This window comes from Cohnella cholangitidis (genome assembly GCF_014107495.1).
GTDB classification, from domain to species: Bacteria; Bacillota; Bacilli; order Paenibacillales; family Paenibacillaceae; genus Cohnella; species Cohnella cholangitidis.
Genome location: NZ_CP041969.1, coordinates 2,257,501 through 2,372,843 on the forward strand (window position 1 = coordinate 2,257,501; position 115,343 = coordinate 2,372,843).

At 49.8% G+C, this 115,343-nt stretch carries 103 protein-coding genes, 3 pseudogenes and 1 riboswitch (2 of these 107 only partly in view); of the genes and pseudogenes, 15 read left to right on the top strand and 91 right to left on the bottom strand.

Annotation, left to right across the window (positions count from 1 at the left end; translation table 11 throughout):
- Nucleotides 1-97 carry the final stretch of a DUF4395 domain-containing protein gene (locus tag FPL14_RS10805; RefSeq protein WP_229263865.1) on the top strand. 308 nt of this gene lie to the left of the window's left edge, so only the last 97 of its 405 coding nucleotides appear in the window; its start codon lies off the left edge, out of view; the stop codon is at nt 95-97.
- A gap of 52 nt (nt 98-149) precedes the next feature.
- On the opposite strand, the gene FPL14_RS10810 is transcribed toward FPL14_RS10805, so the two are convergent.
- Complete coding sequence (locus tag FPL14_RS10810; protein ID WP_182302954.1) at nt 150-2,690, bottom strand: outer membrane protein assembly factor BamB family protein; 2,541 nt, start codon at nt 2,688-2,690, stop codon at nt 150-152.
- A 203-nt stretch (nt 2,691-2,893) separates the two neighbouring features.
- Between FPL14_RS10810 and FPL14_RS10815 the strand changes: the two genes are divergently transcribed.
- Nucleotides 2,894-3,154: a hypothetical protein gene (locus FPL14_RS10815; protein WP_182302955.1), complete on the top strand. Its 261-nt coding sequence runs from the start codon at nt 2,894-2,896 to the stop codon at nt 3,152-3,154.
- Between the two features lie 72 nt (nt 3,155-3,226).
- On the opposite strand, the gene ligA is transcribed toward FPL14_RS10815, so the two are convergent.
- The 7 genes from ligA to FPL14_RS10850 form a co-directional block, all read right to left on the bottom strand.
- Nucleotides 3,227-5,257: an NAD-dependent DNA ligase LigA gene (ligA, locus tag FPL14_RS10820; protein WP_182302956.1), complete on the bottom strand. Its 2,031-nt coding sequence runs from the start codon at nt 5,255-5,257 to the stop codon at nt 3,227-3,229.
- A 20-nt stretch (nt 5,258-5,277) separates the two neighbouring features.
- The gene (gene pcrA / locus FPL14_RS10825) at nt 5,278-7,653 is read right to left on the bottom strand and encodes a DNA helicase PcrA (protein WP_182302957.1); all 2,376 of its coding nucleotides are present in this window, start codon (nt 7,651-7,653) and stop codon (nt 5,278-5,280) included.
- On the bottom strand, nt 7,643-8,362 hold the full coding sequence (gene pcrB, locus FPL14_RS10830; protein WP_182302958.1) for a heptaprenylglyceryl phosphate synthase: 720 nt from the start codon (nt 8,360-8,362) through the stop codon (nt 7,643-7,645). The genes pcrA and pcrB overlap by 11 nt, the downstream gene beginning before the upstream one ends.
- A gap of 299 nt (nt 8,363-8,661) precedes the next feature.
- A complete protein-coding gene (gene galU, locus FPL14_RS10835) occupies nt 8,662-9,537 on the bottom strand; it encodes a UTP--glucose-1-phosphate uridylyltransferase GalU (protein WP_182302959.1) in 876 nt (291 codons plus the stop codon).
- A 21-nt stretch (nt 9,538-9,558) separates the two neighbouring features.
- Nucleotides 9,559-10,914 carry a UDP-glucose dehydrogenase family protein gene (locus tag FPL14_RS10840; protein WP_182302960.1) on the bottom strand — a complete coding sequence of 452 codons (1,356 nt, stop codon included), beginning with the start codon at nt 10,912-10,914 and terminating at the stop codon, nt 9,559-9,561.
- A gap of 205 nt (nt 10,915-11,119) precedes the next feature.
- Nucleotides 11,120-13,642 (bottom strand): U32 family peptidase, encoded by a 2,523-nt coding sequence (locus FPL14_RS10845; RefSeq protein WP_182302961.1) that lies wholly within the window; start codon nt 13,640-13,642, stop codon nt 11,120-11,122.
- 148 nt (nt 13,643-13,790) lie between these two features.
- Nucleotides 13,791-14,024 carry a hypothetical protein gene (locus FPL14_RS10850; RefSeq protein WP_182302962.1) on the bottom strand — a complete coding sequence of 78 codons (234 nt, stop codon included), beginning with the start codon at nt 14,022-14,024 and terminating at the stop codon, nt 13,791-13,793.
- A 587-nt stretch (nt 14,025-14,611) separates the two neighbouring features.
- Between FPL14_RS10850 and FPL14_RS10855 the strand changes: the two genes are divergently transcribed.
- From FPL14_RS10855 to FPL14_RS10870, 4 genes are all read left to right on the top strand, one after another.
- A complete protein-coding gene (locus FPL14_RS10855; RefSeq protein ID WP_182302963.1) occupies nt 14,612-16,231 on the top strand; it encodes a nitrite/sulfite reductase in 1,620 nt (539 codons plus the stop codon).
- Between the two features lie 145 nt (nt 16,232-16,376).
- Nucleotides 16,377-17,734 (top strand): IS1182 family transposase gene (locus FPL14_RS10860; protein ID WP_182299310.1). Its coding sequence is split into 2 segments (ribosomal slippage): nt 16,377-16,947 and nt 16,947-17,734, totalling 1,359 coding nucleotides; the frame shifts between segments, so codons are not numbered across the junction.
- Between the two features lie 179 nt (nt 17,735-17,913).
- Complete coding sequence (locus FPL14_RS10865; RefSeq protein WP_182304236.1) at nt 17,914-18,066, top strand: hypothetical protein; 153 nt, start codon at nt 17,914-17,916, stop codon at nt 18,064-18,066.
- 75 nt (nt 18,067-18,141) lie between these two features.
- Nucleotides 18,142-18,681, top strand: coding sequence for a hypothetical protein (locus tag FPL14_RS10870; protein WP_182302964.1), 540 nt, complete (start codon nt 18,142-18,144; stop codon nt 18,679-18,681).
- Between the two features lie 66 nt (nt 18,682-18,747).
- On the opposite strand, the gene FPL14_RS10875 is transcribed toward FPL14_RS10870, so the two are convergent.
- Both FPL14_RS10875 and FPL14_RS10880 read right to left on the bottom strand, forming a co-directional pair.
- The gene (locus FPL14_RS10875; protein ID WP_182302965.1) at nt 18,748-19,653 is read right to left on the bottom strand and encodes a TolB-like translocation protein; all 906 of its coding nucleotides are present in this window, start codon (nt 19,651-19,653) and stop codon (nt 18,748-18,750) included.
- Between the two features lie 2 nt (nt 19,654-19,655).
- Nucleotides 19,656-21,671 carry a LuxR C-terminal-related transcriptional regulator gene (locus FPL14_RS10880; protein WP_182302966.1) on the bottom strand — a complete coding sequence of 672 codons (2,016 nt, stop codon included), beginning with the start codon at nt 21,669-21,671 and terminating at the stop codon, nt 19,656-19,658.
- Between the two features lie 128 nt (nt 21,672-21,799).
- Here FPL14_RS10880 and ilvB point away from each other — a divergent pair, with 128 nt between their 5' ends.
- Nucleotides 21,800-23,539: a biosynthetic-type acetolactate synthase large subunit gene (gene ilvB, locus FPL14_RS10885; RefSeq protein WP_182302967.1), complete on the top strand. Its 1,740-nt coding sequence runs from the start codon at nt 21,800-21,802 to the stop codon at nt 23,537-23,539.
- The gene (gene ilvN, locus FPL14_RS10890; RefSeq protein ID WP_182302968.1) at nt 23,536-24,018 is read left to right on the top strand and encodes an acetolactate synthase small subunit; all 483 of its coding nucleotides are present in this window, start codon (nt 23,536-23,538) and stop codon (nt 24,016-24,018) included. The genes ilvB and ilvN overlap by 4 nt, the downstream gene beginning before the upstream one ends.
- 63 nt (nt 24,019-24,081) lie before the next feature.
- On the opposite strand, the pseudogene uvrA reads toward ilvN, so the two are convergent.
- The 3 genes and pseudogenes from uvrA to uvrB all read right to left on the bottom strand — a co-directional run bounded on the left by uvrA (nt 24,082) and on the right by uvrB (nt 30,378).
- Nucleotides 24,082-26,939, bottom strand: a pseudogene (gene uvrA / locus FPL14_RS10895) (excinuclease ABC subunit UvrA).
- 160 nt (nt 26,940-27,099) lie between these two features.
- Entirely contained in the window at nt 27,100-28,086 is a 987-nt protein-coding gene (locus FPL14_RS10900) for a diaminopimelate dehydrogenase (RefSeq protein ID WP_182302969.1), read from the bottom strand.
- A 292-nt stretch (nt 28,087-28,378) separates the two neighbouring features.
- A pseudogene (gene uvrB / locus FPL14_RS10905) lies at nt 28,379-30,378 on the bottom strand (excinuclease ABC subunit UvrB).
- Nucleotides 30,379-30,558: 180 nt separating this feature from the next.
- On the opposite strand from uvrB, the gene FPL14_RS10910 reads away from it, so the two are divergent.
- Both FPL14_RS10910 and FPL14_RS10915 read left to right on the top strand, forming a co-directional pair.
- Complete coding sequence (locus FPL14_RS10910; RefSeq protein WP_182302970.1) at nt 30,559-31,599, top strand: SPFH domain-containing protein; 1,041 nt, start codon at nt 30,559-30,561, stop codon at nt 31,597-31,599.
- 12 nt (nt 31,600-31,611) lie between these two features.
- Nucleotides 31,612-32,727: a TFIIB-type zinc ribbon-containing protein gene (locus FPL14_RS10915; RefSeq protein ID WP_182302971.1), complete on the top strand. Its 1,116-nt coding sequence runs from the start codon at nt 31,612-31,614 to the stop codon at nt 32,725-32,727.
- Between the two features lie 285 nt (nt 32,728-33,012).
- Here FPL14_RS10915 and FPL14_RS30750 read toward each other — a convergent pair whose 3' ends face one another.
- Entirely contained in the window at nt 33,013-33,903 is an 891-nt protein-coding gene (locus tag FPL14_RS30750; protein WP_182301390.1) for an IS3 family transposase, read from the bottom strand.
- Between the two features lie 29 nt (nt 33,904-33,932).
- Nucleotides 33,933-34,259, bottom strand: a complete 327-nt coding sequence (locus FPL14_RS10925) for a transposase (protein WP_182299820.1) — start codon at nt 34,257-34,259, stop codon at nt 33,933-33,935.
- Between the two features lie 427 nt (nt 34,260-34,686).
- On the opposite strand from FPL14_RS10925, the gene FPL14_RS10930 reads away from it, so the two are divergent.
- Genes FPL14_RS10930 through FPL14_RS10940 form a run of 3 tightly spaced genes read left to right on the top strand, consistent with a single transcriptional unit; the run spans nt 34,687 to nt 37,332 of the window.
- Nucleotides 34,687-34,968 (top strand): autorepressor SdpR family transcription factor, encoded by a 282-nt coding sequence (locus tag FPL14_RS10930; protein ID WP_182302972.1) that lies wholly within the window; start codon nt 34,687-34,689, stop codon nt 34,966-34,968.
- Nucleotides 34,958-35,638 carry an SdpI family protein gene (locus FPL14_RS10935; protein ID WP_182302973.1) on the top strand — a complete coding sequence of 227 codons (681 nt, stop codon included), beginning with the start codon at nt 34,958-34,960 and terminating at the stop codon, nt 35,636-35,638. The genes FPL14_RS10930 and FPL14_RS10935 overlap by 11 nt, the downstream gene beginning before the upstream one ends.
- A 32-nt stretch (nt 35,639-35,670) precedes the next feature.
- A complete protein-coding gene (locus tag FPL14_RS10940; RefSeq protein WP_182302974.1) occupies nt 35,671-37,332 on the top strand; it encodes an alpha/beta fold hydrolase in 1,662 nt (553 codons plus the stop codon).
- Here the strand turns inward: FPL14_RS10940 and FPL14_RS10945 are convergent.
- From FPL14_RS10945 to ftsE, 7 genes are all read right to left on the bottom strand, one after another.
- On the bottom strand, nt 37,329-37,646 hold the full coding sequence (locus FPL14_RS10945; protein WP_324617896.1) for a DMT family transporter: 318 nt from the start codon (nt 37,644-37,646) through the stop codon (nt 37,329-37,331). The genes FPL14_RS10940 and FPL14_RS10945 overlap by 4 nt on opposite strands.
- Complete coding sequence (locus FPL14_RS10950; RefSeq protein ID WP_182302975.1) at nt 37,646-37,984, bottom strand: DMT family transporter; 339 nt, start codon at nt 37,982-37,984, stop codon at nt 37,646-37,648. The genes FPL14_RS10945 and FPL14_RS10950 overlap by 1 nt, the downstream gene beginning before the upstream one ends.
- Nucleotides 37,985-38,108: 124 nt before the next feature.
- Nucleotides 38,109-38,216, bottom strand: a riboswitch (guanidine-I (ykkC/yxkD leader).
- A gap of 42 nt (nt 38,217-38,258) precedes the next feature.
- Entirely contained in the window at nt 38,259-39,683 is a 1,425-nt protein-coding gene (locus tag FPL14_RS10955; RefSeq protein ID WP_182302976.1) for a PDZ domain-containing protein, read from the bottom strand.
- Nucleotides 39,684-40,032: 349 nt separating this feature from the next.
- The gene (locus tag FPL14_RS10960) at nt 40,033-41,508 is read right to left on the bottom strand and encodes a S41 family peptidase (RefSeq protein WP_182302977.1); all 1,476 of its coding nucleotides are present in this window, start codon (nt 41,506-41,508) and stop codon (nt 40,033-40,035) included.
- 122 nt (nt 41,509-41,630) lie between these two features.
- Nucleotides 41,631-42,800 carry a murein hydrolase activator EnvC family protein gene (locus FPL14_RS10965; RefSeq protein ID WP_229263867.1) on the bottom strand — a complete coding sequence of 390 codons (1,170 nt, stop codon included), beginning with the start codon at nt 42,798-42,800 and terminating at the stop codon, nt 41,631-41,633.
- A 55-nt stretch (nt 42,801-42,855) separates the two neighbouring features.
- On the bottom strand, nt 42,856-43,773 hold the full coding sequence (gene ftsX, locus FPL14_RS10970) for a permease-like cell division protein FtsX (RefSeq protein ID WP_182302978.1): 918 nt from the start codon (nt 43,771-43,773) through the stop codon (nt 42,856-42,858).
- Nucleotides 43,763-44,449, bottom strand: coding sequence for a cell division ATP-binding protein FtsE (gene ftsE / locus FPL14_RS10975; protein ID WP_324617897.1), 687 nt, complete (start codon nt 44,447-44,449; stop codon nt 43,763-43,765). The genes ftsX and ftsE overlap by 11 nt, the downstream gene beginning before the upstream one ends.
- 246 nt (nt 44,450-44,695) lie before the next feature.
- Between ftsE and FPL14_RS10980 the strand changes: the two genes are divergently transcribed.
- Together FPL14_RS10980 and FPL14_RS10985 are read left to right on the top strand one after the other, a co-directional pair.
- The gene (locus FPL14_RS10980) at nt 44,696-44,962 is read left to right on the top strand and encodes a hypothetical protein (protein WP_182302979.1); all 267 of its coding nucleotides are present in this window, start codon (nt 44,696-44,698) and stop codon (nt 44,960-44,962) included.
- Nucleotides 44,848-46,185 carry a VanW family protein gene (locus FPL14_RS10985; RefSeq protein ID WP_182302980.1) on the top strand — a complete coding sequence of 446 codons (1,338 nt, stop codon included), beginning with the start codon at nt 44,848-44,850 and terminating at the stop codon, nt 46,183-46,185. Before FPL14_RS10980 ends, FPL14_RS10985 begins: the two co-directional genes overlap by 115 nt.
- Nucleotides 46,186-46,247: 62 nt before the next feature.
- On the opposite strand, the gene argH is transcribed toward FPL14_RS10985, so the two are convergent.
- The 69 genes and pseudogenes from argH to neuB form a co-directional block, all read right to left on the bottom strand.
- On the bottom strand, nt 46,248-47,675 hold the full coding sequence (argH, locus tag FPL14_RS10990; protein ID WP_182302981.1) for an argininosuccinate lyase: 1,428 nt from the start codon (nt 47,673-47,675) through the stop codon (nt 46,248-46,250).
- Nucleotides 47,676-47,816: 141 nt separating this feature from the next.
- Nucleotides 47,817-49,058: an argininosuccinate synthase gene (locus FPL14_RS10995; protein WP_182302982.1), complete on the bottom strand. Its 1,242-nt coding sequence runs from the start codon at nt 49,056-49,058 to the stop codon at nt 47,817-47,819.
- Between the two features lie 208 nt (nt 49,059-49,266).
- The gene (gene argF / locus FPL14_RS11000) at nt 49,267-50,226 is read right to left on the bottom strand and encodes an ornithine carbamoyltransferase (protein WP_182302983.1); all 960 of its coding nucleotides are present in this window, start codon (nt 50,224-50,226) and stop codon (nt 49,267-49,269) included.
- Nucleotides 50,227-50,277: 51 nt separating this feature from the next.
- Nucleotides 50,278-51,468 carry an acetylornithine transaminase gene (locus tag FPL14_RS11005; protein WP_182302984.1) on the bottom strand — a complete coding sequence of 397 codons (1,191 nt, stop codon included), beginning with the start codon at nt 51,466-51,468 and terminating at the stop codon, nt 50,278-50,280.
- Nucleotides 51,469-51,499: 31 nt separating this feature from the next.
- Nucleotides 51,500-52,291, bottom strand: a complete 792-nt coding sequence (gene argB / locus FPL14_RS11010; RefSeq protein ID WP_182302985.1) for an acetylglutamate kinase — start codon at nt 52,289-52,291, stop codon at nt 51,500-51,502.
- A gap of 15 nt (nt 52,292-52,306) precedes the next feature.
- Entirely contained in the window at nt 52,307-53,536 is a 1,230-nt protein-coding gene (gene argJ / locus FPL14_RS11015; protein ID WP_182302986.1) for a bifunctional glutamate N-acetyltransferase/amino-acid acetyltransferase ArgJ, read from the bottom strand.
- Nucleotides 53,537-53,566: 30 nt separating this feature from the next.
- Nucleotides 53,567-54,619: an N-acetyl-gamma-glutamyl-phosphate reductase gene (gene argC, locus FPL14_RS11020; protein ID WP_182302987.1), complete on the bottom strand. Its 1,053-nt coding sequence runs from the start codon at nt 54,617-54,619 to the stop codon at nt 53,567-53,569.
- 221 nt (nt 54,620-54,840) lie between these two features.
- Nucleotides 54,841-55,761, bottom strand: coding sequence for a YitT family protein (locus FPL14_RS11025; protein WP_182302988.1), 921 nt, complete (start codon nt 55,759-55,761; stop codon nt 54,841-54,843).
- A 45-nt stretch (nt 55,762-55,806) separates the two neighbouring features.
- Nucleotides 55,807-56,520, bottom strand: coding sequence for a hypothetical protein (locus tag FPL14_RS11030; RefSeq protein WP_182302989.1), 714 nt, complete (start codon nt 56,518-56,520; stop codon nt 55,807-55,809).
- Between the two features lie 243 nt (nt 56,521-56,763).
- Nucleotides 56,764-57,883 (bottom strand): peptide chain release factor 2 gene (gene prfB, locus FPL14_RS11035; RefSeq protein ID WP_182302990.1). Its coding sequence is split into 2 segments (ribosomal slippage): nt 56,764-57,804 and nt 57,806-57,883, totalling 1,119 coding nucleotides; the frame shifts between segments, so codons are not numbered across the junction.
- A gap of 52 nt (nt 57,884-57,935) precedes the next feature.
- Complete coding sequence (gene secA, locus FPL14_RS11040) at nt 57,936-60,449, bottom strand: preprotein translocase subunit SecA (protein ID WP_182302991.1); 2,514 nt, start codon at nt 60,447-60,449, stop codon at nt 57,936-57,938.
- A gap of 137 nt (nt 60,450-60,586) precedes the next feature.
- Complete coding sequence (gene hpf / locus FPL14_RS11045; RefSeq protein ID WP_182302992.1) at nt 60,587-61,150, bottom strand: ribosome hibernation-promoting factor, HPF/YfiA family; 564 nt, start codon at nt 61,148-61,150, stop codon at nt 60,587-60,589.
- A gap of 222 nt (nt 61,151-61,372) precedes the next feature.
- On the bottom strand, nt 61,373-61,570 hold the full coding sequence (locus FPL14_RS11050) for a cold shock domain-containing protein (RefSeq protein ID WP_115993872.1): 198 nt from the start codon (nt 61,568-61,570) through the stop codon (nt 61,373-61,375).
- A 141-nt stretch (nt 61,571-61,711) separates the two neighbouring features.
- Nucleotides 61,712-62,851 (bottom strand): class I SAM-dependent methyltransferase, encoded by a 1,140-nt coding sequence (locus FPL14_RS11055; protein WP_220471233.1) that lies wholly within the window; start codon nt 62,849-62,851, stop codon nt 61,712-61,714.
- 1 nt (nt 62,852) lies between these two features.
- A complete protein-coding gene (pseC, locus tag FPL14_RS11060) occupies nt 62,853-64,037 on the bottom strand; it encodes a UDP-4-amino-4,6-dideoxy-N-acetyl-beta-L-altrosamine transaminase (RefSeq protein WP_182302993.1) in 1,185 nt (394 codons plus the stop codon).
- Nucleotides 64,038-64,062: 25 nt separating this feature from the next.
- Nucleotides 64,063-65,010: a dTDP-glucose 4,6-dehydratase gene (locus FPL14_RS11065; RefSeq protein WP_182302994.1), complete on the bottom strand. Its 948-nt coding sequence runs from the start codon at nt 65,008-65,010 to the stop codon at nt 64,063-64,065.
- A 61-nt stretch (nt 65,011-65,071) separates the two neighbouring features.
- A pseudogene (locus tag FPL14_RS11070) lies at nt 65,072-65,796 on the bottom strand (SDR family NAD(P)-dependent oxidoreductase).
- Nucleotides 65,793-67,037: an ANL family adenylate-forming protein gene (locus FPL14_RS11075; RefSeq protein WP_182302995.1), complete on the bottom strand. Its 1,245-nt coding sequence runs from the start codon at nt 67,035-67,037 to the stop codon at nt 65,793-65,795. Before FPL14_RS11075 ends, FPL14_RS11070 begins: the two are co-directional and overlap by 4 nt.
- 3 nt (nt 67,038-67,040) lie before the next feature.
- Nucleotides 67,041-67,265 (bottom strand): acyl carrier protein, encoded by a 225-nt coding sequence (locus FPL14_RS11080; protein WP_182302996.1) that lies wholly within the window; start codon nt 67,263-67,265, stop codon nt 67,041-67,043.
- 24 nt (nt 67,266-67,289) lie between these two features.
- Nucleotides 67,290-67,829, bottom strand: coding sequence for a UDP-4-amino-4,6-dideoxy-N-acetyl-beta-L-altrosamine N-acetyltransferase (gene pseH, locus FPL14_RS11085; protein WP_182302997.1), 540 nt, complete (start codon nt 67,827-67,829; stop codon nt 67,290-67,292).
- 32 nt (nt 67,830-67,861) lie between these two features.
- Nucleotides 67,862-68,662 (bottom strand): formyltransferase family protein, encoded by an 801-nt coding sequence (locus FPL14_RS11090; RefSeq protein ID WP_182302998.1) that lies wholly within the window; start codon nt 68,660-68,662, stop codon nt 67,862-67,864.
- Entirely contained in the window at nt 68,659-69,984 is a 1,326-nt protein-coding gene (locus FPL14_RS11095) for a DUF4910 domain-containing protein (protein WP_220471234.1), read from the bottom strand. The genes FPL14_RS11090 and FPL14_RS11095 overlap by 4 nt, the downstream gene beginning before the upstream one ends.
- Before the next feature lie 28 nt (nt 69,985-70,012).
- Nucleotides 70,013-71,065 (bottom strand): pseudaminic acid synthase, encoded by a 1,053-nt coding sequence (pseI, locus tag FPL14_RS11100; protein WP_182302999.1) that lies wholly within the window; start codon nt 71,063-71,065, stop codon nt 70,013-70,015.
- A 1-nt stretch (nt 71,066) separates the two neighbouring features.
- Nucleotides 71,067-72,143 carry a UDP-2,4-diacetamido-2,4,6-trideoxy-beta-L-altropyranose hydrolase gene (gene pseG, locus FPL14_RS11105; RefSeq protein ID WP_182303000.1) on the bottom strand — a complete coding sequence of 359 codons (1,077 nt, stop codon included), beginning with the start codon at nt 72,141-72,143 and terminating at the stop codon, nt 71,067-71,069.
- On the bottom strand, nt 72,140-72,865 hold the full coding sequence (locus FPL14_RS11110; protein ID WP_182303001.1) for a cytidylyltransferase domain-containing protein: 726 nt from the start codon (nt 72,863-72,865) through the stop codon (nt 72,140-72,142). Before FPL14_RS11110 ends, pseG begins: the two co-directional genes overlap by 4 nt.
- 18 nt (nt 72,866-72,883) lie before the next feature.
- Nucleotides 72,884-74,284 carry a sugar phosphate nucleotidyltransferase gene (locus FPL14_RS11115; RefSeq protein ID WP_182303002.1) on the bottom strand — a complete coding sequence of 467 codons (1,401 nt, stop codon included), beginning with the start codon at nt 74,282-74,284 and terminating at the stop codon, nt 72,884-72,886.
- Nucleotides 74,281-75,228 carry a GDP-L-fucose synthase family protein gene (locus tag FPL14_RS11120; protein WP_182303003.1) on the bottom strand — a complete coding sequence of 316 codons (948 nt, stop codon included), beginning with the start codon at nt 75,226-75,228 and terminating at the stop codon, nt 74,281-74,283. Before FPL14_RS11120 ends, FPL14_RS11115 begins: the two co-directional genes overlap by 4 nt.
- Nucleotides 75,229-75,243: 15 nt before the next feature.
- Nucleotides 75,244-76,332, bottom strand: coding sequence for a GDP-mannose 4,6-dehydratase (gmd, locus tag FPL14_RS11125; protein ID WP_182303004.1), 1,089 nt, complete (start codon nt 76,330-76,332; stop codon nt 75,244-75,246).
- Between the two features lie 34 nt (nt 76,333-76,366).
- Complete coding sequence (locus tag FPL14_RS11130; protein ID WP_182303005.1) at nt 76,367-77,455, bottom strand: glycosyltransferase family 2 protein; 1,089 nt, start codon at nt 77,453-77,455, stop codon at nt 76,367-76,369.
- Nucleotides 77,456-77,554: 99 nt separating this feature from the next.
- Nucleotides 77,555-78,610: a UDP-glucose 4-epimerase GalE gene (gene galE, locus FPL14_RS11135; RefSeq protein ID WP_182303006.1), complete on the bottom strand. Its 1,056-nt coding sequence runs from the start codon at nt 78,608-78,610 to the stop codon at nt 77,555-77,557.
- Nucleotides 78,611-78,624: 14 nt separating this feature from the next.
- Nucleotides 78,625-80,706 (bottom strand): glycosyltransferase, encoded by a 2,082-nt coding sequence (locus FPL14_RS11140; RefSeq protein ID WP_182303007.1) that lies wholly within the window; start codon nt 80,704-80,706, stop codon nt 78,625-78,627.
- Between the two features lie 18 nt (nt 80,707-80,724).
- The gene (locus FPL14_RS11145) at nt 80,725-81,681 is read right to left on the bottom strand and encodes a polysaccharide pyruvyl transferase family protein (protein ID WP_182303008.1); all 957 of its coding nucleotides are present in this window, start codon (nt 81,679-81,681) and stop codon (nt 80,725-80,727) included.
- Nucleotides 81,682-81,718: 37 nt separating this feature from the next.
- A complete protein-coding gene (locus FPL14_RS11150) occupies nt 81,719-83,761 on the bottom strand; it encodes a hypothetical protein (RefSeq protein ID WP_182303009.1) in 2,043 nt (680 codons plus the stop codon).
- A gap of 19 nt (nt 83,762-83,780) precedes the next feature.
- The gene (locus tag FPL14_RS11155; protein WP_182303010.1) at nt 83,781-84,932 is read right to left on the bottom strand and encodes a glycosyltransferase family A protein; all 1,152 of its coding nucleotides are present in this window, start codon (nt 84,930-84,932) and stop codon (nt 83,781-83,783) included.
- A gap of 40 nt (nt 84,933-84,972) precedes the next feature.
- Nucleotides 84,973-85,986, bottom strand: coding sequence for a UDP-N-acetylglucosamine 4,6-dehydratase family protein (locus FPL14_RS11160; protein WP_182303011.1), 1,014 nt, complete (start codon nt 85,984-85,986; stop codon nt 84,973-84,975).
- Between the two features lie 7 nt (nt 85,987-85,993).
- Complete coding sequence (locus FPL14_RS11165) at nt 85,994-87,580, bottom strand: motility associated factor glycosyltransferase family protein (RefSeq protein ID WP_182303012.1); 1,587 nt, start codon at nt 87,578-87,580, stop codon at nt 85,994-85,996.
- A gap of 251 nt (nt 87,581-87,831) precedes the next feature.
- Nucleotides 87,832-88,431, bottom strand: a complete 600-nt coding sequence (locus tag FPL14_RS11170; RefSeq protein ID WP_182303013.1) for a hypothetical protein — start codon at nt 88,429-88,431, stop codon at nt 87,832-87,834.
- A 111-nt stretch (nt 88,432-88,542) separates the two neighbouring features.
- Nucleotides 88,543-89,358 (bottom strand): flagellin N-terminal helical domain-containing protein, encoded by an 816-nt coding sequence (locus FPL14_RS11175; RefSeq protein ID WP_182303014.1) that lies wholly within the window; start codon nt 89,356-89,358, stop codon nt 88,543-88,545.
- Between the two features lie 150 nt (nt 89,359-89,508).
- Nucleotides 89,509-89,934 (bottom strand): hypothetical protein, encoded by a 426-nt coding sequence (locus FPL14_RS11180; protein ID WP_182303015.1) that lies wholly within the window; start codon nt 89,932-89,934, stop codon nt 89,509-89,511.
- On the bottom strand, nt 89,921-90,316 hold the full coding sequence (gene fliS, locus FPL14_RS11185; RefSeq protein WP_182303016.1) for a flagellar export chaperone FliS: 396 nt from the start codon (nt 90,314-90,316) through the stop codon (nt 89,921-89,923). The genes FPL14_RS11180 and fliS overlap by 14 nt, the downstream gene beginning before the upstream one ends.
- Nucleotides 90,317-90,359: 43 nt before the next feature.
- The gene (gene fliD / locus FPL14_RS11190) at nt 90,360-91,784 is read right to left on the bottom strand and encodes a flagellar filament capping protein FliD (protein WP_182303017.1); all 1,425 of its coding nucleotides are present in this window, start codon (nt 91,782-91,784) and stop codon (nt 90,360-90,362) included.
- A 46-nt stretch (nt 91,785-91,830) separates the two neighbouring features.
- The gene (locus tag FPL14_RS11195; protein ID WP_182303018.1) at nt 91,831-92,244 is read right to left on the bottom strand and encodes a flagellar protein FlaG; all 414 of its coding nucleotides are present in this window, start codon (nt 92,242-92,244) and stop codon (nt 91,831-91,833) included.
- A 5-nt stretch (nt 92,245-92,249) separates the two neighbouring features.
- A complete protein-coding gene (csrA, locus tag FPL14_RS11200; RefSeq protein ID WP_182303019.1) occupies nt 92,250-92,510 on the bottom strand; it encodes a carbon storage regulator CsrA in 261 nt (86 codons plus the stop codon).
- A complete protein-coding gene (fliW, locus tag FPL14_RS11205; RefSeq protein WP_229263869.1) occupies nt 92,510-92,947 on the bottom strand; it encodes a flagellar assembly protein FliW in 438 nt (145 codons plus the stop codon). The genes csrA and fliW overlap by 1 nt, the downstream gene beginning before the upstream one ends.
- Before the next feature lie 28 nt (nt 92,948-92,975).
- The gene (locus FPL14_RS11210; RefSeq protein WP_229263870.1) at nt 92,976-93,437 is read right to left on the bottom strand and encodes a DUF6470 family protein; all 462 of its coding nucleotides are present in this window, start codon (nt 93,435-93,437) and stop codon (nt 92,976-92,978) included.
- A 26-nt stretch (nt 93,438-93,463) separates the two neighbouring features.
- Nucleotides 93,464-94,354 (bottom strand): flagellar hook-associated protein FlgL, encoded by an 891-nt coding sequence (flgL, locus tag FPL14_RS11215; RefSeq protein WP_182303021.1) that lies wholly within the window; start codon nt 94,352-94,354, stop codon nt 93,464-93,466.
- A gap of 14 nt (nt 94,355-94,368) precedes the next feature.
- Nucleotides 94,369-95,946, bottom strand: a complete 1,578-nt coding sequence (gene flgK / locus FPL14_RS11220) for a flagellar hook-associated protein FlgK (RefSeq protein ID WP_182303022.1) — start codon at nt 95,944-95,946, stop codon at nt 94,369-94,371.
- A 53-nt stretch (nt 95,947-95,999) separates the two neighbouring features.
- On the bottom strand, nt 96,000-96,500 hold the full coding sequence (locus FPL14_RS11225) for a flagellar protein FlgN (protein WP_182303023.1): 501 nt from the start codon (nt 96,498-96,500) through the stop codon (nt 96,000-96,002).
- 18 nt (nt 96,501-96,518) lie between these two features.
- Nucleotides 96,519-96,791, bottom strand: a complete 273-nt coding sequence (locus tag FPL14_RS11230) for a flagellar biosynthesis anti-sigma factor FlgM (protein WP_229263871.1) — start codon at nt 96,789-96,791, stop codon at nt 96,519-96,521.
- Between the two features lie 76 nt (nt 96,792-96,867).
- Nucleotides 96,868-97,287 (bottom strand): flagellar protein, encoded by a 420-nt coding sequence (locus FPL14_RS11235; RefSeq protein WP_182303025.1) that lies wholly within the window; start codon nt 97,285-97,287, stop codon nt 96,868-96,870.
- Between the two features lie 97 nt (nt 97,288-97,384).
- Nucleotides 97,385-98,575, bottom strand: a complete 1,191-nt coding sequence (locus FPL14_RS11240) for an acyltransferase (protein WP_182303026.1) — start codon at nt 98,573-98,575, stop codon at nt 97,385-97,387.
- A gap of 121 nt (nt 98,576-98,696) precedes the next feature.
- On the bottom strand, nt 98,697-99,449 hold the full coding sequence (locus FPL14_RS11245) for a ComFC family protein (RefSeq protein ID WP_182303027.1): 753 nt from the start codon (nt 99,447-99,449) through the stop codon (nt 98,697-98,699).
- Between the two features lie 97 nt (nt 99,450-99,546).
- Nucleotides 99,547-100,737: a helicase-related protein gene (locus tag FPL14_RS11250; RefSeq protein WP_229263872.1), complete on the bottom strand. Its 1,191-nt coding sequence runs from the start codon at nt 100,735-100,737 to the stop codon at nt 99,547-99,549.
- A 2-nt stretch (nt 100,738-100,739) separates the two neighbouring features.
- Entirely contained in the window at nt 100,740-101,528 is a 789-nt protein-coding gene (locus tag FPL14_RS29880) for a hypothetical protein (RefSeq protein ID WP_229263873.1), read from the bottom strand.
- Between the two features lie 141 nt (nt 101,529-101,669).
- Nucleotides 101,670-102,050, bottom strand: a complete 381-nt coding sequence (locus FPL14_RS11255; RefSeq protein WP_182303028.1) for a hypothetical protein — start codon at nt 102,048-102,050, stop codon at nt 101,670-101,672.
- Nucleotides 102,051-102,295: 245 nt separating this feature from the next.
- On the bottom strand, nt 102,296-103,018 hold the full coding sequence (locus FPL14_RS11260) for a response regulator (protein WP_182303029.1): 723 nt from the start codon (nt 103,016-103,018) through the stop codon (nt 102,296-102,298).
- The gene (locus FPL14_RS11265; protein ID WP_182303030.1) at nt 103,008-104,186 is read right to left on the bottom strand and encodes a sensor histidine kinase; all 1,179 of its coding nucleotides are present in this window, start codon (nt 104,184-104,186) and stop codon (nt 103,008-103,010) included. Before FPL14_RS11265 ends, FPL14_RS11260 begins: the two co-directional genes overlap by 11 nt.
- Nucleotides 104,187-104,333: 147 nt before the next feature.
- Complete coding sequence (locus FPL14_RS11270) at nt 104,334-104,741, bottom strand: copper amine oxidase N-terminal domain-containing protein (RefSeq protein WP_182303031.1); 408 nt, start codon at nt 104,739-104,741, stop codon at nt 104,334-104,336.
- Between the two features lie 2 nt (nt 104,742-104,743).
- On the bottom strand, nt 104,744-107,038 hold the full coding sequence (locus FPL14_RS11275; protein WP_182303032.1) for a phosphodiester glycosidase family protein: 2,295 nt from the start codon (nt 107,036-107,038) through the stop codon (nt 104,744-104,746).
- 201 nt (nt 107,039-107,239) lie between these two features.
- Nucleotides 107,240-107,593, bottom strand: a complete 354-nt coding sequence (locus FPL14_RS11280) for an MmcQ/YjbR family DNA-binding protein (protein WP_182303033.1) — start codon at nt 107,591-107,593, stop codon at nt 107,240-107,242.
- A gap of 54 nt (nt 107,594-107,647) precedes the next feature.
- The gene (gene hisH, locus FPL14_RS11285) at nt 107,648-108,295 is read right to left on the bottom strand and encodes an imidazole glycerol phosphate synthase subunit HisH (RefSeq protein ID WP_182303034.1); all 648 of its coding nucleotides are present in this window, start codon (nt 108,293-108,295) and stop codon (nt 107,648-107,650) included.
- A gap of 2 nt (nt 108,296-108,297) precedes the next feature.
- Nucleotides 108,298-109,059, bottom strand: coding sequence for an imidazole glycerol phosphate synthase subunit HisF (gene hisF / locus FPL14_RS11290; protein ID WP_182303035.1), 762 nt, complete (start codon nt 109,057-109,059; stop codon nt 108,298-108,300).
- Nucleotides 109,060-109,074: 15 nt separating this feature from the next.
- Entirely contained in the window at nt 109,075-110,280 is a 1,206-nt protein-coding gene (locus tag FPL14_RS11295) for an N-acetyl sugar amidotransferase (RefSeq protein WP_182303036.1), read from the bottom strand.
- A 134-nt stretch (nt 110,281-110,414) separates the two neighbouring features.
- Nucleotides 110,415-111,254: an SDR family oxidoreductase gene (locus FPL14_RS11300; RefSeq protein ID WP_229263874.1), complete on the bottom strand. Its 840-nt coding sequence runs from the start codon at nt 111,252-111,254 to the stop codon at nt 110,415-110,417.
- Nucleotides 111,251-111,949, bottom strand: a complete 699-nt coding sequence (locus tag FPL14_RS11305; protein ID WP_182303037.1) for an acylneuraminate cytidylyltransferase family protein — start codon at nt 111,947-111,949, stop codon at nt 111,251-111,253. Before FPL14_RS11305 ends, FPL14_RS11300 begins: the two co-directional genes overlap by 4 nt.
- Entirely contained in the window at nt 111,924-112,859 is a 936-nt protein-coding gene (locus FPL14_RS30495) for a Gfo/Idh/MocA family protein (RefSeq protein WP_182303038.1), read from the bottom strand. Before FPL14_RS30495 ends, FPL14_RS11305 begins: the two co-directional genes overlap by 26 nt.
- Complete coding sequence (locus FPL14_RS11315; RefSeq protein WP_182303039.1) at nt 112,856-113,905, bottom strand: nucleotidyltransferase family protein; 1,050 nt, start codon at nt 113,903-113,905, stop codon at nt 112,856-112,858. The genes FPL14_RS30495 and FPL14_RS11315 overlap by 4 nt, the downstream gene beginning before the upstream one ends.
- The gene (locus tag FPL14_RS11320) at nt 113,902-114,540 is read right to left on the bottom strand and encodes an acetyltransferase (RefSeq protein WP_182303040.1); all 639 of its coding nucleotides are present in this window, start codon (nt 114,538-114,540) and stop codon (nt 113,902-113,904) included. Before FPL14_RS11320 ends, FPL14_RS11315 begins: the two co-directional genes overlap by 4 nt.
- A protein-coding gene (neuB, locus tag FPL14_RS11325; RefSeq protein ID WP_182303041.1) for an N-acetylneuraminate synthase crosses the window boundary here: on the bottom strand, nt 114,537-115,343 show its 3' portion. It continues 282 nt past the right edge of the window; 807 of the gene's 1,089 nt are visible here — the last part of the coding sequence; its start codon lies off the right edge, out of view; its stop codon occupies nt 114,537-114,539. Before neuB ends, FPL14_RS11320 begins: the two co-directional genes overlap by 4 nt.

Consider the following 115,343-nt stretch of genomic DNA (forward strand, 5'->3'; position numbering starts at 1 on the left):
GGCCGCCGGCGCCGCGCTGCTCGGTTTCTGCATCGGATGCACGGTCTACTTCTGGATTAAACAAATCCGCGCCGGAAGAAGGATCGGAAGAACCTAATCCTGTACAGCATACGGAAGGAGCGGATTCCCTCGCGGATCCGCTCCTTCTATTATTTGACCTTCCCGAAAAATCCGTTCGAAGAGCCTACATATAGTTCGCTATCCAGTACGGTCAATACACCGTAGATCTGGTCGGTAGGCGTAACTTCATGATAACCGATTCTGACGTCGTGAAGACGATTCTCCAACCGTCCGCTGACGGCATCGACGACAAATACGTCCGGAATCCCCTCAACGAGCAACCGATCTCGATCTAACTCCATCATTCCTCTTGCCGTAAAACCGGCTTCCCAAATCATTTTACCGTCCGACAAGTTCACCGCCCTAGGCTTCCCGTCCAGACAATAGAACAACCGCCCACCCCTGATCAGACCTCGATCCGCCTTGCCCTTAACCGACCAAAGGGTCTTACCCGTCCTAAGATCGATCAACGAACTGGAAACGTCCTGGCTGTCATACAGTTTTTCTCCGTCAAGCGCCCGTTGGCTGAACATATACCGTTCGTTAATCCCATCATAATGAATGCCGTACTCGTACGTAATCGGCAAAGCGAGCTTGGACTTGCCCGACCCGGCATCGACCAAGATGAGCTGATCGTAGGATCTCGTCCAGTAGCCGTTAAGCTCACCTTGCGGGAAGCGGTTATCGACTGTAAGGAGATTATCCGCGGACAGATAAGCGGTTCGCTCTTTCAACTCCCACTTCACCTTGCCGTTCCGAGGATCTAATGCCGTAATTAAGGAATTCGCTAACGGTTGGGAAACCGATTCAACCGCGATTACAGGCAACTGGCTATTCTGCTCGATCAACCGGGCGGACCCGGCGATGCTTTTGTTCCATAGCACGCGTCCGCTCCGAATATCGCGCGCTTCGAGACTGGTCGTCGTCTCCTCCCCGGTCGTCTGCGTGTATGACAGAACGGCGACGTTGCCCGATGCGGAATAGCTCTGATCGTCTATCGCCGCGTCTAGCTTGAAGTTTTTTTGCCAGAGCTTATTTCCCTTCGTTACATCTATAGCCTGCAATTCATAGGAGGAGCCTTCAACCCCGTTTTCGTTTATGCGATAAAATACGATGGCTTCGCTCTGAGCGGAAAAAGCATATAAATGCAGTCCGTGCCCGAAATCGTACTTCCATAATCTTGTCCCCGTATCGCGATTCAAACCGTAAAGATGAGACGCTTCGTGAAATCCGCTAAAGCCGTTGTCTTCCCCTGCTACCAATAGCGTCTTTCCCGCTTCGCCTACTAAATAGTTATAGGGCAATTCGGTTTGCGTTCTCCAATCGTACAATACCTTCGCCGACGCGGCCACAGGCGTATCTTCGTCCGCAACCGCCGGGATTCGCGCGGGCTGGTCTAAGCTGATCTGGTTCCAGTTGCCGAAATCATATTCACCGCTCCGGTCCCGATAACGATAATTCAGCAACGTACGCCGATCGGACCAGGTCAGGATAAGCTCGGAAAAAGCGTTCTCGTATCGCCACACCTTCAAGGTTTTCAGCTTGCCGGGTTGTTCGATATTGTCCGACGCTTCTTGAAACTGCGGATGACCGAATATTCGCTTGATCCGCCCGTCCGCGACGCCCAATCCCAACTCCGATCGAACCGCGGAGGCTATGGAATCGGATGTAACAGCGCCATTATCATATAGCGGAAGCCAAGCTTTCCCCGAAGATGTCGCCTGATTTTTCCTGATCCACATTAATCCGGCACCTGGATGATCGTTATCGGTCGTAGCCGCAACGGTTACGCCGTACCAATCTCCATAGCTTCGAAAAGCATACATAGTCTCGTTCTGCTTGATCGCCGACGCGACCGTTTGGGAACCCGGGTACCAGTAGGCGAATCCGTCTTGGTTCATTTTGAGCTCTATGGGATCGATCGTTTGAATATCCGCTGCTTCTTTCGTGAAATACCAAATCGGAATCCAAGACCGTACCCCGTCGTCATCTACTTCCGCGAACGATTCGTTTATCGCGGTTACGGTAACCGGCCTGCTCGGAACGGCCAAATAGGACAATTGCGGCAACGGAGAACTAAGCATATCGTAACCTGCCGTCCCCTCTGCAACGGTAACGCTCTGACCCAATCGAATACCGGATTGCTCGGCGACGGGGTTATCCTCTGATGAAGAACCTTTTAGTGCACCTATAGTTGGAATATAACTTCTTCTGTTCCCTTGGGCATCTTGATCATAAAAAATCGCGTATAACAATCGTTGATCTTGAGACCAATTCAATTGCAAGGAAGCCGAAGCGCCATCCGAGTATTTCCACAGCTCGACCGGAATCCAATCCGAACGCAAATAGAGAGACGGCGATTCGATCTCATAGGAAGAACCGAAAATGTCCCTCGCCTCTTCCATTGTCATATCTATAGATAACATTTTTTTGACTTCTTCATACTTCAACCTCTCATGCGATGAAGGAGGAGACGGCATTGGAGAAGGCGAACTCGCCGGAGATGCCGATACGCTCTCTATGATTGGCTTGGAGGATTCCGTTTGATCGTTATTAGAGCACCCATTCAGTATGGCAATCGAAAAGAGCACGGCCAGCCCTCGCCTAATCATTGCCCTGCATCTATCCATCAAGTAACCCCCCCTATCAAAAGCCATATGACTCATTAGACGCGCGCCGTTTTTATTTGTTTCAATATTTATCCATTTCCGTTCGCGGAGCGATAAATTTAGATTTACATTCGATTATAATCATATAAAAATATACAAATATATTAGGATATAAAACTGTGATGCGGCGCGGGTTTGCGGTATGGTGTGGAGTGGTGATAAGTGTGGAAGACGGCGCTATTTCCGTTATCTTTGCAAGTGCAGAGGGGGATGGCGAGTTAACGGTGCTCAGAGCCGTTATTCCGACGTGGGACGGAGTTTTTTCCACTTTAACGGTGCTCAGAACCGTTATTCCGACGTGGGACGGAGCTTTCGTCAATTTAACGGCGCTCAGAACCGTTATTCCGACGTGGGACGGAGCTTTCGCCAATTTAACGGTGCTCAGAACCGTTATTCCGGTGTGGGACGGAGTTTTTCCCGGTTAGCGGTGCTCAACACCGCAAAAAAAGGGCCGTCCCGCATACCATTGTCATGGCTGAGAGACGGCCTCCAATTATTTAGTCATTCGTTCCGCCAAGCAATCGCAGCAGTTCCGACTCGTCTTCCAGTACCGGAACTCCGAGATCGCGGGCTTTGGTCAGTTTGCTTCCCGCGCTTTCGCCGGCGATAACGAGATCCGTTTTCTTGGACACGCTTCCCGACACTTTGGCTCCCAACGCTTCTAACTTTTTAGCGGCTTCATCGCGCGTCATAACGGATAGCGTACCGGTTAACACTACGGTTTTGCCGAACAACGGATGGCTCGCATCCGCCGCGACCGCGGCCGGCGCCGCCGCTTCCGCTTTAACTCCATAAGCGCGCATGCGGGCGATGCTCTCTTGCGCGAGCGGATCTCGGAAGAAGCTGTAGATGCTCTCGGCCACGATACCGCCGACATCCGGCAACCCGACTAATTCGTCGGCTTCCGCAGCCATTAACCGATCCAAGTCCCCGAAATGGTCCGCGAGCATTTTCGTCGTCGCTTTGCCTGTATTCGGGATGCCTAGCGCATTGAGGAAGGATGCAAGTCCGCGGGATTTGGATTTCTCCAAGGCGGCCAACAAATTCGTCGCTTTCTTCTCCCCGAACCGCTGAAGCTTAACCAGATCATCAAAGCTAAGACCGTATAGATCGGCCGGCTCGCGAACGTTCAACTCGTCGTATAGTTGCTCGGCCGTTTTCCCGCTGAACGTCTCGATATCCATGCAATCGCGAGACGCGAAGTGAGTGATCCGTCCTATGATTTGCGGCTTGCAACCTAATCGGTTGTTGCAGAATAGATGCGCTCCCCTCATCTCCAGCGGAGAACCGCAACCCGGGCAAACGACCGGAACCTCGATCGTACCGCCTTCCTCGTCATCGGCCTTGCCTAGAATCTCGGGAATGACGTCGTTGGAACGGCGAATGAACACACGGGTTCCCAGCGCATGAGACAGGTTCTTGCGCTCAATATCTCCGATATTGTTCAGCGTACAATTCTGAACCGTAACCCCGGCAAGCTCAACCGCCTCTACGCGGGCTAACGGAGTCACTTTCCCCGTTCGGCCAAGCTCCCACGATACCGATTCAAGAACCGTCGTCGTCTCTTCCGCCTCGAATTTGAACGCTACGGCCCAACGAGGGAATTTGTCCGTATAGCCAAGAGCTTCTCGCGTCCTCATGTCGGTCAGCTTAATGACCGCACCATCAATGAGATAATCCAGTTGTCCGCGTCTCTCCACGATATGATCAAGCTCCGCGATCAGGTCTTCAATAGTGGAGAAGTAAGCGATATAAGGATTGACGGGAAACCGGTTGTCCCGCAAGAACGCCATCATCTCGCGGTGATTGCCGAACGAAATCCCTTCGGCATACCCCACGTTATAGAAGAAGGCATCCAGCCTGCGCGACGCCGTTACTTTAGGATCAAGGTTGCGAAGGGCTCCCGCTGCACCGTTGCGCGCATTCTTCAGCGGTTCCGCCGCGGTTTTGTTATATTCTTCGAGCACGGACAAGCGCATGAAGCCTTCTCCCTGAACCTCGATCGTACCTTCTTCGAAACCGATCGTCAGCGGAACGGTGCGAATCGTCCGAACTTGGGCAAGTATCCCTTCCCCGACCTCGCCGTTCCCCCTGGTCGCCGCTTGCGTCAGTCCGCCATCGCCATAAGTCAAATTCAAGGACAACCCATCGAACTTGAGTTCCAGCACGTACTCCGCGGGAGGCAGTGGCCGATCCGGGTTCTTGGCATTATAGTCGGCAATCAGGCGATTGGCCCGAGCCGCCCAAGCGGTTAAGTCTTCAACGTTCTGCGCTTTGTCCAAGCTCCATAGCCGGGACAGATGCCGGTGAGGCTCGAATCCCTTAAGAATATCCCCGCCGACTCTGCGAGTCGGAGAATCGGGCAATACCGTTCCGCTCTCCGCCTCCAATCGATTCAGTTCATCATAGAGCACATCATATTCTTTATCGCTAATCGTCGGATTATCTTCGGTGTAGTAACGATGGCTATGCGCGTTAAGTTCAGCTACGAGCTTCCGCATCCGCTCCAGCAATTCCGTTTGAGCCATTGTGGCTTACCTCGCTTTGATCATTGGATTTTGGTCACCGGGGCAAATGCGGCGAGCAGTCTCTTGACGCCCGTTGGCGCTGGAAAAGCGATTTGCAATTCGGCGTCGTTGCCCGTCCCTTTAACGGAGACGACCGTGCCGACTCCCCATTTGGCATGCTGAACCTTGTCTCCCGCCACGATTGCCATCCCGTCTCCGACAGGCTTGGCCGCGGAAGGAGTCTGCGGTCTAACGACCGGCGCGGAGCCGCCGTTCGCAGGAGCGATAGTCGGACGAGCTCCGAAGCTTGAAGGCGGATAACCTCCCGAGCTCGGAGATGAAGATCGTGCTCCATATCCGGCAGACCCGCCCCCGCCCAATCGGGAGCCGTATCCGCCGTAAGATCCGGAACGACCTCCTCCGGCAGGTTCGACCGCTTCCTTAAGCTCGCTTGGAATTTCCTCCAAGAATCGCGAAGGCGCGTTCGTACTGGTTCGGCCATAGAGCAATCTCATACGGGCGCAGGTCAGATAAAGCTTTTTCTCCGCTCTCGTGATTCCGACGTAAGCAAGCCTGCGTTCCTCTTCCATTTCCTCGTTGTCCATGAACGAACGGCTGCTCGGAAACAGGCCTTCCTCCATGCCTACGATAAATACGACCGGAAACTCGAGTCCCTTGGCGCTATGCATCGTCATGAGAATAACGGCGTCCCCGCTGTCCTCTTCGTCATCCATCGAGTCGATATCCGCAACCAAAGCCAATTCCGTCAAAAAGGAGATCAACGACTTGTCTTCGTTGCGTTTCTCGAATTCTTGCGTAACCGACAAGAACTCTTCGATATTTTCCAGCCGGGATTTCGATTCAAGCGTGTTCTCGCGTTGCAGCTCTAGCCGATATTCGGTCAATTCGAGCAGCTTCTCCGTCAATTCGGTTACGGACAAATACTCGACCATGGAACTTAAGTTACGTATGAGATCGCGGAATTCGGACAACGCCGCCTTGGCGCGAGTCTGAATGTCCAGGTGGTACAGGCCATCGCCGAGCAAGCCGTCTCCTTCGTTCAGGAGCCGGAGCATGGAGACGCCCTTGCGGGAAGCTTCCTCCTGAACTTTCGCCATCGTCGTGTCGCCTAAACCCCGCTTAGGCACGTTAACGATTCGATTAAGACTGTTATCGTCATCCGGATTGGAAATTAATCTTAAATAAGAAAGAATGTCTTTAATCTCTTTGCGGTCGTAGAACTTGATGCCGCCGACGATCTGGTAAGGGATCTCCGACTTGATTAGAACTTCCTCCACGACCCGGGATTGCGCGTTCGTGCGGTATAGGATGGCATGATCGCTGTAGCGTCGGGCGTTCTGACGGTTCTTGCGAATTTCTCCGGCAATGAAGTAGCCTTCTTCATGCTCCGAATCGCCTTGGTAAACCGTGATTTTGTCTCCGCCGTTCTGATCGGTCCATAGATTTTTCGCTTTGCGGCCCATGTTGTTCTTAATGACCGCGTTAGCGGCATCCAGAATGTTCGACGTGGAGCGGTAGTTCTGCTCTAGCAAAATACTATGCGCTTCCGGGTAATCCGCTTCGAAGTTGAGGATATTAGTAATATCCGCGCCGCGCCACCGGTAGATCGATTGATCGCTATCCCCTACCACGCAGATGTTATGATGCTTCTCCGCCAACATTTTGCACAACGTATATTGCGCTCTGTTCGTATCCTGATACTCATCCACATGAATGTATTTGAATTTGTTCTGGTAAAATTCCAACACTTCCGGAACGTCCTTGAACAATTGGATCGTCAGCAGAAGCAGATCGTCGAAGTCAAGCGAGTTGTTGGCCTTGAGCCTCTTTTGGTATTGCGTATAAACCTTGGCCACGATCGATTCGAAATAATCGCCTTGCCTTTGCTCGTACTGCGCGGGAGAAAGCAATTCGTTCTTCGCCCCGCTGATCGATGCTTGCACCGCTTTGGGCTCGATTTTCTTGGTGTCGATGTTATTGTCCTTCATGACGTTGCGTATGACGGACAACTGATCGGTGGAATCCAAAATACTAAAATTGGAGCCGAATCCGATCCGTTCGATGTCCTTGCGTAATATACGGACGCACATCGAGTGGAAGGTGCTTACCCAAATATCCCTGCCGGACGGACCGATCAGCTTCGATACCCGCTCCTGCATTTCGCGGGCCGCCTTATTCGTAAAAGTAATCGCGAGAATGCTCCATGGCGCGGCTAACCGCTTGGAGATCAAATACGCAATACGATGCGTGAGCACCCGCGTCTTGCCGCTCCCCGCGCCGGCCATGATCAAAAGAGGGCCCTTCGTCGAGATCGCCGCTTCCTTCTGCTTCGGATTCAGCCTGTTAATGGAAGCATCGATATCTATTTCATTCGTATTATCCCGTTCAAAAAACATGCTCTTGCTCCTTTATCGAATGGTTAACCGCGCTAACCGTCGCCAACGCCGCGTCCAAATTTTCATATATGATGTTGCCTACCACGACAGTGTCCGCGTGAGCCGCGGCCTGCGCGGCCCGTTCGGCGCTATTGATTCCTCCGCCGTAGAACAAATGGGCGCGCTTCAGGTTGGATTTAATCCCCTTAAGCAATCCCATGTCCCCGAAAGTTCCGCTGTACTCCACGTATAATACCGGAACGTTCCATAGCCTGTCCGCTACTTGGCTGTACGCGATCGCTTCACTCTCCGAGAGATTCGCTTCCGCGCCTGTTAATCTAGCTACGGCAGAATCCGGATTAAGGACTAAGTACGCCTCTCCCACGATCGAATCCCATGGAAGCAAGTGCCCGAAATCGCGCAGGGCCTCGACATGGCGGCCGATCAGCCACTCCGATCGTTTCGTGTTCAGCACGCTCGGGATAAAGTATCCATCGAAACCAGGCACTCCGCACGACGCATCGGATAGCTCGAATGCGCATGGCACCTCGTATCTGCGAATTCGCGACATGAGATCCACCGTATTATCGAAAGTAACTCCGCTGGAGCCTCCGACCAGAATCGCATCCGTTCCCGAAGTACAGATTGCGTCCAAAGCTTCGTCGTCGATGTCCCTGTCCGGGTCCAGCTTAAACACGTGTTTCCAACCGCTATAAAATGAGGGGAGCATATAGCCTCCATAAGACTTCTAAAGTTTATTTTACTCTCTAGTCTACAGGAATTCGGTGGTTCTTCCAAGAAGGAATGAAAGGGAGCGGACGGAAGAGAATCTCGCCGGTCAAAGTTTTAAGCAAATCTCTAACCCCCTACTGCCAGCCATGCGTTTCTGCTCATTGAAATACTCTGCATACCGCTTTTTCAAACAATAAAAACGCCGCCTGCTCCAGTAAGGAACAAACGGCGAGCGCTTCACGCTTTTAATAGAACTTTCGTTTTGCAGGATTATTAAGCCGTTCTTGTTTCCCTTATTTAACGCCCTAACTTCCCCTCCAAATACGCGCGAACCTCGTCCTTCAGGTCCGGACGCTCCAAGGCGAAATCGATGATCGTCTTGAGGTAACCGAGCTTCTCCCCGGTGTCGTATCGCGTTCCTTCGAATTGGTAGGCAAAGACGGACTCATCCCGCATCAAGCGGAAGATCGCGTCGGTCAGCTGGATTTCTCCCCCGGCGCCGATGTCCTGCGTTTCCAGTATATCGAAGATCGCAGGCGTCAATATATATCGTCCGATGATAGCAACGTTAGAGGGAGCGCGACCGATTGCCGGCTTTTCCACGACTCCGCGCACTTTAAGAATACGATTGCTTATGCTGCCTTCAGGATCGGGATCAACGATTCCATATCGGGATACCTCTTCATCCTGCACTTGTTTCACCGCGAGCACCGAGCCCTGAACCTCGTCGTACACGTCCATCATTTGCTTGAGGCAAGGAACGTCGGACTGGACGATATCGTCTCCGAGCAATACGGCGAACGGCTCATTGCCAATGAACTTGCGCGCGCACCAGATCGCATGGCCAAGCCCGCGCGGCTCCTTCTGCCGAATATAATGAATATCGATTAGATCCGATGGCTTCTGCACTTCCGATAAGAGATCGAGCTTTCCCTTGTTCAGCAAGCTCTGTTCCAGTTCGTACGAACTGTCGAAATGATCTTCGATGGCCCGCTTGCCTTTACCCGTTACGATCAAAATATCCTCGATGCCGGCCGCGACCGCTTCCTCGACGATATATTGAATTCCCGGCTTATCGATAATCGGCAGCATTTCCTTAGGCATAGCTTTCGTAGCCGGAAGGAACCGGGTTCCCATTCCCGCTGCAGGAATGATCGCTTTGCGAATTCTCATGACCTGGCATCCTCTCTACTCTTACGGTACAAGCTCGCCACCCTTCCGAGCGTACTCCTTCGGAACGGCGGGCAAACGTCCGACCCCGATGCAGACGACGCCTTGCGCATTGAGCGCTACCGCATCAAGGGCATTTCTTCCATCCATAATTATAGGTCGATTCATCCAACTTTTAAAGTCATCGGCCTTAATCTGGCGAAATTCGCGCCATTCGGTAACGAGAATCGCTGCGTCCGAGCCTTTCAGAGCCTCTTCCGCCGATTCGCATATCGTTACCGAAGCCGGCAGTACTTTGCGGGCCGAGCGATTGGCCTCCGGATCATACGCCGTTATCGTAATTCCGGGATGACGCCGGTTCAGCTCGGCGATAAGCCGCAAAGAAGGCGCTTCGCGGACATCGTCCGTGCCCGGCTTGAAGGCAAGCCCGAGCAGCGCCACCTTGCGACGCCCGGGATCCGATAACGCGGCTTCGAGCTTCCGCACCATGCGCAACGGAAGCATCGCGTTCGCGCGAACGGCCGCTTCGACAAGCGTCTGCGGCGCTCCCGCCTCATCCGCCATTCTGACAAGCGCGCGGGTGTCCTTCGGCAGGCAGGAGCCGCCGAATCCCATGCCGGCCGCAAGAAAGTGCGGACCGATCCGGGGGTCCAACCCTAACGAGTGGGCTACGGACGGATAGTCGGCTCCGATTTGTTCCGCAAGAGCGGCTATCTCGTTCGCGAACGAAATTTTGACGGCAAGGCATGCGTTCGCCGCAAGCTTGGCCAGCTCCGCGCTGCGGCGGTCGGTAGACATGATCGGCCCCGGCAATCGCTGATGCAGCTGGGTTAACCTGTCCGCCACTTCAGCGCTAGCGCTTCCGATGACGATTCGCGAAGGTTCGAAGAAATCCCTTATCGCGCTGCCCTCTCTCATAAATTCCGGAATGGAAACGACCTCGACCGGACAACGATCCGGCAATCGGCCGCGAATGCGAGCTTCGGCCCGCTCCGCCGTACCGACCGGGACGGTGCTCTTGATCGCGATAATCCGTTTGACGTCGGAGTCGGACCATTCTTCCAACCGATCGATAACGGACCATAGCGCGGCCAATGACATTTCGCCGGTCTCATCGGACGGAGTGCCGACCGTCAAGAACACAAGCTCCGCTTCCTGCAGCAGCTTGGAAGAGTCATGGCCGAAGGCAAGCCTCCCGGCCGATGTATTGCGCTTAATCAAATCTTCCAATCCGGGCTCGTGATAAGGAATAATTCCGCGGGATAACTGGGCGATCTTCCCCGTGTCATTGTCAACGCAAACGACAGAATGCCCTAAATCCGCGAATCCCGCGCCCGTTGCCAGACCGACGACCCCCGCCCCGATGACCGCCATTTTCATAGACCGCGCCCTCCTCTATATTGATCGCTTTTAACCGCGATTTAGCTTCGTTCCGATTGTAGCATCGGAATGAAAACAAACTTCCTTGTTTGTGTTAGAGGGGTGTAAATTATGGAGGTAGAAAATGGATGCTTTCGGGGAGGCCGCGCCTCAACGCAAAAAGCCCTGTTCCCTAACAACTCAGGAAACAGGGCGCTTCATTTATTTACTTCACCAATTGCCCGCGAGTGACGCCAAGCTGGTTGGTCGCCTTGAGCTTGCGCCATACTTCGGTTCCGCCGACTTTGCCGTCGATCGCCGCTCGATAGAGCGCGAGCACTTCCCGCACTTTGTCTGCATTTTCCTCCAGAAACTCGACCCGGTAGGAGCGGACGCCGAGCTCCATGAACAAGCTCAAATACTCCGCGCCGGATTGCTCGATCGCATTGTACACCGTGTTCCGGCAACCCTCGTCTACGCGGACGGGATGCGACATGCCGATCCGATCTTGCAGCGATGCCCGCTTCTCCTCGCAAGGGCGACCGCAATTCGTGTAATTCGTACCTTCGCTCATGAAGGTGCAATACACGCAATGCTCGGTATGGAACATCGGCATGTGCTGGTGAATGACCATCTCCAACCGGGAAGTATCGGCGCGGCGCAGCATATCGACCATCTGCTGTATGTTCAGGTCGTAAGAAGGAGTGACCCAATCGCAGCCCGCTTCGCGGAAAAGGTTAACGGTCTTATGATTAGCCACGTTAAGCGAGAAGTCCCCGATAAGCAACGGATGCTGTTCCCCCGGCTTCTCCATCCGTTCCTTCAAATAATAGTAGAGAGCTCCGGTGTTGCGCACGAGCACGGCATCCGGCTTCAAATTCAGGATGTTGCGATGATAACCGTTCTCCCCCGGCATATGAATGCGCGGAGTAGCGAGAGCGATCCGTTTGCCCGCTTCCCGGCACGCTTGAACGGCATCCGGAAACTGCTTAATGAATTCGAAGTCGGCGTAGATGAAGGAGACGTCCGTCTTCACGGCGGCCTTAACCTGCTCTAACGTCCTGCAGAGAGCGGTCAAAGCCACTTCCTCGGGCTGTACGGAGATCTCCTCCTCCGCAACGAAGGAATCCGCAAATTCGTCGATTTGCCGTTTCATATATTTAGGCGGTTGCTCGCGCAAAATTTCCAATTGCTCGGCCGCTTCCCGGCGCATCCGGTTCAGCTCGCGCATCGGAACGATAACTTCGCCCTTCAGGGCAACCTCCAATTGATCCAAGAAATACAGCGTGCCGCCCAACCGGCCAAGCTGCTCTTGCAACACTTCGTGACCTAACGGACGTTTTTCCGCACGCTCTAGCGGCATCTCCGATTCCACGGCCACAGTCGTGCCCTTCCCGATATCCGTCCAAATCGTGCGCATCGGCATTCCTTCTTGACCGAATACCGATACCGCGAGCGGGAACGTCCGGTAGGGCTTCTCGGTTTCGAAGCTGCTGCGAAGCCGCTTGTCCAACGCGGGATCGCTTGTTTTCCAAATCCGGTCCCCCTCATGGATACGGTTCAAATCGACGTCGTTGCGTCCAGGAACGATTTCGATTCTGAGACCTTCGGCCGCTTCGCCTTCCAGCTTCGCTCCCGAGCTGCGGACGTCATAGACGCGCCCGCCCTCTTCCTTCTTCGTCGGGTCTCCGGCGTCGAAGACGATCCCGTCCCCGCGTTTAAGAGGAGCTTCCAACCGGCAGACGACCGCATCGCGCAAAATCTTCTCTACCGTACCCAAGTAAACGCCGCGGCTCTTCGGAAAGGTTCCTTCCACGAGCTGCTTGTTGTTCGTACCGTCGAGGAACCCGTGCGTAAATCCGCGGGAGAAGCTTTGTTGAAGCTCCCTTACTTCTTCCTTCGAAGGCTCCGATTCGTCTCCCGCGAAATACTTGTCGATCTCTTTGTTATATTTGCTAACTACGTTCGCAACATACTCCGGGCTTTTCAATCGCCCTTCGATCTTAAAGGAAGTTACTCCCGCTTCAATCAGCTCCGGAACGATATCGATCGCCGCCAGATCCTTGGGAGAAAGCAAGTACGCGATATCCCCCATCGGCTGATGCACGCCGTCTACCATTAGATCGTACGGCAAGCGGCAAGCTTGAGCGCATTCTCCGCGGTTGGCGGACCGCCCTCCCCACACCTCGGAAGTCAGGCATTGCCCGGAATAAGAGACACAAAGCGCTCCGTGAACGAACACTTCCATCGGGAGCTTCGCTTGTTCGCCGATTTTTTGAATTTGCTTCAAATTGTTTTCCCGGCCGAGAACGACCCGTTCTATATTAAACGGTTTTGTGAATTCGACCGCCTCGGGAGAAGTAATCGTCATCTGCGTCGACCCATGAATCGGGAAGTCCGGGGATATTTCCCGAATCATCTTCACCAACCCTAGATCCTGCACGATTACCGCGTCTACGCCTGCATCAATACAAGCTTCGGTAAGCTTACGGGCTTCCGTCAGCTCGTCCTCGAATACGAGGATGTTAAAAGTAAGGAAACCTTTGACCCCGTATTTGTGCAAAAAAGCCATGATCTCCGGAAGCTCGTTCGTCTGGAAATTGTGCGCGCGAGCACGAGCGTTAAACTTCTCTACTCCGAAAAAGACCGCATTGGCACCGTTCGCCACCGCCGCCCGCAGACATTCCCAATCGCCCGCCGGCGCCAACAATTCAATATCTTCGCGCCGCAAGGCGTTCTTGTCTATCATCTATGCGTAACCCTCCAGACCGCGAATACCCGCGGCATTCATCTCCCGTTAGTATACCAAAGTCCGCGCGAAGGAGGAAAGAAAAGCGCGAAATGCCCGCTAGGGACTTTCATCCATAGCGGGCATGCATAAAGTTCTACTAATTATATTATATTCGCTTCCGTTCTTTACCATCCTTAAGGACATAGTAAGTAATCATTCTGTGCGGTCCTATCTCGTCGTTCGCCGTATTCTCGGTCACGACTTTTTTCGTCGTTTGACCCGCGAGCTGTACGACCGTGTTCTCGACGATGCGTAACTTGGCATTATCCGATTGTTCCTTCCGGTAATATTCGTCTACTGCCGACGATAGCTCATTGAAGCTAAAGGTGTCTTCCCACACGAAGATGCCGAAGAATCCAGTATATTTCCCTTATTAAAAACAAAAAACGAGCTTCGGAACCGAAGTCCCAAAGCCCGTTTATCGGCGAGTATTGAAAATTTTTATTACCAACCGCTAACCATCTTCCAATCCGCTGCCAGGAAAATCAGAAGCGCAACTACCGAAAATCCGATCGCCAGCACATTTTTCCGAGGCCGTTGCATTAAAAGACGCACTAGCCCAATCGCAATAAGGACCGTGAACACGATCATAAAGATATCGAAGTGTGAGTATGTACTCTTAACTGCCTCCGTAGCTAGAAACATAAAAAGGGGACCTCCTTTATCTGACCTAATAAACCCATCTTTACCTATGTTAGCTTCTGAGCGGCTAGCTTGCAAGTCCGAAGTTAATGCCGTAACAAGTTTGTCACACTTTCCCTCGTCTTATTATAAGAAAGGATTACAGGTAGTATCAGTAACTTTTATGATTCGTATTCCCTCGCTCTCATTGTCGCTTAGGATAAACTATGGTACGATTTAAACACTATTCAAACAAAGGGTATCGGAATGGATTGATATTCCGATGAAGGGAGTCGCAACAGGAAGATGGCTTACAAAGCGGTATGGATGGATCGCGATCCGTCCAAGTTGAATAAATTCGAGTTCTACAAGATGGAGAAGGACGGTCTCGACATCATTCGCGACATCGTCGAGAAGTATTCCAAAGAGGGCTTCGCTTCGATTCCGCAAGAGGATTTCAACTTATTCAAATGGGCCGGCGTATATCAGCAAAAGCCGAACAACGGCCACTTCATGATGCGGATCCGGATTCCAGGCGGCGTATTGACAAGCGCTCAAGCACGAGAGCTAGCCGCTATCGGACGCGATTACGGACGGAATCTGATCGACGTAACGACGCGTCAAGCGATTCAGTATCACTGGCTAGAGATCGAGCATATGCCCGACATCTTCAATCGTTTGGAAGCCGTAGGCATGTCCGCTTTCGAAGCTTGCGGAGACTGCCCTCGTACGATCGTTGGCAACCCGCTCGCAGGCATCGATCCTAACGAGCTGTTCGACACGACTCCTGTCGTCGACGAGTTCGAGAAGTTCTTCCTTGGCAATCGCGATTTCTCCAACTTGCCTCGGAAATATAAAATGTCCATTTCGACTAATATCTATAACAGCACGAACGCCGAGATTCAATGCTTGGCTTTCACGCCGGCTTCCAAAGTCATCGACGGACAAGAAGTGCTTGGCTTCCACGTCATGGTCGGCGGCGGTCTGTCCGCCAAACCTCACTTGGCTCGTCAAATGGATATGTTCGTTAGACCCGAAGAGGCGCTTAAAGTCGCTATCGGCGTCACGACATTGTTCCGCGATCACGGGTATAGGGAGAAACGTCACTACGCCCGCTTGAAGTACCTCGTAGCGGAGTGGGGAGTCGAGAAGTTCCAGGAAGAGCTCATTAAGCTAATCGGCGAAATGCCTTCCCTCGGAGACGATCGCACGATTGGTTGGAACGCTGCATACTTCGACGGCGTACATCCGCAAAATACCGCCGGGTATAACTATGTCGGCCTTAACATTCCGGTCGGCCGGACTAACAGCGACGAGTTCGATACTCTTGCCGATCTGGCGGACAAATACGGCGACGGCACGATTCGCACGACTATCGCGCAGAACATCATGCTTACCGGCGTTTCGGACGACAATGTGCAGGCGCTTCTAGGCGAGCCGCTGCTGCAGCGTTTGAACCCGAATCCTAATCGCTTCATGAGCCGTACCGTTTCTTGCACGGGTAACGAGTTCTGCAACCTCGCGATCGTGGAAACGAAAGAATTCGCGCGTCGGGTCGCTCTTTACCTAGACGAGCACGTTCAATTGGATGAACCGGTTCGCATTCACTTCATCGGTTGCCCTAATGGCTGCGGACAGAAACACGTTGCCGATATCGGCCTTCAAGGTTCTCTCGTGAAAACGCCGGAGGGAATGGTCGATGCCTACGATATCGCGGTTGGCGGAACGCTTGGACCCGGAGCTAAGTACAACACGGCCTTGAAAGGCCGCGTTAAAGCGGACAACGTCAACAACGTATTGGAGCAACTGATTAACTTCTACAAGGAAGCTCGCCAAAACGGCGAATCCTTCCACCAATTCGTAGAACGCGTCGGTATTGAAACGATGCAAAATAAACTGACGGAAATCTTGTCCGTCGCCTCATAATCGTCTTATTACGAAGACCTTCCGTTTCCGGAAGGTCAGGCTGTCGAGAAAGTCTCGACAGCTTTTATTATGTCTAAATAGTTTAATACGACACCGCGTTAATTTGGTATAATAGATTTAACTATACCGAACGGATGGTGTTTCCATGCTTCGTTCTAATCGCGATAAACAACAGAACTATGAATTTGTTTCCATCGAAGATCTTGTTCCCGCCGATCACATGCTTCGAAAGATCGATAAATATATCGACTTCTCTTTCATCGATGATAAGGTACGCCCACTTTATTGCGAAGACAATGGTCGTCCCGCTGTTGATCCGGTCGTACTCTTTAAGATGATTTTTCTGGGCTACTTCTATGGCATTCGGTCCGAACGGCAGTTGGAGCGAGAAATCCAGACTAATCTTGCTTATCGCTGGTTCCTCGGCCTCGGATTGACTGACCGCGTGCCGGATCATACGACGATTAGCTGGAATAGAAGAACACGGTTTAAGGATACAACTGTATTTCAAGATATCTTTGATGAAATCGTCTTACAAGCGATCTCACACCGGATGGTCGGCGGAAGAGTCCTTATTTCCGACTCGACTCACATCAAGTCCAGCGCCAATAAACATAAGTACACCAAAGAACAAGTGCAGCAAAATACGAAGGCGTATGTGGACGAGCTGAACGCCGCTGTTGAAGCTGATCGGAAGGCGCATGGAAAAAAGCCCTGAAACCTAGAGAGGAGGTGAACGAAGACAAGGAAGTGAAGGTTAGTACCACCGATCCCGATAGCGGGTATATGGTTCGCGACGGCAAGCCGGAAGGCTTCTTTTATCTGGACCACCGCACGGTTGATATGAAGTACAATCTCATTACCGATGTCTTTGTCACGCCAGGTAACGTACATGATTCGATGCCCTATCTCGAACGATTGGACCGTCAACGCGAAAGATTCGGTTTTCAGGTAGAAGCAGTAGCATTGGATTCAGGTTACCTCACAGCACCGATCTGTAAGGGGTTGGACACGCGGAAAATCTTTGGCGTTATTGCTCACCGCAGATTCCATCCTACACAAGGCCTGTACCACAAACATGAATTTAAGTATGATGCCGAGCGAGATCTTTATATTTGTCCGCAAAAGCAGGAGTTACCGTACAAAACGACAGACCGACATGGTTACCGACACTATGCTTCTGATCCGCAGCAATGCGCGTCATGTCCGATGTTAAACAAGTGTACCCGGTCACAGAACCGCCGAAAAGTCGTGACTCGGCACGTGTGGGAAGAGAGCAAAGAGCGCGTGCGACTTAACCGACTGAGCAAGTCGGGCAAGAAGCTATACCGCAAACGAAAAGAAACGATTGAGCGAAGCTTTGCGGACGCCAAAGAGCTCCACGGGTTTCGCTATTGCCGTTTGCGAGGACTGCGAAATGTGACCGAGCAAGCGCTTATGACTGCTGCTGTACAGAATATGAAGAAGATTGCCCTCCATCTGGACAGGAGGGAAATGGGGTAATAATCTCCCCAGATCCCCCCTCTTCCAGGCACCTAAATAAAAAAAGAAACCCAATGTCTAAAAAGACGTGGGTTTCTCGACGATCTGACCTTCCGTTTCCGGAAGGTCTTTTTTTATGGTGTTAATCCGAAAGCATTGTTCCATACTACAACGGATACCATTATCGGGAGGAATCCATCATGATGCACGAAGAACTGTATTCGCTCGCGACGCTTAAACCGGAAGAAGTAGAGGAAATCAGGAATCTGGAAGCTCGCATGTCGGAACGAACAGGGCAACGCATCAGCTTGATCGCTTATCAGGCGGACGTAGCTGGCGGTCAACCGTATTAAAGTTGGCATCCAAAGAATGGAAGGCGAATTTTCGTCCATACTATGGGGGAATCCACACTTCGGGAGGAACCTACAATGAAGAACAAACTGTTAACATTAGCAGCGCTCGCCATGCTAACGATCTCTGTGCCTGCTCTTGCCGCCGCCGCTCCTAACGAGCATCACCACCACTCCGACAAGCCTCCGATGATTGACTGGAGCTCTTATCCGGCAGACATTCAAGCGCTTAAGACCCAACTGGATCAGATCAGAACCGAGCAGAAGGGCTTATTCGTGCAGATGAGATCGCAAAACGACCAAATCAAGGATGCCCGCAAAACGCTTACTTCGGAGCAGCGCAAGACGCTCAAGAAACCCGCGAGACAACTTATCGAACAGATGAAGTCTTCGCGCGATTCCATTCACGATTTGCGCAAGCAGAAACACGAGGCATGGGACAATTTCCACAAGCACGCCTCCGGCCAACAATGGAGCTCGGCCAAGAGCGATCTTCAAACGATCATTAAACAGAAACGGCAAATACTCGAAAAACAGCAAAACATCGTTAAGCTGCAGAAGCAGTTGATTTTGTTGATCAACCCTTCGCATGAATCGCATATCCATACCCTGGAGTAAAGAGAAAGACGAATCGTTCCCCTACGGGCGATTCGTCTTTCTCTTTCGTAGAATGGATTTCCCAGCCTACGCGATATCCCAATTGAACCCATCCGGTTTCGTGTCGTATATAGCCCGTTCCGACGGGTACACCTTCACTATCTTATCTTCTTCCGCGTTATATATGGCCCAACCATAATCGTACTTATCCAAACCTTCGCTAAAGGAATAAGACACGAGTAGCCGAGTGCTGTCCGGACTCCACTCGATGAATTGCAAATACGGATCGAATCGATCGACCTTCCGGGGATCGACATCGTAACCGTTGGCAGGGTCCGCGATTATCTCTCCGATGATGTCCGGCAACGCGCGATTACCGGAAACAGAGTCAACGATCGCAAGGGAGCTCCAAATCCGCCCTCCATATTCGGCGCTAATCTTTTTCCCGTCCGGGGAATAGGCAAGCTTAGTAATGCTGCCTTCCAGCTTCGTTAATCTTTCCAACTTCCCGTCTAGCGCTACCCATAACTCCCCATCATTGTACCTCGACTCGTGATAGAGATGGAACGCTACTTGATGGCTTGCAGGCGAACGTTTAAAGCGATCGCCGTCGAACGTTTCCTGAAGCACCGACTCCACGAAAGTCGCGGCTTGCCGAACGGCTTCTGCATCATCCCTAGTCAATTGATTTAGAATGTCGCGGTCCTGCCGATCTAGTTGCGGAGCATGTTTTAAGATTTTGTAAGCGCAGAACCATCTGACGTCCGGGTTAGCATGCTTTAATCCTATGCGTATATATTCCATTGGCGGCTCGGGATCCACGAAAGGAGACATCATCAAGCCCTGCTTGGCGATATCCTCCCAATAATCGTTTACGTTTCCGACTTCGCTTGACGACGTTAGAGGTTCCGCTTGTTCGGAATTCGAGCTCGTACAGGATGCAAGCAACGCTATCCCGAGAATAAATGCGCATATCACCCCGCTTCGAACCATGACTAACCTCCTAAAATTTTGCGAGCCAGCTGCGTCCTATTTCTAAAGCCGTATTTGGATAGCATCGTGTTGATGTGTTTTTTGACGGAGGCTTCGCTTATATATAACGCCGAGGCGATTTCCGCGTTCGTCATTCCTTTGATCAGTTGATCGGCGACCTCCCTTTCCCTGGGAGTCAACTCCGGAAGCTTTTCTCTAGCAACAGGAGATGGCAGAAGCTCCTCATGGCCGATTGTCAGCTCGGGAATCATATTACCTAGATAGAACATGAGCCCGTGCCTTCTCGTATCGATGACGAAAGTCGAGGCGGACTCCTCTTCGCCGTAAGCGAAATGATCGCCCCCTTCCGCTCTCTCGAACCCTAGCCCTTCGCACGCATGAAGGTAATAATCGAGCGGCGGCGGGGATTGGACGACTAAACCTCCCGTCACGATCTTCTCGAACAAGGCATGAACGATGTTAGCGCGAAGCTGCTCGTCCTCCAGATCCGCGACATCGATTCCGTATACGTACCAGCCGGCAGGGCTCGATTCCGGCACTTGAAGAGCTTGAGAACGTGCCGCATCCAAGCTTTGAAAATAGGCCCGAGACAAAGGAGCTTCCTTGAGAAAAGGCAAGGTTTTCTCGTGTATAGGCACGATGGCGAATAACCCTACGACTTCACCGGCTCTCGATCGGAGAAGCTGCAAACCATCCTCGCCGGCCCCCATGAGTGCTTCTACTTCCATCATCTTCAATCTACGCAAGCTTTGGTCGGCTGTCATATCGAACCTGAAAATCGAATTCGATTCGGAATCCGAGCAACGAATTTTCTGCGGTTTGGCGTTGAGCAGCCTTTGCCTTATATAGGCATCGACTTCATGCAAATTCCTTGCATCGACCGGTTCCCAATAATGGCTCGATTCCCTTGAATGGCGCAGATGCGCCCTTAATACAGGACGGGATGAGAACCTCATCAATTGCGCGAATTCCCAATCCCTTACGCGATGCTCCGACAATCCCTCTTCTATTTTACCCGCGTAATGATGGATAGCTCTACGGCAGTAAGCCGCGAACGTTTCCGGCATTCTGGTCTTAAACGATCTGCGCAAGGCTTCCCATACGATTTCGGTAAGCTGCCAGCCTCTTGCTCGCTTAACCACGAACGAGAGTCCGATCAGCTTCTCGAAAGTCGTCGCCTGCACTTCCCGTTCGGTAATTTCTCTTAACAAATCCTGATGAAACGTACGGGAGACGGAGCTGGCGTACAGAAGTTGGCGAAGCTCCTCGTCAGGCGCTTCCGAGAGCCAGTGTTGGATTCGTTCGTCTATCGACTCTTCGCTCGTAGGCGGAGAAAGGCTCAAAGCCTCTATTGGCATCAACAAAGATAACGATAACGGATGGCCTAGAGTCTTTAACCAGATCGTATCGATCAGGATTTCATCTTGAATTCCGGAGCCCCGTAAGTACGCATGGATTTCCTCATAGGTAAGCTCAGCCAGAGCTAATCTTACGATTAGGCTTTTCCATGCGGGGGAGTACCTCCAAGGACCTTCCAACGGAAACCTGCCGGCGATGACGACAAGTATGCCCGTATCGAGCAAAGGCAGGAAACGTTGCCTGAACCAGTGATCCAGACTCCCGATTTCCTCGTAGCCGTCTATTAGCAGCACAACGGACGATTTAGACGATGAATCGTTAATCGCGTTAACGCATGACAACAAACAATCTCCGTCACGAGTCGGCTCTTCCGCATGCTTCATGGCAGACAAGACCAACCGACAAAAGGCATCGCTGCTCCCCAAAGCCTCGCGAACGTCTATAGCAACCGTAACAGCTCCAAAGCTGCGGCTGATTTGCCCATATCGATCCAATAGATAGGTTTTTCCTATTCCAGCCGTTCCGTAAACATTAATGATCCGTTCGGGCCGCTCCGACGTTCGATCCATGAAACGTTCGAACAAACGAAGCTCGAATTCGCGCCCGATGAAATGATCATTCATGAGTTTAGTCATTCGATGACCGATCGTTTCGCTCATGATCGCACCTGACCGTTTCCATTTTTATCAAAAAGTATACTATCAATGTATCCGAAAGGATAGCCTCAGTTCAGCGGCTCCCATGGTACCTTAACCCTATCGCGACTGAAGAAAGGGTTGAACCGAGAATGAACTCGATATACAAGAACAAAACCCGCGAACAATTGAAACAAGAAGAGCGGATCAGCGGATCGGAAATTTTGCTGCGCATGCTGTTGCTGGAAGGCGTGGAATGCGTCTTCGGGTATCCGGGAGGATCGGTCCTCTATATTTACGACACCATGCACGACAATCCGGACTTCCGCCATATCCTTACCCGGCACGAGCAAGGCGCGATCCATGCCGCCGACGGGTATGCTAGATCCACCGGAAAGGTCGGAGTCGTAATCGCGACCTCCGGTCCCGGAGCCACGAACCTCGTAACGGGAATCGCTACGGCGCATATGGACTCCGTGCCGTTGGTCGTCATTACCGGAAACGTGCCGACGGATTTGATCGGCACGGATAGTTTTCAAGAAGCGGATATCGTCGGAATCACCCAACCGATTACGAAACATAATTTCTTCGTTCGGTGCGTCGACGATCTGGCCGGTACGATTCGCGAAGCTTTCCATATTGCGCGATCCGGTCGCAAAGGCCCCGTACTGATCGATATTCCCAAAGACGTATCCGCCGCGTTTACGACCTTTAGATATCCCTTACATCTGAGCATTCGCGAGCTTGCTCCGCCCGAACATCGGGATACGGATTCCCGGATTCACGAGCTCCTTACCGCCATTCGGACTTCTAAGCAACCTTTAATCCTTGCCGGCGGCGGGATTGTGTACTCCGACGCATCGACCGAGCTGATCGATTACGTAAAACGGACGGGAATGCCGATCGTCACCACTCTTCTCGGGTTGGGCGGATATCCTAGCGATGAAACAATGTGGTTGGGAATGCCGGGTATGCACGGCACGTACGCCGCCAATCAAGCGCTTATCCAGTGCGACCTGCTCCTCTCGATCGGCGCGAGGTTCGATGACCGGGTCACGATGAAGCTTGAGCACTTCGCTCCGAATGCCCGCATTGCCCACATAGACATCGACGCAGCGGAGATCGGAAAACTCGTACCGACTTTGATCGCGATATGCGGAGATGCGAAACATATCCTTTCCAGAATGAACGACCTGTTGGGCGAACCTCTACCGGTCAAAAAAGAATGGGTCGAACGCTTATTGCAAATGAAAAGCGAATACCCTCTTGCTTACGAAGATTCAGACGAAGTGTTGAAGCCGCAATATGTCGTGGAGATGATTTCCCGTACGACCGAAGGCGAAGCGATCATTACGACGGACGTCGGCCAACACCAGATGTGGGCTGCCCAGTTCTACCGTTATAAACATCCCCGATCCATCATTACTTCGGGAGGGTTAGGGACGATGGGCTTTGGTTTCCCTTCCGCCATCGGAGCCCAAATCGGCAATCCGGGTAAAATCGTCGTATCGATCAACGGCGACGGAGGCATCCAGATGTGCGCCCAAGAGCTGGCCATATGCGCCATTCATCGTATCCCCGTTAAAGTCGTTATTCTGAACAATGAAACGTTAGGCATGATTAAGCAGTGGCAAGAGCTTATCTATGATAAACGATATAGCCATATCGACTTGTCCGGGAGCCCGGATTTCGTCAAGCTGGCCAATGCCTACGGGGTTCCGGCGGGAAGAGCCGATAACAAGGCGGACGCCGAACGCTTATGGCAAGAAGCTTTGGCAACGCCCGGTCCGTTCTTGATCGATTTCGTCATCTCCAAGGATGAACTCGTCTTTCCGATGGTTCCGCAAGGTTCGGGTTTGCATGAAATGATTCTAGGAGGCAACTCGCGATGAACGCAACCAAGCAGCGTATTTCCGTACTCGTTCGCAACGATCCAGGGGTTCTCCAGCGGGTGTCCGGTCTATTCTCCAGACGCAGTTATAACATCGACAGTATTACGGTCGGAGTATCGGAAAAGGAAAACCTGTCCCGAATGACCGTTGTGGCGACCGGAGACGACGACCGGATCCGCCAACTGTGCAATCAGCTACGCAAGCTTATCGACGTCATTCAGGTGGAGCATTTGGAAAGCAAGCCATCCGTGGCCAGAGAACTCTTGCTGGTCAAGTTAATTTCCGATCCGGCGACCAAAATGGAAATGAACAGTCTCGTGCAAACTTTTCGATGTTCCATTATCGACGTAGGGATGCATACGGTTATCGTTCAGGTCATCGGAGACCGGGAGAAAAACGATGCCTTCCTCCAGCTCATTCGACCATATGGCATCGTGGAAATCACAAGAACCGGCGAGACGGCGATGGCTAGAGGATGATCCCGCTCGCAATCAAAAAAAAACGGAAGACCAGATGAAGCGTTCATCGGTCTTCCGTTTATTTTATGCTTTCGATAGCGCGGCTTCCGTCCGCGCACGGTCTCTCTCCAGCACCGGTCCAAGATATTTGCCCGTATATGAGTTTTTGACTTTGGACACGTCCTCCGGCGTACCGGTGGCCACGATCGTTCCGCCGCCGCTTCCGCCTTCAGGGCCCAAGTCGACCAAATAATCCGCTGTCTTGATCACGTCCAGGTTATGCTCGATAACAAGCACGCTTTCTCCCGAGTCCACTAGACGGTGCAACACTTGCAGCAGACGATCGATGTCGTCCACATGAAGTCCGGTCGTCGGCTCGTCGAGAATATAGAGCGTCTTGCCCGTACTGCGGCGATGGAGCTCCGCGGCAAGTTTCACCCGCTGCGCTTCCCCGCCGGAGAGCGTAGTCGCAGGCTGGCCCAGATTCATATAGCCAAGGCGACGTCCATCAGCGTCTGCATCTTCCGGTGGATTTTCGGAATGTTGACGAAGAACTCGGTCGCATCCTCGATCGTCATCTCCAGTACTTCGGCAATGCTCTTGCCCTTGTACTTCACTTCCAGCGTCTCGCGATTATATCGTTTGCCTTTGCAAACTTCGCACGGAACGTACACGTCCGGCAAGAAGTGCATCTCGATCTTAATGATGCCGTCTCCTTTGCAGGCCTCGCAACGGCCGCCCTTAACGTTAAAGCTGAAGCGGCCCTTCTTATACCCGCGAACTTTGGATTCGTTCGTGATCGCGTATACGTCGCGAATATCGTCGAACACTCCGGTATACGTTGCCGGATTCGAGCGCGGCGTCCGTCCGATCGGCGATTGGTCGATGTCGATGACCTTCTCCAAATGTTCGAGTCCGATAAACTCTTTGTAGACGCCCGGACGTGTTTTCGCTTTATTAAGATCCCGCGCTAGCGTCTTATATAGGATTTCGTTGACGAGAGTGGATTTACCCGAACCGGAAACGCCCGTTACCGCCGTAAAGACGCCTAGCGGGAACTTAGCGTTTAAGTTCTTCAGGTTGTTTTCCTTAGCGCCTTTGATTTCGATCCAGTTGCCGTTCGGCTTGCGGCGCTCCTGCGGGACGGGAATAAACTTGCGTCCGCTAAGATAGGCGCCCGTCAACGAATTCGGATCCGCCATGACTTGCTTCGGCGTTCCTTCCGAGATGACCTGTCCTCCGTGGATGCCCGCGCCCGGACCGATATCGATAATCCAATCCGCCGCCATCATCGTATCCTCGTCATGCTCGACGACGATCAGCGTGTTGCCTAGGTCGCGCATATGGCTCAACGTCTGGATCAACCGGTCGTTGTCGCGTTGGTGAAGGCCGATGCTCGGCTCATCCAAGATATACAGAACGCCCATTAGGCTTGAGCCGATCTGCGTCGCCAGCCTGATCCGCTGAGCCTCTCCTCCGGAAAGCGTGCCTGCCGCGCGGGATAAGGTCAAGTACTCCAATCCTACGTTGACGAGGAAGCCAAGACGATTGTTGATCTCTTTCAGAATCAGGTTGGCAATGGTTTGCTCCTTCTCGGTAAGCTCCAGCTCAGAGAAAAATCTTTGGGCTTCGCCGATCGACAGCGAGGTCACGTAGGCAATATTTTCCTTGCCGACCGTGACGGCCAACGTCTCCTTCTTCAGCCGTTGTCCTTTGCATTTGCCGCATGGCTTCGCGCCCATATAGACTTCGATGAACTCGCGAATGCCTTCCGATCCGGTTTCCCGGTAACGCCGCTCCAGGTTGTGTACGACACCTTCGAACGGCACTTGCGCGTCGCGCGTATGGCCGAACTCGTTCTCGTAACGGAAACGGATCTTCTCTCCGCCGGTGCCGTTCAATATGACTTGCATTTGCTTATCGTTTAATTGGTCGACCGGCACGTCCGTCGGAATTCCGAAGTGGGCGCACACAGCCGCAAGAAATTGAGGATAATAATTGGAAGTGCTGCCCGCCCAAGCTTCGAACGCGCCTTCTTCAATGCTCTTGGAGCGATCGGGAATAAGCAGATCGGGATCGATGACCATCTTCACGCCGAGCCCGTCGCATTCGGGACAAGCGCCGAACGGGGAGTTAAACGAGAACATCCGCGGAGCAAGCTCATCCATAGAGAAGCCGCACTCCGGACATGCCAAGTTGGAGTTGAACATGATCTCTTCTTTGTCGATAATATCGACGAGCACTTGGCCGCCCGACAGCTTAAGCGCCGTCTCCAACGAATCGGCAAGCCTGGAAGCCACGTCATCCTTCACGACGATGCGGTCCACGACGACTTCGATGGAGTGTTTCTTGTTCTTCTCCAGTTCGATGCTTTCGGAGAGGTCCCGGATTTCGCCGTTCACGCGAACGCGCACGAAGCCCTGCTTCTGAATATCGGCAAGCAGCTTGGCATGTTCTCCTTTGCGTCCGGTGACGACCGGCGCAAGAATTTGCAGCCGGGTACGTTCCGGATATTCCATGATCCGGTCCACCATCTGCTCTACCGTCTGGGACGTGATCTCGATCCCATGCTCCGGACAATGAGGTTTACCTACGCGGGCAAACATCAACCGCAAATAATCATAGATTTCCGTAACGGTTCCGACCGTAGAACGAGGATTGCGGCTCGTCGTCTTCTGGTCGATGGAAATCGCCGGCGACAGCCCTTCGATAGAATCCACGTCGGGTTTGTCCATCTGCCCGAGAAATTGACGCGCGTACGCGGACAACGATTCCACGTAACGCCGTTGTCCCTCAGCGTAAATCGTATCGAAAGCAAGCGAAGATTTACCCGAACCGGACAGCCCCGTCAGGACGACGAACTTGTCCCGCGGGATCGTGACGTCGATATTTTTCAAATTATGGGCGCGAGCGCCCTTGATTACGATCTTCTCGTTAGCCAAAACGAAAAAGCCCCTTTCGCGACAAAGCGGGGGCCTTTATGTTCATGCCAGCCGCAGTCGCACACAAAATAAGAATGTGTGTTCCCGTTCATTATACAGAACTGCGGCTGGTCATGCAAATGATTTGTAATTAATTGTCTGTCGGAGCTCGGAGCTTAAATTACAGAAGCTCTTTGCGCAATTGCTCCGGCGATTTCGGCGACAGCAAGCCGTAAGGAACGTCGAATACGGTTTTCGCGCCCTTCTGCCCGGATTGTGCCAAACGATAAGCGGCACGGGCATAAGCGACAAGCACGCTCGCCGTGAATTCCGGATTGCTATCCAGCTTCAGGCTGAATTCGATCAGTTGAGTACTGCCGTTGTTTTGTCCGGTTTGCCCGCTGCGAATAACGTTTCCGCCGTGAGGCATCGCGGAATGTTCGGCCCGCAGAACTTCCTCGCTTACGAAATGAACGACGGTCTCGTAATCCGCGAAATAGTTAGGCATATTTTTGATTTCGTTCGCTACGGCTTCGGCGTTCGCGCCTTCTTTCAATACGACGTAGCATTCCCGAAGATGTTTCTCGCGAGTCGTCAACACCGGATTGCTTCCGCTGCGAACGCGCTCAACGGCAGCTTCGCGAGGAATGGTGTATTGAATTCCGTTGCTTACGCCTTGCACGCGGCGAATGGCATCGGAGTGGCCTTGGCTGACGCCTTTGCCCCAGAACGTATACTCTTTGCCTTCCGGCAATACGGCTTCCGCCAGCAAACGGTTCAAGGAAAACAACCCCGGGTCCCAGCCGGTCGAAATGACGCTTACGTTCCCGTAGGTTTGCGCCGCGTCGTCGACTTTATTGAAATATTCCGGGATGAGGGCATGAGTGTCGAAGCTGTCGACGGTGTTGAAGTGTTTCGCCAACGCCGGTCCTTGCTCCGGCAAATCCTTGGCGGAACCGCCGCACAGGATCATGACGTCGATCTTGCCTTTGTATTGCTCGATATCCGAGATGGATACCATAGGAGTAGCTCCCGATTCTACCGCTTCCGGATTGCGGCGGGTGAAGATCGCTTCAAGCTTCATGTCCGGGTTTTGGCGAATCGCATGCTCTACGCCCCGACCCAAATTACCGTAACCAACAATGCCTACCGAGATTGTTTTGCTCACTTTATTTCCTCCTAGATAATATGCGGAATGATCGCCCTCATTAATAAGTGCCACCTATTGCCGTCAATAATCGGATAACTCGTATAATTCCCCATGAATCGACACCTCCATTATTTTACCTCAATCGAAGGGCACGCAACAGCTTATTTTGTGAAAAAATTACAAAACTATCGCATGTAAATTCATGCATTGCATACAAGAAAGAACTGATTCAATCCCCATGCGTAAATTGCCAAAAAAAAGGAATAGGGCGGATATCCATTCCGCTCTATTCCTTTTACAAAATTGGCCATTATAAGCTGGCCTTTAGCTCCATCAATGCGTCGCGAAGCTCCGCGGCCCGCTCGAACTGCAAGCTCTTCGCCGCTTCCTTCATCTCGAACTCGAGCCGTTCGACCATCGACGCGCGATCCTTCTTCGACAGCTTGCCGAGATCCTCGACTCCGGCCAAATAGCCGCTCTTGCTCTCGGCGGCTTTCGTCGCTTCGATAAGATCGCGAACCTTCTTCACGATCGTCTGCGGCGTAATTCCGTGTTTCTCGTTATACGCGAGCTGAATGGTCCGGCGACGCTCGGTTTCTCCTATCGCTTTAGACATAGAATCCGTCATATTGTCACCGTACATAATAACCCGCCCGCCCGCATTCCGCGCCGCCCGTCCGATCGTCTGGATGAGCGAGCGTTCCGATCGCAAGAACCCTTCCTTATCCGCATCCAGGATGGCGACCAACGAGACTTCCGGCAAATCCAAGCCTTCCCTGAGCAGATTGATCCCGATGAGCACGTCGAAAGTCCCTAAGCGAAGATCCCGCAGGATCGCCATCCGTTCCAACGTCTTAATATCCGAATGGAGATATCGCACCTTAATGCCGACTTCCTTCATATAGTCGGTTAAGTCCTCGGACATTTTTTTCGTTAAGGTCGTTACGAGCACCCTCTCGTCTTTGGCGATGCGATCGCGAATCTCGCCGAGCAGGTCGTCGATCTGCCCTTCGTCGGACGAAGCTCGATGATCGGATCCACCAGTCCGGTCGGGCGGATGATTTGTTCGACTACAGTCGGACAGTGCTCCAATTCGTAAGGTCCCGGCGTAGCGGATACGAATACGAGCTGCGTCGCCTTCTCCTCGAACTCCTCGAACTTAAGCGGTCGGTTATCCTTCGCGGAGGGCAATCTGAAGCCGTGGTCGACGAGGACCGATTTACGGGCTTGGTCTCCGTTGTACATGGCCCGCAATTGCGGCAGCGTAACGTGCGATTCGTCGATCACGATCATATAATCGTCCGGGAAGAAGTCCATCAGCGTATATGGAGTCGCTCCGCGTTCGCGGAACGTCATCGGCCCCGAATAATTCTCGATCCCGGAGCAGAACCCCATCTCGGACATCATCTCGAGATCGTACCGGGTACGTTGCTCTAACCTCTGGGCCTCGAGCAGTTTGCCCGCTTCCCTTAGCTCGACCAATCTCTCTTCCAATTCCCGCTCGATGTTCACGAGCGCCCGCTTCATCTTCTCCTCGCCGGTCACGAAGTGAGACCCCGGGAAAATAATGACATGGTCGCGCACGCCGGTAATCTCGCCGGTGAGAACGTCGATTTCCGTAATCCGCTCGATCTCGTCCCCGAACATCTCCACGCGAATAGCCGAATCGCCGCGGGAAACCGGGAAAATCTCGATGACGTCCCCGCGCACGCGGAAAGTTCCCCGGACGAAGTTCAAGTCGTTGCGTTCGTACTGTATGTCGATCAGCTTATGCAGAATCGCGTTTCTCGACTTCTCCATCCCGACCCGCAAGCTCAGCCGCAAATCGCGATACTCCTCCGGAGAACCGAGACCGTAGATGCAGGATACGCTGGCCACGATAATAACGTCTCTTCTCTCGAAGAGAGAAGCCGTCGAGGAATGCCGCATCTTATCGATCTCGTCATTGATGCTGGAATCCTTCTCGATGTAGGTGTCCGTAGACGGGATATAAGCTTCCGGTTGGTAATAGTCATAATAACTGACGAAGTACTCTACGGCGTTCTCGGGAAAGAACTCCTTGAATTCGCTGCACAATTGCATCGCCAGCGTCTTGTTATGAGCGATAATCAGCGTAGGTTTGTTCACCTTCGCTATCGTCTGGGCGATCGTATACGTCTTCCCCGTTCCCGTCGCCCCTAGCAGCGTCTGATGCTTCTTGCCTGCGGCAATTCCTTCGGCCAACTGCCGAATGGCTTCCGGCTGGTCGCCGGAAGGCGAATATTCAGATACCAGCTTAAAAGGTTTATGTTCTACGTCCGATGCATCCATCTCCGGTATCCCCTCGATATCAGAATGTGTGTTCCCATGTATTATAACTTTATCCGGGTTGCCCGTCAAAAATTCATCCGCTCGAAAATATTCCTTTATCCGACAGAGATATTCCGATTTGTGATAGGATATGGAAAAAGGCTCCTCCGTTCCATGGAGGCGGCAGATTGGAGATCAGGAATGGGATTGTTCGATTTTCTCAAAGGGCAATTTATCGAAGTCATAGAATGGTTGGACGATAAGGGGGTTCTCGTCTATCGCTTCCCCGCGTACGATAACGCGATCAAGATGGGCGCAAAGCTTATCGTGCGCGAATCGCAAACCGCGATCTTCGTTAACGAAGGCCAGATCGCCGACGTGTTCGGACCCGGAACCCATACGCTAAGCACGCAGAATTTGCCCGTGCTGACCGCGCTGAATTCCTGGAAATACGGGTTTAACTCGCCTTTCAAAGCGGATGTCTATTTCCTCAACATGACGAACTTCACGGATCTGAAGTGGGGAACGACGAACCCCGTCATTATGCGGGATCCCGAATTCGGCATTATCCGCATGCGGGGCTTCGGCAACTATTCGTTCCGAATCAGCGACCCCGTCGTTTTCCTGAAAGATATATTCGGGACGAAACAAGAGCTCACTACGGCGGGGATTACCGGCTTTCTCAAATCCGCGGTCGTATCCGGAATCAGCGACATGATCGGCGAAGCCAAAATCCCGGTAGCGGACCTCTCCAGCTCCTACGACGAATTGAGCGCCCTCTCCGTCACGCGGTTGCAGCCCCAGTTCGCCGCGATCGGTTTAAGCTTGACGAACGTAACGATCGAGAATATATCGCTTCCGGAAGAAGTCGAGAAGATGATCGATCGAAGATCGTCCATGAACATTGCGGGCAACCTCGACCAATACATGAAATTCCAGACCGCGGAAGCCATCCGCGAAGCCGCCAACCAGCCGGACGGAGCGGCCGGGACTGGCGCAGGTCTAGGCGCGGGCATGGCTATGGGGCAAATGATGGGCCAGATGATGAACCAAATGAACGGACGGAACTCCGAACCGCGGCAAGCCCCGCCTTCCGAGCAGCAATCGGCACCGCAGCAAGCTCCGGCACAGCAGCAAGCTCCGGCACAGCAGCAGCCGGGAAGCAAGAAATTTTGTTCCGAATGCGGCGGCAAGCTGGCCGAGAACGCCAAATTCTGCTCCGAATGCGGAAGCAAAACCTAATCGGAGGAAGCGATGAACAGCCAACCTTCAGCCATTCGATTTCCCTGCGGGAGCTGCGCGGGTCCTATGGTTTTCGATACGGAAAGCCAGAACTTGAAATGCCGATATTGCGGATCGGAGCAAGCGATAGACGCCATCATCGAGCAACCGCAAGAGTACTCCTTCTACAGCGACGACGAGGATATGGAAAGCCTGCAGGATTGGGGAACGGAACAGCAAGCGATCCATTGCGAATCATGCGGAGGGGAAACGTTGATCCCCGCCGGACAGACCACTTCCCAATGCGTGTTCTGCGGTTCGCCGAAGGTGCTTGTTCAGGATGATTCCCGAACCATTCGGCCGGAATCCATTATTCCTTTCCAGATCTCGCGCGACGAAGCTCTAAGCTCCTTCGCCGCTTGGAAGAAGAAACGTTGGTTTCTGCCCAACGCCTTCAAGAAGCAGAACGTAAGCTCGCAGCTTAACAGCATCTATATCCCGTACTGGACCTACGATACCGAAACCTATTCCGTCTATTCCGCGGAAGTCGGCATCTATCATTATCGCACCGTGACCCGCACGAGAGTGGTGAACGGTAAAACGGAAACCTATACGGACACGGAGCGGTATACGGTATGGCACTCTACCCGAGGAGATTATGACCGCAGCTTCGACGATATTCTGATCCCGGCTTCCGGTCATTACGATTCGAACCTGCTGGAGAAACTCGGGGATTTCAATCTCGGGGAGCTTCACGTTTACCGCCCCGAGTATTTGAGCGGATATATTTCCGAACGATACTCCGTCTCCCGCGAACAAGGCTGGACTGAAGCGCAGCAAGTAGCGGACGGCCATATCGAATCGGAAGTCAAAAACATTATCGGCGGCGACGAAATCCGCAATCTGAACATTCGAACCTCTTACGACGACGTGACTTACAAGCACTTATTGCTGCCGGTGTGGAACGCGAACTATAAGTACAAATCCAAACCGTATTACTATATGGTGAACGGGCAGACGGGCACGGTTTCCGGCCACGTCCCCCGCAGCGCGATCAAGATCACGCTATTCGTGCTAGCGTGCCTTGGAATCGCGGGCGCAATTATCCTTTTCGTTATGAACCAGCAGGTTGATTCAACGGGGTTTTAAATGGAGTCGAAACCGTCCCAAAGACCGGCTACCGCGTAAAACATTACGATTTCATTCTCCAGATTGAATGGTTCTTGTCGATCACGAAAGTGCGCAAGCAAGAGAAAAGCGGCACGCGGTGCCGTTATTTCGAAACTAAACGCCCATTTTTCCGCGTTAGCGGCACGCGGTGCCGTTATTTCGAAACTAAACGCCCATTTTTCCGCGTTAGCGGCACGCGGTGCCGTTATTTCGGTTCAACCCCCTAAGTTTGGACACTCTCGTCCAATTTCAGGTTCTATCGTATTAAAGCGCGATTTCTCGCGGTTTAATGAGTCCATTTAGATGCTTGCTAAGGTACTCCGCTGGGGACAGATCTTGGAGACTTCCATGGATCCGCCTTTCGTTGTAAAAACGAATATATCGATCCACAACGGCAAAAGCTTGCTCGTATGTTTCAAAGACATTTCTCTGGTAACATTCTCGTTCTAAGACACTGTGAAACGATTCGATATATGCATTTTTGTTGGGTGTGCGATTAGGCGTGCGTTCGTGCTCAAAGCCCATTTCGTTCGAAAATGCATGGAAAGCATGGCTACAAAACTGCGGACCATTGTCCGTGCGTATTACGAGCCGATGCTCGTTTACATGCACGTTTCGTTTCAGAAGTGCTTTCTGGACCATCTGCAGGATCGCCTTGGTATCGCATGATTTGCCTCTGAAATGTGTGACGATGCCGCGGTCATACACGTCTATAATGCTGGCTAAGTAGAAATGTCGACGAAGGCCGGTGACATACCCATACTTAATGTCCATTTGCCATAGCTGATTGGGTCCAGTCACCACGCGGTTGTTCGCTACCTTGCGAGGCACACTGTTCTTCACCTCTCTTTGAGGCTGCAGGACGCCTAGCAACTTGCAAAGACGGTAAACCTTCTTCTTGTTGATACGCAGCTTGTACTGCCTTCTAAGACACAACGTAAGCTTGCGGTAGCCATAACAAGACTCTTCTTCTTGGGAGAGCAGATGGCGAATGTAGCTTTTGATTCGCGCATCCGAAATCTTCTCTCCACGGTGGTTCCAAGAGTATCCCGGAACGGGCCGGCCGCCACGAGTTGCTGGCGTAATTGTAGGATGTTGTAGGCGATAGTAATACGTAGAGCGCGGTACCTTGCAAATACGGAGCACCGTTTTCACGGGGTAACCGGCAGCAATCCAGGGTAGCGCTACTTCGAGTCGGGTGTCGACTGTGGATTCGTTTTTTTTACCAGGTCTCGGAGAATGGCGATCTCCAAATCCTTCTCTCCAAGCAACTTCATGGCTTGGTCATATCTCTTTTGCAAGTCTTGAGAATCTTTAGTGATCTGATCTACTTGCTGTTTCTTTTTGACCATCTCAGCCTGCACCTCATCCCAATATTGGCGTACCCATCTCTGAAGAGTTGATGGAGACATCCCGTGTTCCCTAGCTACATGCTCCGTTCGATATCCGGAGACCACCAACGCCACATACTCCTTCTTCAACTCTTCCGTACAATGAAAACGTCTCTTCACGAACATTTCCCCCACTCATTTAAGTTTACTTTGAGTTGGAGAAAGTGTCCAAAGGGATTAGGGGGCTAAATAGTTTTCCGCGTTAGCGGCACGCGCTGCCGTTATTCCGAAACTAAGCGCCCATTTTTCCGCGTTAGCGGCACGCGGTGCCGTTATTCCAAAACTAAACGCCCATTTTCCCGCGTTAGCGGCACGCGGTGCCGTTATTTGAAATTATGGTAGAAGAGAGACCCCGCCCCTAATACCGGAAATCGATATGAACCCTTAAAAGAACAGGTTGTCTCTAAATAAACCATATGGGATAGCCTGTTTTTTTGCGCTGCTCGCGTTGACACGATTTAATATTTAGCTTATCATCTAAATATAAGATTTAGATGATTATCTAATTGTCAAATCACGAGCTTGAATGACAGAGGTGATCCTATCCATGAACGATGCATTCAAGGCGCTGTCCGACCCCACCCGAAGGAAAATTCTCCAACTGCTGAAAGAGAAGGATTTGTCCGCGGGGGACATCGCCGATCAATTCAACATTTCCAAACCGAGCATCTCGCATCACCTGAACATTCTCAAGCAAGCCCAGCTCGTCCAAGACGAACGCCAGGGGCAAAATATCATTTACTCCATCAATCTTACCGTCATGCAGGAAGCCATGGGCTGGTTTCTCGGCATGATCGGCACAAAAGGAGAGTCTACCGATGACAAATGAAAATCAAACCGCTCGAAAATTAGGGTCGAGGAAAGATTGGATTCTACTCGGAACGAACGTGCTGCTGTTCCTTATCCTCTATTTTATCTTTAATGATCGTTTGCCGGATCAAGTCGCTTCGCACTATAACATCCGCGGCGAGCAAGACGACACGATGGCCAAATGGAGCTTCTGGCTTATGTATGCCGGTATCGGCGTAGCCTTGCCTACCGTTCTGTCGTTCATGCGCCATATCGATCCGCGCAAAAAAAACTACGCCCGCTTCGAAAGCTATTTCGATCTTATGCGCTGGGCGATCAGCCTTTTCATTCACGCCTTGTTTATGGCGATCATCATTGATCAAGCCGGATATCGCTTGCCTATCGTTAATCTTATCGTTGGCGGGTTAGGCCTATTGTGGATCGTCATCGGCAACCGAATGGGGCAAGTGCGTAGCAACTTCTTCATCGGAATCCGCACGCCGTGGGCGCTGCTCGACGAAAACAACTGGCGCCTCACTCATCGCATGGGAGCCCGGTTATGGGTGGTCTCGGGAATTTTGATGTTCGCGAGCGCATGGTTCGTTCCTTCTCCATGGATAGCGGCGATCGTGCTGACATGCGCTTTAGGGAGCTCGCTGATTCCCGCCGTCTATTCTTACATGCTGCACAGACGGATCTCCAAAGCCTAAACATTTTATTTAAGATACGGAGGATTTAATCCATGAAAAAGCTCACTATGTTCGCGCTAGCATCTTCGCTGCTCTTATCGTCGTTTCCTCTTCAAGCATCGGCTTCGGCATTTAAGCTTACGATCGATAACAAACCCGTGATCCTCCCTGACGCCCAGCCATACGCAAAGGGCAACGACATCATGATCCCCGTTCGCCATGCCGCTCAAGCGCTGGGTTTAGAGACCAAACTGGACAACAATACCCGAATGGTTCAGCTTACCAAACCGTCTATTAAGATTACGTTTAAGCTTGAAGAGAACAAAGCTACTATTTCCGAAGGTACAATCGTGCCATTCGGGACGGCGGCAGTCGTAAAAAATAACCGAGTATATGTGCCTCTATCCTTCTTCGAGAAAGTGCTTGGCATGCAAACGAGCTATAACAAACAACGTTCGGAAGCCGCCATCGCTTCGCCGCAAGGCGTTGAGGCCACTATTCAAGCCATCGTGAAACAGCTCGCTGCCGGCGATTATCAATCGCTCTCGGACGACTACTTCGACGATTCGGTTAAACAAGCGCTGCCGGTCGAAGCTCTGAAAGCCGGCTGGGAGCAGACGGTTTCGGCGGCAGGCTCATTCGTTGGCATTCAATCCATCCAGTCGAATCCTAACGTGACTAAGCACAAGGAAATCGGCGTCCTGCTCGGGTTCTCTAAAAACAATGTCGTTCTATCCCTGAATCTTAACGATAACAACAAAATTATCGGTTTGTGGTTAAAGCCCGTACAAACCGTCGTTCCTCTTCCCTCCAACCTAACGGAAGACGAGGTTATCATCGGCGAAGGAACGGCTTACCCGCTGCCTGGAACGTTAACGCTTCCGAAGGACGCTAAAGGTCCCGTGCCTGCCGTTGTCCTCGTTCACGGATCCGGACCGAACGACCGGGACGAGACGGTAGGAACTTATAAACCGTTCCGCGATATCGCATGGGGTCTCGCCCAGCAAGGCATTGCCGTGCTTCGCTACGACAAAAGAACTTTTACTCACGGCAAGAGCTTTACTCCCGACATGCTTGCCAAGTTCACCGTAAAAGACGAAACGGTCGACGACGCCATCGCCGCGTCCAACCTGCTTAAAAGCGATAAACGAATCGACGCATCGCATGTGTATATTGCCGGCCATAGCTTAGGCGGCCTGCTGGCTCCGAGAATCGACGCCGAAGGAGGAGACTTCGCCGGACTGATCATCCTTGCGGGTTCAACGCGGCCGCTGTGGGAAATTAGCGCCGATCAGAACGCCGACTATATCCAAGCGATGGACGACAAAGATCCGGCGAAGAAAACGAACGAAGCGTGGCTTGCCGCGGAGCTGGAGAAGGCCCGGAACATTCGCAACCTGTCGGACTCGGAAGCGATGGCTCAAGTCGTATTCGGAATGCCTGCCTATTACTTAAAGGAAATGGACGCTCACGGTGCCGCCGATCTCGTAAGCAAGCTGGTCAAACCGATCTTCGTGCTGCAAGGCGAGGAAGATGTCCAGGTCTACGCGGATAAAGATTATTCCCTCTTGAAGGAGCAGCTTAAAGGAAACGCTAACGCTACTTTCAAGTTATATCCCGGACTGAATCATTTCTTCATGAACGTTTCCGGCTCCTCGGGCAACGTCGATAAGCAAGTCGTTCAAGACATTGCCGAGTGGATCAACAAGAATTAATGACCAAGAACCTTAAGCCCGATAACGGCGCCGATGACTAGACAAAGGAAGAAAATGCGGCGGATTTGGCGGGACTCTCCGTAGAACAACATGCCTACGAGGGTTCCTCCAACCGTTCCTATCGCCGTCCATATCGCATAAGCGGTTCCCATGGAGATCGATTGCATCGCTATAGAGAGCAGAAGAAAACTGGCGACGAAGCCGCCGGCAAGCAAGAGCACGCTCAGCTTGTCTTTTTTGTCTTTCAGCCTATTCATTCCGAGTACGCCCACGACCTCGAACAATCCCGCGAATACGAGCACGATCCATGCCATTATTCCTCCACCTCCTTCGATTTAGCATCCGTAGTCATTTTCAATCCGGCTATTCCTATAATTAAAACAATGACGAGAGCCAGCTTAGCGGCATCCAATTCCACGTTGAAAAAAACGGATTCCGCGAGCACCGTGCCCGCGGCGCCTATCCCCGTGAACACCGCATAGGCCGTACCGACCGGCAGAGCGCGCGTACAATAAATTAAACCGACAAAGCTTATTAAAATTCCTAATGCGGTTAAAGCCCATTCCCACGCATTGGAAGCGTGCTTCAATCCGGATACCCAACCTACCTCGCATATCCCCGCCGCCAATAACAACAACCAATTCCGATTCATACTGCACCTCCAAGTTGTATTTTACCCCTGCGAGTCGCAGCGGACTCCGGTTTAATGGCACAAAAAAACCGAGAGCATCGCCGACTCCAAGCAACGTTAAACGTCGCTTACGTGCCGTCATCGATACTCCCGGGTTTTTATCCCGCCGTGTTCATCTTCGCTTAGGAAGACGCGCTCTCTCTCGGACCGATCCGATACGCATTCGCATCGTGGAACCCTAGAAAGCCTATTTACTGATGATGTCATTCAAAAATACTTCAGGTTGCGCGAAGAGTCAACTATTTTTTCTCGGTTGGGCACCGCGCGGAGGCAACCCTGTTTCTTCTTCAGGCTCGCTGGGCTCCGCAGCCGCGATTGCCGCCGCTTCTGCAGCCGCTGCTTGCTCCGCGGCCGCTCGCATCGCTTCCCTGCGGGCTTTCGAAGTCGGAGAATTCCACAGCCTGCGGGCACCCGCTTCCCTAAGGCCTTGCCAGATGGAAGAAGAACGCGGCGCCGCCACGAATTCCACGTCATCGTCGGGCGCAAGAATTAACCCTAATTGATAATGCTCTCCCGCGTACCGCGCGCGTTGAACAAACTTGAGATGTCCCTCGCGATTAGCGACTTCAAGCTTGCAAAAGGCGGACTGCCGTTGCAGCGCCGCATGGAGCTCTTCTTTATTGCGCACGGCCAAGCCGTTTACTTTCTTGATCGTTTCGCCGGACTGAAGTCCCAACTCGTCTGCCGGAGTGTTCGGCAATACCGCCAGCACCTTAACGCCCGTGCCGTCTTGAGAATATTGCGGATCCTTTCCGGCTTCCCGCATTCGGCTGAATACCAGCAAACCTTCATGCAAGGCGAACGCGGCGATAGCCGCAATTACGCCCAACGGGGACCAGAACTCCGCTCCGGCGGCGAGAGCGGCAATAGCGACTCCATATAGGATAAGCATATTGCCCGAAGTCCGAGCTTTATGCTCCGGCCAGTAAGCCGTCGTGCGATCGCTGAAGCCAATGAGCACGGGAAAAGCCAACAAGCTCCATGTCGCCGCATCCCCGCCGAAGAGAGGCGTCCAAGGCAGCGTGAACCCCCCATCGGACGTTGGGATCATCCACAGGAGAGGGATCGGCCATACGCCCGACAAAGCGTATGCTCCCATCGGCTTGCCGCGCTTACCTTGCAAGAACAACGGGATCGCAAGCTTCGACCCTTGCAGCCGAACGAGGAATCCTTCCGCAACGTGCAATAAGCCGGCAATGAAAAGCAACCCGGGCACGTCAATCGCCGCGAGAGTCTGCAACGCGTCGGCCCAAGCTCCTTGAGTCTGATCGATACCCGTCCACTCCGACAAAGCCTGCAACAAACCGAGAGCTCCAGCCGCATACGCCAAACAAACGTAACGCAATTGGAATAAAGCCAAAACGGCCATGACGACCCATAAGAACAGCAAAGTCTCCGACGTAAGATCCGCTCCCGCTCCCAGTCCGGCTACGGATAGCGCAAGCCCGACGACTACGCCCGCGACGACTCTCGTTAGCGTCAAGTACAGACTGCCGTACAGCCTGACATGGAACAGCTTGCGCTGAAGAGTCACCCCCAGTCGCGCATGCCACCATACGAGCAAAATCGCGATATAGAAATACGGTTGCGTAAACAGCCCAACAGCGGCTTGTCCCGCTTCCCGCAACACGTTCAACAAAGAATCCGCTTGCCAGTCCACATGCCTCTCCCCTTCCTAAGAGGTTGTTCAAAAAGTCATCTTTTGATCACGAAGCATTACCGAGAGCAAAACTCGGCTTCGAATCTTGGATTCAGCCGGGCCTTCCGGTGCTCACGTAGGTTTCGCCTACGCTCCGCGCCTCACTCCCTAAGCTTCTTCCAACCTTCTCGGTGCTGAAAACCTGACTTTTTGAACTTCAATTCCAGAGGTTGTTCAAAAAGTCATCTATAGGTCACGAAGGAACGCGTCGATTCCGTTCCGATATCAAAAAAGGAAGTTGACCTAAGTCAACCTCCTAAGTATTCGACAATAGCAAGAAAATTCCTTCACCGTCCGCCCGTCTTATTATTTACGGAGCAACGCCGATCAATTCCTTTGCTTTGCTTAACGCCGCCTGCCATTGCTTGTCGTAAGCGGGATTCTGCAAATTCACGTACAGGACCTCTTCGAGCCTCTGAGCCGTCTCCTCGTTAACCTCGCCCGTAACCGCCAGCGATTCCTTCGCCTGGAAGCTCTCCACGGCGTGTTTGGTCTCCTCGCTGAAGTAACCGTCCGAACGATCCGCGGGGAACCCGACGCCGAATAAAATATTCTGAAGATTCGCTACGGCCGCGCTTGTCATGTCGTACTTTAGAACGATGTCCCGCGGCAATCTCGAGGCGAGAAAAAATTCCGGCTGCGATACGACGACGTCCGGCACGATTCCCTTCTCGTTAATCCAGGTTCCGTCAGGCAGCAGCCATTTGTATACGGTTAACTTGATCAAGCTGCTATCGCCTAATTCGTCGGGAAAGGGAACCTGTACCGTTCCTTTTCCATAAGTCGTTTCGCCCATCACCATCGCATTAGCCGATTGCTTCAAAGCCCCGGCCAGTATTTCGGCCGCGCTCGCGCTGCCCTCGTTTACCAGCACGACTAATGGATACACTTTGTTATTTTTCGCGCCGTTCGGAGCAGCATCGACTTTAAGCTGTCCGTCCCTATACTCGGACTGTACGATCGGCTTGCCTTTCGCCATAAATTGATCCGCTACCTCGATAACGGATTGAAGCAGCCCGCCCGGATTGTCGCGCACGTCGATCACGAGCGCTTTCAGCCCTGCGGATTCCATCATCTGCAATTGTTCGGCGACTTGGACGGCGGTATCTTCGTTGAATTGACTAATGATCAGGTGCCCGACACCGTCGGTCCCGATTACCGCATGCACGGTTACCAGATCGATACGGTCCCTGACGAGCTCTAGATCGAGCGGTTCGGCAGTTCCCTTCCGCTGCACCTTCAGCTTCGCCTTCGTTCCTTTAGGCCCCCGGATCTTGCTAACCGCTTCGCTCAAGGTTAGCCCATGCAGATTTTCTCCGTTAATAGAGAGCAGGATGTCTCTCGGCTGCAAGCCTGCTTTCTCGGCCGGAGACCCGCGAATGGGCGCCTCTACCACTATCGCTCCGTTTTCTACTCTCAATTCGGCACCGATACCGGTAAAAGCCCCTTGCAGGTCGTTGCTGAATTTCTCCGCCTCCTCCGCGGACTTGTACACGGAGTAGGGATCGCTCAACGATTGGAGCATCCCTTGGATGGCGCCGTCCATCAGCTTATCCCGATCCGTCGGAGCAATGAATCTTCGTTCTATGAGACCGATCGCTTTATTCAGTTTATCCAGCTCCGTCTGCCGAAGCCCCTCCGTAACCTCAGAGGAAGCCACGCCCGCTTTCCCGCCGGTCGACTTGAAACCCCAGTCGGGAAGCTCGAAAAAGGCGTACGTCGCCATACTGGCAGCGATAGCCGTCAGCACCATCATGGCTACGACGGTGCGACCTCGAAACCACACGTAAACCCCACTCCTCGAATTACGTCATATTGTTACATTATGACAAGCCTAACTCAATTATCCTAGAAAAAAACAGCCGTCGCCCGACTAACCTGTCGGAGGATCGGCTGTCCCTCTTGCTGCTACTTCAAATAAGGCGCGGGATTAACCGGTTCGGCGTTTTTGCGTACTTCGAAATGCAAATGGTTACCGGTCGATTGGCCGGTTGAACCTACTAACCCGATTTTCTCTCCCCGTTTGACCGTCTCGCCTTTCTTGACGAGAATCGCGCTCATATGCCCGTACAGCGTCCATAATCCGCCGCCGTGATCAATAATGACGCAGTTGCCGTATCCGCTCCAAGACTGGGCGACGGTTACGACGCCCGTCTCTGCCGCGTAGATCGGCGTTCCCTTCGGAGCGGCCATATCCATCCCGGCATGCAGCTTCTTCTTGCCCGTTATCGGATGAATCCGGTAACCGAACGGCGATGACAGCCGGTAATCGGATTTCAACGGCATACCCAGCTTGCCGCCCTTGTAATAGTTTTTGATCCGGTTTTTCTTCGCTTCCAGAGCGGATGCTTGTTTTGCGAGCTCCGTGAGCTGTTTCTCGGATTCCTCGCTGATCTCTTCCATTTCCTCGATTTCCTTGGACAGCTTGGAGATAAGTACTTCTTTGTCCTTCTCATCCTGCTCGAGCTGCTGCATGTGCACTTCCATTTCTTCGTAGAGCTTCTTGATTTCCTTAAGCTCCTCTTCCCGTTGAACCTTCATCTCGGCAACTTCGTCCGTGTACTTCTTTTTCTCGTCCACGATATTGCGATCTTGCGAGGCGATCGATTCGACGGCGTCGAACCGATCCAAGAAGTCCGAGAAGCTCGTCGAGCTTAGCAATACATCCAAGTAAGACACCGGACCCGCCGTATAGGCCATGCGCACGCGGGAATCCATCAACTCCGTGCGGTTATCCCTCTGCTTAATGGCTTCTTGCAGCTCTTCTCCGGTCAAATATAGTTTTTCTTCCGCTTCCGCGATTTTCTTTTGCGTATTTTCCAACCGCTTCTGAACCGTATCGATCCGCGACAACAACTTCTCGATATCTCCCTTTGTCGCTTCTTGTTTGCCCGTAAGGTCTTTTACCGTATTCTCGGCATACCTCTGATTATGCGCCGCGCGTTCCATATCCTGTTTCAATTTCTTCAGGTCTTGATCGATTTTCTCGACTTCGGATAAGGCTTGTCCATGATAAGGTTGCATGATCAGTCCGGCTACCATAAGCATAGCCAACAGCAACATAAACTTCTTATTCACAATAGTCCTCCTCCGGAAACGGATCCCCCGCCCCCAAATATCGGTTTGAATACAACTAAACCTTCAAATATTTCCGTACCGAGATCGTGCTTCCCCAGACTCCCAGTAACGTTCCTAATCCGATGATCGTTCCGCCGACCAATACTCTGACTTCGTCTAAAGAAGAGAACTGAATCATGTACAAGCCTACGGTCGCGCTAGTTGTATGAACGAGTTGAGAGTAACCGTATAAAAGGATGAGCGTGCTGATCAACGACCCGAAAAAGCCGATAATCGCGCCTTCGATAAAAAACGGCCAACGGATAAAACTGTTCGTGGCGCCGACGAGCTTCATAATCGAAATTTCGCGGCGACGGGCAATGATGGTCATCTTAATCGTCGTCGAGATGAGGAACATCGCCATAACCGCTAATCCCAGCACGATAAAAATTCCGATGTTGCGGACGGCGTTCGTGATGCTGAACAGCTTCTCGATCGTGTCTTTGCCGTATTTCACCTTGGCGATCGATTTGTTAGGATCGGTTAAGTTGATGGCTTCGATCTGCTTGGCTATGTATGCGATTTTCTGAGGTTCGAACGCTTCGACTTCGAAGGCGTCGGGCAACGGATTGTTTTCTTTCTCGTAGCCGTCCAACGCTTCCTTGCCTTCTTCGCCCATGCTCTCCCGGAACCGCTTCAAGCCTTCTTCCTTCGGAACGAAGGTGACCGATTTGACCTCGGGAATGCGCTTGATCGTTCGTTCGATCTCTTCTGCTTTCGTCTTCTCCGCGTCCACCTGGAGATAGACATTGATTTGAACTTGACTGTCTAACTGATCGGCAAGCTTGTTAACGTTAAGCGCAAGAAGCATAAAGATGCCTAGAATAAACAAGGATACCGCGATAGAGCTCATGGAGGCGAATGTCATCCACCCGTTGCGGCCTACGTTCTTAAAGCCTTCGCGCAGATGCCGGGTTACGGTACTAAATTTCATAGCCGTAGTCCCCTCTCTGCTGATCGCGAACGATGGTACCGCGTTCGATGGCGATGACGCGTTTGCGCAGCGTGTTCACGATCTCTTTGTTGTGGGTGGCCATGACGATCGTCGTGCCGCGGAAATTAATTTCCTCCAGCAAGTTCATAATGCCCCACGACGTCTCGGGATCCAGATTGCCGGTCGGCTCATCGGCTACGATAACCGCCGGGCTATTGACGATAGCGCGGGCGATGGCGACGCGTTGCTGTTCTCCCCCGGAGAGCTGGGCAGGCAAGCTGCTCGCCTTATGCTTCAGGCCGACAAGCTCCAATACTTCCATCGTCCGGCGGCGGATCATCCGGCGAGGCGTCTCGATGACTTCCATCGCGAAAGCGACGTTCTCGAAAGCCGATAGTTTGGGTAACAGCTTGTAGTCTTGGAAGATGACGCCGATGTTGCGGCGGACGAAAGGAATTTTACGATGCTTAAGCTTGCCTATATTAAACCCGTTAACGGAAATTTGCCCCTTGGTCGGCACTTCTTCCCGGTAAATCAACTTCATGAAGGTGGATTTCCCCGCACCCGAAGGTCCTACTATGTATACGAACTCGTTACGGTCAATGACGACGTTCACGCCTTGCAACGCGGTAGTACCGTCGGCGTACGTCTTCCAAATGTCCTGCATTTCAATCACGGTATCACTTCCTGTTAAGATTCAGACCTTAGTTACTTCGACATCATGCCTGATATTCCTCTCTTTGTCGATGTTCTTCTGGGGAATTCTGTCGAGATTACAGCCGTAATCCTTTGTCAGTTCTAGTTTTTAGGTAAATTTTTAAAATTTTTTAATGTTAGAGGAAAACGAATGGCCGGATGGATCGTCTAACCTTTTAGTAACATTTGTAAAATGAACGCATGCGAACTGGAGAGGGATTCCATTATGAAAAAAGGTTGGGTAATTACAGGTTTTTTAGCAATCGTGCTTGCAGGGGCGGGAATCGGCGGAGCGATTAGCTACGGCAGCGACGACACGCTGCCCGAAGGGTTCAGCATAGGCGGTTTGCAGCTAGGAGGCGAGGTGCCGGACGCGCATTGCGGCAAGTTCAGGAGCGCATTGCCCGACTGGAAGCCGCCACGGTCAATATCGAGCCTGACAGCGTTAGCGATACCGCCGTCACGGAAGGAACGATTACGTCCTTATCCCTAAAGCAGCTAGGTTTAAAGATCGAAGCGGACGAAGCCCTCGCCGCAATCGAAAAATATCGCGGCTACGGTTGGTACGATCGGGCAAAACTCCGCTATCAAGATGACTTCGACGCTTCCTCGTACGGAATCGAGGTTAGCTGGGATGAGGCTGCGCTTGAGCGGAACGTCGCGCAAACATGGGGCAACCTCGTTACGGGCAAACCGGAAAACGCCACCCGCACGATCAACGACCAGGATCTTGTCGTCTACACCGAGGATAAACCCGGACGTACGCTCGATATTCAAAATTTGATCGATCAAGTAAGGGAGCTTAAGCCTTCTTCTTTGAGCGCGGCTCCCGATCAACCGTACCTCCTGAAAGCTTCGGTCATCGAAACCGCCCCCGAAGTTACGCTCGCCGAGTTAAAGGAGGAAGGCATAGATCGCAAGATCGTCGAATTCTCGACCTCCTTCGAGACGAGCGGAGAAGGACGCTCCCATAACGTGACCGTTGCCGCCAAAGCGTTAAACGATACGCTGCTCATGCCGGATGAAATATTCGAATACGGCAAAATCGTCGCCAAAGCGGAGCAAGAGTACGGCTACAAGGAGGCCCCCGTCATCCTCAAGGGTAAATTAACCCCCGGGGTCGGCGGCGGCATTTGCCAAGTCTCGAGCACTCTTTACAATGCCGCTTTGCTAACGGGCCTAGACATCGTCGAGCGACGCAATCATTCGCTTGTCGTCCACTATTTGCCGAAGGGTCTCGATGCTACGTTCGCCAGCGGTTACGTGAATTTCAAGTTCCGCAATTCGACGGGCAAGCAGTTGCTGATCCGTACGGTCGTTAAGGACAAAACCGTCACGGTAAAACTATTCGGCACGATGCCGGGCAATGTCAGCTATAAGACGGAAACCGCGCAGTTAAAAGTCAATCCTCCCAAAACCGTCTACGTCGCCGATAACAAAGTCGCGCTCGGGAAACAAAAGGTCGTGCAGAAGGGCGACTCCGGCTACGTTGTAGAAGCCTTCTTGGTGAAAATGGTGGACGGGGAATTCGCGGAACGGAAGAAGCTGTCGAAGGATACCTACCGTACCCAGGACACGTTAATCGCCGTCCACCCGGACGATCCGCGTTTGCAGCCCGGGGGCGGCAGTTCGTCCCCTGCGCCGAACGCCAATCCGCCGCTAGACGGCGGGTCTCCGGCTCCCGGAGAGGACGAGGGAATTCTCGAACCGATTTGAGCACGTAAAAAAAGCTCAGCTACCTCTGTAGCTGAGCTTTTTCGCGAATTTACACCGTATCGTTAAGCCTGCACCAACCCGGACTTCGTAACGTATTCCGTCACCCAATCGGACGTATGCGCGAGTTCGCCTTCTGCGCGGGCGATAGCTGCTTCTACTTGCGGCGTTGCCGTACCGCCGTACACGTTGCGGGCGTTTACGACCGCTTCCGGCTGAAGCACCGCGTAGATCCGGTCGTCGAACAGCTCGGAGAACTGCTTGAACTCGTCCAAAGTCAAGTCGAGCAAGAACTTGTTCTGCTGAATGCAGTACAACACCGTCTTGCCGATGACTTCATGCGCTTGGCGGAAAGGCAGACCTTTGTTCACGAGGAAGTCGGCAATATCCGTCGCGTTGGAGAAGTCTTGGTCGACCGCGCGGCGCATCTTGTCCTTGCGCACCTTCATCGTCTCGATCATCGAAGCGAATAGCTGTAGCGCTCCTTGCAGCGTTTTGACCGTATCGAACATGCCTTCTTTGTCTTCCTGCATATCTTTGTTGTAAGCAAGCGGAAGCGACTTGAGGACGGTCAAGAGGCCTACCAGGTTTCCGTACACCCGTCCCGTCTTGCCGCGGACAAGCTCGGGCACGTCCGGATTTTTCTTCTGCGGCATGATGCTGGAGCCCGTGCAGAAAGCGTCATCCAGCTCGACGAACTGGAACTCCGTGCTGGACCAGAGGATCAACTCCTCGCTCAAGCGCGACAAGTGCGTCATGATGAGCGAAGCCCCGCTCAGGAATTCCACGATAAAATCGCGGTCGCTGACCGCATCCAGACTGTTCTCGTATACGCGTCCGAAGTTCAACTGCTGCGCCGTGAAATGGCGATCGATCGCGAAGGTCGTGCCCGCAAGCGCGCCTGCTCCGAGCGGCAGGGAATCAATCCGTTTGTAGCTGTCCTGCAGACGTTCGATGTCTCTGCCGAACATGGACACGTAAGCCATCAGATGATGCGCGAACAGAATCGGCTGAGCGCGTTGAAGGTGAGTGTAACCCGGCACGATCGTATCTAGGTTCTGCTTGGCTTGGCCGACGAGAGCGGCTTGGAGCTTCTGAAGCTGTTCCACGAATTCGACGACCCGCTTGCGCAGGTACAGATGCATATCCGTCGCCACTTGATCGTTGCGGCTGCGCCCGGTGTGCAGCTTGCCGCCGACAGGTCCGATCTCCTCGATCAGCGCCTTCTCGATGTTCATATGGATATCTTCGTCTGCGATGAGGAATTGTTGTTCTCCGTTCACGATACGTTCGCGTACTTTAAGCAATCCCGCTTTGATTTTCTCTACGTCTTCGGCTGGCAAAATACCGCAATGCCCGAGCATCGTAACGTGTGCCAAGCTGCCTTGGATATCCTCCATCGCCAATTCTTTGTCAAACGTAATCGATGCCGTATATTCTTCAACCAGCTGGTCCGTCTTCTTCGTGAAACGGCCGCCCCATAACTTACTCATGTACGGTATACCCCTCTCTTCTATATCGCGCTAATAACGGCAAAAGGGGAGCGCCGGTCGGCGAAGGTGCCTCCCGCATTGCCCCGCCAGGCGGGGGATGGTTCGGCAGGCTTCGCGCCCGGATCTCCCTTTTGTCTTTTATCAATTAATGCCGGAGGCGCCGGTAACGCCCGAAGATACCTTCAGGCGAAGCGCGTTCAGGCGGATAAAACCGGTAGCGTCGCCTTGATCGTACGCTTGCGTAGGGTCCGCTTCCATCGTTGCGATGTGCGGGTTGTAGAGGCTGACCGGACTCTTAAGTCCCGCCGCCATGATGTTTCCTTTGTACAGCTTCAGACGGACGGTGCCCGTCACGTTCTTCTGGCTTTCGTTAACGAGCGCTTGAATCGCGATACGCTCGGGCGCGAACCAGAAGCCGTTATAAACCAAAGAACTATATTTGGAGATCAGGGAGTCGCGGAGGTGCATCACGTCGCGGTCCATGGTCAACGATTCCATCTTGCGATGAGCGGTGAACAGGATGCTTCCGCCCGGAGTTTCGTATACGCCGCGGCTCTTCATGCCGACGAAGCGATTCTCAACCATGTCTACGCGGCCTACGCCGTGTTTGCCGCCGATTTCGTTCAGCTTCTCCATGACCGCGAGCGGGCTGAGCTTCTCGCCGTTAACCGCTACGCAGTTGCCGCCTTCGAAATCAAGCTCGATGTATTCCGCTTGGTCGGGAGCCTTCTCCGGAGATACGCTGAGAACGTACATGTCTTCGACTTCAGCCGCGCTGGAATCGAACCAAGGGTCCTCGAGCATCCCGCTCTCGAAGCTGATGTGAAGCAGGTTGCGGTCCGTGGAGTAGGGCTTGGAAGCGGACGCCGTAACCGGAATGCCATGCTTCTCCGCATACGCGATCATCTCCGCGCGTCCCGGGAACGCTTCGCGGAACGCCTCGAGGCGCCAAGGCGCGATCACTTCGATGTTCGGAGTCAGCGCAGCGGCCGTGAGCTCGAAACGAACTTGGTCGTTTCCTTTGCCCGTCGCGCCGTGAGCGATCGCCGTCGCTCCTTCGGCGATAGCGATTTCGACCATGCGCTTAGCGATCAACGGACGAGCGATGCTGGTACCGAGCAGGTATTGACCCTCATACAACGCGCCCGCTTGAAACATAGGATAGATGAAATCTTTCGCGAATTCGTCGCGAAGATCGTCGATATACACTTTGGAGGCGCCGGTCTTCAGCGCTTTTTCTTCCAACCCGTCAAGTTCGTCCTTCTGACCGATATCGGCGGTAAAGGTGATGATCTCGGCGTCGTAAGTTTCTTTAAGCCAAGTAAGGATAACCGATGTGTCGAGGCCTCCGGAGTAGGCCAGCACGATTTTGTTTTTTGCCATGGGAATGAAAGCTCCTTTAGGGTAGTGATGTTGCTGAGATGCTCGTATTGCCGCTATCCCGTTCATTCAGGAAGATGGGTCTAGTCCACCAACTTAGCTAAATAGATGGATAAATCCAGTTAAAAGTTATGATGAATGCCGCTCGCAGATCAGTAACAGTATAAACCATGCCGCTGATTGCGGGTTGATACCGCCGTGAACGGATTCATTACATAATGGCCGCCATGATCGCTTTCTGCGCGTGCAGGCGATTCTCGGCTTCGTCGAAAATAACGGAGTTTTTGCCGTCTATTACGCCTTCGCTCACTTCTTCCCCGCGATGCGCGGGCAAACAGTGCATGAATAGGTAATCCGATTTGGCATGCTTCACGAGCGCTTCGTTCACTTGATAGTTCTTGAACGCTTTCTCGCGCTCTTTCTGTTCTTCCTCGAAGCCCATGCTCGCCCATACGTCCGTATAGACGACATCCGCGCCTTCGATCGCTTCCCGCGGGTCTCTCAGGATGTCGACGCGCCCGCCGGTTTCGGCAGCCGCTTCCTTGGAGGACTTGACGGATCTCTCGTCAGGGTCGTAGCCTTCGGGAGAAGCGCTGGCGAAGTGCATGCCCAGCTTAGCCGCGCCCATCATGAGCGAGTGAAGCACGTTGTTGCCGTCGCCTATGTAGGCAACCTTCAGTCCTTCCAGCTTTCCTTTATGTTCTAGCACCGTCTGGTAATCGGCAAGCGCTTGGCAAGGATGCGATTGGTCGGACAAGGCGTTAATGACCGGAATCGTCGCGCCGCGCGCCAATTCGACGACGTTGCGGTGTCCGAACGTGCGGAGAATCATGCCGTCAAGGTAACGGGACATCACTTGAGCCGTATCAAGAATCGTCTCTCCTCGTCCCATCTGGATATCGTTGCGGCTCAAGAACAGCGCTTGGCCGCCCAACTGATACATCCCGACTTCGAACGATACGCGCGTGCGCGTGGACGACTTTTCGAAAATCATGCCCAGAGACTTGCCTTTAAGCGGCTGATACACCTCTCCGGCTTTCTGCTTGCGCTTAATCTCTATCGCCAAATCCAGCAGGTATCGGATTTCTTCGGGAGCGTAATCGACAAGACCGAGAAAATCTCTGCCTTTCAGTCGCGCCGCTATTTCTTCAACGTTTGTTGCAGTAGTCATGGAAACCCTCCTCTATTGTAAAGCACGTGTTCAAACAGTCAGGTTATCCTCTTAAAGGCTGACGGACTTCGCCGCCGCCTGTTCCGTAAGCACGGATGCGATCAAACCGACCGCGGTATCGATCTCTTCGTGGGTAACGAGCAAGTTCGGAAGCAACCGGATAACGTTCGGGCCGGCAGGCACGACGAGCAATCCGCGATTATGCAATTCCGCTATCGCTTCCCCTGCGGGACCGTTGCACAGAATTCCGATCAGAAGCCCTTTGCCGCGCACTTGGTCGACATTCGGCAATCCGGCTAACTTCTCTTGCAGTTGTCCGATCAAATATTCGGATGCTTCCGCCGCGCGTTCGACCGCTTTTTCCTTGAGCATCGTCTCGATCGTGGCCGCAACGACCGCCATCGCGATCGGCGTGCCGCCGAATGTCGTCGCATGGGCTCCGGCTACGAATGCAGGTTTCAGGTGCTCTTTCGCCAACATCGCGCCGACCGGGAAACCGCTGCCGATCCCTTTCGCCAACGTGAATACGTCCGGCTCGACATCGTAATGCTGATAAGCGAAAAGCTTGCCCGTGCGTCCCATGCCCGTCTGAACTTCATCCACGATCAGCAGGAGGCCATGGCGATCGCACAGCGCGCGCACTTCCCTGAGGTAGTCCCGATCGACGGGGATAACGCCGCCCTCGGCTTGAACAAGCTCGAGCATGATCGCGGCCGTCTTATCGTTAATCGCCGCTTCCAAAGCCGCGATATCGTGCAAAGGCACATGACGGAAGCCTTCCGGCAACGGCAGGAAGCCTTCTTTTACTTTATCTTGGCCCGTAGCGGTCAATGTCGCCAGAGTCCGGCCATGGAAGGATTGGAATAAAGTAATGATCTCGTAACGATCGTTTCCTTTGACCTTCTGGTGGTAACGGCGGGCGATCTTGATCGCCGCCTCGTTCGCTTCCGCGCCGCTGTTGCAGAAGAACACCGCATCGGCGCAGCTGTTATCGACTAGCAATCTCGCCGCTTTCTCCTGGTTCGGATTGCTGAACAGGTTAGACATATGCCACAGCCGATCAAGCTGGTCTATAAGGGCTTCCTTGACGGCATCCGGAACGTGCCCGAGATTCGTTACGGCAAGGCCGCTCATGAAATCAAGGTATTCTTTCCCTTGATCGTCCCACAGGCGGCTTCCTTTGCCCTTCACCAATGTAATGGGAAACCTCGCATAAGTCTGGAATAACGCGCTGTCACTCATTTCGATCTCTCCTTTTTACACCCGATTCGCTTTACGATCTTACGATCCGCGTTCCGATATTGCCTTCCTTTACCGCCTTGCTGAGCACTCGCTCCGCCGAGCCGTCCACGATCAGCACTTCTTTGACTTTGCCGTGCAGGCAGCTCATGGCCGCCCTGACTTTCGGAATCATGCCGCCGTATATTTCTTCCGTTCGAATCATTTCTTCTATGTCCGCAAAAGTCGCCTGAGGCAGCACGACCTTCTCTCCGTTCACCGTGCGCATGATACCCGGAACATCCGTGACGACGATCATCGTATCCACGCCCAGCTCGGAAGCGACCGCGCCCGCGGCCGTGTCCGCGTTAATGTTGTATCGTTGGCCCGCCGCGTCGATCCCGATCGGAGCGATAACCGGTAAGTATCCTAGCTCGATGATGCCTTCCACCAAAGAAGCGTTCACTCCGGTAACGTCGCCGACCAAGCCGACTTCGTTAGCGTTCGCGACCGGTTTGACTTCGATGAGTTTGCCGTCCGTGCCGGAAAGCCCGATCGACTTGGCGCCGTTCTGCTGCAGCTTGCGTACGATCTCCTTGTTGATGCGACCGGCCAGCACCATCTCGACGACGTCGAGCGTCGCTTCGTCCGTTACGCGCAATCCGCTGACGAATCGGCTTTCGATGCCTAGCTTTCCTAGCGTCTCGTTAATGGCCGGACCGCCTCCATGGACGATGACGGGCTGGGTTCCGCTAGCTTGCAAATCGCGCAAATCCTCGAAAAACGCATCCGGGAGAGCAGCCAACGTGCTGCCTCCGCATTTCATTACAAAACGATGATCGCTCATGAATATCCGCTCTCCTTACGTCCGATAGGCGGCATTGATTCGCACGTAATCGTACGTTAGATCACAGCCCCACGCCGTCGCTTGCCCGCTGCCCATGTTGAGGTTCACGTTGATGCCGACGGTATCGCCTTTTAAATATTCCAATGCTATATCTTCGTCGAAAGGAACCGGGCGGGATTGCTCCAACACGAGAATGTCCCCCAGACGGATGTCTACCGTTCCCACGTTAACCGGCTGTCCCGCCCGACCGACGGCGGCGATAATGCGTCCCCAGTTCGCGTCTGCGCCGAACACGGCCGACTTCACCAAGCTGGAGCCGATGATCGTCTTCGCGATCGCTTGCGCCGCTTCGTCGCTAGCCGCTCCGATGACGGTCGTCTCGATCAGCTTCGTCGCGCCTTCGCCGTCGCGAGCGATCGCTTTGGCCAGCTCGGCGCACACATGCCGCAAACCGTCCACGAAAGCAGCGAAATCGGGGTGGTTGCGGGTTAATTCGGTATTGTCCGCCAATCCGCTAGCCATCGCCACCAGCATATCGTTCGTGCTCGTATCGCCATCTACGGTAATCATGTTAAAGCTTAGATTCGTCACTTCGCGCAAAACCTCTTGCAAGAGCGGCGCGCCGATACGCGCATCCGTCGTGACGAAACCGAGCATCGTCGCCATGTTCGGATGGATCATTCCCGAGCCTTTGGCAGCTCCCGCGATCGTCACTTGCCGCCCGTCCGCATTCAAAGTTACGCAGCTGACTTTTTTAACGAGGTCAGTCGTCAGAATCGCTTGGCAGAAATCGTCGGACCCTTGAACGTCGCCTCTCAGTTTCGCCGGCAGCTTCTCGATCCCCGAATTCACTCGATCCATCTTAAGCAGCTCGCCGATAACGCCGGTAGATGCTACCGCTACCTGATCTTTGCTTACGCCGAGAGCTTCCGCCGCGTTCGCCTGCATCGCCCGCGCGTCCGCTTCCCCTTGCGCGCCCGTACAGGCATTGGCGTTGCCGCTATTGACGATAACCGCGCGAAGAATGCCGCCCTGGCCCAAAGCTTCTCTCGTCACTAGAAGAGGCGCCGCTTGAAATAAATTCGTCGTATACACGGCTGCCGCCGCAGCCGGAACCTCGCATAAGATGACGCCCAGGTCGTGCCGATCCGTTTTTTTCAGCCCGCAATGCAGGCCTCCGGCCTTAAAGCCTTTAGGCGTCGTAACGCCGCCGCCCTCTACGATCGAATAAAGCTGATTTCCCATGATAGTCCGTCCGTTCCTCTCGTCCGTGAATTAAGGATATACCGGCGTGAACTGCAGTCCGAGCGTCTCGTCCCAGTTCATCAACAGGTTCAAGTTTTGAATGGCTTGGCCGGCAGCGCCTTTGACCAAGTTGTCGATGACGGAGATAAACGTGATACGTCCCGTTCTCTCGTCTATGGAGAAGCCGATGTCGCAATAGTTCGTGCCGAATACTTCCTTCGTCGCCGGCCATGTGCCGTCCGGACGTACGCGAACGAATTTGCGGCCTTCGTAGAACTGACGGTACAATTCTACGAAATCCGCGGTTGCGCGTTTCTCCGTAAGAGTCGCGTACATCGTGCACATAATGCCTCTCGTCATCGGTACGAGATGCGTCGTAAACGTCGTGATGACCGGACGTCCCGCCGCTTCGGACAACACTTGCTCGATTTCCGGCGTGTGCTGATGTTTATTGATTTTATAAGCTTTGAAGTTTTCGTTAATCTCCGAATAATGAGCGCTTAAGTTCAATCCCCTGCCCGCTCCGGACACGCCGGACTTCGCATCGATAATAATGCTGTCCGGATTGATCCACCCGGCTTTCACCGCCGGATACAGCCCGAGCAGAGCGGACGTCGTAAAGCATCCAGGGTTGGATATAAAGTCGGAGGTCGCCACTTGCTCGCCATATACTTCGGCTAGACCGTATACCGCACGATCTACGAGCGCCTGATCGGCCGGCTCGTGTTTGTACCACTGTTTATAAACATCGCCCGATTTCAAACGGAAATCACCGGATAGATCGATGACTTTAAGACCCGCTTCCAGAAACTGCGGCGCGAGCTTCATGCTAATGCCATGCGGGGTCGCCAAGAACACGACGTCCGCCTTGGAACGGATCAAATCCATATCGATTCCGTCCAGAAGGTCCGTACGGATTTCCGTCAAATGCGGGAAACCTTCGGCGATCGGCGTCCCCGCGGCAGATGAGGAGATGACCGACGTAACGGTTACTTTCGGATGAGATTGCAGTAAACGAATGAGTTCGACGCCGCCATAGCCGGTAGACCCGACGATCGCCGCGCGGATTAGTGTAGATTCCATATTAACTCCCCCATGCATAACATTCCTATTGCCAACATCGCGCACTTGGCAAAACCATCCTCATTGTACCTAATAACGACCTCGATGGAAAGAATGGATTGTAGTCAAGCCGTTCTCTTGAGAGGATAAATCGCTTCAGTTGCGTCCGAAATTCGAATTATGTATTATTATACATCCAATGTATTATTTATTCAATGACCGTATTCATTTGCTTGTTCGTTTTATTGGATTTGCCTCTCGTCGTGGAACCCTTCCCCCAGCACCTCGGCCGCGTTCGTAATGATCACGAAAGCATCCGGGTCCACGTCGCGGACAAGCAGCTTCAGCCTTACCACTTCGTTCTGCCCCACTACGGCGAGCAAGACGGGACGCTCGTCTCCGGTATACCCGCCTACCCCTTGCAGCTTGGTCAATCCCCGATCCAATTCATGTAAAATCGCATTCGATACTTGCTCGGGGTGTTTGGAAATAATAAACGCGGCCTTGGAGTTCTCGAAACCGGTCTGGATGAGATCGATCGTTTTGCTGGTCGCGAACAAACCGATGAGCGCGTACAAGGCATTCTCTAACGAAATGAATAACCCGGCGCAGAGGATAACGAGCCCATCCAATATGGCTACCGCAAGCCCCAGACGGATCCCGATTACGCGATGAATGATTTGCGCCGCAGCGGCCAACCCTCCGGTCGACCCCCTTCCCCGGAACACGAGTCCAAGCCCTAACCCGACGCCCAATCCGCCATACAGCGAACCGAGGAGCGGATCGTGAGTCGGCGGCGTCCAATGCGATGTTAACAGCACGAATAAAGGCAAGACAACTGAACCTACCGCGGTCTTAACCGCAAAAGGCTTACCTAAGACGACGACTCCCGCAATGAAAAAAGGAATGTTGAGCGCCCATTGCGAAAGCGCAGGCGGGATATCCGCTAACGTATCGAGAATAACGGATATTCCCGATACTCCTCCGGATGCGATCTGGTTAGGCAACAGGAATAGATTAAAGCTGGCTGCGACGAAAAACGATCCGACCAGCATAAGAATATAACTAAATACCGTTCTCGTGCGAGACGAGAACCGGGATTTCGTTCTGCGATTGTTGGATATCGTAGGGATAGACCGAGTTTGATTATCGTTAGTAGTCATGGATGTTCCTCTTTTCCCGTAATATTCCGTATAAATCAGGGACAACTATGCTCTACATCTGTCGCACCCTGCAAATACTTTGATTGAGCCTATTTCTCTGGAAAATTCTCTTCCCAGCAATGCTCCTTCGAAGGAAATTTGCTTTTGATCTCCCGGTCTGATCCTTTCGGGCTTGAAGGTAATATGCGTTTCGTTATCTCCACCTATCAACTTGCCGTTACGATCGTAGAAGAAGACGACAAACTGGAGCTCGGATGTGTCTACGTTAATTGAAGAAGGATTCTCGAAAGTGGCATCTATCGCTAAAACGGTATTCCCGGGATCCGCATCCTCGAATCGATAACTCAAACTTAGTGTATCCAGATTTGTATAGGGCACAAATACTCCTTCGTCTTTGTACACTTCGAAAGTAGTCTCGCTAGAACCATAATCTTCGCGGAAGGAAATCTCGCTGAGGTAATCCGTGCCGGCGATGTGAACGACTTCTCCTGGCGCAACCGTGCGACGTGGTACGAGTCCAAACATTTCATTCGAAGAGATTGAGGAGTTGGATGTATCATAAGCGTCGTTTTTTACCTCGCCGATAATCACCGGAAAATCGTGCGGATTGGTTATTGTTATGGCTTTTGTTAAATAAACGGTTTCGCTTTCGCCCGGAGGCGTTTCCCCGACGCTAGTATATCCATAAATGCTCTCGGCTTGCTCCAATATTTCCACCGTAGGTTTAACTTCGACTACGGGAACCGTTTTCGGCTTCACTTCGCCGTTCTTCGTATTCCACACGTAAATAATCGCTATCACGATAACCGCAACCAGAAATAAATTAAATCTCCAAACCTTAGCCATGTAAAATCCCTCGATTTCTCTTGATGTAATTTCTCCTATTCATTTATAGACGCTAATGATGATCAAGTAAAGAATCTCCAGCTCCAACGTGCCAAATCATGAAAAAAACTTCCTACACCTATTCGATGTAAGAAGTCTTTTCGGACTACCATGCGATTATTGCACTTCTTGCTTGATTTGGTTGCGTAAATATCCGTCGATAAAGGAATCCAAATCTCCGTCCATAACGGCGCCTATGTTGCCTGTCTCCACAGAAGTACGGTGATCTTTGACCATGCTGTAAGGGTGGAATACGTAAGAGCGGATCTGGCTGCCCCACGCAATGTCCATCTGTTCCCCGCGCACCTCGGCCAATTCCTTTTGTTGCTCTTGGATTTTCAGTTCATAGAGCTTGGACTGGAGCATCTTCATCGCTTTCTCGCGGTTCTGAATCTGGGAGCGCTGCGTCTGGCAAGCTACGACGATCCCCGTCGGCAAGTGCGTAATCCGAATGGCCGAATCCGTCTTGTTGACGTGTTGTCCGCCCGCTCCGCTAGAGCGGTACGTGTCGACTCGCAAATCCTCAGGGCGAATGTCGATTTCGATTTCATCGTTGATCTCCGGAACGACGTCGCAAGATACGAACGAAGTGTGTCTTCTGCCCGAAGCATCGAACGGAGAGATCCGCACGAGCCGGTGAACGCCCTTCTCCGCCTTAAGATAGCCGTAAGCGTTATGTCCTTTGACAAGGATCGTAACGCTCTTGATACCCGCTTCGTCGCCTGGCAGGTAGTCGAGCAGTTCAACCTTGAAGCCGCGCTTCTCAGCCCATCTCGTATACATCCGGTACAGCATTTGAGCCCAATCCTGCGATTCGGTTCCGCCGGCGCCGGGATGAAGCTCCAGAATGGCGTCCAGCTTGTCGTACGGCTGGTTCAACAGCAGTTGAAGCTCGAAGGAGTCGACCTTGCCGGATAAGCCTTTGACGTTCTCCGTCCATTCTTCAACCATTGCTTCGTCCGGCTCTTCTTCGAGAATCTCAAGCATATCCGTCAAGTCCCGGCATTCGCTCTCCAGGCCCTCGAATTGATCGACGACCGCCTTGATCGCGTTCATCTCGCCGATGATAGCTTGAGCTTTCTCGTTATCGTCCCAGAAGTTCGGGTCGCTCATCTTGACCTCGTAGTTCTCGATCTGTTCTTTCTTCAGATCTAAGTCAAAGAGACCCCCTGAGTTGCTGAAGTCGCTTCGCGTTCCCGCGAAGATCTTGCTTAACGGATATATCTAGTTCGAACATGTTGAAATCACCTCATAAAATCTTGTGCAAGCGCTATGAACGTCGCCTTGCGTTAGTCTATGCGACCGTGGCACGATTTGTATTTCTTGCCGCTGCCGCATGGGCATGGATCGTTGCGTCCTACGGCGTTCGCGTCGCGGGTTCTCGGTTTTTTCGGGCCTGCCTCCGCTTTCGCGTCGACGGCTTGCCCTTCGGCAACGGCTTCCCGCTTAGGAGGCGATTGTACTTGCGCCTTCATGACGTACATCGTAATCTCTTCTTCGATCCGCTCGATCATGGCGAGGAACATGTTGTGCCCCTCGAATTGATACTCGCGAAGAGGGTCGTTACCGCCGTACGCGCGCAAGTGAATTCCTTGGCGCAAGTGATCCATCGAGTCGATATGATCCATCCATTTGCTATCGACGGCGCGGAGTACGACCACTTTCTCGAACTCGCGCATCGTATCGATGCCGATGGACTCTTCGCGTTCGTCGTATAGCTTCTCGACTGCATCGACGAGATATTCGACGAGTTCTTCCTTCTCTTTGCCCCACAGATCGTCTTTGCTGACGCGATCTTCCGGCAGGAAATGCTGGTGGGCGTAAGCGACAAGAGCGTCCATATCCCAATCTTCCGGCACGTCGCTATCCGAGCAGTAGCTGTCCACGGCGCGATTGATGACGGATTTGATCATTCCGGTGACGATCTCGCGGATGTTATCGGAGTTCAGAATCGCGCGACGGTCGCCGTAAATTCTTTCCCGCTGCAGATTGATGACGTCATCGTATTGAAGAACGATACGGCGAGTGTCGAAGTTGCTGCCTTCGACGCGTTTTTGAGCGGACTCGATCGCGCGGGAGATCAAGCGGCTCTCGATCGGAGAGTCCTCGTCAAACCCTAAGCGCTCCATCATCCCCATAATATTATCCGCACCGAAGCGGCGCATGAGCTCGTCTTCCATGGACAAGTAAAATTGCGACGAACCCGGATCGCCTTGGCGACCCGCGCGACCGCGCAATTGATTATCGATACGGCGGGATTCATGACGCTCCGTACCCATAATATGAAGGCCGCCGATTTCCGAGACGCCGGATCCGAGCAGGATGTCCGTTCCGCGTCCCGCCATGTTGGTAGCGATCGTAACGGTGCCGTGTTGTCCGGCGTTGGAAATAATCGCCGCTTCTTCGGCATGATACTTGGCGTTCAACACTTGGTGAGATACGCCTTTCTTCTTGAGCATCTCCGAGATCCGTTCGGAATTCTCGATGGAGACGGTACCGACAAGCACGGGTTGTCCGGTGGCGTGACGACGAACGATCTCTTCTACGACCGCGCGGTACTTGCCGTTCTCGGATTTGTATACGACGTCCGGGATATCATGACGAATGTTCGGGCGGTTCGTCGGTACTTGAACGACTTCCAAGCCGTAAATACGTTTGAATTCTTCTTCCTCAGTCTTAGCCGTACCGGTCATCCCGGCCAGCTTCTGGTACATCCGGAAGTAGTTCTGGAACGTGATCGTAGCGAGAGTCATGCTCTCGTTCTGAACCTCGAGCTGCTCTTTCGCTTCGATAGCTTGGTGAAGGCCTTCGCTATAACGACGGCCGGCCATCAAACGTCCGGTGAATTCGTCGACGATGACGACTTCGCCTTCCTGAACGACGTAATCGACGTCGCGTTTCATAATAAAACGGGCGCGCAACGCTTGGTTAACATGATGATTCAGCGTTACGTTCTCGTGGGAGTACAAGTTGTCGATATTAAATGCCCGCTCTACCTTCGTAACCCCGGCTTCCGTCAGGGCGATGCTGCGCATTTTGATATCCACGGTAAAATCTTCGGTATCGGTCAAACGGCTAACTAAGCGATCGGCGGCATAATACAGCTCGGTAGATTTCTGAGCTTGACCGGATATAATCAACGGAGTCCGCGCTTCGTCGACAAGAATGGAGTCCACTTCATCGATGATGGAGTAGTGAAGCGGACGCTGCACCATCTGTTCTTTGTACAGAACCATGTTGTCGCGCAAATAATCGAACCCGAATTCATTGTTCGTTCCATAAGTGATATCGCAAGCATAAGCCGCACGCTTCTCCTCATGGGTAAGGCCATGAAGGTTACAGCCGACTGTCATGCCCAGGAAGGAATAAATTTGCCCCATAAGTGCACTATCGCGCTGCGCCAAATAGTCATTGACCGTAACGACGTGTACGCCTTCGCCTTGCAAGGCGTTCAAATATACGGCCAAGGTACCGACAAGCGTCTTCCCTTCGCCGGTTCTCATCTCGGCGATCTTGCCTTGATGAAGCACCATACCTCCGATTAACTGCACGTCGAAGTGGCGCATGTTCAGCACTCGCTTGGACGCTTCTCTTACGACTGCGAATGCCTCTGGAAGAATGTCATCCAGGGACTCGCCTTTGGCGATGCGGGCACGGAACTCTTCCGTCTTCGCGCGAAGTTGATCGTCGCTTAGTTGGGCGATGGATGACTCCAGGCCGTTAATTTGGTCAACGGTTTTAAGGAGCCGTTTCACCTCACGTTCATTAGCATCTCCGAATATCTTTTTGACAAGTCCCAACATATAGGATGTACCCCTCTCTCTCACGGGTCTAACAACATCTTCTCATTTTATCAGTTTGGAGTATAGGGAGCAAGGAAGGGTATCTGGAAATCGCAAAAAGACCCCGGCTGCTAACAGCCGAGGCTACTTATTATTGTTTATTCAGCGGCTTCGATTAATCCGTATTTCCCATCGTTCCGACGATACACGACACTTACTTCTTTGGTGTCCGTGTTCGCGAATACATAGAAATTGTGCCCTACTAGATTCATCTGAAGAATCGCTTCCTCGACATCCATCGGCTTCAAGTTGAAGCGTTTCGTCCGAACGAGCTCCAGATCGTCTTCTTCATCTCTAGTGAGTGTCGTTACGCCATTCCCGTTGCCGAAGTCTTCCTTAAAGAGCGCTCTAGCCGATCCGGCTTCGCGGAAATTGCGGTTGATTTTCGTTTTGTGTTTGCGGATTTGCCTTTCCAGTTTGTCCACTACAAAGTCAATCGACGCATACATGTCATCTCTCTTCTCTTCGGCGCGCAGCAGCGCTCCTGGAAGAGGGATCGTAACCTCGATAGCCTGGTGGCCTTTCGTGACGCTTAGGGTTACGTTTACATCGGATTGGGGAGGTGCTTCAAAATACCGCTCCAGGCGACTCAGCTTCTTCTCAACGTACTCACGCAAAGCATCTGTTACTTCCATACGTTGACCACGAATGTTGTATTTCATGGGGCACTCCTCCTTTGCATGAATCTATGATAACACACTCTGGGCAGCTGTTTCAAAACATTCCGCAAATAATTTTGAATTTTTAGATAATTTGGCTTATTTGATATAAATTAAGATTCGAGAAATAAAAAACCCCGGATTTCTCCAGGGTAGCGTGGCAATTTCATTACTACATGTAACCCACATCTTGTATGATTGTTCGACGCAGACGCGCCGGTATGATTACACTCTTGTAACGTTAGCTGCTTGAGGACCTCTTGCGCCTTGAACGATGTCAAATTCAACCGTTTGGCCTTCTTCAAGAGCTTTGTAGCCGTCCATTTGAATAGCGGAGAAGTGAACGAACACGTCGCCACCTTGCTCTGTTTCAATGAAACCGTAACCTTTTTCCGCGTTGAACCATTTTACTTTACCTTGCATGTGTTAAACATTCCCTTCATATTCAAATGACGTTAGACGTAAGCATTTGTGCCTAGCCCACATTTCGAATATAACATCAGGTAAAGATTGGTGTCAACGATTTTTTGTAAGCGGTGTCATGGTGCATTCCTTCGAAGACTGCTAGCACTTTTCAATCCAAATGCTTCCGCCGCCGAGCAGACTACCCGGAGGAATCAACTCGCTATAAAACTTTGCGTGGTGCAGACTAAGGTAATGGTTCCACAACTTAATCTTGTACGATTCATTAAACTGCAAAAATGCCCGCAAAATGTATGATTCATTCCACGCTCTTCCTTCATAAATCCATGTCGCCGGCAACTCGAAAGGATAGAATATGTCATGAAAGTGAATGAAAACTCCCGCTTTCAAGCGTGGCAATATGTCGAAAATCAATCTATTTACATCGCTACCGATTTTGGACACATGGGAGCTATCGATAAACAATATATCTCCCGCCTCAAGCTCATCGAACAAGGCTATGTCCACATCTTGAAGTTTCTCTGCTACGATTCGCTGACGTTCTTCTTCCGAGCTCAACAAGGAAAGCAGTCGATCGGGGTACGGCTCGATAAAAGTACAATTCACGTTGCCGTTGCAAAACATAGAATTGGTATCTAGCATAACAGCAGATGAATATCCAGAACCTACCTCTATAATTCTGCGTGGCTTCACGTGCCTAATTATTCCGTATAAACAGAAAGCATCTGCCAATCCAAAATAAAGGTTATCGCCGACGTATCGCAGCCCATTGTTACCGTTCCCACCTACATACGGGAATTCTCTGATATAAACGCTAATCGCTCGCAAAAACGATAATTGATCGGCCACATTCAAGTCTATGCCAGGCAACTCCGATCGGGTACGATCGAACAATTCGCTCTCCCTGGCTCTAATCTCTTGATTCGAAGGATATGGAGAATAATAATGCCCATCCTCATACAAACGAAAATAACCGGCGAGAAAGCTTAAATCTTTAATAAAGAAATATTGTCGCCCTTCTTGAAAACCTAGATTATTCAATTGCGAAGAAATCTGGTTTGCATATGAACTAGCAATCAGTACGGCCAGATGATCCGGGTTTTCCTTAAGCAGAGTTTCGGGGCTCTCTATTTTCTTTCCATTAAACTCCGAGCCCCACTTGTTCGAATCGTTATCTACAAAATACTCTACGTTTAACTCTGGAAACGAATCACACAGCTTGTCGGCGTAACTGCCAGTACCAAAAATTATGATTTTTTTGCTAGTCGTCTCGTTCATCATCTCACATTCCACTCCTCAATTGCTGCGCCACCTGAAGAACAGACTGTATCACGTCTTCCACGTCCTGATCGGACATCTGGGGAAATAGCGGCAACGTCATGGCAGTACGATAGAAGTGTTCTGCATTGGGATATTCTTCACGATCATAGCCCAGTTTCCGGTAATAAGGTTGACGATAGATCGGAATATAATGGACATGTACTCCGATGTTCATCGAACGCAATAGCTCGAACGCGCGGTCTCTCCCTCCCATAACGAGCCCTTCATCCCATCTCACAACGTATAAATGCCAGCTGGAATCCGCCTGCGGAAGTTGATAAGGAATCGTGAGACCGGGAATATTCGAAAAGGCTCGGTCGTACGCTTCTGCGATTTCCCTTCTTCGTTGGATCAAACGGTCAAGCTTATGGACTTGGGAAGCCCCTAGAGCGGCCTGAATATCGGTCATCCGGTAATTGTAACCCAACTCATGCATCTCGTAGTACCACGGACCGTCGTTCCGCTCTAGTAACTCGGGATCTCTAGTCATTCCATGACTTCTAAACATAAGAAGACGATCGCGGTATTGTTCGTTATCCGTAACGATCACACCGCCTTCGCCAGTTGTAATATGCTTCACTGGATGAAAGCTGAACATCGTCATGTCGGCCAGCGATCCTACTCTTCTGTCCGCGTAAGTAGCACCTAGAGAATGAGCCGCGTCCTGGATCAACACAAGGCCGTGATCATGAGCAAGCGTCGACAGACGGTCGGTTTCGGTCGGTTGACCCGAAAAATCAACCGCGATGATCGCCTTCGTTCTCTGCGTAATCTTCTTGGCGGCTCCGTCGGGATCGATGTTATAAGTATCGGAGCGAATATCCGCAAAAACAGGAGCGCCTCCGCAATATAACACACAATTGCTGCTAGCAAGGAAAGTGATCGGAGTCGTGATAACTTCATCACCAGGGCCAATTCCAGCAGCATAACATGCTCCATGCAATGCCGCGGTGCCGTTGCTAAAGGCGACCGCATACTTCGCGCCCGAGTATTCGGCGATCGCTCGCTCGAACTTGTCGATAGCGGGTCCTTGGGTTATGTAAGGACTTCTTAGCACCTGTATGACAGCCTCGATATCGTCTTCGTCAATCATTTGTTTGCCGTAGGGAAGAAAAGTGTCTCTAATCGGATGCTTTGGTTCAGTCATGTCCGGTAAATAGCCTCCATCCGGCTTAAATTAAATTTGTCAATCGTATCCACTGCTCCGTACGACGAATACCTTCCTCCAAGGATACTTCCGGTTTCCAGCCAAGAAGACTATTCGCTTTTTCATAATTACAAAGCAACTTTTGGATCTCGCTCTGCGGATGAATATGCTCAACGTGAGCAATGCGAGATTTATCCCCGACGATAAGCTCCGCAAGATCGTTAATGGTGATATCGCTTCCTAAGCCAGCATTAACGATCTCGCCGTCGACCTTATTGGAATATCCAGCTTCGACGACGAAACGGGCGCAATCTTCAACATACAGCAAGTCACGGGTCTGTGTACCTTCTCCGTAAATATTGAGGGTTTTCCCGGCGAGCTTGTTTTTGATGAAAATAGCGACAACCCCGCCCTCTCCGCCCGTTTTCTGGAAGGGACCGTATGTATTGAATGGACGGATAACGACTGTCGGAAGCCCATAAGCATAGTAGTAAGACAGCACCATATTCTCTGCCGCGATCTTGGCGCCGGCGTAAGGCGACGCCGGTTTAATGGGGTGGATTTCCTTAATGCCTTCTATATCGTTGCAACGATCGTACACCATGCAAGTGCTCATGAAGACGACCTTAACTTGATGCTTCCGACACTGCTCAAGAATATAGAACGTACCAAGGGTATCATTATTGAAAGTGGTTCTTGGATCATCAATAGAATCTTGAACGTTAATAGACGCGCCCAAATGATAACAAACATCGAAAGAATGAGCGGCAAATAAATCAGCCAATAAAGCTTCATTCATCAAGGAACCATGTATAAAGTCTATCAGACCCGGATGGGCTCTGAACTCTTCGATATTCACTTCGCGTCCATTAGATAGATCATCCAATATCCATACGGCATGTCCGTCGTCCAGCAGCCTCTTGGCCACCCATCTTCCAATAAATCCGGCTCCGCCGGTGAGTAGGATATTCATTGGCAGCCTAACCTCTCAATCTTTTATTTAGAATGTATTAAATGAATAGCTACACTTTGTTCTAGATCGTTCCGTTATCTACGCGAATTACCGTCCCCGTTATGGAACGCGACTTCTTCGAGAGCAAGAACAATACCGTACCTGCCACGCTTTCCACGTCCGTTTCTTTCTTTAACGAAGTTCTTTTGTAAATACGTTCCTTCTGTTCCGGCGTTAGAGAAGCGCTCATAGCCGTCTCCATAAATCCCGGAAGACGCAATTGGAGCGTATCCCCTTGCTGCCCCATTCCCTGGCAACGTTAAGAGAAAATGCTTCCATGGCGCCTTTGCTTGCCGCATACATGCTTAATCCTTTGTATCCCGTATGCGTGCTTACGGAAGAAATATGGACGATAGACCCTTCAATGTGGTTAAGCAACATATCCCGTATCGCATACTTCGTTAAGTTCATCGCGGAGAATACGTTAACATGAAACATCTGCTCCAGATTCTCCATGTTTAGGTTGGATACGATGTCGTCATAAGCCGCCGCAGAATTATTCACTAAACCGTATATCGGTCCTATTTTGCGAATTTGTTGCAAATAAAGTTGCTTGATTCCGCTTGAATTCGACAAATCAAAAGAAAGATGCTTGAATCTATCGGGATATTCCGCTATTAGCTGATGGATCGGCTCTTCCGATGAACGGCTTATTCCGATTACTCCATAGTCGGTGTCCGACAGGATTTGGGTAACGATTTCTTTCCCCAGCCCCTTAGAGTCCCCCGTGACGATAATCCACTTCATTTTCTAGCCTTCTTTCCCGTTCTGGTAGTTAGAACTTCTTCTACGAACGTGATGATCCGAGGCACTTTCCATTCCTGCAATTGGAGCGACGCTGCCTGTTTGATCGTTTTTTTGAGCTCTTTCTCTTCAATGCCATGTTCTTTCACGATATCCGCGACAAGAATCATGCCGGTTACGCTATTTTCCTTGCCTTTTACTAACGCATCAACAACGCCTGGAACCTTCATCAATATATTTTCTACTTCTATCGGATTTACTTTGTATCCGCCGACGTTAATGAGATCCGATTGCCGCGATAGGAACTTGAAACTAAATCGATCGAGTTGTTCCACCAGGTCGCCCGTATTAAACCATTCCCCATCCAGCGCCAAAGACTCCGAGGCTCCCAACAACGCTCGATGAATGAATAATCGGTTCTCCTTGATGGTTGCATAAGGCTGTATCGATTCCGGAATGTGGAATATATCGCCTCTCGCGACAAACAAACTCCCCGCTTCCGTAGACGCATATATATTTCTTATAATCGCCTGAGGAAAGATTGGCTTGAATACATTCTCTAAAGCCGAATCGTACTTCTCCCCGCCGAAAGCGATACTTCTCACGCCGGTAAAGACTAGGTTATTAAGATAATGGACAGTATTTCTATAGAACGTCGCCGTGGCCGAAATATGGGTGATTGAATATTTCTCGAAAAGCTGGGGAAAATTCTTAGGTTGCTCGTCAAAAAAATAAACCATCATGTTTCCGTTCAGCAGGGCTTGAAAAAACACTTGTAATCCAGCCATATGAGTCGGGTTATAGGCAAACGCCCAGTTGGCCCCATGGAACTTATCGCTTACTTTAATATTCCTAGTTAAAGTATGAAAAGAATGGCTTACCTTTTTGGGTCGTCCAGTCGTACCGGACGTATATAAGGTCAAAGTCCATTTTTGATTTTGTTTAATTCGAAGGAACAGATCGTCCGTATCCTTAACGCAAATCCGCATATCCGCTTCAGCTGTGACTGATAACGCATGCTTCTCAATCCCGAGGTTTTCGAGCTCTTGCTCGGAAAAATCGCCGTCGAGCAGTTCAAGGGAATAATCGTATACCAAGCTATGAATGATCGATAAGAATATTTCATAGGGCCTGTTATGTTCGACGTATAAGTAGGGGCTGTAACGCCTTTTACTATTCAGATCCTCGATTAACTTGCCATACGTATATTGACGCTCCCCATGAACTAGAAAGATAGGCTCCATTGGTTATTTCCCTTCAATCCGCGAAATGATCTCTCCGATCGTCTGAACGATGCCGTTCTCGAAAATGTCGACTTCATATTCAGCTTCGATCCGAACCGTTAATTCGGCTAACATTAGAGAATCCATGTTTAAGTCGTCTCTTAAGTGCATGGAATTTTCCAGACTGTCGATCGGCTGTCTTCCGGACTCCTCGAACATATCGTTTACTATCTCTAATAATCGCTCCATTGAACCCGCCTCCTGATGATATACTTAGTCCTCGAACCGTCCAATATATTTCTTGAATTTAGCAGACTTCAATTCCCACTGATCTTTGGCTAGCTCCAGAAGATAAACATCATGAAATTTATCATACTTATAAACGTGTTCTTTATAAACGCCTACGTCTCTATATCCATGAAGTTTATGAATTTTCATGACGTTGTCGTTGCCTTCCATCACTTCGGCCGTAATCTTCCGTAAGTTCCGCTCGCTAAACACATAATTATATAAGTAAGGAGGAATAATTCCCCCATAAATTCTATATCTCTCTTCACCGATATAATATCCCCAGCTAGTCCTTTTGTTCGTCTCGTCGATTCCGTTCAACGAAATAACGCCTACTAAAACGCCTTTTATGGATATGACCCAGTACTTATCCGAGGAAGATTGCGAGATTCTCGCATGCCACTTTCTCTGATTGTCCAAATTATGCTCTATATCGTTGTACATATACCGAGTGACGTCGGGATCCGTTCTCCAGCCTAAGACTTGTTCGAGGTGGCACTCTTGCAACTTGACGAATTCGAACATGACACCCTCCAACTAATGGTTTTGAATCGGATTTAGAAAGCTTTAACCAGTTTCGGAGCTTCCGATACGATCTCTCCGTCTAAATATCGATCCACAATATCGTTGTCGAAAGTATTGTAAATTAACCTGAGATGCTGCGGCATCCAGTCCGCGGACATGAATAACTTTCCGCTGCTCTTCTGCGGTACCGCAACGATCGTCTGATTATTGCGAACAAGCTTCAAAATGCGGATCAAATCCTCCGCGACTTGCTTTACGGCATTGCAAGCCACGTCATGGATACCTTCTCCCCGACTAAGCATCGGTACGGAATGATGAATAATATCTCCTCCGTCCAGCTTCGAAGTTAGATGATGGACCGTCATTCCCGCCCAGTTCGGCTTCAGGAAATAAAATGGCCAGAACAGAGTCGTATTGCCTCTATACCATGGGGAAAGGCCTCCGTGGATGTTCCAGGCCCGTTCAGGCAAAACGGCCAGCATGTCGTCATTCAGTTTATGAATGCCATAACTAAGAACGGTATCCGGATTCATAGAGCTTACCCATTGAGCCGTCTCTTGGCTATTCAATTGATCTAACGTTACTTGTTTAATAGGAATTTTATTAAAATAATCGAGCTTAATAGCGCCAAATGAACGCTGCTCCGCATGATCACGATCTTGGAAATGCCGAATGAAATTATTTCCATCTATTTCCGGCCAGCTAGAAGAAGGACTCGGCACGAATTCCTCGCGCTTCTCGATCAACAATCCGTCGAGCAGTCCTTCGTCGTATAATCGCTTAGCGACATGCAAATGCCTAGGGTGTGAGCCGGTCATGAAAATCGTAGTCATATAGAAGCTCCCTTCTCAAAATACGGCCCATCTATTATCCCTTTTTCAGTTAATAGCTTAACGTAAGGGAGAAGCTTATCAATTCCGCAACGACACAGGTCGGCGATCTCGCTTAATGAATGCTCTCCGTCCGCATAGTTAAGAAAAGTCAAAGTTCGATTTAACTGAACACGATTATCTTCGATATGATTATTCGACCGTACAAACGTGGAAGAGGAGTTCATATCCGGGTATAAGCCGTGTTTATCGAGCTTAACCTCCCCGTAAGGAAAACGGTTAACATAATATCCTTCCGCTTCGTTGGCAAGGAGTATCTTTTCCAAGTCGTCCACGCTTTGCTGCAGCGCTTCAATCGTCATCGATTCCTTAGTATCCAAGGAATTGTGATAACCGGGGTATACCCCGTAAACCATACGCGACATCTGACCCACGGGTAAATTAAACCCTGGAGAACAATATTGGCGCTCGTCCGAACCGTGTTCAGGCGTAAAAATTCGCGAATTGCCTTCCAGAGAATCTTTGGCGATCATTTGTTTCCATATCCGATCAATTGGGTTGCGTCCAGAACGGGAGAACTTGTAGCTCAATATTTCATTTCCGCCTATACACGTCAGAACAAGTCCCGCATGCAAATTTCGCTTTAAGTGATCGCCGAAACGATGCAAGTACGCAATGCTTCCAATCGTTTCGGGTACAAAAACGAATCGATAAGTAAACCTGCGATGCTGCCATTGTGCTATCCGCTTGTATAAAAATGCCGCAACAAGCGGACCGCTCAGTTCATTATTGGCCAAGGAAGGATGGCAAATATAACTGCTGATAAGCACTTCGCGCTCGGACTTACCCGGCAAAACAACATGTCCATAGTTCATCTCGCCCTGAATAAACGAACTATCGATAAACGCTTCGTACTCCCCTTCCGGTAATGCTTCCAATACCTTATGAGGAATGCAGAACCCCCATCTTCGTTTGTAATAGGAAGTGACGTAGGGGATCGCTTCCGGAAGATGCGGAACCGTGTACAAGTGCTTCTTCAATTCTGCAAGGGACAACTTGGCGTGAACGGGTTCGCTATAATTAACGATGTGCAAATTCGAAATCTTAAAATCGGCGATCACGTTGCCTTGAGGATCTTTTAACCAAGCATCGCGGATAACCCACTCTTGCGGGACCTCCCAATCGAATACTTGAGTACCCGTCGGCACGGCAAGTTTCTCAAGCGGGAGATGTTCGGATAGCAGTGAAAGAGTTTCGCGGAGCCCTTCCCCTGTAATGCTTCGGCAGATCGGAAATAGTCGGTCGAATAATTGATTTATTTGCATGAATTCTTCATGTTTGTCCATATTCGTTCTAGAGCAGCTCCCAAGAAAGCGGAGTCCCTTTCTTAATATCTTCTTTCGCTGTTTTGCCTAGAATCCGCTCTAAGTACTTAGTCGGCAGACCAAGTCCCGGACGAATCGCCCGAACGTTCTGTTCGCTAAATATTTCCCCGGCCTTCATATTTTCAGCCACGTATAGCGAACGTCGATATTTCAAGGAATTTTTTTCGGCATCCGTTGCGCCATAAGAAATACGTCCGAGCGATTGCCATGCCCTTTCGGTTTCAACCGAGAGTGATTTAAATTCCTGCGGCTCCAATGAAAAGGTGGAATCGACTCCGCCGTCTGCCCTAGAGAGCGTAAAGTGCTTCTCGATTATTCTTGCGCCCAAGACTACGCTAGCAACGGCCGTTCCGACACCCATCGTATGATCGGACAGGCCTATCTGGCATTGAAAGAGCTGCTCCATATGAGGGATGGTCGCCAGATTCGAATTGACGGGGCTAGACGGATACGTGCTCGTGCATTTCAACAAGATAAGGCTTGTACAGCCCGCTTCTCGGGCAGTATTCACGGTTTCATGCAACTCCGCGACGGAAGCCATTCCCGTAGAAATAATAAGCGGCTTCCCTGTTGCCGCGGCTTTACGAATTAACGGTAAATCCGTATTCTCGAAAGATGCGATTTTATAGGCGGGAACCTCAAGCGATTCCAGAAACTCGACCGCGCTCGCGTCGAAGGGAGTACTGAAAGCCAGTATCCCTCTTTCCTTGCAGCGGTCGAAAATCGGCTTATGCCATTCCCAAGGGGTATAAGCTTCCTCGTACAGCTTATACAACGATGTTCCTTCCCATATATTATTCGAGTCGGAAATAAAGAAATCTCCTTCGTGCACATCCAATGTCATCGTACTTGCGGTATACGTCTGAAGCTTGAGCGCATCGGCTCCGGCATCGGCCGCAGCATCGACGATGGCCAATGCCCGCTCCAAGGATTGGTTATGATTGCCTGACATTTCGGCAATGAGAAAGGGCTTATGGCCTTTACCTATTAAACGGCCTGCAATCGCAATGTCTTGAATCAAATTAGATTTCCCCCAATAGAGCTTCTAAAACCCTGTTATATGCGGTTTCCGGCCGACTATCCATTAATGCGAGCCCGTTCATTCCCAACTTTATCAGATCTTGCGGTCTAGTAAGGGCTTTAAGTAATATATCGGCATAATGATCCGAATTTATTTGTTCATGCCACCCCATATTCCAAACGGATTCTGACAACTCGGCTAACCTCACACCCTCTATCTGGTTATCCGCCACGATGGTTACGGCGGAAGGCAATCCAAGGTAACAACGCTCCCACATGGCGACTCCGCCAGATCCTAACGCGAAATCCGCCCGAACGATAAATTCGTCCATATTTTCCACTTGAACGTGCAGTTCGATATTGGGTATCATTCCGCACCTCTGCTCTAACACGGCGCGGTTATTGTTAATTTGCCCTATAACGATATCAACTTTAATAAAAGCAAGGTCCATGCTTTGAAGCGCGTCCAAAGCTTTAGCCGTCTCGTTCGTCGGATCGCTCCCGCCAAAAAATACAAGAAGCCTGTTCATCTTGCCGTTTCTCGTCCTGAGCGTGCGTCTAGCTTCGTAAAAAGAAGGCTTTAGCAATAAATAGCGAGGCCCTAGAAGCTGGATGCACTTCTCCGGTACTAGCTCCCCATAACGATTCTTGGCGGGATCGCTGATATTCTGATCCAATAACATATCCCCTATATGAGGTCGGTTGGCTAAATCGTCGATGATCAGCATGCGGCCGACAAACGGTTTAACAACGCTTTCCCATTTCTTGTCTATGCCATAATGATCCACAATCAACCAATCCGGCGTCTCCGGGAAGTTAGCGATGATTTGTATGGTAAACTCGGCATCCCGCAACGTATCGCTTTGATCTGGCGAATTCTCCATCGGTAGTCGAAAAACGGCAAATCCTCTGGATTCGATATACCCGTCCATATTGCCTTCCGTCTCCCGACAGATAAATGAGACTTCGAAACCCTCGCGTTTCAAGCCATCGGCAATAACGAGACATCTCATTACGTGTCCCGTTCCAATGGCCAAAGAAGCATCTGCTCGAATGAAAGCTTTTCTAGCGATCATCATACCACCGGTTTCTGTTCGATATGTTTGTTTAACGCGGACACTTCCGGACTTCTAAGCAAGTAATCTACGACGTCGCTGGACAACGTATCTTTCCGGCCCGAAAATGCTTGGGCGACAGCTTGGCACAGAGCATAGTCCTCCTCGGTATCCAGAGTAATTCTAAGCTCGGAATGCTGCAAATTTTGCGGAACCTGAACAATCGTTCGGGTAAATTGATCCGAGAACTCATACGCATAATAAGTAACATGCTCGCGATGCCGCGGCTCGGATCCAATCTCGTATATTTTCTTCAATGCAGTGAACGCGACCATCTCGACAGCTAGTCCGCGAGGAAGACTACCTTCTAACACGACAATATCCGCCGGGCTGTCAGCCATCGCTTCAACAATGTGGCCGGCAAGACGATAATCGACGAAAGGACAGTCCGATGTTACGCGAATTACGTAATCCGGGGAATACAATAAAGAACACTCGTAGAAGCGCGAAAGAACATCCTCTTCGGAGCCTCTGAAGCAAGAAACCCTATGTTTGTCGCACCAGTTTTTTATTGGATCATCTGACGGCAACGTGGAGGTTGCAACGATCACTTCCGATACGCCCGTGATTAGCTTGCACCGATTTACGACGTAGTCCAACGCGCAACTATCTCCAAGAGGAAGCAATACTTTACCGGGAAGACGAGACGATCCCATTCTTGCTTGAATGATAACGATAGTTTTCACGAATAATTCTCCCTCGCCTCAACGGGTTTCGACGTCAACCTTATCCAAATTATCCAGTCTTGCACGTTTTAATATTTCCGTCCAATCCATAGCTTCGCGATAAATATCTTCCTCTATTAATTCTTGACCAATCTGCACTTCGATTAATTCCATGTCAGAATGCGCTTTAAGGGCATGCCGCGTGCCCGGTGTAATGTTAATAGTCGTGCCAGGGCTGACGGCTTGGAGTTTCCCCTCAATAACACATTCTCCATGTCCGGATATGACCGTCCAAATCTCCGCTCGATCATAGTGGATCTGATAACTCAGATTTTTATTCGCATGGATTCCAATGCGTTTAGTTAACACTTCGAAGCCGTTATCATTTTTCGTATAATCCAGTATTCGATACCATCCCCATAACCTTTCTTCATACATCGGTCTATGTTGAGTATCGCCTAACATCAATTTCAGCTTCGAACTAGCGGATTTATCCGCCACTAGTATTCCGTCAGGACTTACAGCTATTATCGCATTGGTTATTCCCATGATCGTAACGGGGATATCCAGCTCATTGATTAAGTGGGTATTGGTACTGTCGACACTTAGCTGTCCCTTTCCCATTATAGGCTTTTGAATTTCTTCCGTTAACGTATTCCACGTCCCCAGATCCTTCCACGAGCCCTCGTGTGGGATGACGACAACCTTGGAAGTTTGCTCTACTACTTCATAGTCGAAGCTGATCTTGGATAGCTCCCGATAATGCTCGGACATCCAATGATAATCAAGTTTATATTGTTTCTGTTCTAATATATTAAGTAAAAATCGTAAACGAAAGGCAAATACTCCGCAATTCCATAAGGCTTGCTTAGCGATTAGTTCCGTTGCCTTCGATTCGACCGGTTTTTCCACGAAACAATTAACTCTCTTATATCCATAGCTTAACTCATCCTCACACGGCACAATATATCCATATTTTTCCGAGGGGTAAGTAGGTGTTACGCCCATTAGCGCCAAATCCGCCTTTGATTTATTAAGGGCTTCTTCGAGTTGAATTATCTTTTGAAAATACGAGAGATCGACATAGGGATCCACGGGCAAGACGCAAACCGTCTCGTCAGGATCGACATTTTCGATATCGCTCAAGTAAACGGCAGCCAATGCAATGGCAGGAAAAGTATCGCGGCGTTCCGGTTCCAAAATGATTGGAATTTCGTCGCCTAGTTGGCTTTTCAACATATCCGTTTGCGATCTATTAGCCGTAATATAAGAAAACTTATCTAATCCTAATGTACTCAGTTGTCTCCACACGCGCTGAACCATGGATTCCATTTCGCCTAGACCATTATCCAGCACTTTGAGAAACTGTTTTGATCTGGCATCGTTAGATAACGGCCAAAGGCGTTTACCCGATCCACCAGACAACAGAATAAGCTTCATATATTTCCCATCCCGTTTCTTAATACCCAATCATAGGTTTGGCGGATACCTATCTCTAACTTCGTTGTAGCGTGCCAACCCAATCGATTAATGGATGAAACGTCCAGCAGCTTCCGTGGCGTTCCGTCGGGCTTGTCTGCATTAAATTTAATATCGCCCAAGTAACCTACAACCTTCTTAATTGTATTGGCGAGTTCTTCGATAGACAGATCTTCGCCCGTTCCCACGTTCACGAAATTCCCGATATCTTTCCATTCGTATTTCTCCATCAAAAACACGCATGCGTCAGCTAAATCGTCTACATAGAGGAATTCCCTGCGAGGTTTACCCGTGCCCCATACTTCAACGAATGGCAAATTATCTCTCTTTGCTTCATGAAATTTCCTGAGCAGCGCCGGGAGAACATGAGAGTTGTTCAAATCGAAATTATCGTTAATCCCGTAAAGATTAGTCGGCATGACGGCAATAAAATTTGTTCCATACTGTCGATTATATGCTTCGCACATTTGCAGGCCAGCTATCTTGGCTATCGCGTATGGGGCATTAGTAGGTTCCAATTCGCCGGTCAGCAAGTATTGTTCCTTAATCGGCTGTTGCGCCAACTTGGGATAGATACAAGAACTCCCTAGAAACATCAGCTTCGAGACTCCCGATAAATAGGCCGAATGAATAACATGATTCTGTATCGCCAAGTTCTCATAAATAAATTCCGCTGGGAACGCGTTATTGGCATGGATTCCTCCAACTTTAGCGCCCGCCATAAATACGTATTCCGGCCGTTCGGTCTCAAAAAAAAGTTGCACGGCTACTTGATCAAGTAAATTTAATTGCTGTCTATTTCTCGTAATAATCCGTTCATATCCTGCGGATTCCAACTTTCTGCAGATTGCAGATCCTACCAAGCCTCTATGGCCGGCTACATAAATCGTTGATTGCTTATTCATACTCGTTGATCACCCTCACTCATAGAAGTTCCTAACGGGAAATCCTTCTCGTTGAATAATCAAATCTCTTTCCGCAATATGCAAGTCGGAAGACACCATCATTCGAACTAGCTCATGAAATCCTACTTTCGGTTTCCAACCGAGCTTGGCCTCTGCTTTCCTCGGGTCCCCTAGCAGTATATCTACTTCCGTCGGACGGAAATATTGCGGATCGATCTCGATGAGAACTTGCCCGGTGCGACTATGTATTCCTTTTTCGTTTACTCCGGTACCTTCCCACACGATAGGAATATCCAGCTCCATGAATGCGGAATTTACAAATTCGCGTACAGTACGGGTTTCACCCGTTGCAATAACAAAATCTTCCGGTTGGTCCTGTTGCAGCATTAGCCACATGGCCTCCGCGTAATCTCCGGCAAATCCCCAATCCCGCTTTGAGTCGATATTTCCTAGATATAGTTTCTGTTGAAGCCCTAACTTGATTCTTGCTGCGGCTCTTGTAATTTTACGGGTTACGAAAGTTTCGCCGCGAAGCGGCGACTCGTGATTAAACAATATTCCGTTGCATGCGTATAACCCGTACGCTTCCCGATAATTTACCGTTATCCAGTATCCGTAAATTTTAGCGGCCGCATAAGGGCTCCGAGGATAAAAAGGCGTTGTCTCGCTTTGGGGCGTTTCCAGTACCTTGCCGTAAAGCTCGCTTGTCGAAGCCTGATAGAACTTTACGCTGTCTGTTAACCCTAGAATTCGTATTGCTTCTAATAAACGAAGCGTACCCATTGCATCGGAATTAGCAGTATACTCCGGAGTCTCGAAGGATACTTTGACGTGGCTTTGCGCTGCAAGATTATAGATTTCGTCCGGCTGAACTTCTTGGATAATTCTAATTAGGTTCGTTGAATCCGTCATATCTCCGTAATGAAGAAAGAAATTCACGTTCTCTTCATGACGATCCTGGTAAAGATGGTCGATTCGCTCTGTATTAAACGAGGATGCCCTTCTCTTAATTCCGTGTACCTCGTACCCCTTTTTTAAAAGAAATTCAGACAAATACGCTCCATCTTGACCCGTAACACCAGTAATCAGAGCTTTCTTTTTCATAAACAGCCTCCATTTCTCCCTGAGAGATCATACGCTAGATTAATTGCTTCCAAGATAAGACAATCAAATGTTTGCCGTATTTGTTCTCTAGATCTTTAATGACAAATTGATCATTGTTACTCTCCAACGAAACGATTACCGCATCTATCGAGCTATGATTATCGCTAAGCCAATCGGTTGGAACGACGCGTATCCCGTTAATTTCTTTGTCGTGCATGTACTTATTGTTATCGATAAAGGCTTTAACTTCAATGCCTTCTATTTTCGCATCTTTAAGAAGGTAATGTGCCGTATTCATCGTTCCGAAGATAGCAATTCTTTGAATCTTGCGATCCTTTAACCCCGCCGTTATTCCTTTATTCTCCTGAAGGATCGATTCGAGCCAATGCCTGAACAACGCGTTGTTTCTTATTTCCGTTGCCGAGAGATCCACGTTACGGTCAAAATGCTTGAAAATTAATTGCTCCGTCTCACGCATTCCGATAATTCTCGTTTTGTAATGGGTGGATAACCCCCCTAATCGAAACACGGCAATGGTCTCGTCTATATAAATCATTCTTTCTTTCTCATTTAAATACAGCTTTGAAATAAAATCGAAATCGCTTGAACTTCTATAATTCAGATCGAAATGTCCGTATCTATTAAACATTTCCCGCTTGACGAATAGCGCTTGATGCGGCGGCATATATCCTTGGATAAAATCGTTTGCATTGAATTCTCTACCATAAACTTGTTCAATTCCAAATACAGGTTCTACGCGAAGGATATTGCCGTAGATCGCATTGATTTCGGGACTCTCGTTTATTGTAGCCGCTATTCTTTCTATAGTTGTTTCATTATATAAATAATCATCGGCATTTAAGAAGTAGACAAAATCACCGGTAGCGGCACGTACCCCTTTGTTAAAAGCGTCATAGACGCCCGAATCCTTCTCGGAAATCATCTTAGCGATAGAAGATTCGTAACGCTCTACGATCTCCATTGTCCGATCGGTGGATCCTCCATCGACTATAATATATTCAATATTAGGATAAGTCTGTCGAGCAACGCTCTTCAACGTAGATTCAATAGTTTGCTCACCGTTGAACACGGCTGTGATAATGGTAATGACAGGACTACTCATCAAATCCTCCCGGTTCATAAAATTAAAGCCCCGTGCTCGATACGAACCGGGACGCTCTAATCTATTGTATTTTCAATGAACTGCATGTATAGCGTTGCGTTATTCGTTTTTAAGTGCCGATTCTATGAAAGGAATATCTTGATCTTGCTCATATTTCACTTGATTATTTCGTTGCCAGTGCCAGGCATCGGCGCACATCTCTTCAATCCCTTTCGCCGCAACCCAATTTAATTGTTCTCTTGCCTTGGATGTATCAGCATAGCATATCGCGATGTCGCCCGGTCTTCTGCTTACGATTTTGTACGGGATTTTTAATCCCGATACCTTTTCAAAAGCACTCACGACCTCCAAGACGCTGTAACCTCTACCCGTTCCGAGATTAAAAACGTCTACTCCGGTTTTGGTCATTACTCGTTCAATCGCCTTCAAATGTCCGTTCGCTAAATCTACAATATGGATGTAATCTCTAACTCCGGTACCGTCGGGCGTGGGATAATCTCCGCCGTAGATTAGTAGTTCCTCTAATGCCCCTGAAGCGACTCCGGTAATGTAGGGCATTAGATTCGCCGGAGTTTGACTTGGGTTGTCGCCAATTCGTCCGCTAGGGTGAGCGCCGATCGGATTGAAATATCTTAATAGTGAAATACTCCATTCCGGATCAGATACGTAGAGATCCTGCAATATCTCTTCCATCATCCATTTCGTACGACCATAAGGGTTCGAGGGGCCTAACTGGCATTCCTCGGATATGGGTTTGCCTTCGCTCGCGCTGTAAACGGCAGCCGAAGAACTGAAGACCAGATTCTTCACGTTGTATTTCCGCATCAACTGACATAACAGCAACGTTCCGTTTATATTATTATAGTAATACTCCAGCGGGAACCCAACGGATTCTCCCACCGATTTATATCCGGCAAAATGAATCACGGCATCGATTTTTTCTTTCTTAAAAACGAGCTCCAAAGAATAATCGTCCAAAAGATCTATTTCGTAAAAAGGAAATTCCCTCCCTGTAATTTCCCTTATCCGATGTATGGAGTCGATCTTGCTATTCTTCAAATTATCTACCACGACAATCTCTATTCCATGATTCAATAAGGCCACGCATGTATGACTACCTATGTATCCAGCGCCACCGGTTATGAGGATCTTCATCGAACAAGCCTCCTTTAATAAGGACGATACAATCTAAGCACCTCTGTCGTACAAATTTTTTTCAAGTTCGCGTATATTTCGTCCTCGAAGCTTGCCGAAGATATAAGGATGCTATCTATTTCTAGATGAGTAAGGTCGCCGATATGGTATATCGGAATTCCCCTGACAGTTTTTCCTTTTAGTTTACGGTCTTGATCGATTATCCCCTTAAACTCAATACGGCCTTCCAGCTCATCAAGCAACTCCTGCGTATGTCCGCCTGCGCCATATATATATGTAAGCCGTTGGGAATGACCTCGTAACAGCCATTCCGCATAACTAACTAAAGATCTGCTTGCCAATTCGACGTTATACCTGCTCTGTTTGTCGATGGCCGTTTGAATCGATTGCCCTTTGGCGATCCTATCCTTATTTCGATTAAAGAACTGCCCTTGAAATACGATAGAGCCTAAATGTTCTGTGGATACGCGTACCAAGTTCCGTTCAACAACCGTATCAATATGAAATGACCTATGAAAACCGGCTCCATTGTTGCGCTTCAAGCCAAGGTTTGTCCATATGAAATCCTGATTGCTTAAGTTATATAATATAGACGGAAGTAGATCAGGGTTAATCTGTACCTCAGGACTGATTGGCCAAATAAGATCGGTATCCTCAATCTTAACGTTCATCATTTGATTCTCTGTTAGGAATTCCACCGCGAACCGATCTTCAAAGTTCAGAGGAAGCTTCATTAGCGGATTTCCTATGCGGTCGCATGAATCAACCTGAGAATAATAAATCAACAATCTACGCTTCTTTGTTGTTTCCGTGAGGGAAGCGCTACTTCTTGAAGGCTTTGCAATCTTTAAGGGGGTGAAAGGGAACTCGAGCGTAGCGTCATCGTATACTTTCTCATAGGCTTCGGCCATTTTCCTTAACGAGAATAAATCGCTAGCCCTATTCCTCGAATTTCTTGAAAACAGAACTTGTCTCTCCCGGTCTTCAATTAGTGAAGATACCAAATCTATCATTTGCGAGACGTCATGGGTAGCTGCAATGTAACCATCAACGCCGTCTCTTACTAATTCGGGAATTCCCCCCGTGCCGAAGGAAACGATAGGGATCCCCATCGACATCGCTTCCAAGATGACTAGCGGACAATTATCCGCAACAGAGGTATATAAAAAGAGATCCAATATGGAATAAAGATCCCTTAACTCCTGCGCTGAAGAAATGTATCCCGTGTTAATCATTTTACCGCGCTTACTCTCCCCGGTGGCACCAATATTAAGGAAGTAGAATTCGTCATACTTCTCTTCGCAATATTGTATGACCCTCTCCGCATAAGCCCCGCCCTTATATGGATTAGATAAGCCGCCATGAGCGCTGAGTCCGATAACGATAGCCTGTTCCCCGATGCCGTACCGATCGCGTATTTCTTTTCTCAGGGATTTGGTTAGTTCCGGATTGAAGAACTCTGTATCAATACCGTTGTAAATCAAATGAGTCTTATATTGCGAAAGAATGCTGGATTCTACTTTCGCTTTTAACCATTGGGAAGGAACCACGATTTGCAAGGGAGTTTGTTCGTACATCCGCTTTTTCTCTTTCCATAGCAAATGGGCCGAGTCAACCTGTATTTTCGGATACGTATTTAAATCCGGGCAACCGTCGCAGCCTGATTTCCATTTCTCGCATAGAAAGGAGTGCGCGCAATGCCCCGTTAAGGCATGCATATCATGCAGCGTCCAGACCGTAGGCTTGCTGCTTGCCAACTTCCGCAACGACAGGGGGTGAAAATAGTAACTGTGCAGGTTGTGCAAGTGCAGGACGTCCGCTTCCTCCACTAACTGGTTATGGATGAGCTCGTAGCTGCCCTCAAACTCATAATCCAATAACCCTTGTTGTTGCAAATTCGTCGCTTCGAGTTCGTTTCTTCGGATATCGAAAGGAAATGAGTACGGATATGAGCTTTGTTTGAACCCGACAAGCATGGATGCCCTAATAGAGTCGGAATTTTGGCGAAACATGAGTGACTGGGCGACTTTAGCCGCTCCGCCAAGACTATCGTTTGTGTTAATATGGACAATTTTTCTCACAAGCTCTTTTTCCATCTCGCGCCAATCTGCCTCCTATTCAAACTGACTCTTCCAGATAAGTATATTATCCTCAAGCAGTTGAATGGACGTATTGAACGGGTTAATTATACGCTCCGTTAACTGTTCTATCTGACTACGCGACAACACATTCAAATGGCTATCTTTTCCGATTTCCGCAGCTCTGTTATCGACGGAAATAATAAGGCTTCTGCGTTTATGCTGTAATGCTCGGATACCGGCGTGAAGCCTTGTCCCTACATAATCCAAAGATAAATCGCTCGCCAGCAAGGAATTAAACTTCTCTACCTGAGGCGGAATAATCGTAAACTCATTTAATGAATCGCCTAGAACCTTTTCTAAATACGGTAAATCTCTTTTAGATTGCAACCATATGAATACTTTTTTATAGTTTTCTAATAGGTTAAGCAACATTTCTTTATCTCTTGCTTTGTCCGCATGATAATCCGTAACGGTAGTAACCACATGGTCCGCTTGGGCTGTAGGAATCTGCTCGCAATGCGCGTTGGTTAAGGACCACATTGTCGGGCATCCTGTATTTACAACATTCTGGATCCCGATTTCATTGAGCTTTGTCCGGGTATAGCTATCTCTTACAGAATGGATCTTATCTTTCGAGAGAACCGACTTAAATAAATTGCTAGTGTATTCATTCGGAGCGTCTTGATACTGCCACCATCCTACTCCGAACAAGACGATATCATTCACGTTATTCGCATAGTCCTGATTGATCTTCCACTGATTATACTGATCCATATTAGAAGATAGCAGATTTGTTCCGCAAACGAGGGACACTTGGGAATCGCGCATTTGTCGGTAACTTACTTCCGTTACGTATTCATGCGTTGGAATCGGGATAAAGTAAGCATTTGGAAAAATAGACGCAGCCACCTGCTGACACGCATCCATAATAATCCGGTCACCGCAGTTCAATGACAAGATTGAAGTATCCAATAACGCGACCTGTTGCATAATGCTTCCTCCTGAACTCAATTAGGTTGCTTTGGTCTTAGTTTTTAGTAATACCCAAGAACCGGTCGATCGTCCTCTTAAGACCCGCATTCTCATTTAAGTCGAAGTAATTGCCCTTGAATCTTTCCGTACTCTCTTCCTCTAACACGGACACAAACGGAAATTCGTATGTTTCATAAAACAAATACCAATACAAATATTTTCGGATGCTCTCGTTGGGAATCTTCGAATGGCTTGAGACGATTAACTCGTAATTATCGATCAATCGGTAATAATCTTCTTTGGAATTCGCAACGATATTAATGGCTTCATTGCGAAATAGTCCTCTTCCGCTTAAAATCGTCGGGACATCGAGATACGGAAGCTCAAGGCCTAAAAACCCGTTATACACTAGCGCGACGTCGACATGCTTCTTTACGAACTCATATGTGTTAAGGCGTTCTTTGGCCGATATTAACAGGACGTTATCGATCGAATCGATATCTTCGATTGCATTCCGAAGCACATCCTCTACCTTACGAACTCCTTTATACAGGGTATCCTCGGCAGGATGCATCCGAACAATGAGCTTCTCCGATTTATTTCTGAAATATTCTATCGTTTGAATAAGCCAATCGGTCACGCTCTCAAATACGACATCTCGTTCCTCTTCCGCTCCATCCCAGACAATATTCGGAAATGCGCAGAAAACCTTCTCCCCTGAAGCAAACGACTGTATTCTATCATCGAATTCAGCCTGGACCTTGCCTACTTCGCGGTAGTAGTAGGAAGTATCATGAATCTTAAACTGCAGGCGATCGCTCATATACTTATCCACCATCTCCGATTGAGCTGGCTCAAATACAAGTTTGGAGAAATTGTTCCAAGATTGCCCTTCATCGGCAAACTGAAGCGCCCTATCGCTTATGCAGTATAGATTGTTCTGATGCGCGCTAACACCATATACAACTGATTCAACGTTTTTTTCTGCCATTAAATCATAACAAGGGCCCCATGTCGTATAGATAGCATGTGTTGTCAGGAAGATATCGGGTTGAGCTACCCGATATAGATGTAAACCGACGCGTCTACTTAATGCAGCCTCTTCGAATGCCAGTTCCATAAAACGTTTCGTGATCGAATCGTTGTAATCCAGTTTGTCCGTTTGCATATATCTTTTAGTAAAGCTAAATACATGTTTACTCGTTATTTCGGATACCGTCGCTTCACCTCTAACATCGTCATATCGATCTTCTATGCTTGAATAAGGTATCCATACTATGTTTTCGTGACGGAACATTTCCATAACCGTAAACTGATCAATTTCATTCAATAGTCTATGTAGAACGCTCTCTCTAGAATCGGAACGATAGTTCTCGTAGGTTAACATTTCTTTGGAAAAGTCCCAAAACTTCGAAAAAAACTTGGTTGGTTTCATAAAATCGTCATAAGCGAAATAAATCTTCGCTCCTAATGAGGCCATGATGTACGCTGCAATGGTTTCGGGCTTGTAGAACAAGTCATAGGAGTTCAATGCGATACTCTTTCCTGAATATTGTGTGTCGAAAGATTGTCCCCACAATTCACACAATAGATTGAACTGGGACGTTATTCTACCATGAATAGTATTTCCATATAATAGAATCCACTTCTTCTCGAGATCGTAAACGGAAAAACCGATTTCACGCAACCTATAATCCAATTTTTCGAATGAAAGTCTTTTTATCGCTTCGAATCGATTCGACAAGTTCTCATTATGATCGATTTGACACATTTTGAAGAAATACAACAATTGGCTATAGGAGATAACCTCTGCGCCTTTTATGTTCAACCGATCGATTTGTTCGCTTATTTCGGCTATGTAACTGCTCAATATCACAATGCATACATTGGATTCTTCGGTTAGTTTTTCTGGGATATACACTTTTTTATCTATGAAAGTAGTTCCAGCCATCTCTCGATTTCCGGATATATAGTAGCATACTTGCTTATCGTAAAACTCACCGCCATCGATCTGTCCGATCTCCTCAACGGTTCTTTTCGCCAGCGAGCCAGTGCCCCAAAACACGAATCGTTTCCCAAAAATTCCGAAGTCCGACACCCTATCTCCCCCGCCAACTCTAACTGTATGTAAGCAACACCGGTCTTAATTCTCTCCAAGTAAAATGCGGTGTTTCACCCGTATTTGCATTAATGATCAATAAATTTTTATTCGCATCCATATAATTAGGAAGCAGCTCTGAAGCACGAAATAGATATTTTTTCGCTTCGGCGGAATTCTTCAAGGATAAGTAGCAAGCCCCAAGGTTATTAAGTATTTCACAACGCTTGGAATCAATGGCCAATGCTTTTTGGAACGTTAGGATAGCTTTCTTAAACTCTCTCTGATGTACTTCGTACATCCCTTTAAATAAATAACCGGATATGGAATCAGGTTGAATATTCAGAAGTTTCGAGATCATATCATATCCGAGTTCCCATCTCTCAAGTCGATACATGACAGAAACATAATCGACGATATTTTTCTCCTCTGGTAGTTTTCTTTTACTAATAGCCTCTTGTAAAAACGAAGCGTCGTATTTTTCGAGTACTCTTCTCTCACCGGCCGTAACACTCTCGATTGTACTGGAAGCATTATTATTATGCCTTCTAATTAAAACTAGAGGATCATCATGATATAAGAATCCCCCTCTAACCGCCAATCGAAGCCATAGATCCCAGTCTTCACAATGAGTTAGTTTCTCGTCAAAGCCGCCAACGGCTAGTATCGCTTCCTTATCCACGATAGTTCCAGATAAATACACATAATTCCGCACAATCTCATAACCTAATATTTCCTCAGGCGAGACTTGTTTGAATCGAAATACACCCTCTAAAACTTCTCCTTGCTCATTCATCTGCTGAAATGCGCTATGAGATAGAACCCAGCGTTGTCTGAATTGTACGTTTTCCCATAATTCAACATGAGATTGCGTCAGTCGATTATGGGCAAGATCGTCCGCATCCATAAATAATATAGCCTCGCCGCTGGACTCCCTGATGCCCCTATTTCTAGAATAGGACACCCCACTATTGCGGTCGTTGATAATATGGCTCGTTTTTATCCTGCTATTAGCAATAAACGTATCCACGATCTCGGCGGAACGATCCGTACTGCAATCATTAACCACAATGATCTCATGCAGCGGATAGATTTGGCGTTCCAAGTGCTTAAGCGTGTCTAATATATATTTCTCGCCGTTATAGAGGGGGACAATAGCCGATATTTTCATTCGTTGTCTCCTATTCTAAATGCCTCTAGCTCAATTCGACTCATATTAAGTTCTCGTATTTTAACCATTCCAAAAGCTTTGCTTTACTGATGAGTTCATTCGAGGAATACTTCATTTTATCTGACAACCAACTTTCGGTAACATAACTGTTTTTGCTAATAGAGTGACCATAAATAGGAGGAATAATGTACATAAAATCCGTCTCGATTACATTGTTCTGTTCATCCATGGTCATCAACTCTTCATCCAGCTTCTCGCCTGGACGAAGTCCGATTTCTTTAACCTCCACATCTCCATGATAAGAGGTATCCTTTGATAATTGTTCGATCATCACTGCGGTAAGATCAGCCAATCTGACTACCGGCATCTTTAATACAAACACTTCTCCGCCCTTGGATATTCCGTTCGCTTCCATAAGCAAGCTGATCGCCTGTTGCGGAGTCATCATATATCGCGTCATTCTCATATCCGTTATCGTAACTTTTCGTTGCTCTAGAATTTGTTTTTTGAACAAAGGAATGACGGATCCTCTTGAGCCCATAACATTCCCAAACCTAACGGATGCAAAGGAAGTAACTTTAGAGCCCTTCTGATAACCTGCCGCAGAGATAAGCCGTTCGGCCGTCAGCTTGGTGGCTCCATATGTATTGGAAGGTGAGACTGCTTTATCCGTGCTAGTGAAAAGCACTTTTTTGACTCCTGCTTGAATCGCGGATTGTATCACGTTCTGGGTACCGATTACATTAGTCTGCACAGCCTCAAATGGGTTATATTCACAGAAAGGCACGTGCTTCATAGCCGCGAGATGAAATACATAATCGATATCTTCCATCGCTCTGGCTAATCTCTGTTGATCACGAACGTCGCCAATGAGGAATCTAAGTTTATCAGCATGTTCCTGGAATTCCAGTCCCATTTCGTATTGCTTATATTCATCCCTGCTAAATATTCGAATGACCTTTGGGTTCTCTTGCAACAATCGCTTTGTCAAATGATATCCAATTGTTCCCGTTCCGCCAACGATCAGTACCTTCTTGTCTGTATAGATTCCCATGGCTTATCTATCCTCTTCCATTCAGTTTCTCAGATAGATCTGTTATACAGGTATCCATAAGAGGAACAAGTTTTTGAAGCCCCTCTACCAGCGGACTAATGCACGCCATTAACTTCGCCTTTTTACGCTCCAAATTAGCTTCATTAAACATATCGCCCCAGTACCGTTCCGTATGCGTTCTCTCTGCCGTTAACAAAAAAGAAAAAATCTTCGCGTAGATCGGATGCTCGATCACTTCCGTCCAGAGCGGCTCGAACTGTTGCAGCCAAGCTTGGACATCGCTCGGATTCCGCTTAATGTGCTCGTCGAGCGCTTTTAATTGCTTCTTCAAATGCAACAGCTCTAGTTGAGTCTGCTTAATTTTCTCTGTAACTTTTATAATTCTTCCTTCTGGATACGCGGACAATGAATGTACGACTTTATCCTTGAACCATCCTTCTTGGAACGTCAAATGTTGGTATTCTTCTCTTAAACGTTCAAGGGACTTATTAGATGTATGTTCGATTACGGCTCCAACCGGTGATGCATTATAAAATGAGATGGAGGGGAAGGCTTCAACTACGGCTTCGACATCTCTTTTTAGATTTAACATGGAGTGATTCGTTCTGTTCTGTCCACCTGATATATTTGTAACCGTAAGACTTGCGCTTTCGACTTCTTTTGTTTCCCATCTGTTGACTTGATGGCCGATGCCGTCCGCATACATGCGATCTCCAGGATAAGAGAAATCTTGACCGATAAATGAAATGTCAGAAAAGCCAAGAAGCGCAGCTACTTGAATGCACGTCCCTGTAACGGACGAAGTCGAAGCAAGAACGCCGTCTTCCCGCGTTAAATCCATAAAGTAATGCGAGATGACATCCATATCGAAAAATCCATGCATCAAATACGGCGAACGGTCATCTCGAATGGCCGAATATTTGATACTCGGAATATAGATGAAAGGGATATGCCCGACTTCGAGGTTAGCAAAAACACGTTGGTTAGGCTCCCCGCCATCCATCGAAACAATTAAGTGCGGCTCTATCCCGTGATGCAACAGTCCTTGAACACTAGAACCGGCCGCGATGATAAAGGCGTGTTTCCTGACTTCCCGTAATTTTTCCGCTTCCAAGCCCAAGGAAGGGCCGGAACCTACAATGATAGCCGGCAATCCTTTGCACGAATCCTTCAAAGGGAAAAAGCTGGGAGTTCTTAGATTTCTCTCCATATTCAGAATTAAGTTTTCTAACCATTCCGCTTTGTAATGGGAGATAGTTCTCATGTCCGTACCGTAACTCAGCGCCAGCTTCGGAATTAAATCCGCCAGCAGCCCAGGTAAATTCGGTACCAGCTTCTTGCAATACGGTAGAACAAAAAATCCGAATTGGCCTTTCAAAGTCTTATACATCCCTATTAATAATTCTACAAGAATAGCTTCTTCATCGCCTAGGGCAAACATGGCAATCTGCCGGTTCCCGAGAATCGGCCTTAAATCAACGGTTTCAATAGCCGCTAGGAAAACATCTATATCGGGCTCGTAGATATATAACCGGCTATCCGGAAACCGATTCATGAAAGCAGCCGCATGATAACCCATTCCAAATCCGGCCATTAATATGTCATTCGAACGCGGAGCGCTATCATCTACCGACTCCACCCAACGATTGGCCTCGAGTTCAGGATCATACTTGCTATATATATGATAGCCTGCGCCATTCTCTACCTGGACGTGCAAGTTTGGTTGACCGTTCTTAGCCGGATCTACGGAGAAGCGGCCGTTGTTGTACGTTCGGTTTCTTACCAGCTTATAAATTTCCGGGTACTGCTCTCTGAGGAACATCAAATTATCCGCTGCGTACTTCTTCATGAATGTACCCCTGACTCTAGTTGATCCAACAACAACTTGAACACATCTGGAAGCTCGTATTTAATGAGATCTCCTGCCGCCGTATGGTCGCCCTGCTGTAAACTAGCATCCAATGCCGCAATCTGTTTTTCCAGTTCGGCAACAAAGCTTATAATCGTCGATTGAATGGGCGACATACCCTTCAAACGTTCTTCATGCGTAAGTAGAACATGCGCCGACTGACCAACCCATTGAATCCCTTCCGTTAATTGCCCGAAGTGGTTCCAATCTTCATCTTTCATCTCTCCGTAGAATAACTCGGAGATCGAATCGCAAGCTCGAATCAACTTAGGAAGATAATTGTTCAATTCGCTTGTTAAATCGCTCACCAAAATCGTCTCATGAACGGTTTTTATTTCTATTGACTTGATTTTCATCAAGTTCTCGAGCAAGTGATTATTATAGTCCTCTCTATAGACGACCCCGTCGATCCAAAGCTCCTGAACAATCTCTTGCTGATCATATAATGTCTTAAATAAAGAGTTTAGCGACTCTAGTCTACTCTCTCTCTCGTGATTGCTTAAATCTATCGTGCCGCATACGGATACTATGTTCAATGGATTCAACACCTTATCGACTTATTTACACTATATATCGGCATTAATCGACAATTTCTAAATAGAAAAACTCCCCAGTCATAAGACTGGGGAGTTTCCAATTCAAGGGTATTAGCCGAGCAAACGCAGTACGTTTTGCGGTACGGAGTTAGCTTGAGCCAACATAGCAGTACCAGCTTGTACCAAAATTTGTCTGCGAGTGAAGTCCGTCATTTCTTTAGCCATATCAGCATTGCGGATACGGGATTCGGAAGCGGACAAGTTCTCGGAGTTAACGCCAACGTTGTTGATCGTGTGCTCCAAGCGGTTTTGTACAGCACCGAACTCAGCGCGACGTTGGGAAACGACGCTGATTGCGGATTGGATAGCTGTGATAGCTGCTTGAGCGCCGCTTGCAGTGCTTACATCAAGGCTGCCAACGCCGATTTTAGCTGCTTGCACACCGCTTCCCAGGGATACGGAAATCGTCGTGTTAGCTTCGAAACCAACTTGGAAAGATACGCTTGATTGCGATCCGTTCAAGAGGCTGATGCCGTTGAACTTCAAGCTAGTAGCGATGTTGTTGATTTCGGCAACAAGAGCAGTTACTTCCAGACCGATTTTCTCGCGGTCAGATTCAGCCAAAGTTCCGTTGGACGCTTGGTTAGCCAATACGTTCAAACGTTGCAACATGGAGTGAACTTCAGTAAGAGCACCCTCTGCTGTTTGGATCAAAGAGATACCGTCTTGAGCATTTGCGATAGCTTGGTTGTAGCCACCGATTTGGTAACGCATTTTTTCCGAAATCGCCAAACCTGCTGCATCGTCGGCAGCGCGGTTGATACGGTAACCGGAAGAAAGTTTTTCCATTGTTTTGCCCATTTGGGTGTTGTTGGAACCCAAGTTGCGGTGAGCATTGATTGCACTAACGTTTGTGTTAATGTACATCGTGATCATCCTCCATGATAATAGATATTGGTCACATCCTTGCGACCTAAATAATATATCGGATAGCCAAAACCTAAACTTTATACTTAAAAACTATTTTTAAGGAAAAAATTTCAGAATTTTTCCGTAGACGCTTTCCAAGCTGACGATCTATTTTTTCTCATCAAAGTAATAAGAAATTTGATCGTCGGAATTCATTCCGCTGTAAGCATTGAACACTTTGCGATGGGTTTTCGTGGAGCCCAGCTCGGTACCCGTAGAAACCATCATCGTCTCGATCTTATGAGCGGCCTCGAACGTCAATACTCTTGCCGTCTCTGCTGCAGTCTGAATTTCCCGCTGAAACAACCGCTTCATCTCTTCGATGCCCAGATCGCTCTTCAACGAATTCTGAATCGATTCCATTTGACCCTGGGTTACGCTTTTCTCTTCCGTTAGCAGCTGAATTCGATTCCAAAGTTCGTCGCCCGGATCCATCGATTTAATAAGCGTAAGCTGCTCCAAACTGATCTTCGCCAGCTGTTCGTAGCCCATCTTCCATTTGCTCACTCTAGAAGCCAGATCAGAAGCTTCCATTGCCGACCTCTTTCCCCAGCTGATCCCACGTCTGACGAAGATCGCCAAGTATCGTTTCGACTTCTAGCAGCTGGTCTTTCTTCTTATGAATGTTTGCCTGCGTCAGTTGGTTGACTAGATAAAAATAAATTTCTTTGAGATTCTTGGCAATAACATCGCCCTGCTCTTCGTTCAAGCATGCCATCAATTCCAACACGATTGCCTGAGCTTTCTGGATGAACTTATGTGCTTCCGCACGCTGATCCGAGTCGAGCGCGTTTTTGGCTCTATTGATATTTGTTAATGCTCCGTCATATAACATCAGAATCAGACGATGAGGCGAGGCTGTCTCGTATTTATTCTTCTGATAGGCTTGATATCCAGGCTTGTGCTGTACAGTCACCGCAATCCCATCTCCTTGTCGCTTCTTGCTACGTTAACGGATATCAGCCCCACGAATTGATTTGGCTAGTGATCCACGACTGCTCGTTCTTGAGCGATGACAAAGCCGTCTCCATTGCGGAGAATTGGGACTGTAATTGCTTCTCTTTCATCGTTAAACGCAAATTCATATCTTCCATTTGTTGGGTGATGGTTTTGATATCCGCATCGTAACCGGATACTTTGTAAGCCAACAGGCCCGTTCCCGTCTTGGTCCAGTTAAACAACCCTGTATAAAGGCGAGTAGCTACCCCTTTATTTTTGTTCTCCTTGGCTGCGTTAGAACCGAATAAGTCGGCAACGGCTTGCGGGTCTTTAGTATAAGCAGCAACGAACTTGCTCTTATCAAAGCTGAGTTTGCCGGTCATCTCCGCTCCGCTCGTAATGCCTTTGTCGATCTCAAGACCGACCTCGAACAAGAACTTATAAGCACCGGCACCCTTTACTTCGCCGTTAACTAAATCGTTTAATTCGGATTGAAGGGTACGCAGCGTTGAATCGCCTTGCATCTTAGCCTCTTTGGCGCTATTCGAACGAACCGCGGTGATCGCATCGTTGTAAGCATCGACGAAAGTTTGAATTTTAGCGGCTATTTTGTCCGTATCGCTAGTAACCGTGATCGTGCTGGAAGCATTATCTTTCAGAAGATTAATCGTTACTCCGGGAATAACGTCTTTAAGTTCGTTGCTTGAGGACGTAATCGTAATCCCGTTCACTTCCGCTACGGCGTCCTGAGAGGATTGTCTTGTATTTAAGCTGTTATCGGCTTTTTTGATGCCTAGCGTCTTAAGCAATGCGTCTGGGCCGTCGATATAAACGTGACCGTCCGGCGTTGCAGGCATCGTACCTAGCTGAATGTCCGAATCCGTTCCAAACTTATCCGTCGTTAAAACTAACGTTTGATTCCCTGGCGTTGTCTCCACAATACTTGCGGTTACGCCTTTCTTCGCTATATTAATATCGTTTTTAAGATTATTCAGGATTTCCTGATTGTTGGCACCCTTTAACGTGATTTCGGTACCTGTGGCACTGCCGTTGCCGAATAACTGAAATTTATCCCCTGCAGTCAGATCCGACCCCGTTTTCAAAAACTCGCCCGAGCTAACTACATGCTTCTTAGCTAATTTAGTAACATTAACATTATAACTGCCCGTAGTCGCCTGATCGGTTGAAGAAACGCTAAATACCGTGCTGTCACTTGCCTTGGCGGATGTCAAATTGTAAGAGGTACTGTACATCAAATCGGATACGGCGCTCCGCAGAGTGACCAGTTTCGTATTGATGCTTCTAATTAGTCCTTGCTCCTCGGATAAGGTACTCTTCTTCGTAGTGAGTTTATCGTAAGGAATGCGTTCTAGCTTCATTAAAGCTTCGATCATTTCTCCCGTGTTAAGACCGGAAGCCAATCCGTTAAGACTTATTCCGCTCATCGTTTAATCCCCCCCAATTGATGTAAGCATGGAAATCATCATCCTATCATAAACGCTCATCAAGAAACATTCCGATAAGTTCCTTCATTCTGACAGAGAGATCGATTAGAAATTCAGGCGGCAGACTTGCCAGCACCTTTTGCGATTCCGCATCGATGACCTCCACGTAAGTCGCTTTCGCTTTCTCGTCGTACTTAAATTTCAGCACTTTGCCAGAAGATGCTAAAGTATCGTTCATCTTCTTGAGTTCTTCGTCCAGCTTCTTCTTTTCTTCCTCTTTCAAATTGCCGAGATCGAATGCGGACAATTCTTCCTTCTGTGTCAAGGACGCGGAGGCCGCTCTAACCTCGACTGTACTGTCTCCTACGTACTTATCCTTCGCAGTGCTCCGTTGATCGCCAAATTCGTACTTTGGCAGATCCACCTTTTGGACGCCGTTTATTCCGCCTAAACTAGTCATGTCAATCACTCCTCATCCTTATCAGATCTACGTTTATTAAAGCTCTTAAGCAAGCCAATCACTTGCGAACTTTGAACGGGATCAGGCTTGCCGGCCTGAAGGTTCTCCAAAAGCAAACCTTCATATAGCTCCTTGCGCAAGATCTGGATGTGACGCGGAGCGACGAATCCTAATTTTACAGTTTCCCCTTCAACAGCAAGCACTTGTATTTCTATGGAATCTCCCAGCATGACTCGTTCTCCGACTTTTCTCTTCAGTACAAGCATCAGTTTTCCTCCTTGCCGGTCAATGGATGCCGGATCGGATAATCACTCTGATGAATGATGAATTGACAGCCGGTACGTTGATTAGGAGCGATTAAAATAGGAGCTTTCAGATTGACATGCAGGACGTCATCGATAATATTAACGATCAGAAAGATAACGACTTCTTCGATTTTCTGGATCCTCAGCAGCTCGATCGTCTCGTCGTCTATGTGGAATCCATAGTCTTGAACTGCCTTTTCGGCAGGAATAACGATAAAACTAAGCTGTTCCTGCAACGCGTGCAGGATGAAGAACGGGGTGTCCTCTATAGCCACAAGCCCATAGGTATCGAATTCCTGTATGCCGATAATCCCTTTGCCGAACCGAATGATCTGGTTTTCTGATAGGCGAAGCTCGCCGTAACGTTCACTATGAATGATTGTTTCTTGTTGCGCCACGACGCCACTCACCTTTCAAAATCCATTCTCATGTTTTCGTTCCGATCGGGCGGGTTTGAACGTCAATTTCCGGAGGATGAACGCGAACGTCGAATTTCACGGGCGACCTAGGAGCCACGTCGATCGCGACTTCCACTTTGCTTTTCCTCATATAATCCTCATACGCTTGCCTACCGAAAATGTTAGGCTTTGAAGGGTTTCTTAAATCCCCCGACTCATCGCCTTGATGAACGTTCGTCGCAAGATCTTCAGCGTATTCGGCGCTCAACTTGCTTGAGATCTCTCGTTGGAACGAAGATTGCGCGCGCAGCCCCAAATCGTCCCACACTTGTCTCCAATCCGCATTGATCTCGGCTTGATGGTTACGGATTTCAAGTTTGGCGGGGATATGTTCCGCCTTTACATCGGCCGGGGGCGTTATTGTCCGGACAGGTTGGGCTTTAGGAATCCCCAGTGGGGGGCCCGATCTTATTTCATTGATACCCAACACCCCCTTGCGATTAGTAAAGGTTTAAATTATCGAATGAAATCAATCAACGACAATTGGCTAATTCTTGCACCGGTGGAGAGAGCCGCTTGAAGAACGTTCTCTTGAATCTTAAGTTGCATGATCGCGTCGGGCATATCGACGTCGGCGACCTTTCCTCTTAACTCCTTCAAGGAAACCTGCTGATCCAGTATCCGATTCTCGACAAGCTCGAAGCGATTGGTCCGCGCCCCGATCTCCGCCCACATCTTGGAAATTCTGTCCGCTCCTATATCGAAGCGATCCATGTCCGCAAGCAATGCCGTTTGATCGTTGGCTTCAAGATGCGCGATCGTATCTTCTAATATTTGAAAGGTATTGTCAGGATCTCCCGCTGCTCCGAAAATCTCTTCGCCGGTTAAGCTTACCGGCACGGAAACCGACGGACTTACGTTTAGGAAATATACCCCTGTATCGGTCGTATCATTCGCGGCATTAGCCGCTGTATACGGAGCTTGATCGGTCTTCTGTCCGTTGAACAAGTATCGCCCATTATAACTACTGTTGCCGATAAGGACTAATTGCTCTTTGAGTTGTTTCATCTCAGCCGCAATAGTCGCTCTCGCATCCGCAGGGACCGTACCCGTCGATGCTTGCTGCGTAATGATCTTAGCCCGTTTCAGCACATCGTTCGTTTGTTGCATCAATGAATCCATAGTCTTCAGAATCCCGCCGCCGGTTCTGGAGTTCTCGAGGAACTCCTCGCTGCGGCTTAGTTCCGTATCATATCTCATCTGGTAGCCGATTCCGACCGGGTCGTCTCCCGGACGATGAATTTTCTGACCGGTCGCCAGCTTGTTCTGCCAATCGTTGATTTCGGAGTTCATATTTCGCAAATTGCCTAATAGTTGCGTCGTCTTCATCATGCTTGTTACGCGCATCGCTTTAACCCTCCTTATCTACCGACAAGTCCCATTTGATTGATTACACGATCTAACATTTCATCTACCGTCGTCATATTCCGCGCGGCTGCATTATAAGCATGCTGGAACTTGATCATATCCGCCATTTCCTCATCCAGAGAAACACCGCTTACGGATTGCCTGCGAATCATTACGGAATCGACCAATTCTTGCTGGTTATTCATCGAGCGTTCCGCATTCGCGGATCTCGTACCCAAATCGCTCGTAACGGCGCGGAAATAATCGTCCGTCGATCCGGATGTTAGATTGGTCAATGCCGAAGGGAAACTGAATTCGAAATCGCGCAAGCTTGCCAAAGCGTGAGCGATATCGCTATTTCCCTTGATCGTTGTATTGACGGTTCCGATCGTTTCATACTTTCCGGATGCGGCGATAAGGTTCGTATCTTGCTGAATAGCAGGATTAACCCGAATATTCATAATATCGAAAGTCGCAGAGCCGTCCGAAGTTACGAAAAAGGGAATTCCCGAAGTGGCCGGATCGGAATGACTGTAACCAAGCTCATGGAGTCCGTTAAAGCCTTTAACGGTGAATTGTGCTTCCGATGTGATTTGCGATCCCGCTGGTATCGTGTTCCCGGCAACTATGACGCTTCCATCCGAAAGCGTTACATCGTTATCCGCGACCATATTGGTGCTGGTCACATATCCATTAGGAAGAGTTACTTTTGCGTCGCCTTGAACGAGAGTATTGATCATCGCGTTCAGCTGATCGGTAATATGAGCAACTTCGTCTTTGGATTGTATGTATCCGTGCAGTTGCCCCGCCGTTGCCGTTAATGCATTGGCGTCCGTCAATAAGGTGAATGCGTCGCCGTTCACGACTTCAACGCCTGCGGAGATTATCGAAACTTCACCTTCCGGCGATTCCGTAGCTTGAACGTCAACGATAGCCGAGAGCTTATCGATCAGCACATCCCGCTGATCCCGATAATCGTTAGCGTTATCTCCATATGCCTCCGTGCGTCTAATAAACGCATTCAGTTGCGAGATCTCTTGAACAATTATATTAGCCTCGTTAACCTTCGAGGAAATATTGCTATCTATGTCGGTGTTTACGTTGACAAGAGACTTTCCTACGTGTTGGAGAGTATCAGCGAAGTTAACCGCGGATCCGACAACGTCAATTCGAGCGCTTAATAGCGTCGGGTCTCTGTTCAATACTTCCCATGAGTTCCAGAACTTGTTCATGACCGAACTCAATCCTGTGCTGGAAGGTTCGTTAACGATCCCCTCAATCGAACGGATCGTGCTGTTACGAACTTCCCAAGAGGAGAACGATTGGTTTTCTCTACGATATTGCAGATCAAGGAAGCTATCTCTTACGCGGGTAATCGAATCATACTGCACGCCAGTTCCTATCTGTCCGGGATTAACGCTGCGGCTCATTCCCGTCGCTTCCAGAGGCCGCGTTGCGGAAAGGTTAACTCGTTGCCTTGTGTAACCTTCGGTTGACGCGTTCGCGATATTATGCCCTAATGTAGTCAAAGCCGTCGTTTGGGTAAGTATTGCGCGTTTGCTTGTCTCCAGGCCATGAAAGGTGGATCTCATTTGGTTATTCCCTCCGTTAGTAAATCGGGTGTTATATGGTCAATATCCCCCGATTATGCTCGGGTATCGAAATAAGAATTCCGTTTGGCGTACGGGTTCGCTTGATTCGGATTCGTATAAACCATCTCGTCTTCCGGACTGCCTACCAATAAATCCAAAGTATGGTTAACGATATCAAGCGCATGATGGACAAGAAGCTGATTCGTCTCGTTCAACGCCCTTAAGGCTTTGATTTGCTGCGACAATTCGATCGAAATGTTCTCGATCGATTGTTTGCTTGCTAGATCCGAACAATATACGGCAACGTCTTCCAACCGCATATTCGAATCTTCCTTTAACCCGGTAGCCCGTTGAAACGCGGTCAAAGCGCTAAGTCGCGCTTGATCCACGGCCGCGAGAGACTTCAGCACTTTGGATTCTTGCGTCAAAGTCAGCGTAAGCTCGTTTAATTGATTGCGAATGATACGGTCCTTTTTCTCAGTACCAAGTTCTAATAACTTCTCGTATAAGGAATGCATCTGGTGCAGTGAGTCCATAAGAGGTTGAAAAGTCACCTGTCATCCCCCATTCCGTTATTTCAAAAACGGCAGCAGTTTCTCAATAATGAGGTGATCTTCTACATAATAATTCCCTGTAGCCACTTCATTCTTCAATTGTTCTATACGCTTCGCCCTATCCGGATCCGCTACGGGTTGCCTGGAATTGAGGAGTTCCATAGCCTCGGCCGAAAACTGAACCTCGTCCTTGCGGCGTTTGCCCGCTGTTTGGTTCGTACGCGCATCCGATTGTTGTTGATAAGTACGATAGGCGCCAATACGCTGTGTATCGTTAATCTTCACGTTCATCACCTCTATAAATAAAAAAACCGATAATGTCTACCCCTATTATCGGTCAATGCTTATGAAATGTTTAGAGTTACAATTATTTACCACGTTCATGCAGACGATCGCCTATCCGATAAGCGCCTCTGTTCCTATCGTCGTCCGGATTATGCTGAAGCATTCCCGATGAATTGGCGTTCTTCACGTCCCGCTGCAGACGCTTCTTGCAGGAATCGCACAGATGAGCCTCGCGAATGAGGACGCCGCAGGATTCGCATGGATAAGACATATTCGGAGCATCGAGCAACGAAATGCGGCCTTCGCGAATCCACTTCGTGATTTGCTTAATGCTGATCTCCAGCTCATCGGAAAGCTGCTGAATATCCATCCCTTTATTTTTACGCAGATGCTCGGCGCATCTCTCATAATCTTTTTCCAATTCGGCATGGCAACTATTGCAGACTTCGCGGAAATTTTTGGAGAACAATTTCCCGCATTTAGGACAATAGGATAAATTCACTCAATCATCTCCCGATTTCCGACATTAGTCGACCTTAATATACATGTATTGTACTAAATTTTTCAAGTTGTCGCTATCGAATTGTTTGAACTCGTATTTACGCGGAAGCAGACGGCGACGTAATGGTAGATTCGGTAGTCTTTTTGGGCTCCGCGTAAGCGGCCTTCAACTGCGCGGGAACGCTGCCGAACAGCACCCAGGACCAGCTCGTCAATCTGCACACGAGCGTTACGACAACCCAAGAGATAAGCAACGCGCAAAGGAAGCCCCCGGCGTACCATGCATGATGAATCATCGTTCCGCCGCCGGTCAACGGGTACTTTCGATATACCAATAACACTAGCGGATGGAATAAATATACGCCGAACGAGACGATGCCCAAATGGCGAAGCTTGCCGACCCAGAAGGAGCTTGTCATCCGGCCCCCGATCAAGAAGGCGACTTGCATGAGAACTAGCGGAGTAAGCATCGTGTAGATGTCCCACAATCCGTCGTACAACGCATTATGATAAGGTGTCTTATACAACCGGGCGTTATAGAAAATCGTCACGTAGGAGATACCGGCAGTTAACCAAGCAGCCCATAAGCAGATCCATGAAGCAACCTTGGCCTTCGTGATATTGCCCTTAGCGATAATAAGCCAGCCTTTAATCCGATCGAAGTAAATCCCAAGCCATGCCCCGAGAAAATACTGCCCGAAGTACGTCGGAGACCAGCTGCCACGGTTGGTGACCTGCCAGTACTCCCTGTTATACAGGAAAAAGGCCCATTGCAACGCTACCCCGACGAAAATAGCCGATGCGGCCAGCCACTTGAACCGTTTCATCAAATACAACAGAATCGGGAACAGCAAGTATAGTTGAATGCTAATAAACACAAAATACAAGTGCGTATACGCTTGGCCTTTGGAGACCTTGTCCCAGAAACTCGGCCACATCTGCGCGATATCCCACGCGAATCCGTTCTGGTACCAACGCAGCACGAAATAAACGATCGAAAAAATCAAATATGGCACTACGATGTATAATAGCCGATTACGATAAAATTTCTTAAAGCGTTGAGCCGTAAGCGGTTGAGGATAATAATTGTAAAAAAGAACGAAGCTGCTTAGAAGAATAAAGGACGTCGTTCCGATCTTGGAGAATATGTTCAAGAAATTGTATACGCCGTACAGGCTCGCCCCCTTCATCGCCTCCGTTGCGAACGAGGTGGAATGAACCATCAACACTCCCAGAATCGCGATGCCGCGTACGATATCAATTTCCGTTAATTTTGCCCGGCGTTCCATAGCGCCTCCCTCTGGTGTATCACCGAATCTATGTTGGTCTTTCAAAACAGAATTACTTTATCATAGCACAGGAAGAAATGCGCCGAAAAGCATATTCCTCTGTCACCTATTACTGAAATTGCTATGAACGCGCCCATAGAACCCCATAAACTTCCCTCGACATTCCCGATTGGACGGCTTGCGTCAATACCCGCGCACACTCGTCCAGAGTGCTTCCCGTCGTATAAATATCGTCTACGAGAATGATTCTTTCGGAAATGGAATCGCTTGGGACGGCCGAGAAAATGCCTCTCATATCGGTTACTCGGCTACGGCGGTTCTTGAGGCTTTGTTTCTCTGTATGACGCAACCGAAGCAATAGGGGACGATAGTTCAGCCCATACCATTCCGCCAGCCTCGTCGCTAACCGCTCCGCTTGATTATACCCTCGATCCCGTAACCTCTCGGGCGCTAATGGCACCGCCGTAACCGCATCGAATCCGTACTGCGATACTTCGCTGAGACGTTCGTAGGCAAAAGATAGCATAGCCGCCAACACGCCTTCCAAGCCCTCGTTCCCTCTGTATTTATAAAGCGCGAGCCATTCCTTCATCCGTTGATCGTAACGAACGGCGCTGCGGCTGAACGCGTAATGCCGATTCTGTCTTCGCACGCAATCCTCGCACCGTTCGGCCCTGCCGCATATCCGGCAAACCGGATAGGCGATCCAAGGAATACACTGCCGGCACGCTCCGCACAATGACGTTAATATACGGCGCGGTTCCGGGTGCTTAACCGGAACCGATACCGGGTTGATCCCGCGCGAAGCGGTTCTCCCGCATACCGGACAATTCCGCGCGGCGGGCGCAAACCACGAGCTTAGGTTTAACGGCATGATTGAATCTCTCCTATCAGACGATTGATATGAGCCGAAAGTTACAGAGCGTGGCAAATAGTGTCTCTAATCCTGCGCAATTTTCAGATTAGGTTAGTTAATCTATGTAGCCCTCGCGCTTGGCTATTTTGTTCATTTCGCGAATTTGCCGAATCGAGCTTCGTTGCGGCAAGGTCCATGCTGGCGCTCCGAAGGTTACGAATCCGCAGGGATCGGCTGCCGACCGCCCCGCCCTGCCGGACATTTGCACCAGCGAAGCGGAATCGAACAATCTATTGTGAGCATCGAGAATAAACACGTCGCTCTTAGGAATCGTCACTCCCCGCTCCAGTATCGTAGTGGTAACTAATAATTGAATGGCTTGTCCACGGAAAGAAATCACTTTATTCGTTCGCTCCAAATCCTTGGAAGAGGTGCCTGCTATCGATTCCTCATCCATGTTAAGCTGCGAGGCATGACGCTTAAGAAGATTAACTAACGGTTCGACTTGTTTGACATAAGGGACGAACACGAAGATTTGGGCTCCGCGACGGATGGAGTTCCGAAGGGGGTTAAGCAGCTTCTCCGGCAATCGCTGCTTGCCGCACATTTGGTCAACGGCGGGGATGACTAGACGCCGCGGAACGGGCAGCGGATGTCTGTGATATCTAACCGGAACGCGCGCGCAAGGCAGCTTGCCTTTGATGACCGCCCGTTGCAAGGGCAAAGGCGGAGTCGCGCTAAGGTATACGGTGCACCCCGAACGGTTCCGGCATTTGTCAGCCGCGTATTGCAGCATCGGATCGTTGTGATAAGGGAACGCGTCCAGCTCGTCAATCAGCACGAGATTAAAGGCGTCTTGAAACCGAAGCAATTGGTGAGTCGTGGCGAGCGTAAGCTGTCCGGTCTCCCAGCGATTCGCGCTCCCTCCATATAGGACAACCCGGTCATAGCAAGGAAATGCTTTGGCCAATCTGGGCTCAAGCTCGAGTACGACATCCTTCCGAGGGGTAGCGACAAGCGCTCGTCCGCCGCGGGCAAGCACGGCGTCCAGCAACGGGAAGATCATCTCCGTCTTGCCCGCTCCCGTGACCGCCCACAACAGAAAAGCATGGTTGTCACGCAGGGCGCGCGGAGTATTCAAGAATAGCAGCGCTTGAGCAGCCGCATCGCTCTGGGCAAGGCTAAGCCCCCAGCGTCTGGTAAGCTCATTCTCTTGGGGAGCAGGTCCGCCGTAAGACGGCAAAGTTGCGGCAACCGCGGGCGACTCGCCTATGACCAGCAGCTCGCATTCGCGGCTGCGACCCATCGTCAGGCAGGCCTCGCAATAAGCGCAGGCCTGTCCGCAAGCGGCGCAAGCCGTGCGCCGCAGCTTGTCCGGGCCGCTGCCGCATCGCCGGCAGGCCAGATCTTCGGCGCGGCGGGGCGCAGCCGCCGCAGGCCCGAATAGTCGAGCGGGGCGCAGCCGCTCGACCAGGCGCGGAAGCCGCGTTGCGGCGGAGCGGCCGGTTTGGGGGCCACGGCAGCGGTTAGCTGCAGGGCCCCGCCCAGCGCCGCGTATTGCAGCGCGGCGAGCGGATCGATGGCGGCGAGTCGCGGGGCTGCCGCGCCGGCCAACAATTGCGTCGCTTCATCCCTCAGAAGCGACCGGCCCGCGAGATGCCGAGCAGCCAGCCGCGCTGCCGCCGCGAGTTCGGTTCCATTCCGCGATGTCGGACCAAGCCGCACTCTCTCGACTTCCAGACCGCTATCGCAAGTCCTCTCCGCACCCCAAGTTGTTCGGACGGCTTCCCGGAATAGCTCTGCCCAGTCACGGCCCGCTGCCGCCGAATTTGCTCCTCTCCCCTTCTCCGGCTCTAACCCGCTGCCGGTCGACTCCTCCTTTTTCCACCGTTCATTCAACGTACTGCATGCAACATCCGCCGCTCCCAGAGGGACCAACTCGCGCAGACGAATCATCTCATCGGCTCTGTCGTTCCAATACTTTTCGTCAACACCCCAAGCGATCGAAAAGTAAGCCCGGCATTTCATACCACTGCGAACCGCGTAGATAACGACCTTCATAACCCATCCCCTCCGCGAGAAATATTCCAACAACAAAAAACACACCCCCAAATCGCCGTAGCAGCGATTCAAGAGTGTGCTTCACCCGAATTTCCATTTAGAACTGATTACTTGAATTGTATGACAAAAACGGTTCCTTCGCAATGGTTTTCCAGCACTCCTTATTCGACATTCGTATCACAGCGGCAGCCGATCGACATCGTCCTTACGCGCCAGTTCCACCCAAACGACCTTTTGATCGGAAGCGCGACGATTGTCTAGCTGGCCGCCCTCGCTTCTCACCCATTCGATCCCGTTGCCGCCGCGGGCAAACCGCTCCATAATTTTCCCCGTATCATCCGTGGACTGATCCAGCACGACGGTTATGCCGATCTCCGTGCCCGTTCGTCTTGAAAATTGTTGCAACGCTCGAATATACCATTCAATTTGCATTTGGTGGTTGCCTGCGACAAGCACGTAATGATGACGGTCTAGGGCGGACCCGCGGCGGATCACCCAATGAACGAGCGCCACAGCCGCAGCGTAGAAGCCAACTATCCACAATAATTCGGGAAACATTGCGGCCACCTCCTTTGATTTGAAGGTGAGTGACGAGAACGGGTTTGTCTATTCCAACCCAGCAATTCGTCTACTCGTTCCACAATATATGCCGCAGACGGATAGGGAGTTCCGGCTGAAGATCGGACAATGTCGATTACGTCGATTCAAGTTCGGCCCTTAATGCAAAATTCGCGGCAGACCGGGATCAGACCAGGTCGCCGCGAACAGCGTGAAGCGCGATTATGTATGCAGATTATTTGAGATTATAGCGTTACCCAACCGTATTTGATCGAATTGATGACGGCTTGCGTGCGGTCGTCCACTTCCATCTTCTGCAGAATGCTGCTGACGTGGTTTTTGACCGTTTTCTCGCTGATGAAGAGGTTTTCGCCGATCGTCTTGTTGCTCTTGCCTTCCGCCATCAAACGCAGGACTTCGGCTTCGCGACGGGTAAGCGGGTTGTTGCCGCGCGGGATGAACTTCGTGATCGTCTCCCGGCTGGCCGCCGCGCCCGATGTCGCTCCGATCTCATCCAGATAGGTCATCCGGCGAAGCTGGTTAATCAGCTTGCCCGTTACTTTAGGGTGTATGTATGCATGACCTTCCGCCACCGTGCGAATGGCATTGATGAGCGATTCCGCTTCCATATCCTTGAGCAGATAACCCGTCGCTCCCTTGCGAAGGGTTTCGAACACATAGCTCTCGTCGTCATGGATAGACAAGATGATCACTTTAATCTCCGGAAAAATATCCCGCAACCTCTCCGTGGCGATCACGCCGTTCTCCGTCGGCATATTAATGTCGAGCAACACGACGTCCGGCTTTTCCTTGTTGCAGAATTCGAGCACTTGGATGCCATCGCCGCATTCACCTATGACTTCAAGGTCGCTCTCCATGTTCAGAATTCGCTTTAACCCTTCCCGAAAAAGCTGATGGTCATCGGCAAGAAGTACTTTAATAGTACGAGCCGCCGTTTTATTCTCCATGTGCGATTAACTCCTTTCCTGACTCTGCTTTTATGGGGACATTGATTCTGATTCGAGTGCCTTGACCTACGCTAGAATCAATATCGATTTTTCCTTGAAGAAGCTCGATACGTTCCTTCATCCCGATCAAGCCGAAATGCGTATGGGTTTTGACGCGGGACTCTATTGCATCCAAGTTGAATCCAACGCCATTGTCTTCTATAAGCAACTGAACGTTTTCTTCCTGAAACACCATCTCGAGAGACACGAACGTGGATTGGGCATGCTTATGGGCATTGCTGAAGCCTTCCTGCACGAGTCTGAACATCGCCGCTTCCATAGCACTAGGCAATCGCTTCTCCTTGCCCGATGTGTCGAACACGGCCCTGATCCTTGTCTTCTCCTCGAAATCCTGAACGAATTTGCGAAGAGTCGGTACTAATCCCAGATCATCCAAAGCCATCGGCCGGAGATTGAAAATGATTTTGCGGATTTCTTCCAGCCCGATGCGGATTTGCGATTTCAAATCGATGAGCTCGCTCCGAACGACTTCCAGATCCTTCGTCTCGAGCAAACGCTCTGCGATCTCCGTTCTTAATACCAAGTTGGCCAAGGATTGTGCCGGTCCGTCGTGAATCTCTCGGGCAACCCGTTTGCGTTCGTCTTCTTGAGCCAGAATGATCTTAAGTCCGATCATCTGCCTATTCTTCGCCGATTCTAGTATGCGCGTCACTTGGTTCAGATCTCCGGAGAGATAATCTAACACGACGCTCATCTGCAAGTTGATCGTATCGGCTCGTTCGATAGAAACTTCTACGTTCTTAACGCGCTGCTGCAGCTCGTCTCGACGGGTTTTCAGGTAGTTTTCCTTTTCCCTGTATACCATGAGATCGAGCTGCAACTGCGTCGCTTTCTCGTAAGCGGACTTAATGTCCCGCTCGCTGAATCTTACGAAATCCCGGCTTACTTCCGTAAGACGGATTCTGGCAAGGCGATAATCTCTCTCCAACCCGTCAACTCTGTCTATCGTTTCCGTCGTTTCTCTTATTACTTTATCCAACTCTTGAGTCAGGGATAGAAGCTCGCGTCGGGCAACTTCGCAAATTTCAAACACCTGGACTTTGCTATCTTCCATTACGGAGATGGCATTCTGGATCACACGATCTATTTGGCCCACATGAAAATCCATGAATCCGACTCCCCTATACTCATCGACGCCCGATTAAGGTTATGACTTCCTATCAACTATAGGTCTCAAGGCTTTTTGCTAGCAATGTTTACATCATACCATATTTCTTGCGATCATCGAGAGAAGGATTGAGACTTCGAATGAAAATTAATGAATTGTAATCGTTTTGGTTTTGCCTGCCCAATCCACCTTTTGTCCTAATTGTTCGGAAATAATGCGGACAGGTACGTACACGCTATTCTTAATAACGATTGGCGTAGCGGATACCGATTGACGAACGCCGTTTACCGTCATTGTATCTTTGCCAACCCACAATTCCAGCATTTTATCTCCACGCAAAACCGTCACTCTCTTAGACTTATTATCCCAAATGATCTGAGCTCCAAGGTTGTCGGCTACGAATCTTAACGGCAAATAGTTGGTATTGGTGCCTTTCTGTACGAAAGGCGCTCCCGGCAACGTCGCCTTCTTGCCGTCGACCGTCGCTTGCTTCTTCCCGACCGTCATCACGATCGTCGGTTGAACGGTAGCGATTTTATCCGGGGGATACTGCAAGACTAGATTATCGAATGCCAGTTGCCTTGCAGGGCGCGTTCGTCTTGGTCTTCCTCTTTGTTAACAATGTAGAGCTTGGTGAGTTTCGAAGGCCCTTTAAGCCCTGCGCCCGCCAGATCTATTTTGAGATTCTTCCATCCGCTCCAATCGATTTGGTCTACGATAGTCGCGTATACGGTTTTGCCGTTAACGTCGGTAAATTCGGCTCTCAGCCAGTGCATGCTCTGATCGCCTAATACATCTAGAGTTAACGTGCTTGGCGTGCCGTCGATCGTAATTCCTTTGCCGTTATTGAGCACGGCATTGGCGAATCTCTTGCCCGAACCTAACGTGAAATCATAATCCATTACCAGCACTTTGGAGTTCTCGCGTCCTGGAATGCCGGTAGTAATGGAGGAGGATCCGACCGTTTCGACGGGAGTGCCGCTAAATCCTACGTTATAGGAGGATTTCTCGAAATCCTCTAACCCTTTCTCCGAGCCTGAAGCCAGTACCGCAACCGCTCCGTAACCGTCATACCTGGCAATGGCATAACCGGCGGCGATATTATTCTCGACGCTGCCCACGGTAAGCTTGCCGTCCGCCATATTCGCCTTGAACCCGCGGAACTCCCACGTTACCGCGGAAGCCGGCACGGACAACTGCCTTCCATCCGTCAATTGGGCTTTAACCGGCAAGCTAATTACGGCTCCGGGTTTGAGTGCCGTCGTATTTGGCTCGACGATCAGCTTAGAAATCTGGGCTTCCCCGATGATCTCGAGCGATAGCGAATCCGTAGCGTTACCGGCTTTGACCTGAAGATCGGCCGAACCCGTTTTCGTGGCCGTGAACGTCCCGTCGACGAGCGTGCCTATTTGTTTATTGAGGCTCCAAGTCGGTTTCAAGCCGTTCGGATCGATCGGATTGTAGTACGTGTCATAAGCTTTCAACGAATATGCCGCCTGTTGGCCCATGAACAAAGTTTGGGCGCCGCTCGCTACTATGCCTTTTATCGCGCCTTGCGGCGCCGTCGTGTACACGCCGATTCCATTCGTTACGAGACGTTGCGTCGTTCCATAAGAAGTCGGATGGGTTAGCTGGGTTTGGAACTCGCCAAGCGGACGGGAGATCATCGTCGTCGAACCGCCGCCGTCCAGGTTAACCGCTTTCCACACGCCTAGCTCCGAGAGTATCTGTTGCAGCTCCTTAAGCGTTACCCCTTTGCGCCCGCCATTCTCTTCGACGGTTAACAAATAGGCCGTATTGCCGTCTTTGGAATACCCAACCGCGGTACGGGCGCGATCGGCGCCTCCGCTGACACCGCTAATATCCCTCGTGAATGCTGTAGCGGCGCCTTTGTCCAACAATAGCGTATGGCCGCTTACCATCATCTGGAACTCGGAGGGATCGTAGGTTCTGCCATCGGCGCTCTTGAGCGATGTCGTCGTATTGATCTTATCCCCGACGTTTAGATGAGTCGTAATAAAGTTCGCCGCAGTCTTGTCCCCATGACCGCGCAAAATATAGCCATTCTCAGGAATCGCCGTCACAATCGGAGTTCCAACGGAAATCTCGGTTACGATACCATCGACAACCAACGCTTCCGTAGGCGTGGCGCCGCTGTTCGCCGGACGTTCGGGAGCTGTCCAAGCGCTAGTATACATGTACAAGGCATTGGCATGGCTGTAAGCTTTGTCCGGTTCCGTGCGGTATGCCGCTTTATTCAGTCCCGTCAGACTAAACGGCGTTCCGTCGGCTGCGATAACTTCGCCCGTAAACACGAAATTATCGATGATCGGCTGTCGGTCCTTCGTCACTCCGAAAGCATACATTCCTTGCAATTGTTCCGTACTGACGAGGAGTTGCCCGGAATTAATTTGCGCCCCCATCGGCACGCCCTCGCTTGTGCTTCCCGTGCGGAATACGTCTCCGTTAATCCCGGCTATTGCTCCCGTTTCCTTGACCATCGCGCCAACGGACTGCCTTGCCGTAACGCTCCCTTTCGGGCCGCCCATTGCATTAAGCTGAACGTACGGATTTCGGAGATCCACTTGGAGTACGTGAATGACTTCGGTCGGCTTAGTCTTGTCAGAGGGTACCCATGCGTAGGTTAGCTGGCGGACGCCGGACGTTACGATGGATTCGCCTTGCTGAACGAGCTTATAAGTGACCGCAGCTTGCGAGGAAGCTGCTTGAGCCGCGGGAATGCTACCCGCGTTAAGCGGACCTGTGAATACCAAGACCCCGGCTAGGAACGGCAGTAACAATCGAGTACGTTTATGTCGAGCTTGTGCAGGTTGATGTTGCAGTTCATTCATGAAATCTAGTTCTCCCGTAAATCTATTAGAATTTGGCCGAAGTGCGAAGACTCCTAATATGCCCTACTCTATTAGACTCTTTAAGAGGAGAAAAGTTACACTTAAGAGTGCAATGTCACCAAATTTTAATAGAATCACAACCGAATGAGTGCACAGCACAAAAAAAGGCGGCCAACTTCGCCGCCTTTCCCGAAAATAAATCTATTTCAGTTGTTCTCTCTCCCGCTTGGTCAGCTTGCTCAACGCAAGTTGATAGGATTGCTCCATCATGGCGAGAAGCTCCCCCTCCGGCACGGCGCCATCCAGAACGACCGTATTCCAGTGTTTCTTGTTCATATGATAGCCCGGAAGGACGGAACCCGAGTATTGCTGCCGAAGCAGCCACGCTTCCTCTGGATCCGCCTTCAAGTTTACGCTCTCGTATCCGCCCGTCTTGCCGAACAACGCAAACATCTTGCTGCCTACGAACAACACCGGCAGATCCGGGTCGAAGGGATATTTAAGCGTCGTGCCAATCCACTCTAATCCTTGTTCGATCAATTGCGCGTGGTTCATAGCACCCCTCCGTTCCAGGACCGGAATCCAAAACTCTGTCTATTCCAGACCTATCTACGTTAACGATAAAAAATTGCTGATGATTTTGAGCCCGGTCTGCGCGCTTTTTTCAGGATGGAATTGACATCCGTACACGTTATCGGATTGGATCGCAGCGGATATTCTCCGACCATTGTATTGCGAATCCGCCAAACGGTGAGATTCGTTCAAGGGAACGCAGGTAAACGAATGAACAAAGTACGCGGTGTTATCTTCATTAATTCCTTCTAGGATGCTCCCATCCCACGAAAGGGCTGCAGTCTTCTTTAATTCGTTCCAGCCGATATGAGGGATTTTATGCCTTCCCCCATCTTCGGCGGTGTTTGGGATCGCAACTACGTTACCCGGTATAAGGCCAAGACCTTCATGTTCGCCGAACTCTTCGCTCCGTTCCATCAACATTTGCATTCCAAGGCAAATCCCGAGCAAAGGCCTGCCCGTGCGCGCATAATCCCCGATGGGACCGACAAGACCCCGTGACCTTAGTTCCTCCATGCCGTCCTTGAATGCGCCTACTCCCGGCAATACGAGCAATTGCGCAGACACAATATCTTCCGGAGAATCCGTCAGTTTCACTGTTGCTCCGCAGGCTTCCAAAGCGCGCGTGACACTGTATATATTCCCCATCCCATAATCAATTACCGTGACTTCAGGATTGGCCATCGCTAGTTGCTCCTAACATCGATATGATTCATTAATGCATGTTTTCGAATCCCATCCAAACTAAGACGATTGTAATGCAATACATCGGCCATTGCGACAGCGTCCGCTCTGCCGATTTTCACCGCGTCAACCAAGTGTTCGGCAGATCCCATGCCGCCGCTGGCAATGACGGGCACGGATACGGTCTCGCTAACGGATCGGATAAGAGACAAATCGAAACCTTTGCGCGTCCCCTCCTGGTCCACCGAGGTCAACAGAATTTCTCCCGCTCCGAGTTCGGCGCCTTTAACCGCCCACTCCACGACGCTTAATCCCGTTCGTTCGCGACCATTATCCGTATACACTTCCCACTGCCCCAGGCCATTTCGCTTTGCTTCAATCGAGAGTACCATGCATTGCGATCCAAATCTTCTCGACATTTGGCTTATAAGCTCGGGGTTTCGAACGGCCGCCGTATTAATGGCGATCTTGTCGGCACCGGCGCGCAATAGGTTTTTGGCGTCCTCTACCGAACGAACGCCTCCTCCTACCGTGAGGGGAATAAAGATATTCTTGGCCGTGTGTTTTACAATGTCGGTCAAATTGTTCCGCTCGTATAAGCTGGCCACAGCATCCATGTATATTAGCTCGTCAATCCCTTGCTCGTAATACTGGGTTGCGAACGTTTCGGGATCGCCTAGAACTCTCAGACCTTCAAGATGAATCCCTTTTATCAAGTTCGGACCTTTGATATCCAACCGCGCAATGAGCCTAGTGTTTGCCATGTTATATTCCTTTCATCAAGAGAAGACAGTTTTCCTAAGCTTCCACGTTCCGTTTTCTTTTTTCCAAAGATGCGGAGAACGGAATTGGTCGGCCAGATTCATAAAATAGTCCCGATCCATGATAGGTTGTTCGAACATCTTCGAAGCTTTCGGAAATTCCTTTTCGTTAATGCTTAAATACTGGAATATTTCATCAGCGAATCTTTCCGGGAACTCTCCATCGTATCTTTTCACGAGCGCGACGCCTTCATCGCGGGTTATGTCTTTGGACCGAATTTCTTGGGCTGCGTCGTACGAAGCCCGACCGATTCCGAATTTGACGTTCGTCGTATAGTAGTGGAAATCGTCGATTTTGTCGTCGATGCTATTGTATTTGCTGTAAGTTCCGGGCGTTCTTTCCGGCGAAGCTTGGAAACCGCCATGCTCTACCGAGTAGTAGTAGCAGCTCTGCGGGTGCCATTTCAAGTAATATCCAAGGTAATGGACTTCTACTTTTTGCTTCTCTATCGCTTCGGGATTGGCCGGAAGATAGGGATTCAGATCGCTCTGATCAAACTCGTAATTTTCTTTTAATTCCTGGATAGACGTGCCGCCGAGATAAATGTTGCTTTGGTCATCGGATGTGAAGTATGACCAATCCCTCTTAGCGCTTTCCGTATCAGCGATCGGATTTCCGTATTCCGCTTCGTTCTCGCCGTAGAATACCAACGGAATATTAAATAATAGGGACATCTTAGGCGCAAGAGCTTTTTGCCCGATAATGAACGGTTGAAACGGATGAAATAAGTTTTCTACCGCAAGACGGGTCAACAAACGGTGCGCCTTTCCGTTCGGAGTGCACAGGTAATTATCGAATCCCGCATGTATCCAGGATTGAAAGTTTTTAAATCCCCAGTCCGTATAGACGTGCGGCGCCCATGTTACCGTCAGCGGGTGCATGCCGTATTTATATTTCAGAACATGAGCCGCATAGAAACTGTCTTTCCCGCCGGAACCGGGAACGATACAATCATATGAGCCGTCTTTGCTGCGATATTGATCGCAGAGCTCGATAAGTTTTCTCTCTCGTTCCACCCAATCGATCGTATTATGTTTCTGTATGCTAAGACGGCATGCATCGCAAATTCCGTCCTCGTTAAAATGAATCGTTTTTTTCTTGCTGTCTTTCGTATGTTCGTACTCGACCGCCGAGTTTGGTCTCTGGTTGGAAATAACGCACATTTTGCAAAATTTTACTCGCGAGGCAACCCGTACTTCGCTTCTAATTCATTTTCCGCATTATTGAAATTGGCTTCTTGAATAGGTTCTCTCACACGGATCATGTTCTTTCCTCCAAAAGTAGATTAGTAATAGGGTTACCAGGCGTGTAATCCACCGTCAACAAATAGATTCTGGCCCGTAACGTAACTTGATGCATCCGAAGCGAGGTATACTAACGCCCCTGTCATCTCGTGCGGCATACCCATTCTGCCAAGCGGAATTCGATTCGAATAATTCTTAATGAACTCCTCGTTTTGCCCGCTTTCATTACCGCCAGGGGTTAAGGTATTAACCCTGATCCCTTGATCTGCCCAGTAAGTCGCTAAATACTTCGTAAGTCCAATTACGGCCGCCTTTGAAGCGGAGTAGACAGCCGGGGTATTGATCGTCACTCCTAGGTAGCGGGAGCCTTTATAAATTCGTTGGTCCGGCGCCATTGCGCCGTATATGGACGCCGTTTGGATTATGGATCCTCCGGTGCCCTGTTTAATCATTTGCTTGCCCACGGCTTGCGCCATTAAGAACATCCCGTCGATATTAACGGACATCACTTCTCGCCACTGCTCTAACGAATATTCTTCGAAGGGCGCGAAAAATTGGCTTAAATCCTTCGACTTGCTTGCGGCGTTGTTATGTAAAATATCAATTCGACCGAAGGTACCTACGACTTCATTTACGAGACTGTCCACAGATGCGGGAGAGGAGACATCGCAATAATATCCGCGCGCTTTGACACCGTAACGTTCTTCAAGCTCCGACGCGATTTGACTTGCCGCATCCGCGTTGAGATCCGCAACCGCTACATTTGCGCCGAAGTCGCTCAAAGCAGAGCAGAAATGTTTGCCTAGGATCCCGGCTCCCCCTGTTACGATCGCCGTTTTACCTTGCAATGAGAAAAAATCGCGATAATTCATGGTTTTGTCGTTATCGTTCATGATCCAACTCTTCTCCTCATCAGAAAATCGACAATTTCGAAGTCAAGCTCCGAATCTATATCGACGGATCGTTCTTCGGGCATTTCGTAGAGCCGCGTATCCAATTGAAACAAGCCCTCTTTCTCCATCAAAGACTCTCTTCTCCAAATATAAATCGAAGCATTCATATCATAACATTTGGGAGCGTCCTGCCGTCGAATTACAGGTTTTTCCAGTTTTTTGCACAATTGCACTGTTCCGCTATCGTTTAATTCTACTAAATTAAAATATGGAGATCGTCTAGCGGGCGCGCCCGTGATTACGTTACTCGCTTTGCTAGATTCCAATAGTTGATAGGCTTGAATAATGTCATCGGAAATTCTTAAGGGAGAAGTCGCATCCAGATCAACGATCGTATCAAAAATAACCCCCGTTATCTGTTCAACCATACTGACGCAATGTCGGATTACCGGAAGTTTAGCTGCTGTATCAGTGGCTAATTCATTAGGTCTACGGATGGTTAGGTCTGCACCATATTGCCTTGCAATGTCCAGTATCTCTTGCGAATCGCTGCTAACGGCAACATAGTCGAATAACCCCGTTTGTTTAGCTTGTTGAATACTGTAAGCAATTAACGGCTGACCAGCCAAATGGCGCACATTTTTGTTTTTGACTCCCTTAGAACCGCCTCTAGCGCATATTGTGCATAGCTTCATTTTTCATCCACACTTTCTGACTAGCGGAGGTTTCCGCTGCATCAATTAGCCTCATGACTTCGATACCTTCGCGAAATGTGCAGATTTGCTCGTACTCGCCATTAACTATTCGTTCGTGTTGGGCTACGTAAGTTGTATTTCTGGTCGTTTCCATTCGTTCTTCCGTGCCATCGACACTTATTGTACTGTTGATCAAATCGATTGCGAATGTATGACGTTCGGTATTGATAATAATCTTTCGTTGTGCGATTCGATCAATGTAATTAAGCTGGACGTTAACGACCGGACAATGTTCCGTCTGAACTAACAAGGCGAATACGTCGTCGCTATCCAATTCAAGTTGGCTATAGGTTCCGCCGATCGCCGTTACCCAATTCCACTTTCCGAGCAACCAAAGGACGAGATCCAACTCATGACTCAAATCCCGTAACACTCCGCCCCCCATCGCTTTTGAAGCCGAATAAGTTTGCCGGTAGTCCTGTCCGGGTCTCCACCCTGGCAAGTACTGACCGACATAGAATTGCGCCGATAATAGTGTCTCCCCTTGCAATAAATAACGCAATTTCTGAATGCATGGATGAAACCTTAAATTATACGATACAAAAATTTTCTCTAACGGAAGATGCGCGAACTCTTTAGGCGACTCAAAAATGGGTTTTTCGACAAGTATAGACCCAGTATAATTCAAGCGAATAAGTTCATTCAATGTCAAATAATGTTCCACAGTCCGATTAGATATGACCACCCAATCCCAATCCGACTTCATCATTGCCGACTTGGTCGTCCTGAAATATTGATATTTCTCAATTGGATCTCGGCTACTCACTACACCAACCTTACATCCGAGCTTCTCGAACAGTTCTGCGTGTCGCTCTCCAATTGACCCATAACCGATAATGAGGACATTCATCCGAAAACCTTGGAGAACTCTCCATTCGCCCTTTCATAGTCTTCCATTTTTCCGATATCCAACCAATACTCACGAATAGGGAAAATAGAAGTTCGCTCGTTGTTTTTTATCAAATCCTCAAAAAAAGTAGTCATATCATAGAACTCGTTCTTCGGAATAATGCTCAACGTCTGCGGATTCAAAACATAAATTCCCGCATTAACGAAATGTCGATAAACGGGTTTCTCTTCAATGCTTACCAATCTCTCGTTCATTACATTAATAACTCCGTAAGGAACTTGTATCTCGTAGTCTCGGACGCACATTGTGGCGACCGAATCTTGGCTTTCGTGATAATCAAGAAGTCCCGCAATATTTACCTTGGTTAATAAATCGCCGTTCATTACAATAAAAGACTGCTCCGGATTTCGTTTCAACAAACTTAAAGCCCCGGCCGTTCCCATACGTTTTTCTTCGAAAATGTAATCGATGTCGACGCCCCATTTAGAACCGTCGCCGAAGTGTTCGACTAACATTTCAGCCTTGTAATTCACGGTTAACGTAAACTTGTTCAGCCCATAGGAGATCAAATTCTCGATTGTCGTTTCCAGTACCGGTTTTCCTCCGACCTTCAGCAGCGGTTTAGGACAATCATCCGTCAAGGGCCTTAGCCGACTGCCTAATCCCCCTGCCATCAATACGACTCTATTATCGCGCAGTTCAGGGCTAACAATGCTATGAATCGTTTCCAGCCCTACTACGTAGCCATCATTATTGACAATGGGAATATGGTTAATTTGTCTTTTTCTCATGATGGCCAGTACTTCTCGCCTATCTTGAGCAGGGTTAGCAATAATAGGCGATCTATTCATAATATCGGTGATCGCATTTTCTAGGGAATGCCCCCGCAAAATAGCTCTTCGAATATCCCCATCCGTTACGGTGCCCAATAAATAATCCGATTCGTCCACAATTAGTGCAATTTGCATCGAATTGTTATCGATTGCGTGAATGACGTTAAGTATACTTTCGCTTCTCAGAACGAGAGACGCTCTCCAATTATTCATCTCGACACCTCCCTGGCAGGAATCCCCACTACGGTTGTACCTGGTCGAATGTTATTCACGACTACTGCACCTGCACCAACGATGCTTCCCATGCCGACGCGGATTCCTTGCTTAATAATCGCCCCGGCACCGATATGCGCTTCGTCCTCAACGCATACGTCGCCGCAAAGCACTGCTCCCGGCGATATATGGACATGATTCCCGACGAAGCAATCGTGGTCAACACTTGATTTCGTGTTAATAATGCTGTTTTCCCCCACCGATGAGGAGGGTTGTACAATCGCCCCCACCATGACCTGGGCTCCATCGGCAAGTCTAACATCGTCGGCCACAAACGCAAGGGGATGAACAATCGCCGGAAAAGGATAACCTTTTCGGGTCCATTGCTCAAAAACCTCTTTCCTCTTTTTAGGATTGCCGGTCGATCCTATTCCATTAAATAAAGCTATCGTAGAAAATTCTTTGCTATCTAGATCTATCTCCGCATTCAGATAAGCTAGCTCTCGAAACACTTCCTGATTACTCGGCGATAATGCGGAATATCCCACAATGTTATATCCATTGCGGTTCAACATATCGATTAACACCTTGGCATGTCCGCCCCCGCCGATAACAATACATGATTTGGTCTTCATTCAATCACTTCGTCCTTCAAATAGGTTCTCGTCGCGGATTTGCCTAAGGTAGACCAATATTGGATCGGCTTCAACCCGTTTCCTGGTCTTTTTACGGTTAGATTAGAAACCGTGAATAAGCTGCCTTGCTGGATAGTCTCTGTGGCCACTAAACTTTTTCTAGCAATAACAGTATTTTTGGACTCCGATTTGGAGGGCGCTTTCAAGCCTGTTCCTATCGCCTGTTCGACTTGTCTAATTCCTTGTACCATCCTTATTAACTCGTCAGGGTCTAAGGATGCTTTATGATCCGGTCCAGGCAGGGACTTATCTAACGTAAAATGCTTTTCTATTAATATTGCTCCCCTTGCCGTGGCTGCTAGTGGTATGACAATGCCTTCCGTATGATCCGAGTAACCTACCGGCAATCCAAAACTTAGCGACATGACTTCCATCGCTTTAAGGTTAACCTCGTTTAGCGGAGCAGGATACTCCGTAGTACAGTGCAGCAACACGACATGCTTCTTAAGGAGGGATTGTCCTTCGTCATTACGATAGGCTTCCAAGAAATCATTCTCTGATTCCGGTTCCTTATCCGGATTCAAATACCCATAGGCTAATACGCCCAACGCTTCTTCAATATCGCCTAACGAGCTCATGCCCGTTGACAAAATGACGTTAACTCGTCTCCTAGCGGTTGCAAGCAGCAACAACGAATTCGTCAAGTCCCCTGACGAAATCTTAATGGATTCCACATTTAGTTCATCGCAAAGCCAGTTAAGACTGTCGACATCGAACGGAGTAGATAGGAATTCTATACCCGC

What these genes read in the sequence shown, in the direction of transcription:
- FPL14_RS10810 (WP_182302954.1), bottom strand. Translation starts at nt 2,690, where the DNA reads ATGGATAGATGCAGGGCAATGATTAGGCGAGGGCTGGCCGTGCTCTTT.
- ligA (WP_182302956.1), bottom strand. Translation starts at nt 5,257, where the DNA reads ATGGCTCAAACGGAATTGCTGGAGCGGATGCGGAAGCTCGTAGCTGAA.
- pcrA (WP_182302957.1), bottom strand. Translation starts at nt 7,653, where the DNA reads ATGTTTTTTGAACGGGATAATACGAATGAAATAGATATCGATGCTTCC.
- pcrB (WP_182302958.1), bottom strand. Translation starts at nt 8,362, where the DNA reads ATGCTCCCCTCATTTTATAGCGGTTGGAAACACGTGTTTAAGCTGGAC.
- galU (WP_182302959.1), bottom strand. Translation starts at nt 9,537, where the DNA reads ATGAGAATTCGCAAAGCGATCATTCCTGCAGCGGGAATGGGAACCCGG.
- FPL14_RS10840 (WP_182302960.1), bottom strand. Translation starts at nt 10,914, where the DNA reads ATGAAAATGGCGGTCATCGGGGCGGGGGTCGTCGGTCTGGCAACGGGC.
- FPL14_RS10845 (WP_182302961.1), bottom strand. Translation starts at nt 13,642, where the DNA reads ATGATAGACAAGAACGCCTTGCGGCGCGAAGATATTGAATTGTTGGCG.
- FPL14_RS10855 (WP_182302963.1), top strand. Translation starts at nt 14,612, where the DNA reads ATGGCTTACAAAGCGGTATGGATGGATCGCGATCCGTCCAAGTTGAAT.
- FPL14_RS10865 (WP_182304236.1), top strand. Translation starts at nt 17,914, where the DNA reads ATGATGCACGAAGAACTGTATTCGCTCGCGACGCTTAAACCGGAAGAA.
- FPL14_RS10870 (WP_182302964.1), top strand. Translation starts at nt 18,142, where the DNA reads ATGAAGAACAAACTGTTAACATTAGCAGCGCTCGCCATGCTAACGATC.
- FPL14_RS10875 (WP_182302965.1), bottom strand. Translation starts at nt 19,653, where the DNA reads ATGGTTCGAAGCGGGGTGATATGCGCATTTATTCTCGGGATAGCGTTG.
- FPL14_RS10880 (WP_182302966.1), bottom strand. Translation starts at nt 21,671, where the DNA reads ATGAGCGAAACGATCGGTCATCGAATGACTAAACTCATGAATGATCAT.
- ilvB (WP_182302967.1), top strand. Translation starts at nt 21,800, where the DNA reads ATGAACTCGATATACAAGAACAAAACCCGCGAACAATTGAAACAAGAA.
- ilvN (WP_182302968.1), top strand. Translation starts at nt 23,536, where the DNA reads ATGAACGCAACCAAGCAGCGTATTTCCGTACTCGTTCGCAACGATCCA.
- FPL14_RS10910 (WP_182302970.1), top strand. Translation starts at nt 30,559, where the DNA reads ATGGGATTGTTCGATTTTCTCAAAGGGCAATTTATCGAAGTCATAGAA.
- FPL14_RS10915 (WP_182302971.1), top strand. Translation starts at nt 31,612, where the DNA reads ATGAACAGCCAACCTTCAGCCATTCGATTTCCCTGCGGGAGCTGCGCG.
- FPL14_RS10930 (WP_182302972.1), top strand. Translation starts at nt 34,687, where the DNA reads ATGAACGATGCATTCAAGGCGCTGTCCGACCCCACCCGAAGGAAAATT.
- FPL14_RS10935 (WP_182302973.1), top strand. Translation starts at nt 34,958, where the DNA reads ATGACAAATGAAAATCAAACCGCTCGAAAATTAGGGTCGAGGAAAGAT.
- FPL14_RS10940 (WP_182302974.1), top strand. Translation starts at nt 35,671, where the DNA reads ATGAAAAAGCTCACTATGTTCGCGCTAGCATCTTCGCTGCTCTTATCG.
- FPL14_RS10945 (WP_324617896.1), bottom strand. Translation starts at nt 37,646, where the DNA reads ATGGCATGGATCGTGCTCGTATTCGCGGGATTGTTCGAGGTCGTGGGC.
- FPL14_RS10950 (WP_182302975.1), bottom strand. Translation starts at nt 37,984, where the DNA reads ATGAATCGGAATTGGTTGTTGTTATTGGCGGCGGGGATATGCGAGGTA.
- ftsX (WP_182302978.1), bottom strand. Translation starts at nt 43,773, where the DNA reads ATGAAATTTAGTACCGTAACCCGGCATCTGCGCGAAGGCTTTAAGAAC.
- FPL14_RS10980 (WP_182302979.1), top strand. Translation starts at nt 44,696, where the DNA reads ATGAAAAAAGGTTGGGTAATTACAGGTTTTTTAGCAATCGTGCTTGCA.
- argH (WP_182302981.1), bottom strand. Translation starts at nt 47,675, where the DNA reads ATGAGTAAGTTATGGGGCGGCCGTTTCACGAAGAAGACGGACCAGCTG.
- FPL14_RS10995 (WP_182302982.1), bottom strand. Translation starts at nt 49,058, where the DNA reads ATGGCAAAAAACAAAATCGTGCTGGCCTACTCCGGAGGCCTCGACACA.
- argF (WP_182302983.1), bottom strand. Translation starts at nt 50,226, where the DNA reads ATGACTACTGCAACAAACGTTGAAGAAATAGCGGCGCGACTGAAAGGC.
- FPL14_RS11005 (WP_182302984.1), bottom strand. Translation starts at nt 51,468, where the DNA reads ATGAGTGACAGCGCGTTATTCCAGACTTATGCGAGGTTTCCCATTACA.
- argB (WP_182302985.1), bottom strand. Translation starts at nt 52,291, where the DNA reads ATGAGCGATCATCGTTTTGTAATGAAATGCGGAGGCAGCACGTTGGCT.
- argJ (WP_182302986.1), bottom strand. Translation starts at nt 53,536, where the DNA reads ATGGGAAATCAGCTTTATTCGATCGTAGAGGGCGGCGGCGTTACGACG.
- argC (WP_182302987.1), bottom strand. Translation starts at nt 54,619, where the DNA reads ATGGAATCTACACTAATCCGCGCGGCGATCGTCGGGTCTACCGGCTAT.
- FPL14_RS11025 (WP_182302988.1), bottom strand. Translation starts at nt 55,761, where the DNA reads ATGACTACTAACGATAATCAAACTCGGTCTATCCCTACGATATCCAAC.
- secA (WP_182302991.1), bottom strand. Translation starts at nt 60,449, where the DNA reads ATGTTGGGACTTGTCAAAAAGATATTCGGAGATGCTAATGAACGTGAG.
- hpf (WP_182302992.1), bottom strand. Translation starts at nt 61,150, where the DNA reads ATGAAATACAACATTCGTGGTCAACGTATGGAAGTAACAGATGCTTTG.
- FPL14_RS11050 (WP_115993872.1), bottom strand. Translation starts at nt 61,570, where the DNA reads ATGCAAGGTAAAGTAAAATGGTTCAACGCGGAAAAAGGTTACGGTTTC.
- FPL14_RS11055 (WP_220471233.1), bottom strand. Translation starts at nt 62,851, where the DNA reads ATGATGAACGAGACGACTAGCAAAAAAATCATAATTTTTGGTACTGGC.
- pseC (WP_182302993.1), bottom strand. Translation starts at nt 64,037, where the DNA reads ATGACTGAACCAAAGCATCCGATTAGAGACACTTTTCTTCCCTACGGC.
- FPL14_RS11065 (WP_182302994.1), bottom strand. Translation starts at nt 65,010, where the DNA reads ATGAATATCCTACTCACCGGCGGAGCCGGATTTATTGGAAGATGGGTG.
- FPL14_RS11075 (WP_182302995.1), bottom strand. Translation starts at nt 67,037, where the DNA reads ATGGAGCCTATCTTTCTAGTTCATGGGGAGCGTCAATATACGTATGGC.
- FPL14_RS11080 (WP_182302996.1), bottom strand. Translation starts at nt 67,265, where the DNA reads ATGGAGCGATTATTAGAGATAGTAAACGATATGTTCGAGGAGTCCGGA.
- pseH (WP_182302997.1), bottom strand. Translation starts at nt 67,829, where the DNA reads ATGTTCGAATTCGTCAAGTTGCAAGAGTGCCACCTCGAACAAGTCTTA.
- FPL14_RS11090 (WP_182302998.1), bottom strand. Translation starts at nt 68,662, where the DNA reads ATGACTACGATTTTCATGACCGGCTCACACCCTAGGCATTTGCATGTC.
- FPL14_RS11095 (WP_220471234.1), bottom strand. Translation starts at nt 69,984, where the DNA reads ATGCAAATAAATCAATTATTCGACCGACTATTTCCGATCTGCCGAAGC.
- pseG (WP_182303000.1), bottom strand. Translation starts at nt 72,143, where the DNA reads ATGATGATCGCTAGAAAAGCTTTCATTCGAGCAGATGCTTCTTTGGCC.
- FPL14_RS11115 (WP_182303002.1), bottom strand. Translation starts at nt 74,284, where the DNA reads ATGAAGCTTATTCTGTTGTCTGGTGGATCGGGTAAACGCCTTTGGCCG.
- FPL14_RS11120 (WP_182303003.1), bottom strand. Translation starts at nt 75,228, where the DNA reads ATGAATAAGCAATCAACGATTTATGTAGCCGGCCATAGAGGCTTGGTA.
- gmd (WP_182303004.1), bottom strand. Translation starts at nt 76,332, where the DNA reads ATGAAAAAGAAAGCTCTGATTACTGGTGTTACGGGTCAAGATGGAGCG.
- FPL14_RS11130 (WP_182303005.1), bottom strand. Translation starts at nt 77,455, where the DNA reads ATGAGTAGTCCTGTCATTACCATTATCACAGCCGTGTTCAACGGTGAG.
- galE (WP_182303006.1), bottom strand. Translation starts at nt 78,610, where the DNA reads ATGAAGATCCTCATAACCGGTGGCGCTGGATACATAGGTAGTCATACA.
- FPL14_RS11140 (WP_182303007.1), bottom strand. Translation starts at nt 80,706, where the DNA reads ATGGAAAAAGAGCTTGTGAGAAAAATTGTCCATATTAACACAAACGAT.
- FPL14_RS11145 (WP_182303008.1), bottom strand. Translation starts at nt 81,681, where the DNA reads ATGCAACAGGTCGCGTTATTGGATACTTCAATCTTGTCATTGAACTGC.
- FPL14_RS11155 (WP_182303010.1), bottom strand. Translation starts at nt 84,932, where the DNA reads ATGAAAATATCGGCTATTGTCCCCCTCTATAACGGCGAGAAATATATA.
- FPL14_RS11160 (WP_182303011.1), bottom strand. Translation starts at nt 85,986, where the DNA reads ATGGGAATCTATACAGACAAGAAGGTACTGATCGTTGGCGGAACGGGA.
- FPL14_RS11165 (WP_182303012.1), bottom strand. Translation starts at nt 87,580, where the DNA reads ATGGCCGGATTTGGAATGGGTTATCATGCGGCTGCTTTCATGAATCGG.
- FPL14_RS11175 (WP_182303014.1), bottom strand. Translation starts at nt 89,358, where the DNA reads ATGTACATTAACACAAACGTTAGTGCAATCAATGCTCACCGCAACTTG.
- FPL14_RS11180 (WP_182303015.1), bottom strand. Translation starts at nt 89,934, where the DNA reads ATGGAAGCTTCTGATCTGGCTTCTAGAGTGAGCAAATGGAAGATGGGC.
- fliD (WP_182303017.1), bottom strand. Translation starts at nt 91,784, where the DNA reads ATGAGCGGAATAAGTCTTAACGGATTGGCTTCCGGTCTTAACACGGGA.
- FPL14_RS11195 (WP_182303018.1), bottom strand. Translation starts at nt 92,244, where the DNA reads ATGACTAGTTTAGGCGGAATAAACGGCGTCCAAAAGGTGGATCTGCCA.
- csrA (WP_182303019.1), bottom strand. Translation starts at nt 92,510, where the DNA reads ATGCTTGTACTGAAGAGAAAAGTCGGAGAACGAGTCATGCTGGGAGAT.
- flgL (WP_182303021.1), bottom strand. Translation starts at nt 94,354, where the DNA reads ATGCGCGTAACAAGCATGATGAAGACGACGCAACTATTAGGCAATTTG.
- flgK (WP_182303022.1), bottom strand. Translation starts at nt 95,946, where the DNA reads ATGAGATCCACCTTTCATGGCCTGGAGACAAGCAAACGCGCAATACTT.
- FPL14_RS11230 (WP_229263871.1), bottom strand. Translation starts at nt 96,791, where the DNA reads ATGAACGTGAAGATTAACGATACACAGCGTATTGGCGCCTATCGTACT.
- FPL14_RS11240 (WP_182303026.1), bottom strand. Translation starts at nt 98,575, where the DNA reads ATGGAACGCCGGGCAAAATTAACGGAAATTGATATCGTACGCGGCATC.
- FPL14_RS11245 (WP_182303027.1), bottom strand. Translation starts at nt 99,449, where the DNA reads ATGCCGTTAAACCTAAGCTCGTGGTTTGCGCCCGCCGCGCGGAATTGT.
- FPL14_RS11250 (WP_229263872.1), bottom strand. Translation starts at nt 100,737, where the DNA reads ATGGGTCGCAGCCGCGAATGCGAGCTGCTGGTCATAGGCGAGTCGCCC.
- FPL14_RS11255 (WP_182303028.1), bottom strand. Translation starts at nt 102,050, where the DNA reads ATGTTTCCCGAATTATTGTGGATAGTTGGCTTCTACGCTGCGGCTGTG.
- FPL14_RS11260 (WP_182303029.1), bottom strand. Translation starts at nt 103,018, where the DNA reads ATGGAGAATAAAACGGCGGCTCGTACTATTAAAGTACTTCTTGCCGAT.
- FPL14_RS11265 (WP_182303030.1), bottom strand. Translation starts at nt 104,186, where the DNA reads ATGGATTTTCATGTGGGCCAAATAGATCGTGTGATCCAGAATGCCATC.
- FPL14_RS11275 (WP_182303032.1), bottom strand. Translation starts at nt 107,038, where the DNA reads ATGAATGAACTGCAACATCAACCTGCACAAGCTCGACATAAACGTACT.
- FPL14_RS11280 (WP_182303033.1), bottom strand. Translation starts at nt 107,593, where the DNA reads ATGAACCACGCGCAATTGATCGAACAAGGATTAGAGTGGATTGGCACG.
- hisH (WP_182303034.1), bottom strand. Translation starts at nt 108,295, where the DNA reads ATGGCCAATCCTGAAGTCACGGTAATTGATTATGGGATGGGGAATATA.
- hisF (WP_182303035.1), bottom strand. Translation starts at nt 109,059, where the DNA reads ATGGCAAACACTAGGCTCATTGCGCGGTTGGATATCAAAGGTCCGAAC.
- FPL14_RS11295 (WP_182303036.1), bottom strand. Translation starts at nt 110,280, where the DNA reads ATGTGCGTTATTTCCAACCAGAGACCAAACTCGGCGGTCGAGTACGAA.
- FPL14_RS11300 (WP_229263874.1), bottom strand. Translation starts at nt 111,254, where the DNA reads ATGAACGATAACGACAAAACCATGAATTATCGCGATTTTTTCTCATTG.
- FPL14_RS11305 (WP_182303037.1), bottom strand. Translation starts at nt 111,949, where the DNA reads ATGAAGCTATGCACAATATGCGCTAGAGGCGGTTCTAAGGGAGTCAAA.
- FPL14_RS30495 (WP_182303038.1), bottom strand. Translation starts at nt 112,859, where the DNA reads ATGAATGTCCTCATTATCGGTTATGGGTCAATTGGAGAGCGACACGCA.
- FPL14_RS11315 (WP_182303039.1), bottom strand. Translation starts at nt 113,905, where the DNA reads ATGAATAATTGGAGAGCGTCTCTCGTTCTGAGAAGCGAAAGTATACTT.
- FPL14_RS11320 (WP_182303040.1), bottom strand. Translation starts at nt 114,540, where the DNA reads ATGAAGACCAAATCATGTATTGTTATCGGCGGGGGCGGACATGCCAAG.